This is a genomic window from Microbulbifer flavimaris (genome assembly GCF_001641755.2).
Taxonomy (GTDB): domain Bacteria; phylum Pseudomonadota; class Gammaproteobacteria; order Pseudomonadales; family Cellvibrionaceae; genus Microbulbifer; species Microbulbifer flavimaris.
This window is the reverse complement of the sequence record NZ_LRFG02000003.1, coordinates 344,993-458,404: the sequence shown is the minus strand read 5'-3', so window position 1 is coordinate 458,404 and position 113,412 is coordinate 344,993. Positions and strand designations below refer to the sequence as shown.

107 protein-coding genes (2 of these 107 only partly in view) are annotated in these 113,412 nt (G+C 60.7%); 67 read left to right on the top strand and 40 right to left on the bottom strand.

The genetic code is table 11. The features are described 5' to 3' along the window. On the bottom strand, window positions 1-855 hold the 5' portion of the coding sequence (locus AWR36_RS11180; RefSeq protein ID WP_067084814.1) for a class I SAM-dependent rRNA methyltransferase. Its footprint begins 321 nt before the window's first position; only the first 855 of its 1,176 coding nucleotides appear in the window; it begins with the start codon at window positions 853-855; the stop codon falls past the left edge of the window. Between the two features lie 240 nt (window positions 856-1,095). Between AWR36_RS11180 and AWR36_RS11175 the strand changes: the two genes are divergently transcribed. Continuing rightward, a complete protein-coding gene (locus AWR36_RS11175; RefSeq protein ID WP_067084812.1) occupies window positions 1,096-1,473 on the top strand; it encodes a hypothetical protein in 378 nt (125 codons plus the stop codon). A gap of 595 nt (window positions 1,474-2,068) precedes the next feature. Continuing rightward, window positions 2,069-3,940, top strand: a complete 1,872-nt coding sequence (locus tag AWR36_RS11170) for a serine hydrolase domain-containing protein (protein ID WP_067084809.1) — start codon at window positions 2,069-2,071, stop codon at window positions 3,938-3,940. Window positions 3,941-4,217: 277 nt separating this feature from the next. On the opposite strand, the gene gmhB is transcribed toward AWR36_RS11170, so the two are convergent. From gmhB to glyQ, 3 genes are read right to left on the bottom strand one after another with little or no spacing between them, the layout of a single operon-like run. Continuing rightward, window positions 4,218-4,766 carry a D-glycero-beta-D-manno-heptose 1,7-bisphosphate 7-phosphatase gene (gmhB, locus tag AWR36_RS11165; RefSeq protein WP_067084806.1) on the bottom strand — a complete coding sequence of 183 codons (549 nt, stop codon included), beginning with the start codon at window positions 4,764-4,766 and terminating at the stop codon, window positions 4,218-4,220. Window positions 4,767-4,772: 6 nt separating this feature from the next. Next, window positions 4,773-6,854 (bottom strand): glycine--tRNA ligase subunit beta, encoded by a 2,082-nt coding sequence (gene glyS, locus AWR36_RS11160; protein WP_067084804.1) that lies wholly within the window; start codon window positions 6,852-6,854, stop codon window positions 4,773-4,775. Further along, on the bottom strand, window positions 6,854-7,822 hold the full coding sequence (gene glyQ / locus AWR36_RS11155; protein WP_096866646.1) for a glycine--tRNA ligase subunit alpha: 969 nt from the start codon (window positions 7,820-7,822) through the stop codon (window positions 6,854-6,856). Before glyQ ends, glyS begins: the two co-directional genes overlap by 1 nt. 167 nt (window positions 7,823-7,989) lie before the next feature. Between glyQ and AWR36_RS11150 the strand changes: the two genes are divergently transcribed. Then, entirely contained in the window at window positions 7,990-8,877 is an 888-nt protein-coding gene (locus AWR36_RS11150; protein ID WP_067084801.1) for a lysophospholipid acyltransferase family protein, read from the top strand. Between the two features lie 37 nt (window positions 8,878-8,914). Here the strand turns inward: AWR36_RS11150 and AWR36_RS11145 are convergent, their stop codons facing one another. Further along, window positions 8,915-10,150, bottom strand: coding sequence for a NupC/NupG family nucleoside CNT transporter (locus tag AWR36_RS11145; RefSeq protein WP_176491131.1), 1,236 nt, complete (start codon window positions 10,148-10,150; stop codon window positions 8,915-8,917). Window positions 10,151-10,191: 41 nt separating this feature from the next. Between AWR36_RS11145 and AWR36_RS11140 the strand changes: the two genes are divergently transcribed. Continuing rightward, the gene (locus AWR36_RS11140) at window positions 10,192-10,803 is read left to right on the top strand and encodes a CDP-alcohol phosphatidyltransferase family protein (RefSeq protein WP_082679555.1); all 612 of its coding nucleotides are present in this window, start codon (window positions 10,192-10,194) and stop codon (window positions 10,801-10,803) included. Window positions 10,804-10,828: 25 nt separating this feature from the next. On the opposite strand, the gene AWR36_RS11135 is transcribed toward AWR36_RS11140, so the two are convergent. The 5 genes from AWR36_RS11135 to def all read right to left on the bottom strand — a co-directional run bounded on the left by AWR36_RS11135 (window position 10,829) and on the right by def (window position 16,617). Beyond that, window positions 10,829-12,280, bottom strand: coding sequence for a TrkH family potassium uptake protein (locus AWR36_RS11135; protein ID WP_067084794.1), 1,452 nt, complete (start codon window positions 12,278-12,280; stop codon window positions 10,829-10,831). A 20-nt stretch (window positions 12,281-12,300) separates the two neighbouring features. Beyond that, the gene (gene trkA / locus AWR36_RS11130; RefSeq protein ID WP_067084792.1) at window positions 12,301-13,686 is read right to left on the bottom strand and encodes a Trk system potassium transporter TrkA; all 1,386 of its coding nucleotides are present in this window, start codon (window positions 13,684-13,686) and stop codon (window positions 12,301-12,303) included. 43 nt (window positions 13,687-13,729) lie between these two features. Next, complete coding sequence (gene rsmB, locus AWR36_RS11125) at window positions 13,730-15,046, bottom strand: 16S rRNA (cytosine(967)-C(5))-methyltransferase RsmB (protein WP_067085030.1); 1,317 nt, start codon at window positions 15,044-15,046, stop codon at window positions 13,730-13,732. 23 nt (window positions 15,047-15,069) lie between these two features. Continuing rightward, window positions 15,070-16,035, bottom strand: a complete 966-nt coding sequence (fmt, locus tag AWR36_RS11120) for a methionyl-tRNA formyltransferase (RefSeq protein WP_067084790.1) — start codon at window positions 16,033-16,035, stop codon at window positions 15,070-15,072. A gap of 75 nt (window positions 16,036-16,110) precedes the next feature. Then, window positions 16,111-16,617 (bottom strand): peptide deformylase, encoded by a 507-nt coding sequence (def, locus tag AWR36_RS11115; RefSeq protein ID WP_067084788.1) that lies wholly within the window; start codon window positions 16,615-16,617, stop codon window positions 16,111-16,113. 184 nt (window positions 16,618-16,801) lie between these two features. On the opposite strand from def, the gene AWR36_RS11110 reads away from it, so the two are divergent. The 9 genes from AWR36_RS11110 to AWR36_RS11070 all read left to right on the top strand — a co-directional run bounded on the left by AWR36_RS11110 (window position 16,802) and on the right by AWR36_RS11070 (window position 24,747). Further along, the gene (locus AWR36_RS11110) at window positions 16,802-17,869 is read left to right on the top strand and encodes a LysM peptidoglycan-binding domain-containing protein (RefSeq protein ID WP_067084785.1); all 1,068 of its coding nucleotides are present in this window, start codon (window positions 16,802-16,804) and stop codon (window positions 17,867-17,869) included. 63 nt (window positions 17,870-17,932) lie between these two features. Continuing rightward, window positions 17,933-19,087: a DNA-processing protein DprA gene (gene dprA, locus AWR36_RS11105; RefSeq protein ID WP_067084783.1), complete on the top strand. Its 1,155-nt coding sequence runs from the start codon at window positions 17,933-17,935 to the stop codon at window positions 19,085-19,087. A 199-nt stretch (window positions 19,088-19,286) separates the two neighbouring features. After that, the gene (purE, locus tag AWR36_RS11100; protein WP_067084780.1) at window positions 19,287-19,802 is read left to right on the top strand and encodes a 5-(carboxyamino)imidazole ribonucleotide mutase; all 516 of its coding nucleotides are present in this window, start codon (window positions 19,287-19,289) and stop codon (window positions 19,800-19,802) included. Window positions 19,803-19,838: 36 nt separating this feature from the next. Next, window positions 19,839-20,402, top strand: coding sequence for an L-threonylcarbamoyladenylate synthase (locus tag AWR36_RS11095; protein WP_067084778.1), 564 nt, complete (start codon window positions 19,839-19,841; stop codon window positions 20,400-20,402). Window positions 20,403-20,440: 38 nt separating this feature from the next. Further along, window positions 20,441-21,346 carry an oxygen-dependent coproporphyrinogen oxidase gene (gene hemF, locus AWR36_RS11090; RefSeq protein WP_067084776.1) on the top strand — a complete coding sequence of 302 codons (906 nt, stop codon included), beginning with the start codon at window positions 20,441-20,443 and terminating at the stop codon, window positions 21,344-21,346. 3 nt (window positions 21,347-21,349) lie between these two features. Continuing rightward, the gene (locus AWR36_RS11085) at window positions 21,350-21,799 is read left to right on the top strand and encodes a hypothetical protein (RefSeq protein ID WP_067084773.1); all 450 of its coding nucleotides are present in this window, start codon (window positions 21,350-21,352) and stop codon (window positions 21,797-21,799) included. A 43-nt stretch (window positions 21,800-21,842) separates the two neighbouring features. After that, entirely contained in the window at window positions 21,843-22,676 is an 834-nt protein-coding gene (gene aroE / locus AWR36_RS11080) for a shikimate dehydrogenase (RefSeq protein WP_067084770.1), read from the top strand. Between the two features lie 60 nt (window positions 22,677-22,736). Further along, complete coding sequence (locus tag AWR36_RS11075; RefSeq protein ID WP_067084768.1) at window positions 22,737-23,111, top strand: hypothetical protein; 375 nt, start codon at window positions 22,737-22,739, stop codon at window positions 23,109-23,111. A 220-nt stretch (window positions 23,112-23,331) separates the two neighbouring features. Continuing rightward, window positions 23,332-24,747: an NAD(P)/FAD-dependent oxidoreductase gene (locus AWR36_RS11070; RefSeq protein WP_067084766.1), complete on the top strand. Its 1,416-nt coding sequence runs from the start codon at window positions 23,332-23,334 to the stop codon at window positions 24,745-24,747. Window positions 24,748-24,825: 78 nt separating this feature from the next. On the opposite strand, the gene AWR36_RS11065 is transcribed toward AWR36_RS11070, so the two are convergent. Both AWR36_RS11065 and AWR36_RS11060 read right to left on the bottom strand, forming a co-directional pair. After that, on the bottom strand, window positions 24,826-25,665 hold the full coding sequence (locus tag AWR36_RS11065) for a helix-turn-helix transcriptional regulator (RefSeq protein WP_067084763.1): 840 nt from the start codon (window positions 25,663-25,665) through the stop codon (window positions 24,826-24,828). A gap of 134 nt (window positions 25,666-25,799) precedes the next feature. After that, complete coding sequence (locus AWR36_RS11060; protein ID WP_067084761.1) at window positions 25,800-26,360, bottom strand: gamma carbonic anhydrase family protein; 561 nt, start codon at window positions 26,358-26,360, stop codon at window positions 25,800-25,802. Between the two features lie 108 nt (window positions 26,361-26,468). On the opposite strand from AWR36_RS11060, the gene AWR36_RS11055 reads away from it, so the two are divergent. The 3 genes from AWR36_RS11055 to AWR36_RS11045 are packed head-to-tail and all read left to right on the top strand — an operon-like array spanning window position 26,469 to window position 29,661. Next, window positions 26,469-28,493, top strand: coding sequence for a M3 family metallopeptidase (locus tag AWR36_RS11055; protein WP_067084758.1), 2,025 nt, complete (start codon window positions 26,469-26,471; stop codon window positions 28,491-28,493). Window positions 28,494-28,516: 23 nt separating this feature from the next. Beyond that, a complete protein-coding gene (locus AWR36_RS11050; protein WP_067104652.1) occupies window positions 28,517-28,804 on the top strand; it encodes a YheV family putative zinc ribbon protein in 288 nt (95 codons plus the stop codon). A 17-nt stretch (window positions 28,805-28,821) separates the two neighbouring features. Beyond that, window positions 28,822-29,661, top strand: coding sequence for a hypothetical protein (locus tag AWR36_RS11045; protein WP_067084756.1), 840 nt, complete (start codon window positions 28,822-28,824; stop codon window positions 29,659-29,661). 244 nt (window positions 29,662-29,905) lie between these two features. Here AWR36_RS11045 and AWR36_RS11040 read toward each other — a convergent pair whose 3' ends face one another. Together AWR36_RS11040 and AWR36_RS11035 are read right to left on the bottom strand one after the other, a co-directional pair. Next, window positions 29,906-30,577 (bottom strand): hypothetical protein, encoded by a 672-nt coding sequence (locus AWR36_RS11040; RefSeq protein WP_067084753.1) that lies wholly within the window; start codon window positions 30,575-30,577, stop codon window positions 29,906-29,908. Between the two features lie 133 nt (window positions 30,578-30,710). Next, window positions 30,711-32,045, bottom strand: coding sequence for an MATE family efflux transporter (locus tag AWR36_RS11035; RefSeq protein ID WP_231745306.1), 1,335 nt, complete (start codon window positions 32,043-32,045; stop codon window positions 30,711-30,713). A 442-nt stretch (window positions 32,046-32,487) separates the two neighbouring features. On the opposite strand from AWR36_RS11035, the gene coxB reads away from it, so the two are divergent. Genes coxB through AWR36_RS11015 form a run of 4 tightly spaced genes read left to right on the top strand, consistent with a single transcriptional unit; the run spans window position 32,488 to window position 36,696 of the window. Beyond that, entirely contained in the window at window positions 32,488-33,636 is a 1,149-nt protein-coding gene (coxB, locus tag AWR36_RS11030) for a cytochrome c oxidase subunit II (protein ID WP_082679553.1), read from the top strand. Between the two features lie 20 nt (window positions 33,637-33,656). Further along, window positions 33,657-35,207: a cytochrome c oxidase subunit I gene (ctaD, locus tag AWR36_RS11025; protein ID WP_067084751.1), complete on the top strand. Its 1,551-nt coding sequence runs from the start codon at window positions 33,657-33,659 to the stop codon at window positions 35,205-35,207. Between the two features lie 13 nt (window positions 35,208-35,220). Beyond that, a complete protein-coding gene (locus AWR36_RS11020) occupies window positions 35,221-35,799 on the top strand; it encodes a cytochrome c oxidase assembly protein (RefSeq protein ID WP_067084749.1) in 579 nt (192 codons plus the stop codon). 6 nt (window positions 35,800-35,805) lie between these two features. Then, on the top strand, window positions 35,806-36,696 hold the full coding sequence (locus AWR36_RS11015; RefSeq protein WP_067084747.1) for a cytochrome c oxidase subunit 3: 891 nt from the start codon (window positions 35,806-35,808) through the stop codon (window positions 36,694-36,696). 50 nt (window positions 36,697-36,746) lie between these two features. On the opposite strand, the gene AWR36_RS11010 is transcribed toward AWR36_RS11015, so the two are convergent. After that, the gene (locus tag AWR36_RS11010) at window positions 36,747-36,971 is read right to left on the bottom strand and encodes a DUF2909 domain-containing protein (protein ID WP_067084745.1); all 225 of its coding nucleotides are present in this window, start codon (window positions 36,969-36,971) and stop codon (window positions 36,747-36,749) included. 47 nt (window positions 36,972-37,018) lie between these two features. Between AWR36_RS11010 and AWR36_RS11005 the strand changes: the two genes are divergently transcribed. The 12 genes from AWR36_RS11005 to AWR36_RS16225 all read left to right on the top strand — a co-directional run bounded on the left by AWR36_RS11005 (window position 37,019) and on the right by AWR36_RS16225 (window position 44,285). Then, window positions 37,019-37,804 (top strand): SURF1 family protein, encoded by a 786-nt coding sequence (locus tag AWR36_RS11005; RefSeq protein WP_067084742.1) that lies wholly within the window; start codon window positions 37,019-37,021, stop codon window positions 37,802-37,804. Next, window positions 37,801-38,454, top strand: a complete 654-nt coding sequence (locus AWR36_RS11000; RefSeq protein ID WP_067084740.1) for a hypothetical protein — start codon at window positions 37,801-37,803, stop codon at window positions 38,452-38,454. Before AWR36_RS11005 ends, AWR36_RS11000 begins: the two co-directional genes overlap by 4 nt. A gap of 19 nt (window positions 38,455-38,473) precedes the next feature. Next, the gene (locus tag AWR36_RS10995) at window positions 38,474-39,520 is read left to right on the top strand and encodes a COX15/CtaA family protein (RefSeq protein ID WP_231745305.1); all 1,047 of its coding nucleotides are present in this window, start codon (window positions 38,474-38,476) and stop codon (window positions 39,518-39,520) included. Window positions 39,521-39,566: 46 nt separating this feature from the next. Next, window positions 39,567-40,460 carry a heme o synthase gene (gene cyoE, locus AWR36_RS10990; protein WP_067084736.1) on the top strand — a complete coding sequence of 298 codons (894 nt, stop codon included), beginning with the start codon at window positions 39,567-39,569 and terminating at the stop codon, window positions 40,458-40,460. 3 nt (window positions 40,461-40,463) lie between these two features. Continuing rightward, window positions 40,464-41,144, top strand: a complete 681-nt coding sequence (locus AWR36_RS10985; RefSeq protein WP_067084733.1) for an SCO family protein — start codon at window positions 40,464-40,466, stop codon at window positions 41,142-41,144. A 19-nt stretch (window positions 41,145-41,163) separates the two neighbouring features. After that, window positions 41,164-41,649, top strand: coding sequence for a DUF2059 domain-containing protein (locus AWR36_RS10980; protein ID WP_082679552.1), 486 nt, complete (start codon window positions 41,164-41,166; stop codon window positions 41,647-41,649). A 7-nt stretch (window positions 41,650-41,656) separates the two neighbouring features. Then, a complete protein-coding gene (locus AWR36_RS10975; RefSeq protein ID WP_067084729.1) occupies window positions 41,657-42,445 on the top strand; it encodes a CPBP family intramembrane glutamic endopeptidase in 789 nt (262 codons plus the stop codon). An 87-nt stretch (window positions 42,446-42,532) separates the two neighbouring features. Next, window positions 42,533-42,919: a thiol-disulfide oxidoreductase DCC family protein gene (locus tag AWR36_RS10970; RefSeq protein WP_067104650.1), complete on the top strand. Its 387-nt coding sequence runs from the start codon at window positions 42,533-42,535 to the stop codon at window positions 42,917-42,919. A gap of 8 nt (window positions 42,920-42,927) precedes the next feature. Continuing rightward, window positions 42,928-43,572: a flavin reductase family protein gene (locus tag AWR36_RS10965; RefSeq protein WP_067084724.1), complete on the top strand. Its 645-nt coding sequence runs from the start codon at window positions 42,928-42,930 to the stop codon at window positions 43,570-43,572. A 127-nt stretch (window positions 43,573-43,699) separates the two neighbouring features. Beyond that, on the top strand, window positions 43,700-43,933 hold the full coding sequence (locus AWR36_RS10960; RefSeq protein ID WP_141398524.1) for a hypothetical protein: 234 nt from the start codon (window positions 43,700-43,702) through the stop codon (window positions 43,931-43,933). 23 nt (window positions 43,934-43,956) lie between these two features. Beyond that, a complete protein-coding gene (locus tag AWR36_RS10955; RefSeq protein ID WP_067084720.1) occupies window positions 43,957-44,136 on the top strand; it encodes a hypothetical protein in 180 nt (59 codons plus the stop codon). 2 nt (window positions 44,137-44,138) lie between these two features. Next, window positions 44,139-44,285 (top strand): hypothetical protein, encoded by a 147-nt coding sequence (locus AWR36_RS16225; RefSeq protein WP_156417398.1) that lies wholly within the window; start codon window positions 44,139-44,141, stop codon window positions 44,283-44,285. A gap of 4 nt (window positions 44,286-44,289) precedes the next feature. Here the strand turns inward: AWR36_RS16225 and AWR36_RS10950 are convergent, their stop codons facing one another. Together AWR36_RS10950 and znuC are read right to left on the bottom strand one after the other, a co-directional pair. Next, complete coding sequence (locus AWR36_RS10950) at window positions 44,290-45,096, bottom strand: iron chelate uptake ABC transporter family permease subunit (RefSeq protein WP_067084718.1); 807 nt, start codon at window positions 45,094-45,096, stop codon at window positions 44,290-44,292. After that, entirely contained in the window at window positions 45,089-45,892 is an 804-nt protein-coding gene (gene znuC, locus AWR36_RS10945) for a zinc ABC transporter ATP-binding protein ZnuC (protein ID WP_067084713.1), read from the bottom strand. Before znuC ends, AWR36_RS10950 begins: the two co-directional genes overlap by 8 nt. 134 nt (window positions 45,893-46,026) lie before the next feature. On the opposite strand from znuC, the gene AWR36_RS10940 reads away from it, so the two are divergent. After that, entirely contained in the window at window positions 46,027-46,905 is an 879-nt protein-coding gene (locus tag AWR36_RS10940) for a metal ABC transporter substrate-binding protein (protein ID WP_082679551.1), read from the top strand. Window positions 46,906-46,962: 57 nt separating this feature from the next. On the opposite strand, the gene AWR36_RS10935 is transcribed toward AWR36_RS10940, so the two are convergent. Continuing rightward, window positions 46,963-47,334: a hypothetical protein gene (locus AWR36_RS10935; protein ID WP_067084711.1), complete on the bottom strand. Its 372-nt coding sequence runs from the start codon at window positions 47,332-47,334 to the stop codon at window positions 46,963-46,965. Between the two features lie 219 nt (window positions 47,335-47,553). Here AWR36_RS10935 and polA point away from each other — a divergent pair, with 219 nt between their 5' ends. Continuing rightward, window positions 47,554-50,283, top strand: a complete 2,730-nt coding sequence (gene polA, locus AWR36_RS10930) for a DNA polymerase I (RefSeq protein ID WP_067084709.1) — start codon at window positions 47,554-47,556, stop codon at window positions 50,281-50,283. Window positions 50,284-50,510: 227 nt separating this feature from the next. Here the strand turns inward: polA and AWR36_RS10925 are convergent, their stop codons facing one another. Beyond that, the gene (locus AWR36_RS10925; RefSeq protein ID WP_067084706.1) at window positions 50,511-51,542 is read right to left on the bottom strand and encodes a hypothetical protein; all 1,032 of its coding nucleotides are present in this window, start codon (window positions 51,540-51,542) and stop codon (window positions 50,511-50,513) included. A 78-nt stretch (window positions 51,543-51,620) separates the two neighbouring features. Here AWR36_RS10925 and AWR36_RS16370 point away from each other — a divergent pair, with 78 nt between their 5' ends. From AWR36_RS16370 to AWR36_RS10895, 6 genes are all read left to right on the top strand, one after another. Continuing rightward, entirely contained in the window at window positions 51,621-52,280 is a 660-nt protein-coding gene (locus AWR36_RS16370; protein WP_067084704.1) for a phosphoribosyltransferase, read from the top strand. Beyond that, entirely contained in the window at window positions 52,273-52,944 is a 672-nt protein-coding gene (locus AWR36_RS16365; RefSeq protein ID WP_067084702.1) for a dienelactone hydrolase family protein, read from the top strand. Before AWR36_RS16370 ends, AWR36_RS16365 begins: the two co-directional genes overlap by 8 nt. Continuing rightward, window positions 52,910-53,920, top strand: a complete 1,011-nt coding sequence (locus AWR36_RS10910) for a ribose-phosphate diphosphokinase (RefSeq protein ID WP_231745304.1) — start codon at window positions 52,910-52,912, stop codon at window positions 53,918-53,920. Before AWR36_RS16365 ends, AWR36_RS10910 begins: the two co-directional genes overlap by 35 nt. Before the next feature lies 1 nt (window position 53,921). Beyond that, a complete protein-coding gene (locus AWR36_RS10905) occupies window positions 53,922-55,733 on the top strand; it encodes an adenosylcobalamin-dependent ribonucleoside-diphosphate reductase (RefSeq protein WP_067084698.1) in 1,812 nt (603 codons plus the stop codon). A gap of 687 nt (window positions 55,734-56,420) precedes the next feature. Beyond that, window positions 56,421-56,798 (top strand): hypothetical protein, encoded by a 378-nt coding sequence (locus tag AWR36_RS10900; protein ID WP_141398523.1) that lies wholly within the window; start codon window positions 56,421-56,423, stop codon window positions 56,796-56,798. After that, window positions 56,782-56,982: a hypothetical protein gene (locus AWR36_RS10895; protein WP_067084693.1), complete on the top strand. Its 201-nt coding sequence runs from the start codon at window positions 56,782-56,784 to the stop codon at window positions 56,980-56,982. The genes AWR36_RS10900 and AWR36_RS10895 overlap by 17 nt, the downstream gene beginning before the upstream one ends. On the opposite strand, the gene yihA is transcribed toward AWR36_RS10895, so the two are convergent. Continuing rightward, window positions 56,979-57,623 (bottom strand): ribosome biogenesis GTP-binding protein YihA/YsxC, encoded by a 645-nt coding sequence (gene yihA, locus AWR36_RS10890; RefSeq protein ID WP_067084691.1) that lies wholly within the window; start codon window positions 57,621-57,623, stop codon window positions 56,979-56,981. The two genes, AWR36_RS10895 and yihA, sit on opposite strands and share 4 nt — an antisense overlap. Before the next feature lie 145 nt (window positions 57,624-57,768). Between yihA and AWR36_RS10885 the strand changes: the two genes are divergently transcribed. From AWR36_RS10885 to AWR36_RS10840, 10 genes are all read left to right on the top strand, one after another. Beyond that, window positions 57,769-58,434, top strand: coding sequence for a c-type cytochrome (locus AWR36_RS10885; protein ID WP_067084689.1), 666 nt, complete (start codon window positions 57,769-57,771; stop codon window positions 58,432-58,434). 150 nt (window positions 58,435-58,584) lie between these two features. Beyond that, entirely contained in the window at window positions 58,585-59,271 is a 687-nt protein-coding gene (locus AWR36_RS10880) for a thiol:disulfide interchange protein DsbA/DsbL (protein WP_067084686.1), read from the top strand. Window positions 59,272-59,365: 94 nt separating this feature from the next. Further along, complete coding sequence (locus AWR36_RS10875) at window positions 59,366-60,571, top strand: c-type cytochrome (protein ID WP_176491130.1); 1,206 nt, start codon at window positions 59,366-59,368, stop codon at window positions 60,569-60,571. Between the two features lie 278 nt (window positions 60,572-60,849). Next, window positions 60,850-61,335: a hypothetical protein gene (locus AWR36_RS10870; RefSeq protein ID WP_067084682.1), complete on the top strand. Its 486-nt coding sequence runs from the start codon at window positions 60,850-60,852 to the stop codon at window positions 61,333-61,335. A gap of 81 nt (window positions 61,336-61,416) precedes the next feature. After that, window positions 61,417-62,130 carry a hypothetical protein gene (locus AWR36_RS10865; protein ID WP_067084680.1) on the top strand — a complete coding sequence of 238 codons (714 nt, stop codon included), beginning with the start codon at window positions 61,417-61,419 and terminating at the stop codon, window positions 62,128-62,130. Window positions 62,131-62,185: 55 nt separating this feature from the next. Beyond that, complete coding sequence (locus tag AWR36_RS10860) at window positions 62,186-62,596, top strand: ACT domain-containing protein (protein ID WP_067084677.1); 411 nt, start codon at window positions 62,186-62,188, stop codon at window positions 62,594-62,596. A gap of 24 nt (window positions 62,597-62,620) precedes the next feature. Continuing rightward, window positions 62,621-63,358 (top strand): hypothetical protein, encoded by a 738-nt coding sequence (locus tag AWR36_RS10855; protein WP_067084675.1) that lies wholly within the window; start codon window positions 62,621-62,623, stop codon window positions 63,356-63,358. A 56-nt stretch (window positions 63,359-63,414) separates the two neighbouring features. After that, the gene (locus AWR36_RS10850; protein ID WP_096866643.1) at window positions 63,415-64,761 is read left to right on the top strand and encodes an SLC13 family permease; all 1,347 of its coding nucleotides are present in this window, start codon (window positions 63,415-63,417) and stop codon (window positions 64,759-64,761) included. A gap of 50 nt (window positions 64,762-64,811) precedes the next feature. Beyond that, window positions 64,812-66,443, top strand: coding sequence for a M28 family metallopeptidase (locus AWR36_RS10845; RefSeq protein ID WP_067085016.1), 1,632 nt, complete (start codon window positions 64,812-64,814; stop codon window positions 66,441-66,443). Between the two features lie 321 nt (window positions 66,444-66,764). After that, window positions 66,765-67,259: a hypothetical protein gene (locus tag AWR36_RS10840; protein ID WP_067084670.1), complete on the top strand. Its 495-nt coding sequence runs from the start codon at window positions 66,765-66,767 to the stop codon at window positions 67,257-67,259. 83 nt (window positions 67,260-67,342) lie between these two features. On the opposite strand, the gene AWR36_RS10835 is transcribed toward AWR36_RS10840, so the two are convergent. Next, the gene (locus tag AWR36_RS10835) at window positions 67,343-68,224 is read right to left on the bottom strand and encodes a LysR family transcriptional regulator (protein ID WP_067084668.1); all 882 of its coding nucleotides are present in this window, start codon (window positions 68,222-68,224) and stop codon (window positions 67,343-67,345) included. Between the two features lie 124 nt (window positions 68,225-68,348). On the opposite strand from AWR36_RS10835, the gene AWR36_RS10830 reads away from it, so the two are divergent. After that, window positions 68,349-69,125: a ferredoxin--NADP reductase gene (locus AWR36_RS10830; RefSeq protein WP_067084665.1), complete on the top strand. Its 777-nt coding sequence runs from the start codon at window positions 68,349-68,351 to the stop codon at window positions 69,123-69,125. A gap of 121 nt (window positions 69,126-69,246) precedes the next feature. Then, window positions 69,247-69,801 carry a lipocalin family protein gene (locus tag AWR36_RS10825; RefSeq protein WP_067084663.1) on the top strand — a complete coding sequence of 185 codons (555 nt, stop codon included), beginning with the start codon at window positions 69,247-69,249 and terminating at the stop codon, window positions 69,799-69,801. A gap of 27 nt (window positions 69,802-69,828) precedes the next feature. Here the strand turns inward: AWR36_RS10825 and AWR36_RS10820 are convergent, their stop codons facing one another. From AWR36_RS10820 to AWR36_RS10775, 10 genes are all read right to left on the bottom strand, one after another. Further along, a complete protein-coding gene (locus AWR36_RS10820; RefSeq protein WP_067084661.1) occupies window positions 69,829-71,556 on the bottom strand; it encodes a hypothetical protein in 1,728 nt (575 codons plus the stop codon). Continuing rightward, complete coding sequence (locus tag AWR36_RS10815; protein WP_067084659.1) at window positions 71,553-73,835, bottom strand: hypothetical protein; 2,283 nt, start codon at window positions 73,833-73,835, stop codon at window positions 71,553-71,555. Before AWR36_RS10815 ends, AWR36_RS10820 begins: the two co-directional genes overlap by 4 nt. Next, window positions 73,828-74,994, bottom strand: coding sequence for a BatA domain-containing protein (locus tag AWR36_RS10810; RefSeq protein WP_082679549.1), 1,167 nt, complete (start codon window positions 74,992-74,994; stop codon window positions 73,828-73,830). Before AWR36_RS10810 ends, AWR36_RS10815 begins: the two co-directional genes overlap by 8 nt. Window positions 74,995-75,012: 18 nt before the next feature. Beyond that, complete coding sequence (locus tag AWR36_RS10805) at window positions 75,013-75,915, bottom strand: DUF58 domain-containing protein (protein WP_141398522.1); 903 nt, start codon at window positions 75,913-75,915, stop codon at window positions 75,013-75,015. A gap of 4 nt (window positions 75,916-75,919) precedes the next feature. Beyond that, complete coding sequence (locus tag AWR36_RS10800; RefSeq protein WP_067084652.1) at window positions 75,920-76,942, bottom strand: AAA family ATPase; 1,023 nt, start codon at window positions 76,940-76,942, stop codon at window positions 75,920-75,922. A 6-nt stretch (window positions 76,943-76,948) separates the two neighbouring features. Then, the gene (locus tag AWR36_RS10795; RefSeq protein ID WP_197409262.1) at window positions 76,949-77,656 is read right to left on the bottom strand and encodes a DUF4159 domain-containing protein; all 708 of its coding nucleotides are present in this window, start codon (window positions 77,654-77,656) and stop codon (window positions 76,949-76,951) included. Window positions 77,657-77,795: 139 nt separating this feature from the next. Next, complete coding sequence (locus tag AWR36_RS10790; RefSeq protein ID WP_067084649.1) at window positions 77,796-79,427, bottom strand: TldD/PmbA family protein; 1,632 nt, start codon at window positions 79,425-79,427, stop codon at window positions 77,796-77,798. 27 nt (window positions 79,428-79,454) lie between these two features. After that, window positions 79,455-80,786: a TldD/PmbA family protein gene (locus AWR36_RS10785; protein WP_067084647.1), complete on the bottom strand. Its 1,332-nt coding sequence runs from the start codon at window positions 80,784-80,786 to the stop codon at window positions 79,455-79,457. 72 nt (window positions 80,787-80,858) lie between these two features. Then, complete coding sequence (locus AWR36_RS10780; RefSeq protein ID WP_067084644.1) at window positions 80,859-82,490, bottom strand: TldD/PmbA family protein; 1,632 nt, start codon at window positions 82,488-82,490, stop codon at window positions 80,859-80,861. 316 nt (window positions 82,491-82,806) lie between these two features. Then, on the bottom strand, window positions 82,807-84,189 hold the full coding sequence (locus tag AWR36_RS10775; protein ID WP_067084642.1) for a nicotinate phosphoribosyltransferase: 1,383 nt from the start codon (window positions 84,187-84,189) through the stop codon (window positions 82,807-82,809). 289 nt (window positions 84,190-84,478) lie between these two features. On the opposite strand from AWR36_RS10775, the gene AWR36_RS10770 reads away from it, so the two are divergent. The 7 genes from AWR36_RS10770 to AWR36_RS10740 all read left to right on the top strand — a co-directional run bounded on the left by AWR36_RS10770 (window position 84,479) and on the right by AWR36_RS10740 (window position 89,866). After that, the gene (locus AWR36_RS10770; protein WP_067084640.1) at window positions 84,479-84,940 is read left to right on the top strand and encodes a hypothetical protein; all 462 of its coding nucleotides are present in this window, start codon (window positions 84,479-84,481) and stop codon (window positions 84,938-84,940) included. Between the two features lie 30 nt (window positions 84,941-84,970). Beyond that, a complete protein-coding gene (locus AWR36_RS10765; protein WP_067084637.1) occupies window positions 84,971-85,639 on the top strand; it encodes a PspA/IM30 family protein in 669 nt (222 codons plus the stop codon). Then, window positions 85,639-86,298, top strand: a complete 660-nt coding sequence (locus AWR36_RS10760; RefSeq protein WP_067084635.1) for a YqiJ family protein — start codon at window positions 85,639-85,641, stop codon at window positions 86,296-86,298. The genes AWR36_RS10765 and AWR36_RS10760 overlap by 1 nt, the downstream gene beginning before the upstream one ends. 16 nt (window positions 86,299-86,314) lie before the next feature. Beyond that, window positions 86,315-88,009 carry a flotillin family protein gene (locus AWR36_RS10755; RefSeq protein ID WP_082679564.1) on the top strand — a complete coding sequence of 565 codons (1,695 nt, stop codon included), beginning with the start codon at window positions 86,315-86,317 and terminating at the stop codon, window positions 88,007-88,009. A gap of 84 nt (window positions 88,010-88,093) precedes the next feature. After that, window positions 88,094-88,489 carry a DUF4019 domain-containing protein gene (locus AWR36_RS10750; protein ID WP_067104676.1) on the top strand — a complete coding sequence of 132 codons (396 nt, stop codon included), beginning with the start codon at window positions 88,094-88,096 and terminating at the stop codon, window positions 88,487-88,489. Between the two features lie 100 nt (window positions 88,490-88,589). Further along, window positions 88,590-89,543, top strand: a complete 954-nt coding sequence (locus AWR36_RS10745) for a DnaJ C-terminal domain-containing protein (protein WP_067084628.1) — start codon at window positions 88,590-88,592, stop codon at window positions 89,541-89,543. Window positions 89,544-89,545: 2 nt separating this feature from the next. Beyond that, window positions 89,546-89,866 (top strand): chaperone modulator CbpM, encoded by a 321-nt coding sequence (locus AWR36_RS10740; protein WP_067084626.1) that lies wholly within the window; start codon window positions 89,546-89,548, stop codon window positions 89,864-89,866. Window positions 89,867-89,885: 19 nt separating this feature from the next. On the opposite strand, the gene AWR36_RS10735 is transcribed toward AWR36_RS10740, so the two are convergent. Then, complete coding sequence (locus AWR36_RS10735; protein ID WP_067084625.1) at window positions 89,886-90,875, bottom strand: calcium/sodium antiporter; 990 nt, start codon at window positions 90,873-90,875, stop codon at window positions 89,886-89,888. A gap of 199 nt (window positions 90,876-91,074) precedes the next feature. Here AWR36_RS10735 and AWR36_RS10730 point away from each other — a divergent pair, with 199 nt between their 5' ends. From AWR36_RS10730 to AWR36_RS10720, 3 genes are all read left to right on the top strand, one after another. After that, window positions 91,075-91,926, top strand: coding sequence for a DUF533 domain-containing protein (locus AWR36_RS10730; protein ID WP_067084624.1), 852 nt, complete (start codon window positions 91,075-91,077; stop codon window positions 91,924-91,926). Between the two features lie 411 nt (window positions 91,927-92,337). Further along, on the top strand, window positions 92,338-93,147 hold the full coding sequence (locus AWR36_RS10725; RefSeq protein ID WP_067084622.1) for a CheR family methyltransferase: 810 nt from the start codon (window positions 92,338-92,340) through the stop codon (window positions 93,145-93,147). Next, window positions 93,144-99,308: a non-ribosomal peptide synthetase gene (locus AWR36_RS10720; protein ID WP_067084620.1), complete on the top strand. Its 6,165-nt coding sequence runs from the start codon at window positions 93,144-93,146 to the stop codon at window positions 99,306-99,308. Before AWR36_RS10725 ends, AWR36_RS10720 begins: the two co-directional genes overlap by 4 nt. A gap of 230 nt (window positions 99,309-99,538) precedes the next feature. Here AWR36_RS10720 and AWR36_RS10715 read toward each other — a convergent pair whose 3' ends face one another. The 7 genes from AWR36_RS10715 to AWR36_RS16500 form a co-directional block, all read right to left on the bottom strand. Continuing rightward, window positions 99,539-100,381: a glycosyltransferase gene (locus tag AWR36_RS10715; protein WP_067084615.1), complete on the bottom strand. Its 843-nt coding sequence runs from the start codon at window positions 100,379-100,381 to the stop codon at window positions 99,539-99,541. 1 nt (window position 100,382) lies between these two features. Continuing rightward, entirely contained in the window at window positions 100,383-101,336 is a 954-nt protein-coding gene (locus tag AWR36_RS10710) for a glycosyltransferase family 2 protein (RefSeq protein WP_067084613.1), read from the bottom strand. Then, the gene (locus tag AWR36_RS10705; RefSeq protein WP_067084610.1) at window positions 101,336-102,691 is read right to left on the bottom strand and encodes a hypothetical protein; all 1,356 of its coding nucleotides are present in this window, start codon (window positions 102,689-102,691) and stop codon (window positions 101,336-101,338) included. Before AWR36_RS10705 ends, AWR36_RS10710 begins: the two co-directional genes overlap by 1 nt. Then, entirely contained in the window at window positions 102,684-104,024 is a 1,341-nt protein-coding gene (locus AWR36_RS10700; protein WP_082679546.1) for a Coenzyme F420 hydrogenase/dehydrogenase, beta subunit C-terminal domain, read from the bottom strand. The genes AWR36_RS10705 and AWR36_RS10700 overlap by 8 nt, the downstream gene beginning before the upstream one ends. 159 nt (window positions 104,025-104,183) lie before the next feature. Continuing rightward, entirely contained in the window at window positions 104,184-105,449 is a 1,266-nt protein-coding gene (locus AWR36_RS10695) for a polysaccharide pyruvyl transferase family protein (protein ID WP_067084608.1), read from the bottom strand. Window positions 105,450-105,516: 67 nt separating this feature from the next. Further along, window positions 105,517-106,029, bottom strand: a complete 513-nt coding sequence (locus AWR36_RS10690; protein WP_067084606.1) for a glycosyltransferase — start codon at window positions 106,027-106,029, stop codon at window positions 105,517-105,519. Then, window positions 106,026-106,475 carry a glycosyltransferase family protein gene (locus AWR36_RS16500; RefSeq protein WP_082679545.1) on the bottom strand — a complete coding sequence of 150 codons (450 nt, stop codon included), beginning with the start codon at window positions 106,473-106,475 and terminating at the stop codon, window positions 106,026-106,028. Before AWR36_RS16500 ends, AWR36_RS10690 begins: the two co-directional genes overlap by 4 nt. A gap of 255 nt (window positions 106,476-106,730) precedes the next feature. On the opposite strand from AWR36_RS16500, the gene AWR36_RS10680 reads away from it, so the two are divergent. Next, on the top strand, window positions 106,731-108,227 hold the full coding sequence (locus tag AWR36_RS10680; RefSeq protein ID WP_082679544.1) for an oligosaccharide flippase family protein: 1,497 nt from the start codon (window positions 106,731-106,733) through the stop codon (window positions 108,225-108,227). Between the two features lie 38 nt (window positions 108,228-108,265). Continuing rightward, window positions 108,266-109,762, top strand: a complete 1,497-nt coding sequence (locus tag AWR36_RS10675; RefSeq protein WP_141398521.1) for a hypothetical protein — start codon at window positions 108,266-108,268, stop codon at window positions 109,760-109,762. Between the two features lie 275 nt (window positions 109,763-110,037). On the opposite strand, the gene AWR36_RS10670 is transcribed toward AWR36_RS10675, so the two are convergent. Beyond that, window positions 110,038-110,799, bottom strand: coding sequence for a 4'-phosphopantetheinyl transferase family protein (locus AWR36_RS10670; RefSeq protein WP_067084595.1), 762 nt, complete (start codon window positions 110,797-110,799; stop codon window positions 110,038-110,040). Between the two features lie 285 nt (window positions 110,800-111,084). On the opposite strand from AWR36_RS10670, the gene AWR36_RS10665 reads away from it, so the two are divergent. The 3 genes from AWR36_RS10665 to AWR36_RS10655 form a co-directional block, all read left to right on the top strand. Next, complete coding sequence (locus tag AWR36_RS10665) at window positions 111,085-111,348, top strand: VanZ family protein (protein ID WP_141398520.1); 264 nt, start codon at window positions 111,085-111,087, stop codon at window positions 111,346-111,348. 175 nt (window positions 111,349-111,523) lie between these two features. Next, complete coding sequence (locus AWR36_RS10660) at window positions 111,524-112,939, top strand: undecaprenyl-phosphate glucose phosphotransferase (RefSeq protein WP_067084592.1); 1,416 nt, start codon at window positions 111,524-111,526, stop codon at window positions 112,937-112,939. A gap of 127 nt (window positions 112,940-113,066) precedes the next feature. Next, window positions 113,067-113,412, top strand: partial view of an outer membrane beta-barrel protein gene (locus tag AWR36_RS10655; RefSeq protein ID WP_082679543.1) — the 5' end (the start) only. It continues 863 nt past the right edge of the window; 346 of the gene's 1,209 nt are visible here — the first part of the coding sequence; its start codon is at window positions 113,067-113,069; the stop codon falls past the right edge of the window.

The window sequence follows — 113,412 nt, the reverse complement described above, 5'->3', positions numbered from 1 at the left end:
AGCGGCCACCATTTCCTTCAATACGTCGAGCGCCTTGCCACGAACGGTGTGCAGGCGATCCCCGGCTTTGTTGTACTCCCCGTTGAGGCGGCACCAATCCAGTGCCTGCTGGGAGGCATCGACACAAGTGGCATCCAGTGCACCATGGGCCAGTGCCTGTACGCCCCAGCCTCCGGCATAGGAGAAAAGATCCAGCACACGCTTGCCGTCGACCCAGCGATTGAGCAGGGCGCGGTTTTCCCGGTGATCGTAGAACCAACCGGTTTTTTGTCCACTATGAACCGGCGCGAGCAGGGATACTCCGTTTTCCTCGAAGGGAGCCATCTCGGGAACATTCCCTTTTACCACTTGGTTGACCAGTGGCATATCCTCCATTGTCCGGCCCTGGTGGTCATTGCGCAGCAGAATGCCGGTGGGTTGTATCAGCGCATCGAGGATCTCGACCACGTCGGGCAGGAGCTGCTCCATCCCCCAGTTGCTCACCTGCACAACCAGGATGTCGCCAAAACGGTCCACCACCAGCCCAGGGAGCCAGTCGGAATCGCCGTAAACCAGTCGGTAACTGGAGTGGGGAAAATAACGTTCCCGCATCGCCAGTGCCTGGCGTAGCCGCTCCTCGAGCAGGGGCCGGTCCAGTGGACCGCGGCGGGAAACCAGCCGTGCGCATATCAGTTGGCCGGGATTTACAAATGCAGTGCCGAGCTGCTTGCCCTGGCTGTCGGAGATCATGCACTGGCTGCCCGGCTCGATGCCTTTCAGCGGGCTACGCCCGGTGTCCATTTCGTTGCTGTAAATCCACAGATGTCCACGTTTCAGGCGCCGCTCGGCACCGCGATTCAAGATAAGTTCTTTCACAGCTGGGGCTCCTGAAAAAGGCCTGGGCTTTGGTACCCGCCAGGTTGGGGGGCAATTGTGCTCGCACTCCCCCAGAGGTCAAGCAGCATCGGCACCTATCCGGTGGAAGTTTCTTAGATGCCTCTTACTTCATCGTAGGCGGCACTGAGCGGTGCATTCACCGCTCCACCAATTGCCGTCCGTGCTGTGACGACCCTATAACCGGAGGCAATGACCAGCGCAAGTCAGAGGTCTTTTTTCATGATTCGTTTATTTAAGGCTTCCGTGCCATCGATGTTGCTACTGGTGCTCATGTTTTCGGTGGCGCAAACGCAGGCCCAGGAAGTCGAAGGGGAGGACCCGGCCCTGAACCCGGCCCTGAAAAAGGCGGGCAATCTGGCTCTGCGGATTACCGCCGATTATGTCGGTGTTCCGCAAGACCGGCTTCGACTGCAATCGGTGGAGCCAGTGCAGTGGGAAGACAGTAGTCTCGGTTGCCCAAAACCCGGGCGCCGTTATCTTCCCGCAGTGATCGATGGCTATAAAGCGGTGGTATCCCATGGCAGTCGCCAGTACGACGTGCATATAGCCGACGGAAGGGGCGCTGTCTGCGAAGGGGTTTTGCGCAAAGGGCCGTGAGACACCCCGTCTGTCGTTGGGAACTCCATATCCGACCAGGAGAATTGGAAGCGGCGGGGTGGCTTTAGAGAGCCCGAGTTAGGCAAGCGGCCTGCTCGGCTGCACGCACCGCCACCCTCTGCAAGTAGGCAATCGAACTATGTCGATGGGAGCCGTGCCAGAAAATCGGTAGCGTCGAAAAGATAGTGGTCGGGAAGGTTCTATTTCTTGGCAACTGACCCCGATGTCGCTGAGCCTCTCTGCAACAGACCGCCGCGCCGGCTACGGCATGTCAGGAGGGTGCGCCTACCTGGAGCCGGTATGGTAAAGAGCAGTGATGGCTTGATCTGGACTGTATGGGTCTGCCATCACTTCGTAAAGGTGATGCTCCGCGTGCGCTTGATGCGTTGTCGGGTCGAAACCGGCGCCAGCCTGTTACTACAGGATCGAATGCGTCCATGCCCTTCGCCTTCTCATTGTGATAACAATACATACACGGTGGCCCGGAGAAGCGCCATCGAACCCGCTATTGAAGCTTCATGATGAAATCCAGGGTGGCGTGGGCACTGAGGCATACAGGAAGCCAGCCAAGAAAAAGAACAGGGGGGCTCAGGAAATGTTTCGATTTCTCGGCTTGATCACCGCGTGCTGTGGATTTCTGTTCACTAGCACCTTATCTGTTGCCACTGAACCGCGGGCGACAATCACAACCCTGAGTGAGCTGAAAGCGGCTATTGAAGACACGATGGTGAAGCATGAGGTGCCTGCGGTCGGCATTGCCATGGTGGATGAGACAGGTCCGGTCTGGGTGGGATCGTTGGGTAAGGCTGATATCGCCACCGGCACCGTTGCCGATGCATCGACCATGTACCGTATCGGCTCGATCTCGAAAATGTTTGTATCTCTGTCCGTATTAAAGCTCGTAGAGGAGGGGCGGCTGTCACTGGACGATAAGTTGTCGGATTTGGCACCCGAGATCTTTTACGATAATCCCTGGGAGGACACTGACCCGATCCGCATGGTGCACCTGCTCGAGCACACAACGGGCTGGGACGATAACCACCTGCCGCAATTTGCCCTCAGCGACCCCACCATCAGCCTCAAGGATGGCTTGGACTACCACCCACATTCGCGCAGTTCGCGTTGGAAACCCGGTACACGCATGGCCTATTGCAACGCGGGTCCACCGTTGGCCGCCTACATCGTGCAAAAGATTACCGGCCAGAATTTTGAGGAGTACGTGGCGGACCAGTTCTTCCGCCCGCTGGGAATGAACACCGTTACCTATCGCCTCAATGACGATGTCATGCAGCACGGTGTCTCGTTGTATGCGAATGACCAACGCCTGAGCTACCAGCACATCTCCCTGCGGCCCTCTGGTGCTATCAATATATCCCCTGAGGATATGGCGAAGTTTGTAGCATTTTTTGTCAATCGGGGTCGTGGTGAAGGGAGAGCACTGTTGTCGCCGGCTTCACTGGCGCGCATGGAACGCAGCACTAGCACCAGTGGCGCCAAGGCCGGGTTGGAGCTGGGTTACGGTCTGAGTAATTATTCCTCCATCTACAAGCACTGGGTTTACCGGGAGCACCGGGGTGCCGTCAATGGCGCGAGGAGCACATTGGCTTACCTGCCGGAGGCGAACGCCGGCCATGCGATCATGATCAATGCAGGGAATTATGCCGCGCTGCGCGAAATAAGCCAGTTAGTGCGCGCCTACGAGACACGGGACCTGACACCGCCATCTCTGGAACCCCGGAATACCCTGGCCCTGGAGTCCACAACAATTGAGGGCTTCTACATGCCGATCAATCCCCGCCGGGAGGTCACTCACTTTATCCAGCGTGTCGTCGGCATCGAGTCGATCCGGTTAGACGGGAACCGCCTTGCCCGCGAGCCGCTGCTGGGTGGCGTGCCAGAATACTACTACCCCCTGTCTGAAAATCTGTTCCGGCCGGATGGCATCTCCCAAGCTGGCCTTGTGATCACCAGTGATCCTCTGGCCGGTGACATCATCCAGGCAGACTCCCTTACCTATCAGCCCGTAAGTGCCGCCGCTGCCTTTAGCCTGCTGGGCACAGGGGGAGCATGGTTGCTGTACATCGCAAGTTCCCTGCTGTTTTTCCCCATCTGGGGGGTTCGGCGGTTGCGCGGGAATATATCCGCGGGGCTGCCGACGCGTGTGCGCGTGTGGCCCCTGCTGAGCAGTATCTGCATTGTGACAACGGTACTGTTGTTCAGATTTGCGGCCAGCAGCAACCCGATTGACGTATTGGCAAGACCCAGCCTCATCGCTGTCGCCATCATGGTTGCCACAGCACTGTTCGCGGTATTTTCTGTAGTGGGACTTTATGCGGCCTATCGTGCACGCAGCAGCGAGATGAACCAAGTGGCATACTGGCACTCCGCGCTCGGTGCGTTGCTGCACGGCACAGTAATGGTCTATCTGCTGTATTACGGTGTGATTGGTTTACGGACCTGGGCTTGATCCGGGTTGGAGGCCAATCAGTTTGGTGAGCTCCAGGCGATCATCATCGAGGTTGTCTGAAGAGCAGCGTGGCCGCATTCAGCTGAGGCGAAGCGATTGATAAAAGCCGGGAAACAGCCGGTTGGGCGGACTCGCTGCGCAAGGATCGTCAACAGAAGAGGCGGGTCTTTCGCTCTGGTATGGCTTCGCTCCAGGCAATCGTCACAGATACTGTGCGGCGAGCCCCCCGGCGCTACGCTACGTTGCAGGCGGTGAAGTAAACCCGCAGGATCAGCGTCTAGCGCAAGACATATTGTGAAAAGTTGTCCAGGTCCGTAAAAACTTCGGTCTGCGCCAGCTCCGCGTCAGGATGAGTCAGTAGCTGCTGCAGGGTGTCCTCGCCACATCCCGTGCGCACCAGCACCGGTTTGCAGCCCTTTGCCACGGCAGCGTGCAGGTCACGCGTGCGGTCACCGACGAAATAGCAGTCGTGGAGGCTGGTATTAAACTCCGCCTCGATGGCATCGAGCATGCCGGTGGCAGGTTTGCGACAGCGACAGCCGTCGTCATCGTCGTGGGGACAATAAAATATTGCCGCGACTTCTCCGCCGGCATCCTCTACCAGAGCCCGCAGTTTGGCATGCATGGCCTCGAGTTCATCGAGGTCAAACCAGCCGCGGGCCAGACCGGGCTGGTTGGTGGCAATCACCAGCTGGTAGCCCGCCTGGCTCAAAGCGGCAATGGCCTCAATGCTGCCCGGCAGTGGTTCCCACGCATCGGCGGAGGTAACGCCCCCCGCCGGCTCGCTATTGATGACCCCATCCCGGTCCAGCACGATCAAGGACATGGCGGCTTACTTGGCCGGTGCCAGCAGGGAGATGTCGGCGACTTCCAGGAACAGCGCCCGCAGCTGTGCCAGCAGGGCCAGGCGGTTGTTGCGCAGCGCCTCGTCATCCGTCATGACCATGACGTGGTCGAAGAAATTGTCGACGGTTTCCCGCATGCCGGCGAGTCCCGCAAGGCCCTCGGTGTAGCGGCGCTCCGCATAGATCGGCGCGACCTGGGCACGGGCATCTTCCACTGCCGCATAAAGCGCTTTTTCAGCGTCCTCCTGGAGCAGGCCTTCATCCACTTTACTGGGCACCGGGCCTTCCAGCTTGGCGAGAATGTTGGATACCCGCTTGTTGGCAGCAGCCAGCGCCTGGGCCTCGGCCAGTTGGCTGAACGCATAAACCGCCTGCACACGGTTGTCGATATCCAACGGCTGGGACAGTTTGCGCGCCGCCACCGCCATAAATACCTCGGCGGGAACACCCTGGTCCTCGTAGCGGGCGCGGAAACGCTCCAGTACATAGGCGAGAGTCTGGTCCACCACGGTGTTGTATTCGCCCAGTGCGGTCCGCGGGAACTGGTCGCGGGCCAGTTCCAGCAGTTGGCGCAGATCCAGATCCAGGTTTTTTTCCACCAGCAGGCGGATGATACCGAGGCTGGCGCGGCGCAGGGCAAACGGATCGCGGGAGCCACTGGGCGGCTGGCCGATACCGAAGATACCCACCAGGGTATCCAGACGGTCGGCAAGTGCGGTTACGGTGCCGATATCGCTTTTCGGCAATTCGTCACCGGCAAACTTCGGCATGTACTGCTCGTACATGGCCCTGGCGACATCCAGGGGCTCGCCGTCGTTCTCGGCGTAGTAGTAGCCGGCGATACCCTGCATGTCGGCAAATTCGAACACCATTTCAGTGACCAGGTCGGATTTGCACAGGCTGGCAGCGCGTTCCGCCTCGGTCTCGTTGGCACCGATCAGCCTGGCGATGGCGGGTGCCAGGCGTGCGAGACGCTCGGTCTTGTCGTATACGGTGCCCAGCTTCTGCTGGAAGATCACCTGCTTCAGTTTTTCCCGGCGGGCCTCGAGGCTGGTCTTCTTGTCGGTTTCAAAGAAGAAGGCGGCATCGGACAGGCGCGGGCGGATAACCCGCTCGTTGCCGTGAATCACCTGTGCGGCGTCCTGGCTTTCGATATTGGCCACTGTGATAAAGAAGGGCAGCAGCTGGCCATCGCCATCCACAACGTGGAAATATTTCTGGTGTTCCTTCATGGAAGAAATCAGCGCTTCCGCCGGCACCTCGAGGAAGCGTTCCTCGAAGCGACCGGTCAGGGCCACCGGCCATTCCACCAGAGCGGTGACTTCGTCCAGCAGGTCCTCGTCGATGACCGCTTCACCGTTGACGTTATGGGCCTCGGCGGTAACCTGGTCGCGGATCATCTCGCGGCGCTCGGCGAAATCGGCGACTACATAGCCGGGCTCACGCAGTTGCTGCACGTAGTCCTGGGCGGAGTGGATCTCCAGTTCGCGGTTGCAGTGGAAGCGGTGACCGCGGGTGGTGTTGCCGGCCTTGAGGCCAAGTACTTCGCCGTCCACAACCCGGTTGCCGAACAGCATCAGCAGCCAGTGCACCGGGCGCACGAATTCCTCCCGACGGGCACCCCAGCGCATGCGCTTCGGAATGGGCAGATGAGCCAGCGACTTTTCGACGATACCCGGCAGCAGAGTCTCAGTTTCTGCACCCTGCTGCTCGCTGACAAACGCCAGGCGCTCGCCCTTGTCGGTGTCCTTGCGGGAAAGCTCTTCCACGGTCACACCGTTACTGCGGGCAAAACCCTCGGCAGCCTTGGTGGCTTTGCCGTCTTTGTCGAACGCAGCCTTGACCGCTGGTCCTAATTTTTCGATCTGTTTGTCTTGCTGCTTTTCCGCGAGGCCGGAAACGGCCACCGCCAGACGCCGCGGTGCCGCGTACGCCTTGAGGCTGCCGTACTCCAGTTCGGCGGCCTGCAGGCCGGAGGCGATCCCTTCGGCAAATGCTTCCATCAGGGTGTGCAGCGCTTTTGGCGGCAGTTCCTCGGTGCCCAGCTCTACCAGAAAATCCTGCGCCATTACTGCTTCTCCTCTTGCTTGGCTTCGGCTTCAACCTGTTCCGCCAGAATGTCGGCCTTGAGTTCTTCCGCTGCCAGGGGGAAGCCCAGGGCGCGGCGCGCATCGTAATAGGCCTGCGCTACGGCGCGGGCAAGACTGCGCACGCGCAGGATGTAGCGCTGGCGCTCGGTCACGGAGATGGCATGGCGGGCATCCAGCAGGTTGAAGGCGTGGGAAGCTTTCATCACCTGTTCGTAAGCCGGCAGCGGCAGGCCCAGTTCGATCAGCCGCTGGCTCTCGCGCTCACAGTGATCGAAGGTGTTGAACAGGAACTCCACGTCCGCGTGTTCGAAGTTGTAGTGGGACATTTCCACTTCGTTCTGGTGGAAGACGTCGCCGTAGGTGACCGGGCTGCCGTCCGGGTTACGGGTCCAGATCAGGTCGTAGATAGACTCCACTCCCTGCAGGTACATGGCGATTCGCTCGAGGCCATAGGTAATCTCACCGGTGACGGGGAAGCATTCGAGGCCGCCTACCTGCTGGAAATAAGTGAACTGGGTGACCTCCATACCGTTCAGCCATACTTCCCAGCCAAGACCCCAGGCGCCAAGGGTTGGGGACTCCCAGTTATCCTCGACGAAGCGGATATCGTGCACGGCCGGATCGACGCCCATGGCGCGCAGGCTGTCCAGGTACAGCTCCTGGATATTGTCCGGGGAAGGTTTCAGCACCACCTGGTACTGGTAATAGTGTTGCAGCCGGTTGGGGTTCTCACCGTAGCGACCATCTGTGGGGCGGCGGCAGGGCTGGACATAGGCGGCGTTCCAGGTCTCCGGGCCGATGGCGCGCAGGAAGGTGGCCGGGTGGAAGGTGCCGGCGCCCACTTCCATATCCAGAGGCTGTAGAATGACGCACCCCTGGCGCGCCCAATAATCCTGCAGGGCAAAAATCAGGCCCTGGAAGGTGCTGAGGTCGTATTGCTTGGACACCGCTATCTCCGGCTTTGATGTGTTCGGTCTGCCGCGCCTCTGGGCGCGGGCAAAGGGACGCAATTATAGCGGTAGCGGGTTACGCACTAAAGGCGCCTCCGGGGTGAATCGGCCGGGAATCCGCGCGCAGGTCAGTTGTCGCGCACATTTGGATAGGAAGTTTGGCATTGGATATCAAAGGGGCGCTGGCTGCCGGCGCACTGAAACTGGTGGGAAAACTGCCGCTGCGCTGGGCACGCCGCCTTGGCGCGACCTTCGGCTGGCTGGCGGTACTGTTCCGCGGTGAGAGCCTGCGGGTGACGCGTATCAACCTGAATCTGTGTTATCCCGGTATGGATCCGGCGGCGCGGGAGCGGCTGGCCCGGCGCAGTGTGGTTCATACCGCCATCACCGGCTTCGAGGTGGCGACGCTGTGGCGCCAGCCCTGGAGCCGCAGCGAGGACCTGATCATGCGGGTCCGCAACCAGCAGCTGCTGACCGACGGCGTCGACGAGGGCCAGGGGGTGCTGGTGCTGATGCCCCATACCGGCAACTGGGAAATCTTCGGCATGTACCTGGCCACCCTGGGCCCGTCCACGGCACTCTACGCGCCACCGAAGATTGCCGCGCTGGACCCGATTATCCGTGCGGGCCGCGAGGCCACCGGCACGCAGATGGTGCCCACCAACGTGCACGGGGTGCGCGCTCTGCTCAAGTCGCTGAAAAACGGCGATATCGTGATGGTGCTGCCGGATCAGGAGCCGGATACCTCCGGCGGCGATTTCGCGCCCTTCTTTGGCAAGCCGGCCCTGACCATGACCCTGGCCCACAACCTGCTGAAGCGCACCCGGGCCCGCTGTGTGTTCGGCTTCGGCCAGCGTGTTGAGGGCGGCTTCGAGCTGGTGTTCCTGCCCGCCGAGCAGGCCATTTACAGTGACGAGCAGAAAGTTTCCCTGGCTGCCATGAATCGCGGCGTCGAGGCCTGCATCGCCGAGGCGCCGGAGCAGTACCAGTGGGAGTACAAGCGCTTCCGCCGCGGCCCCGAGGGCAAAACCCGACTCTACGCCCGGGGCTGAAGCGCGCCCCGGCGGCGCCTCCGGCCGGGACCGCGGGTCAAAATCCCTGCAGCAGTCCCACCACCGTTCCCGTCATGCAGGTCGCCAGCAAACCGGCGAACAGGGCCCGGGTGGCCAGGTAGGCCACCTCCGCCGTGCGCCCGGGCACGATGGTGGAAATGGTGCCCACCACCAGCCCCAGGCTGGCAAAGTTGGCAAAACCGCAGATGGCGTAAACCAGAATCAGGTTGCTGTGGCTGGACATGGCCTCCGGGCCCAGCTCCGCCATCTTCTGGTAGGCCACGAACTCATTGAAAATCAGCTTGATGCTCATCAACTCGGCCGCCTGCGGAATATCTGCACTGTCCACGCCCATCAGCCATACCACCGGGTGGAACAGGATGGAGGCCAGGTATTCCAGGCTGATCCGCTCACCGAAAACGGCGCCGAGCAGGGCATTTACCAGGTAGATCAGTGCAAATAGCACCACGATCATGCCAATAATGTTGAGCAGCAGCTTCACCCCGTCTTCGGTGCCGCGTACCAGCGCATCGAGGGTGCTCTGGGCCTCGCTCTGTACGGTGGGCACGTGATGTTCGAGCCGGTCCGATGGGGGCACCCACATCTGGGCAAACAGCACGGCTGCCGGCATGCTGATCAGGGAGGCCACCAGGATATGCCCCGCCGGGTTGGCGACGATGTTTTCCAGCTGGCTGGCATAGAGCACCATGACGGTACCCGCTACCGTGGACATGGCGGCGGTGATCAGCAGGAACAGGGTCGAGCGCGACATTGACTGGAAGTAGGGCCGCACCAGCAGGGGCGCCTCGACAATGCCAAAGAATACGCTGGACGCCACACTGAAGGTTTGCAGGCCGTCGAGGCGCAGGGCTTTTTGCAGCAGAAATCCCAGGCCGCCGATGACCTTCTGCAATACTCCCCAGTAGAAGAGAATCGCGGACAGGGCGCTCATCACCAGTACAATGGGCAGCACCTGGAAGGCGATGATAAAGGGGCTGCCCGGACCATCCGCCACAAATGGGAGATCCGCGCCGCCCAGATAACCGAACATATAGCTGCTGCCTGCCAGCGCCGCCTGTTCCAGTGTCTTAACTGCGCTGTTGAGTCCCAGCAGCGCGCTCTGCACCCAGGTTACCCGGAGCATGATCCAGGCGACGGCGAACTGGAGTAACAGGCAGGCGAGGGTCATCCGCGGCGAGATCGCCCGGCGGTTTTCACTCAAAAGGATGGGGATGGCGGTAAATACCAGGATACCCAGAAGGCCTTGCCACATGAAAAACATTCCCCCTGCGCCAGGCGACGCGAATAAAAAAGATGACTGAAAACCCAGCCCCATCAATCTGGCGCTACTTGCCCAACGCGCTCTCTACCCTGCGCATTTTGCTGATCCCGTTGATCATCTGGCTGTCGCTGACCGAGCGGGCCGAGGAAGCACTGGCGGCCTTTATCATTGGTGCCCTGACAGACTTTCTCGACGGACAGCTGGCGCGGCGCTTTCACTGGCACAGCCAGGTGGGTGCCTTGCTGGATCCAGTGGCGGATAAATTGTTCGTGCTGTGTCTGATGCCTTTGGTCTGGCACCTGAGCTCCGTGTTGACACTGTTCGTGTGGCTGGTGGTGATTCGCTACGCACTGCAACTCAGTGTCTTCCCGGTACTGATGGGTTGGCTCAAGCGCCCGTTCAAGGTGGCGCCAAAACTGGTGCCCAAGTTTGCCACGGCGGTGGCCTTTCTGGTGCTGGGGCTCGGCTTCGCCCAGCAGGTGGCAATGGAGTGGACCCCACATTACGCTCCCAGTGGCAATTTCTTCGGCCAGTCCATCATGGCCGTCAGTGCCATCGGGTGCCTGCTGGAAACCTGGGTGCTGGTGACCTTCCTGCCGCGCTATTTCCAGATTATCGTCGGTACGCACGACACCTTCGAATAAGGTGGACCCTGACTTTCTGTGTGGCTCAGTGGCGCCAGAAGGCCGGCGTCAGCAGTACCAGCAGGGTGAAGATCTCCAGGCGCCCCATCAGCATGGCGAGAATCAAAAACCACTTGGCAAATTCATTGACCGAACCATAGTGCGCTGCCGCGTCACCCAGTGCCGGGCCGATATTACTCAGGCAGGAGGCGACGGTGGAAAAAGACGTAACGAAATTTTCCCCGGTGGCCATCACGATAATCGTGAGCACAAAAAACGACAGAATATAAACGGCAAAAAAACCCCACACCGCATCCGTTACCCGCTCCGGCACGATCTTGCCATTGACCTTGATTGGCACCACTGCATTAGCGTGTACCAGCCGGTTCAGCTCCCGCATACCGGACTTCATGATCAACATGCCGCGGACGGCCTTGATGCCGCCGCAGGTGGAGCCGGCGCAGGCACCGAGAATACCCAGCATCAACAGCACGTAGGGCAGAAAAGCCGGCCAGGCGGAAAAGTTCTCCGAGGCAAAGCCGGCGGTGGTGCCGATGGACACGACCTGAAAAACCCCGTGCAGAAAACTGCTGCCGGCCCCGAAAATGCCCTGGCTCCACAGGTACAGGCTGATCAGTACTGCGGCCACAATGGTCAGGGTCACCCAGAAGCGGAATTCGGAGTCTTTCCAGTAGTGGGACAGGGTGCGGTTGCGGAAGGCGAAGAAATGCAGGCCGAAATTGATCGCCGCGGTGAACATGAACACGATACAGATGGTCATGATGGCGTGATTGTTGGCGTAAAAGCCCATGCTGGCATCGTGGGTCGAGAAGCCGCCGTTGGCCACCGTGGAAAAGGCGTGGCCGACGGCATCGAAGACCGTCATGCCCGCCCACCAGTAGCCCACCCCACAGAGCACTGTGAGGATGATGTAGATCACGAACAGCGCCCGGGCCGTCTCCGCGATGCGCGGGGTCAGCTTGGTATCCTTTACAGGACCGGGTGTCTCGGCCTTGTATAGCTGCATGCCGCCGATACCCAGCATCGGCAGGATGGCGAGAGCGATCACGATCACGCCGATACCGCCAAACCACTGCAGCTGCTGGCGGTAATAGAGGATCGCGGGCGGCAGGCTATCCAGACCGGTAATCACCGTTGCGCCGGTGGTGGTGAGCCCGGAGATGGACTCAAAAATGGAATCGGTAATGCTGAGGTCCGGTTGCGGGCTGATGATCAGCGGCAGTGAACCGAAGCTGCCAAGTACGAGCCAGAACAGGGATGTCACGACGAAACCATCTCGGGTGCGCAGGTCCTGGCGCAGGTCGTGCACCGGCAGCCACATGAAGAGTCCGGTTACCAGCGTGATCACGAAGGCGGCGGAAAAGGCGGAGTGGGTGCCATCGTCATACCAGAGTGACACGCCGATAGGGGGCAGCAGCGTCAGGCTGAACACTGTCAGAAGTATTCCGAAAATTCGCGCAATTACTGCTATCCGCATCGGCGCAAGTCAGCCTGTTGTCAGAAGAAACTGAAGCCCACCTGGAACAGCTGCTCCACGTGGCGGGTGTGGCGGCGGTCCACCAGGAATACGATGACGTGGTCATCCGTCTGGACCACGACATCGTCGTGGGCGATGAGCACTTCGCTGCCGTGCTCTGTCTCGCGCACGATGGCGCCGATGGCAGCACCTTCGGGCAGGTCGATATCCTCGATTTTGCGCCCCACCACCTTGGAAGTGCGCTGGTCACCGTGAGCGATGACCTCGATGGCCTCCGCTGCGCCGCGGCGCAGGGAGTGCACATTCACCATATCGCCCCGGCGCACATGGGTGAGCAGGCTGCCGATGGTGTTCTGCTGCGGCGAGATGGCGATATCGATTTCACCGCCCTGCACCAGGTCCACGTAGGCGCGGTTGTTGATCAGTGTCATTACCTTGCGTGCACCCAGGCGCTTGGCCAGCAGCGACGACATGATGTTGGCTTCATCATCGTTGGTCAGGGCCAGGAAGACATCCGTGTCTTCAATATTCTCTTCCAGCAGCAGGTCCTGATCCGAGGCGCTGCCGTGCAGAATGATGGAGTTGGATAATTCCTCGGAGAGAAAGATACAGCGCTCGTGGCTCTGTTCGATGATCTTCACCGAGTAACGGTTTTCCAGCTTGTGCGCCAGCCGCAGGCCGATATTGCCCCCGCCGGCAATCGTGACGCGCTTGTAGCCCTGCTCGAGGCGGCGCAGCTCACTCATCACTGCGCGAATATCGGCGCGGGCGGCGATAAAAAACACTTCGTCACCGGCCTCAATAACGGTGTCGCCCTGGGGAATGATGGGGCTGTTGCGCCGGTAGATGGCGGCCACACGGGTATCCACCTTGGGCATATGCTGGCGCAGGTAGCGCAGCTGGTGGCCCACCAGCGGGCCACCCTGTACGGCGCGCACAGCCACCAGCTGTACACGGCCATCGGCGAAATCCAGCACCTGCAGGGCGCCGGGGTTTTCCATCAGGCGGGCGATATATTCCGATACCAGCTGTTCCGGGCTGATCAGCACGTCGATGGGAATGGCACCGGGATCAAACAGTTGTGGGTATTGCAGGTAGGAGGCGGCGCGCACCCGGGCGATCTTGGTTGGCACCCGAAACAGGGAGTGCGCGATCTGGCAGGCGGCCATGTTGGTCTCGTCGTTGTTGGTGACCGCCACCAGGATGTCGGCGTCCTCGATACCGGCTTCCAGCATGATATCCGGATGGGAGGCGTGACCGACGACCACGCCAATATCGATGCGGTCGCGCAACTCGCGTAACGTTTTCTCGTCACTGTCGATCAGGATGATGTCGTTGCGCTCCGAGGCGAGGCTTTCCGCGAGGGACCCGCCCACCTGGCCAGCGCCAAGAATGACAATTTTCATAGCTGAAAACAGCCGCCTTTATTATTTTGCCGCGGGCGTCAGCCTACGACTTCTGTAGCAGAGCGTAGTAAAAACCGTCACCGGCTTCCGGCCGGGGAAACAGCTGCCTTCCGGCTGGTTGGGCTACGCCCCACTCCCTGCCACACAGCAATTGCGGAGTATTGTCGCGCGCATCCGGGGTATCCGCAATGAAGCGCGCGACCACCTCAGTGTTTTCCGTGGGCAGGATTGAACAGGTTGCATACAGCAGGGTGCCGCCGGGCTTGAGTAATTGCCACTGGGCGCGCAGCAGGCGTGCCTGCAACTCCGCCAGGGCGGTAATGTCTTCGGCACGGCGCAGCAGCTTGATATCCGGGTTGCGCCGAATCACGCCGGTGGCCGAACAGGGGGCATCGAGCAGGATACGATCGAAGGGCTTACCATCCCACCAGGCTTCGGTCTCGCCGGCATCGGCACAGATGAGTTCCGCCTCGAACTCACCCCGGTCCAGGTTTTCAATGACGCGGTCGAGGCGCTCCTCGTCGATATCCAGTGCACTGAGGTGGATGCCAGGGGCCTGTTCCAGCAGGTGCGCGGTTTTGCCGCCGGGAGCGGCACAGGCATCCAGCACCCGTTCGCCCTCACCGGGTGCCAGCAGCAGCGCCGCCAGCTGGGCGGATTCATCCTGCACACTGATCTGCCCCTCGGCAAAACCGGGCAGGGACTCCACCGGGCAGGGGGAATCCAGGGTGATGCCAACGGGAGAGATCTCGCAGGCTGCGGCGTCGATACCCGCCTGCTGCAGCACCGCCAGGTAGTCATCCCGGCTCTGGTGTCGCGTGTTCACCCGCAATGTCATCGGCGGATTGGTGTTGTTGGCCCGGAAAATCCCGGCCGCCCCCGCGCCCCAGGCACCCTTGATGGCCTGTTGCAGCCACGCCGGGTGCATGGAGCTGAACTGGGGGTTACCGGACAGCTTGCGCTGCAGCGTCTCCTGGTTGCGCAGCGCATTGCGCAGCACACCATTGATGACGCCGGTGGCGCGATCGAGACCGAGACTGCGGGCGGCGTTAACGGTGGCGGAGATCGATGCGTGATCGGGAATGCGGGTGAATTCCAGCTGATACAGCCCCAGGAGTATCAGCGCGCGTACCTCGATATCCGCTGGCGGCTTGCGCAGCAGCTTGTCAGCCAGCAACTGCAGGCGCGGCGCCGTGCGGGCGCTGCCGTAACAAAGCTCCCGCAACAGGGGGCGGTCCCGTTCGGAGACACTTCTTTCCGCCGCGGGCAGCAGGCGCGCCAGTGAACCGCGGGACTGCAGCAGCTCCGCCAGTACCCGGGCGGCGGCGGCGCGCACATCAGTGCGGGATTGGTCATTCATGGAGGCTGAATTTTTCATGGGAATCAGGATTGACCCAGTCTGGTGCCGGGTGCCAGGAGTTGCGCGTGCCCCCGCAGCAGCTCGTCCGCGGACAGGGCTTTCTTACCCGGTAACTGCAACTGCTGCAGGCGCAGGGCTTCGCGTCCGCAGGCCACCAGGATGCCCTCGGCATCCGCACCGATAATGGTGCCGGGCTCATCGCTGTGGCAGCCGCGTTCCAGCTGCGCGCGGTAGATACGCAGACGTTGTTCACCCTTGTCATCCGCAACGGTCGTCCAGCACACCGGGAAGGGGTTGAACGCGCGAATGGTGCGCTCAATCTCCACCGCCGGGCGCTGCCAGTCGATGCGCGCTTCCTCTTTGCTGATCTTGGCTGCGTAATTGGCGCTGCTGTCGTCCTGGGGCTGGGGCGATGCGCTCCCCGCTGACAGCTGTTGCAGCGCCTCGAGCAGCGCCGGGCCGCCCAGTTGCGCGAGCTTGTCGTGCAGGCTGCCACCGGTCTCCCCGGCGCTGATAGGGCAGCGCCGCTCCACCAGCACCGGACCGGTGTCCAGGCCCGCCTCCATCTGCATGATGGCAACACCGCTTTCCGGGTCGCCCGCCTCGATGGCCCGCTGGATCGGCGCCGCACCACGCCAGCGCGGAAGCAGCGAGGCGTGCACGTTCACACAGCCAAGACGTGGAATATCCAGCACCGCCTGCGGCAGGATCAGACCGTAGGCAACCACCACCATGATGTCCGCCCCCAGCGCCTGCAGCTCGGACTGTGCGTCGGCATCCCGCAGGCTCTGCGGCTGGTAAACAGACAGGTCGTGTTGCAGGGCCAGTTCCTTGACCGGGCTTGCCAGTAGTTTCTTGCCGCGGCCGGCGGGCCGGTCGGGCTGGGTGTAAACGGCAATAACGCGATGTTCGCTGTCCAGCAGGGCCTGCAGGTGTGCAGCGGCAAAGTCCGGCGTGCCTGCGAAAACAATTTTCAGTGGCTCAGACATGGTTCTCTTATAAACGCAGACCGCCGGTGGTGGCCGGCGGTCTGATGGTCGGAAATCGGGTGGGGAGCTGCCCTGTCAGGCGCGCTGGCGGTGGGCTTTTTCCAGCTTGGAGCGAATGCGGTTGCGCTTCAGCGGGGAAATGTAGTCCACGAACAGCTTGCCATTCAGGTGGTCCACTTCGTGCTGGATGCAGACGGCCAGCAGGCCCTCCGCCTCGATAGCGAAGGGCTCACCCTCGCGGTCGAGCGCTTTTACACGCACGCGGCGAGGACGCTCCACCGTCTCATAAAAGCCGGGTACGGACAGGCAACCCTCGTCGTACTGGTGGTGCTCCTCTTCGAGCACCTCAATTTCCGGGTTGATGAACACCAGTGGTTCACTCTGGTCCTCGGAAACGTCGATGACCACGATGCGTTTGTGCACATTGATCTGTGTGGCGGCGAGACCCACACCTGGCGCGTCGTACATGGTCTCGAACATGTCATCCACCAGGGTGCGCAGCTCGTCGGTGACCTTGTCGACGGGCCTGGCAACCTCGCGAAGACGTGGATCGGGAAATTCTAGGATCTCAAGCTTGGCCATAACACCTGTGACAAACTTCTAGTAATCGTGGAACTTGCGCTGATAACATAATGATCGCGCTCGATATTTGCCGCAGGGAGCCCTTTATCTGCCGGTCTCGCGCCGGTGCTCTTCGGGTCTCCCGCCACTCTGGCCGTGGCCCGGCGCTGTGAATTATAGCGATAAAGAGCATAGGAATGCTTCCATGAGAAAAATTATTCTGGTCGCCGCGCTCCTCCTGGCGGCCATTGGCCTTCACGCGCAGGACGACGTTCGCCTCAACCCCGACTATCCCGATGTCTACGTTGTCCAGAAGGGCGACACCCTCTGGGATATTTCCGGGCGCTTCCTGACCCAGCCCTGGTACTGGCCCGAGATCTGGCAGGTAAACCCCCAGGTGGAGAACCCGCACCTGATTTACCCGGGCGATCGCCTGCGCCTGGTTTACGTGGCGGGGCAGCCGCAGCTGCAGCTGGAACGCGGCCCCCAGGCTTACAAACTCTCTCCGGTGGCTGATGCCAGCCGCCTGTCGCCGCAGGTGCGCCGCGAGGCCATCGATGACGCCATCCCGGCGCTGCCGCTGGATGCCATCAATGCGTTCCTGTCCCGCACCCGTATCGTCGCGCCGAACGCTTTCGAGGGAACGCCCTACGTGGTGTCCGGTGCAGACCAGCGCATCCTGATGGGCGCCGGTGAGAAGCTCTACGCCCGCGGCGACTTCCGCGATCCGCTGGCTTCCTACGGCATCTACCGTCCGGGCGACCTGTACACCGATCCTTACACCGGTGAGGTGTTGGGTATGCAGGCCCTGGATGTGGGCAACGTGGACCTCTACCAGCTGGATCCGGATCGCCGCCAGGATTTCTCCATCGCCACCATGCATATCACCCGTACCTCCCGGGAGATTCGCCTTGAGGATCGGTTGCTGCCGGCCGAAGAGCGCGCCATCGAAGCCTTCTTCCAGCCCAGCGCTCCCAGCGTGATGGTCGAGGGTGTGATCATGGGTGTCGAGGAAGGTGTGACCCAGATCGGCAAGTTCGATGTGGTGGCGATCAATCGCGGCCTGCGCGAGGGCATCGCCCCGGGCAATATCCTCGCCATCTACAAGCGTGGCGCCACTGTGCGCGATCGTATCGAGCGCGACGAGGTGAAGCTGCCTGACGAGCGCGCCGGAGTGATGATGGTATTCCGCACCTTTGAGAAAATGAGCCTGGCGCTGGTGATGGAAGCAGACCGTCCGCTGGAAGTCATGGACCTGGTGCGTAATCCCTGATGTTCCCTGTGAGGGTCCGCTGTGTCGGGCCCTCAAAACGACTCTTCTTTCGAGGTGCAGAGCATGGATGCGCTCACCGCCACCCTGGCCCTGATGCGACTGGAAGGCATGGGGCCGGGCCGATACTGGCAACTGCTGCAACACTTCCCCTCAGCCGTCGAGGCGCTTGAGCATCTTCCGCAAACCCTGCTGCAAAAACTTCCCGAACGGGCCCAGGCCCAGTGGCGGGAGTGGCAACAGTGCGGGGAGGAAAGTGCATTAGTACAGTGGGCCCGGCACGAACGCGCCCGCTGCGCGGATCTCGGAGTCACGCTGCTCTGTGCAGGTGGGGAAGACTACCCTCCGCTGCTGGCCGAAATTTCGCGACCGCCGCCCCTCCTTTATGTCCGTGGCCATGTCAACGCGCTGCGCTTGCCACAGATTGCGGTGGTCGGTGCGCGCCGCGCCACCAGTGCAGGCCTCGACAACGCCCGCGCCTTCAGCCGCGAGCTGGCCGCTGCCGGTTTTGCCATTACCTCGGGCCTGGCGCTCGGGGTTGATGCCGCCGCGCATCGCGGCGCCCTGGAGGCCGGGGGCGTGACCATCGCAGTGCTCGGCACCGGTATCGACCGTCTCTACCCGCGTCGCAATGCAGCCCTGGCGGAGGAAGTCCTCGCCCACGGCGGCGCACTGGTGAGCGAGTTCCCCCTCGGCACCGGTGCCGAGGCAGCCAACTTTCCGCGCCGCAACCGGGTGATCAGCGGACTTTCCCTCGGTGTGCTGCTGGTTGAGGCGGCGCTTCGTTCCGGGTCATTGATCACCGCCCGCCTGGCGGCAGAGCAAAATCGCGAGGTGTTCGCCATCCCCGGGTCTATCCACAACCCGCTGTCTCGGGGTTGCCACCGGGTGATCAGGGACGGCGCCGCACTGGTGGAGACGGCTGCGGATATCGTCAGTGAGTTGGGGGGACTGCTCAACGACCTGCCGGCGAGTTCCGATGGCGGTTCACACCAGGATGCGGGCCCGACGCAGCGACTGGGGGACGCCGAGCGGCGCCTGATTGGCGCACTGGGTGGAGATCCGCGCACTCTCGAGCAGCTCGCCCGCGATACCGGGCTCGAGGCGGGGACGTTGATGGCGCAATTACTGCAGTTGGAACTGGCGGGAATGGTGGAAACACTTCCTGGTGGATACCAGTTGACCGGCGAGGGGGCACGGCTCCTGGAGACGCTGGCCTGAGATCAACGCGGGACGCGGTAGTCGGCGCCAAGAGCTCGTTGCCGGCTGCCGGGCCGACAATACTGAAGGGTAGAGATAGAGACGCACCACCAGTGAGCACAACCCCACAGCGTCCGGGGTAACTTGTGCGGTGCAGGGCAATCCGCTAGATTGCCGCGTCTTTCGTATCCTTCACGCCGACCGTGTAAAGAGAGCCGAAATGAGCAAGCCATTTGTCAGCATCCTTATGGGGTCTGAATCGGACCTTCCGGTAATGGAGGCCACCTTTGGCGTACTGGACAAGCTGGATATTCCGTTCGAGGTCAAAGTCACCTCTGCCCACGGCACACCGGGGGAGACCAACAGCTATGTGACAGACGCCGATCAGCGCGGCTGTGCGGTATTTATCTGTGCTGCGGGAATGGCGGCGCATTTGGCCGGGGCGGTTGCTGCGGCGACCCTGAAACCGGTCATCGGCGTACCGATGGATACCGCCCTGAACGGTCTCGATGCATTGCTTTCCACGGTGCAAATGCCCGGCGGAGTGCCCGTGGCGACGGTGGCCATAGGCAGGGCTGGCGCTGAAAACGCCGCCTATCTGGCGGCGCAGATGATTGGCGTGACGGATACAGATCTGCATCAGAAGCTGGTTGATGTGCGTCGTGCCAACGCCGAGGCCACCGTCGCCAAGGACGCGCACTTGCAGAAGTCCCTGCAAGAGCGGAGTGCCCGGTAACGCGGCGGTCGTATCCGAACAGAGAGTCGCAATACCATGGCATTTCCATTACTTGATGTGCGCTTTGCCGCCCGAGCCATTGCCGCGGGGGCTGTTATTGCCCATCCCACCGAATCTGTCTGGGGGCTCGCCTGTGACCCGTTCAATCGGGATGCAGTGGAACGCCTGCTGCAACTGAAGAACCGGCCGGTGGCCAAAGGGCTGATTCTGGTGTCTGGTGACAGCGATGACTTCGGCGGGCTGCTCGACAACCTCTCTGCAGAGCAGCGGCAGAAAATGACTGAGAGCTGGCCCGGCCCGGTCACCTGGCTGGTGCCCCATTTCGGCCTGGTGCCGCCATGGATCAGTGGCGACCACCACTCTGTGGCACTGCGCTGTACTGATCATCCCTTCACCGCGGCGCTGGCCCACGCTTTTGGCGGCCCCATCGTTTCCACCTCGGCGAACCCCGGCGGCTGTCAACCGGCGCGAAGCAAATACCAGGTGCTGCGCTACTTTGGCGACAGCCTTGACTTCGTCGGTGGCGGCGCCACCGGGGGACGGCAATCTCCCAGCGAAATCCGCGACCTGGTCACCGGCCAGGTGATCCGCGCGGGCTGAGCCCAGTCAAAAACCCACCATTACAATCGAGTAGAACAATGAGTGAAGTGGATATCCACGCTGTCAAACGTTATCTGTTGGAATTGCAGGACCGCATCTGCCAGTCCCTGAGCGACGCCGACGGCAGCGCCTTTCACGAGGACAGCTGGGAGCGTCCGGGCGGTGGTGGTGGCCGCACCCGGGTGCTGGAGGAAGGCGGCCTGATCGAGAAGGGCGGCGTCAATTTTTCCCATGTGCATGGCAGCGGGCTGCCGCCGTCTGCCACCGCCAACCGGCCGGAGCTGGCGGGACGGTCTTTTGAGGCCATGGGTGTATCCCTGGTGATACACCCACGCAACCCCTACGTGCCCACCAGTCATGCCAATGTGCGCCTGTTCGTGGCGGAAAAACCCGGCGCCGAGCCGGTGTGGTGGTTCGGCGGCGGTTACGACCTGACCCCCTATTACGGCTTCGAGGAGGACGCGGTGCACTGGCATCGCACTGCCCGCGATGCCTGCGCGCCCTTTGGTGCCGAGGTCTATCCGCGCTTCAAACAGTGGTGTGATGACTACTTTCACCTCAAGCACCGGGACGAGGCGCGCGGCGTAGGCGGGTTGTTTTTCGACGATTACCACGAGGGCGGCTTCGACAATGCCTTTGCCCTGATGCGCGCTGTCGGCGACAGTTACCTGGAGGCCTACCTGCCCATTGTCCAGCGACGCCGGGAGATGGAATATGGTGAGCGGGAGCGGCAGTTCCAGCTCTATCGTCGCGGTCGCTATGTGGAGTTCAACCTGGTCTACGATCGCGGCACCCTGTTCGGCCTCCAGAGCGGCGGGCGCACCGAGTCGATCCTGATGTCACTGCCGCCGCTGGTGCGCTGGCAGTACGACTGGCAGCCGGAGCCGGGTTCGGCGGAAGCGAAGCTCTACACGGATTTCCTGCCGCCTCGCGATTGGGTCTGACCGATGGATAACAACAGTAAGGCGGAGATCAACAAGCTGTTTCTGGAGTACCGCCGTACTTTTGAAAGCGGGGATGCCCAGCAGGTCGCAGAATTCTATCGCTTCCCGCTGCACTATTACGCCGAGCATGGCAGCAAGGCCGTGGTGAGCCGGCGGGACTTTGTCGGCCTGGTGGAAAAGCTCCTGCGCCTCTACCGGCATCTCGGGGTCCAGCAGATTGTGGGCACGGTCAGCGATCAGATGGTTCTCAATCGTCACAGCAACCTGGTCTCTCTCAACTGGATACTGCTCCGCAGTGAGGGGGAGAAGACGGTTCAGCTTTACGATGCCGGCACCCGCTACCTGGTCGTCGAGACTGCGGATGGCCCGAGGATCGACGCACTTTTTGCCGGGGATGAAACCACCAAGTTGCGCCATGCTCTACGGACACTGCGCCGACCGGTTAACCGCTAGCAGGCTGTTCTAGACCGTTGAGAATAATCACAGGACATCATCCGTGACCGATAGCTATGCCGTGATCGGCAATCCGGTGGAGCACTCGCTGTCACCGGGGATTCACGCCGCCTTTGCTCGTCAGACCGGTGAGGATATCGCCTACGAAAAAATCACCGCGCCGAGGGATGGCTTTGAATCTGTGGCCCGGCGGTTTTTTGCCGCCGGGGGCCGGGGCCTGAATGTAACGGTGCCCTTCAAGCTGGATGCCTATGAATTTGCCGACCGCCTCACGGAGCGGGCGCGGGCTGCCGGTGCGGTCAACACCCTGGCACTGCAGTCCGACGGTGGCATCCTGGGCGATAACACTGATGGCGCCGGTCTGGTGGCGGATATTCGCAACAATCTCGGTTGGCCCATCGCCGGTGCCCGGGTGTTGATGGTCGGGGCCGGCGGCGCTGCCCGTGGTGCGATGTTGCCACTGCTCGAGCAGGGGCCGGCACAGGTTCACATCGCCAACCGCACCGCGATCCGCGCTGAGCGTCTGGCCCGGGAGTTTGCCCGGCATGGGGTATTGTCGGGGGGTGGCTTCGATAATCTCGATTCTCTGCAGGGCACCTTTGACCTTGTCATCAACGCCAGTGCCGCCAGTCTTTCAGGTGAGTTGCCACCTCTGCCCGGGGCGCTGATCGGCCCGGCCAGCCACGCCTACGACATGGTCTACGGCGCTCAGCCGACACCGTTTATGAGCTGGGCCGCAGAGCGGGGGGCAAAAACAGCCGACGGCCTGGGCATGCTGGTGGGGCAGGCGGCGGAGTCCTTTATGCTCTGGCGCGGAGTCAAGCCGGAGACTGCACCGGTTCTGCAGGAGCTGCGGGCACGGCTTCAGGCTCAATAACGAATCAATCGCTGTTTAAATCGGGGGGGAACCTTGCGGGAATTCTTGCGCAATCTATCGATGTGTTTTGCTGTCGGTGCCGCCGGCGGTCTGTGTTACGCGTTGGCCCTCTGGGCCATGGGGCGTTACGGGCTCTCTTACCGCCTGGGTGTGGATATTGCTCCCTATCTGTCCAACGCCTATCTGTACCAGCGCATTGTCTGGGGCGGCATTTGCGGGCTGGTATTGTTGCTGCCCTTCCAGCGAGCTTGGTTCAGCCGCGGGTTAATACTATCCCTGATCCCGGCAGGTGTACTGCTGCTGGTGGTTTTGCCCATGCGCGGCTATGGACCGGGTGCGCTTGGCCTGGGAACCCTGACGCCGCTGGTGGTGTGGCTGGCCTGCGCGGCCGGCGGCGTGATTGCTTCCGCGCTGCTGAGTGCCCAGGGCAAGTAACCTGTAAATTGAAACAACAACGGAGGGCGGCCACTGGCCGCCCTTTTTCGTTGTGGAGCCTCCACCCCCCCGGTCTGCGCCTGCAGTTGCGGGGGTAGATTCCGGAAGGGCCCAGCGTGAAAATTGGTCGCATCACCCGATTGGGTGATTCCCGAATCATCGTTCGGTTTTTATAGTTGTCGGCACGATAAGACGAATCACGAGCGGATTGGCGGCACTCATGTGCGACGAACAGACCAGGGCTGATGCCCTGCAGGCATTGCGGGACACCTCTTTCTTTCCCTATTGGCTGGATGCCCCCGAGCGCCCCCGGGACGAACCGGCCCTGCGGGGTTCTCACTCCTGCGACCTGCTGATCGTCGGTGGTGGTTTCACGGGTCTGTGGGCCGCGGTACAGGCCAAGGAGGCTAACCCTGAGCGGGATGTTGTCCTGATTGAAGCCCGCAGCATTGCCATCGGCGCTTCCGGACGCCCTGCGGCAATCCTGTCCACCTCGGTAATGCACGGATTGGCCAATGCCCAGCGCCTGTACCCGCAGGATATGGAGATCCTGGAACGCCTGGGTAAGGATAATCTCGACGGATTTCGCGAGACGATCGAGCGCTATGGTATCGACTGCGACCTGGAGTGGGGTGGGGAGCTGACGGTTGCCATCGGCGAGGAAGGCCTCGCCGATATTGAAAAGGAGTATGCGCTCTACCGTCACTACGGCCACGACGCCCACCTGCTCGATGAGCAGGCCGTGCAGCGGGAGGTGAAATCGCCGCTGTTTAAAGGCGGACTCTGGTCAAAAAAACGCAGTGGCACTGTGCACCCGGCCAAACTGGCCTGGGGACTGAAGCGGGTCGCTCTCGCGCTGGGCGTGCGGATTTATGAAAACTCGCCAATGGATAACAACGCCGAGAAAGATGGTGCAGTTCTGGTGAGCACCCCCCGGGGTAGTATCCGCGCCAACAAGGTACTGCTGGCCACCAATGCGTTTGCCGCCGGCAACAAGAAAATCCGCAAGCGGGTTGCCGCCATTCGCGATCGTATCGTGCTCACAGAACCCCTGACGGAGTCGCAGCTCGCAGCGATCGGCTGGCAGAACCGTCAGGGCATCTATGATACCCGCACCCAGTTGAACTATATGCGCCTGACTGCCGACAATCGCATCCTGTTTGGCGGCCGGCTGGATTATTTCTTCGGCAACAATACAGACCCGGACGAGGACAAGACACCGCCCCCTTATTTACGTCTGATTGACAATTTTTACCGCACTTTCCCCACGCTCAGAGATGTCCGCTTCAGCCATGCCTGGAGCGGCCCCATCGCACTGACAACGCGGATGGCTGTGCACTACCAGCACTACCACGGTGGAAGAATGTTGTACGCCGGTGGATATTCCGGCTTCGGGGTGACAGCGACTCGCTTCGGTGCGCGGGTGGCACTGGCAATCCTCGATGATGAAAAGGTACCGGAACGCGAATTGAAATTTGCCCGTACCACGCCGGCCTATATTCCGCCGGAGCCCTTCCGCTGGATCGGGGCCAAGATCACCATGTACGCCTTGGATACGCTGGATGAAAAGGGAGGCTGGCGCGTGCCCTGGGTGAGGCTGGTGGAATTTCTGGGTTTTCCTCTGACACCCAAATAGAGTCCTTGCGGAACACTGGTTTCCGTATAAACACTCTCTTGATTGTTTTTTTCTGCCATCGCGCAGAAGAGCGGGAAGTTAAATGTGCAGAGCAGCGAGGGGATCCGGATTGGTGCCGCTGTGATGGCGCAGAGCACTGATGAAAAGATAAAACAGTTCCGACTGCGAGCTGACATCGAGCTTGGCGTAGATGTGCTTGCGGTGGGTTTTAATGGTGTCGACGCTCGCGTCGAGTCTCTCCGCCATGGATTTGATCGAGTGTCCGCGCATGGTCATATGCAGTACTTCGCACTCACGGTGGGTCAGCACCGAGCTGCCAAAATGATGCAGCGCACTGTCCAGGCGCTTGCCGAAATTCTCCCGGCTTGGCATCGCCCTGTTGCGGTTGTGTATCCACCTCTTCAGGATCTTTTCCACCAGCGGTGACAGCGCCTTCAACAGAACCATCTCTTGCCGGGTAAAGCGTGCGCTGCCCGGGTCCGGGGCGCGACCAATCGACAGGCTGGCAATAACTCCCTCCTCACTGCGCACCAGGAAGCAGGCTTCGTCAATCAACCTGGCTTCGCGGTAGTAGACACGGAAGTACTCGGTTTTGCCGAATGCATCGGGAGCCACCTCACGCAGTAAGAAAAGGCCCTCCCTGTGCTCGTCCGCGGCGGACCGGTAAAAAGGATCCAGCAGGTAGGCACCATCCACGTAGCGGTCCACTTGCATACTGGGATGTTCATTGGCAAGGAGCCGGTGATGGGTAACTTCCGGTGAGCCATCCGCAGGGTAGAGGATCGCCATGCTGCTGTTGCCACGCACCAGCGCTTCGGTGCCCCTGAGCAGTTCGGCGATACGCTCTGAGTCAGAGTCGCAGTCCAGCAGGTTGGCAATGCATTGATGCCACTGGGCCAGGTCTGGGTTGCTAGTCATGCTGTCAGTCGGTTTGCGGTGGGTTTGCGAACGTGAAAAGCTCGTGCCCAGCATGACAGGGCCGGACACAGATCCCGCACCCTGACAGCTGGCAAAGCCCAGGGACGGTATTGTGGGACGCGTCAGGCAAATGCTCAGCTCTGTACCTGCTCCGCGAGCAGGTAATCATTTTTCAGTTTCACGTAATTCTGCGCTGAGTAGCGGAAGAACTCCCGCTCTTTGTCACTCAGTGGGCGGGCCTGCTTACAGGGGGCGCCAACATACAGGTAGCCGCTCTCGAGCTTTTTGCCCGGCGGCACCAGGGCTCCTGCGGCCAGTACCACCTCATCTTCGATCACCGCGCCGTCCATGACGATGGAACCGATGCCGACCAGCACCCGGTTGCCCACGGTGCAGCCGTGCAGGCAGGCCTTGTGGCCAATGGTCACGTCGTCGCCGATTACCAGGGGCCAGCCATCGGGATTAAAGGGGCCGGCGTGGGTAATGTGCAGCACGGCACCATCCTGGACGCTGGTGCGGGCGCCGATACGGATGCGATGCATGTCTCCACGCACCACCGCCATTGGCCATACGGAGCTGTCCTCGCCGATGGCGACATCTCCAATCACGGCGGCCTGGGGATCCACGTAGACGTTGTCGCCGAGCTGGGGATACTTCTGATCTGCGCCATTACCGTGGGCACGCAGTGGGGACATGGACAACCTCCTGTACAATCGGGCTCTGATTTACTCCCCTATGATAACCGCTAGCAAGGCTGTCGCGATGCCGACGCGAGCCAACGGTAATCTGAAATAAGGTGTTTTATGTCAAACCCGCTGCAAGACCTCCCGCTCCTCCCCAGCTTTGACCGGCTCGACCCTGAGCACGTCCCGGCGGCCATCGATGCCCACCTCGAGGCGTGTCGTGCCAGGCTGCAGACGGGCCTTTACGAGCCGGGTTGGGACACCACGCTGTCGCCCCTGGATGAAGCCCACGACCGGCTCAGCCGGGCATTTTCCCCGGTAAGCCACCTGAACAGCGTACTCAGCGGTCCCTGGCGTGCCCCCTATGAAGCCGCGCTGGCCAAGATCACCGACTACTGGACCGAGCTGGGCCAGAACCGCGAACTATACGAGGTTTACCGCCTGCTCGCCGATAGCCCGGAGTTCAGCCAGTGGCCCCAGGCGCGCCGCAAGAGCATCGAGCTGGGTTTGCGTGACTTCCGCCTCGGCGGTGTCGCCCTGGAGGGCGAGGAGAGAGCGCAGTTTGCCGCCAACAGCCGCCGGCTCTCAGAGCTATCCAGTACCTTTGCCAACAATGTGCTCGATGCCACTAACGCCTGGAGCTACCGCACGGAGGATGAGGCCGAGCTCTCTGGGCTACCCGACACGGCACTGGCAGCAGCCAGGGCTGCCGCGGAAAGCCGCGGTGAGTCGGGCTGGATGATCACCCTTGACGGGCCCAGCTACCTGGCCGCGATGACCCATGCGGACAATAGGGAGCTGCGCCAGATGGTCCATCAGGCTTTCGTCTCCCGTGCATCCGATCAGGGCACAGATGCCGGTCGCTTCGACAATACGCCGGTGATGACCGAGATTCTCGCCCTGCGGGCCCGGCAAGCGCAGTTGTTGGGCTTCGAAAACTACGCCGACCTCTCCCTGGCCAGTAAAATGGCAGAGAACAGCAGCACGGTACTGGAGTTCCTCCACAACCTCGCCCGCCGCGCGCGGCCCGCCGCCGAGCGCGAGTTTGCGCAATTGCAGGCCTTTGCCAGCACCGAGCTGGGCCTGGACCAGCTGCAGCCCTGGGATATTGCCTGGGCCGCAGAAAAGCTCAAGCGCGATCGCTATGCGGTGAGCCAGGAAGAGCTGAGGCCCTACTTCCCGTTCCCCAGGGTGCTGTCGGGACTCTTTGCCGTGGTGGCGCGCCTGTTCGGTGTAACGGTAGAGGCCGACCCCTCCGTTGCCGTCTGGCATCCGGACGTGCAGTTTTTCTGGCTGAAGCGGGATGGCGACAAGCTGGCGGGTTTCTACCTGGATCCTTTCGCCAGGGAGAAAAAGCGCGGCGGTGCCTGGATGGACACTGTCACCACGCGCCGCCAGGGCAGCGACGGCCTGCAGTTACCGGTGGCCTACCTGGTCTGCAATTTCAGTCCGCCTGCCGGCGGAAAGCCCGCACTCCTCACCCACTATGAAGTGACGACGCTGTTCCACGAGTTTGGACACGGCCTGCATCACATGTTGACGAAAGTGGACGTGAGCCCGGTTTCAGGTATTAACGGTGTGGCCTGGGATGCCGTCGAGCTACCCAGCCAGTTCCTGGAAAACTGGTGCTGGGAGCCCGAGGCAATTGAGATGATTTCGGGTCATTACGATACCGGTGAGCCCTTGCCCGAGGTCCTGTTGGAAAAAATGCTGGCCGCGAAAAATTTTCAGTCCGCCATGTTCACTGTGCGGCAACTGGAGTTTGCCCTGTTTGATTTCCGCTTGCACTCCCTCGAGCAGAGCCCGTCTGCCGAAGAAATCCAGGCTCTGCTCGACGAAGTGCGTAGGGAGGTGGCCGTGGTGCCGGTATCACCATTGAACCGCTTTCAGAATAGCTTCAGCCATATCTTTGCCGGTGGCTATGCGGCAGGGTACTACAGCTATAAATGGGCGGAAGTCCTGTCTGCAGATGCGTTTTCCCTGTTTGAGGAAAATGGAATCTTTGACCAGGAAACCGGCGGGCATTTTCTGCAGACTATCCTGGAGCAGGGGGGCAGCCGCGACGCCCTGGAGCTATTCACGGAGTTCCGCGGGCGCGGACCGGAAATAGACGCCCTGCTGAGACACTCCGGCATCGAGTCCTGACCGCACACTGAAAGAGGTACGCTATGCGGGATGAAGAAAAGAAAGCAGTGAAGAAGCGCTTTATCGCGGGGGCGGTCTGCCCCCGTTGTAGTGAAATGGATACCATCGTCAATTACCGTATCGGGGAAAAAAACTACCGCGAATGTGTCTCCTGTGGATTCAAGGATGAAATTCGCCTGCAGTCGAGTCCTGCAGAGATACCGACGCGCGTCAATGAACGGCGTCGTCAGGAGGAAATAGAGGCTCCGGTAAAAATTCTCGATCCCTCCTCGGGGAAGCAGAATAAAAAAGACAATAAAAACCGTCACTAAAGCGGGGTTTCTGCTCTGTGAAAAAAACAATCCCGCTGTTCGCAGTACTTGGCGGATTGCTCATCTGCGCTTCGCTGGTCTGGGGAGAGTGGCAGCGCCGGCAACAGATGGATCGCCAACAGGCCGCGCACCTTCTCTCCAGTTGTGTCAATCAGGGGTTGCTATCCCTGTTCAGGCTGCAGCGTAACGACTGGGGGACCAAGCCGGACTTTCATCGCCAGGAGGAGATCTCCCTGCAGGTAGCGGTGGCTGAGTTGCCAGAAAAAATTCTCGACACCGAGCCCGGGCGTCGGGCCGTCGAAGCAGAACAGCTTTGTGCCTCCATGACGGAAAACAGTATTCGCCAACACGGCACGATTTATGGTCCCCTTGGTGATCTGGCCCAGGATGGCGTGCTGGACCCGGCAAGCCTGACTGAGCGCAAGGCCAGCAAGCGTCAGCAACGGAAGATTCGCCGGCTCCGGGTTTCCGCACAGGCTGCCGATCGCTATCTGGAGGATCTCAGGGTAGATCTTTCCGCAAAGCTTGCAGCCAGTGCGCTGGACAGCAAGACGCGGCAGCTCGTGGAAATGGAAATACAACGCGAGGTGTTGGACTACTATCAGCCGGGTAATTTCTCCCGCGATAGTATCGAGCATTACCTCTCCCGCAGGGAAAAATTGATACAATTACTGGCCGATAATCCCGATGGCTATTCGATTCGCAGTGGTGCCCTGTATTTTCACAACGCCGGACTCCGCCGCCGCGTCGACAGTCTCTATCGGGCCCTGTTGCAGGGGCATGGAAAATTTCTTGCTAACTGGAAACAGGTGGTTCGTCACCAGCAGCGGCCACTGAGTACCAGTCAGGGTGTTTGAAAAAATCAAACGGGCACCGGGACTGACGCTGATTCACAAAGCGCCTTTTTTACGATCGTTCTGTTGAATGCTTTTGCTGGATGGTCTTGATAGAAGTCGCACAAAAAGAACCAGCGGATCAGACTGCGAAACGGATCCGCCCAAGCTCTCCATCCTGCGTACTCTTATTGTGATCGGCTTGCGCACACTCTGGTGCCAGGAAATGATTGAGCCCGGACGCTGGTTAGCGTTTACGTACAGGCTGTCAGTGAAGAACCTCCATTGCTGGCTCCATTTCAGGAGCCAGTAGGCGGATTTGCATTTCTTGTGCGAAGTCTGGCCAGCAGCCCGGCGTGGCGGAGTGACACTGACGCCCGACAATCAGTGCCACAACGCGCTCGCTCGCCAACTGTACGTCATCGAAGTCCCGTGCTGCCCTCAGGCAGATGCGGTCCAATGCAGCCGCCCTGTCCTCACCAATCAATTCCCGGGTTACCAGGTTCGCCACCATGGGGTCCATTGGCAGTAATGGTATGCCAAAGGCGAATTGCAATCGGTCATTGGCCTCCTCGAGAAGGCGGTGGCAGAGGTAACCGTATGGCAGCAGCTCTTGCAGAGAGAGTGGCTGTCCCATCGAGCTGGCTGTGCGCTCTGCCCTGGCAAAAGTGCGGCGGGCAAGGCGCCGCATCGTCCGCGTGGAAATCCCGGCAGCATGGCATAAGTTGACCATCTGCTCGAGCCAGCTCGGCAGCGCCTCCAGGTAACGGACGGCAAAGGTCGAAAGTATCAACATTCCGTCGCCCGGTGGCAGGTGGACCGTATGGTGTAGTGCGTGCAGGTTTTCGCGCAGGCTGCCGGGGAGGGATCCATTGCGCTGTTCGGCTGCCACAGTGCGCTGGATGACATCTTTGATGGTCTGGTATTCGTTTTGCGCCATATACCGGTACTGTCAACGCCGGAACCCTCAGGCCGCTTTCGTTACCTCGATACTGCTTTGAGCGAGATGCGGATTGCATCCTTGCAGTCGGAGTAGCTTGCTATCGCTGGCAGAAGAAACCGGTATCGCCCTTTTAGATCCAGATTTTTTTCCAAGTGTAGTAGTAAAAATAGATGAGCAGACCGATGGACCGTGCGGTAAACCACAAAAAAAGGCTGAACCAAACGCCATGGTTGTTCCAGGACTGGGTGAGCCACCAGAAAGGCAAAAAAACCAGGGCTGTGGCCACAAACATGGTGTCCCGCATCTGTCGACTTTTTCCCGCGCCGATAAAGACTCCATCGAGTTGATAGCTCCAGACAGCGATCAGTGGCAGGGCGCACAGCCAGCCATAAACATTGCGTGCTTCTGTCAGGACTGGGGCGAGATTCGTGAACAATGGAAGAATCAGGGGCTCTCCCGCAATAAAAACCAGCGTGATCACCAGTGCCGTGGCCAGTGCCCAGTGACCCGCAGCGCGAATAGTCGCCCGGAATTGTCGCTGCGACTGCCGGGAAATGGCATCGCCCACCAGCGCTTCGGTAGCGTGGGCGAAGCCATCCAGTGCGTAAGAGGTCATCATCAGCAACTGGATCAGGATGGCGTTCGCAGCCAGTACCGTATCCCCCTGCTTGGCTCCCTGGGCGGTGAAGAATGCGAAAGTAAACAGCAACAGCAAGGTGCGAAAGAACAGGTCTGTATTGATGCGCACCAGTTCCTTCCAGGGCCCCCCAGCGCGCCATGGCCAAAAATCACTTCGGTCCAGAATCCGCCTGATGGATGAAAATATGTTCCGATCGACGCGACGCAACAACGACAGCCCGAGGGCGAATGCAAAAATGTCCGCGCATACCGTTGCAAGGGCCGCGCCGCTAGCGCCCATGCCCAAGCCAATAATAAACAGCACGTCGAGTGCAATATTCAACAGGTTGGCGGCAAGCAACATGTAGAGAGGGGCGCGACTGTCCTGCCGGCCGATGAAAAATCCCAGCAGGGCAAAGTTGGCCAGGGCCAGCGGGGCGCTGAGCAGGCGGATTTTCAGGTAGGTTTCGGCGTGCGGTGCGGCCTCGGCACTGGCGTTCATCCACTGCACAGCACTGCCCATCAGCGGCCAGGCCATGGGAACGAGCAGAGCACCGAGGCAGACGGCGAGGGCGAGGGCCCGAACCAGCCAGGATTCACCCCCGTCGGCACTGCGGGCCACGAGGCCGGTGGTTCCCATGCGAAGGAACCCGAACGCCCACAGCAGCATGCTGACCACTGCCGCGCCGATGGCGACCCCGGACAGGTATTCGGGCGAAGGCAGGTGGCCAAGGATCGCCGTATCCACCACACCCAGGAGGGGTACGGAAACATTGCTCAGGATCATGGGCCAGGCGAGGTTCCAGACCCGGCGATGGTAGCTGACGGTATTTTGTGACTGCGGCATCCGGAAGAGACTTAAGTTGGCGGATTAATTGACTTTTTGCTGGCGATGTGTTCCTGTTGATGGTGCAAGTAGATGCAACAAAAACAGGTTGTTGGTTGTACCTTCCGGACGACGACATCTGAAGTAAAATCTTTTACAAAGAATAACAAGTTGCACTGACGGCAGTATCGCGGGACCCCCTTCCCGCCCAGTGTATGTAGTCTTGTGTTACTACAGCATGTCCACAAAGAATGTGTGGATTAGCCCGTGGATCGGTGTGTTCGGTCGCGGCGACTCCAGTTATCCGTGCGTAGCCAACGGCTGAAGATAATAATCACGACTCTCCATCAGGGGGTGCGGGCCGCAGCGGTGCTTCTCATCTAGGTGCGTTTTCATCTAGGAACAGTGCCGGTTACGGTCGATCTCCGGCTGGAGGATCGCTATACACGGAGATCTGTAGGCGATGTTGAGAGGCTTCAATCGGCTGTTCGCCTTGGTGGCCACGGCGCTGCCCGCCGGCAGTATTGTGGCGGAGGAGAAGGCACCAGAGCGCTGGGGGGTCAACATGCCCCGGGGGGTCACGGAGGTCGCCCAGACCACCTACGACCTGCACATGCTGATCTTCTGGATCTGTGTCGCCATCGGCGTGCTGGTGTTCTCGGTGATGTTCTACAGCATGTGGCGTCACCGCAAGAGCAAGGGCTATAAAGCGGCCCAGTTCCATGAAAGCACCGCGGTGGAGCTGGTCTGGACCATCATTCCAACGGTCATTCTGATCCTGATGGCGATTCCCGCCACCAAGACCCTCTACGATATTTACGACACCGAGGAAGCCGAGCTCGACATCATGATCACCGGCTACCAGTGGAAGTGGAAATACGACTACCTGGGTGCCGATGTCTCCTTCTTTTCCAATCTCTCCACACCCCGCGCCCAGATCGATAACCAGTTGCCCAAGGGTGAGAGTTACCTGCTCGAAGTGGATGAGCCGGTGGTGCTGCCAGTGGGCAAGAAGGTTCGCTTCCTGATTACCGCCAATGACGTCATTCACGCGTGGTGGGTCCCGGATCTGGCAGTGAAGAAGGACGCTATCCCGGGCTTTATCAATGAGGCCTGGACGCGCATCGACGAGCCCGGCATCTATCGTGGTCAGTGTGCGGAACTCTGTGGCAAGGACCATGGTTTTATGCCGATTGTGGTCAAGGCCGTGCCCCAGGCCGAGTACGACCAGTGGCTGGAGCAGCGCGCGGCGGAAGCGGCAAAAATGCGTGAGCTGACCGAGAAGACATTTACCTTCGACGAGCTGATTGCCCGTGGTAAGGAAGTGTACGACCGCAACTGTGTTGCCTGTCACCAGGCGAATGGCCAGGGCGTACCGCCCACCTTCCCGGCCATTGCCGGTTCAGCCATTGCCACCGGTCCGCTGGCAGAACATCTGAGTATCGTGGTGGATGGTTCAGAGAAGAATCCTGCCATGCAGGCCTTCGGTCCCCAGCTGTCGGAAGCGGATATTGCGGCGGTCATCACCTATCAGCGCAATGCCTTTGGCAATGATATGGGCGATACCGTGCAGCCCATCGACATCCTCAATTTCAAGAATAACCAGCAGTAGGAGCCGAGAGGAAAAGAGTTATGGCACACGGTCCCCAACCCGGATTATCCCGGTGGCTCTATACCACCAACCATAAAGATATCGGCACCATGTACCTGTGGTTCAGCTTCGCCATGTTCCTGCTTGGCGGCTGCATGGCGCTGGTGATTCGCGCAGAATTGTTTGAGCCCGGCCTGCAGATAGTGCAACCGGAATTCTTCAACCAGATGACCACCATGCACGGGCTGATCATGGTCTTCGGAGCCGTGATGCCGGCCTTCGTCGGGCTGGCCAACTGGATGATCCCGATGATGATCGGGGCTCCGGATATGGCCCTGCCACGCATGAACAACTGGAGTTTCTGGATTCTGCCCTTCGCTTTCGCGATGCTGGTATCAACCCTGTTCATGGATGGTGGTGCCCCGAACTTCGGCTGGACTTTCTACGCGCCGCTGTCCACCGAGTATGCGCCGCCCAGTGTTACCTTCTTTATCTTCGCCATTCATATCATGGGTGCTTCGTCGATCATGGGGGCGATCAACATCATTGCCACCATTCTGAACATGCGCGCACCGGGCATGACCCTGATGAAGATGCCGCTGTTTGTGTGGACCTGGCTGATTACCGCTTACCTGTTGATTGCGGTAATGCCGGTGCTTGCGGGTGTGGTCACCATGATGCTGATGGACATCCACTTCGGCACCAGCTTCTTCAGTGCCGCTGGTGGTGGTGATCCGGTTCTGTTCCAGCATGTGTTCTGGTTCTTTGGGCACCCCGAGGTGTACATCATGATTCTGCCGGCCTTCGGTATTGTGTCGGCGATCATCCCAACCTTCGCGCGCAAGCCGCTGTTCGGTTACAGCTCGATGGTATATGCGACGGCTTCTATCGCCTTCCTCAGTTTTATCGTCTGGGCACACCACATGTTCACAGTGGGTATGCCTATCGCTGGGGAACTGTTCTTCATGTACGCCACCATGTTGATCGCCGTACCCACCGGGGTGAAGGTGTTTAACTGGGTGACTACCATGTTCCGCGGCTCGATGACCTTCGAAACCCCGATGCTGTTCGCAGTGGCATTCGTCATCCTGTTCACCATCGGCGGTTTCTCCGGGCTGATGCTTTCCATCGCACCGGCGGATTTCCAGTATCACGACACCTACTTCGTGGTTGCACATTTCCACTATGTACTGGTGCCGGGCGCGATCTTCTCCATTACGGCCGCGGTCTATTACTGGCTGCCGAAATGGACCGGCAACATGTACAACGAAACCATGGGTAAGGTGCATTTCTGGCTTTCCTTCATCGGCCTCAACGTCACTTTCTTCCCCATGCATTTTGTAGGGCTCGCGGGAATGCCACGCCGTATTCCCGACTATGCCCTGCAGTTTGCGGATTTCAACCAGATCGCGAGTGTCGGCGCTTTCCTGTTTGGCGCCTCACAGCTGGTTTTCCTGTTCAATGTCATCCGCACCATCCAGGGCGGTAAAAAGGCGACTGATGAAGTATGGGAAAATCCGGAAGGACTGGAGTGGACCGTCGCCTCTCCGGCGCCATACCACACCTTCAGCACGCCGCCTGCTGTGCGCTGAGGAGTAGGTGGTGATGACCTGGAGTGAAAATGCAAAGGTCACTGCAAAGCTGCTGACGCTCGCCGTCAGCATGCTGGTCTTTGCAATTTTTGTGATGCCACCGCTTTACGATGCCTTCTGCGAGATCACCGGTCTGAATGGCAAGACCGGTACCAAGTACGAGGCGGTGCCCGCCGCTGTGGATCGGGAAAGGCTGGTGACAGTGCAATTTGTCGCCAGTAATAACGAGAACATGCCCTGGGCATTTCGCCCCAGTGTGGTTTCCGTGAAGGTGCATCCGGGGGAGGCCATGGACACGGTCTTCCTCGCGGATAACCCAACCGGAAAACTGATGGTGGGTCAGGCCATTCCGAGTGTGGTGCCTTTCAAGGCGGCACAGTATTTCCACAAGACGGAATGTTTCTGCTTTAACCAGCAGACCCTGGCTGCAGGGGAGAGCGCCGAGCTACCCCTGCGATTTATCATCGACCCGGATCTGCCAGCAAGCGTCAATACCATTACCCTTTCCTATACGCTGTTTGATGTCACGGAAAGAGTTTCAGTCAATCGCGAGTTCGATAACAACAATACCGGCTCCGAGCGAGAGGGATAAAAAACTATGGCCACTGAAAGCAGCTATTACGTACCCGAGCAGTCGCGGCTGCCCATCTTTGCCACCATCGGCCTGTTCATGATTGCGTTCGGCGCCGCAAACTGGATCAACGGCGGCAGTGCCTACATATTTTTTGCCGGATCGCTGGCGATGGCGGCAGTGCTCTGGTTCTGGTTCTCGGCGGTCATCCGCGAGAACATGGCCGGCCTGAACAGCGACCAGCTAAAACGATCCTATGTCTGGGGAATGGGCTGGTTTATTTTTTCTGAGGTGATGTTCTTTGCCGCGTTCTTCGGGGCGCTGTATTACATTCGCACGTTCGCACTGCCCTGGCTAGGCGGTGAGGGTGATCGCGGGACCTCGAACATGCTGTGGGAGGGTTTTGAGAACAACTGGCCGTTGATGGTGACTCCGGACGCTGCTGCGCATGGCGATGCGGCCAAAATAGTCGGCCCCAAGGACATCATCGACCCCTGGCACCTGCCGCTGCTGAACACAATTATCCTGCTCGCTTCCAGCTTTACCGTGCATGTGGCCCATGTTTACCTGAAGAAAAACAAGCGTAAAGCTTTCAATATCTGGCTGACCGCCACCGTAGCATTGGGCTTCACGTTCCTCTACTTTCAGGCAGTGGAATACTACGAGGCATACGTGCACCTGGGCCTGACCCTGGAATCCGGAATTTACGGCACCACCTTCTTTATGCTGACCGGTTTCCACGGGGCGCACGTCACGCTCGGTACCATCATGTTGTTGATCATGCTGTTGCGATCGGTCATCGCCCAGCATTTCAAGCCGGACGATCACTTCGGATTTGAGGCGGCCAGCTGGTACTGGCACTTTGTAGATGTAGTGTGGGTGGCCCTGTTTATCTTCGTCTACGTGTTGGGCGGCTAGCGGGAGAGAAGAGCAGCGGGCTGCGGCCCGCTGCGATTAATCATTCTGCTCTAGTATTTATTGGCCCAGGGTGCCGTGTTGGATAGGATGCCGCTGTCGAAGCCATACCAGATGGCGATCAGCAACAGCGCAGCCAGGGAGATACGGATCCCAAGGGCATAGAGGGTGCGTTTGGATTCAGGCGCACCCATATCCCGCAACAAAAAGAAGAGAGCGCTGGACAGGCTGACCAGCACCGCGAGAAACAACAGAACAATTAAAACTTTCAGCCACATATTTATTCGCCATTTGATGTAGGGGCCTGAAGTAAAGGCTAATCGGCATGACAGTAAACCACACCCCGGCGCACTCGCAGACTGCCAGTGTAGCATTGATCCGCAACTGGCCGGTCACCTTCCTGAGTGCCGGCCTCCTGCCCCTCCTGCTCGCGCTGGGCTTCTGGCAGTTAGACAGAGCCGAGGAGAAAGCACGTATTCTGGCGACCATCGATGGCCGGTTGGGTGCACAGCCCAGGAGCCCTGCAACTCTGGATGAACTCAGGGCCTATACGCCGGTCAGGCTGATGGGTTTCTTCACTGGTGAGCTCTTCTATCTGGACAATCGTACTCGTGACGGCAAGGTCGGCTACGAAGTCCTGCAGGTATTCGTCACGGGTGGTGAGCGCTGGCTGGTAAACCGGGGTTGGGTGGCCGCAGAACCGGGGCGCCAGACGTTGCCGGTGGTGTCCTGGCCGCTGGCAGCGAAATGGATTACCGGATTTCTCTACCCTGCCGATAATGATGGAACGTCTTCACCCATGGCAATGGAATTTGATTCCGGTCCGGGCGTTGAACCGGAACGACTGCAGCGGATTCAGGCAGTGGGCCAGGATCTGCTCGGGTCGCTCGAGCTGGACCAGCCGGCCTGGACTATCCGGTTGAGTGCGGACTCCGACACTGCACTGAATACCGGGTGGGAGTTCGTCAACAATTCCCCGGCGAAGCACACAGGTTACGCCGTGCAGTGGTTTGCGATGGCCGCTGCGCTGTGTATTCTGTGGTTAAGCGCGGCCACCAATATTCCCGCGATGATAAAAAACAATAATTACAAAAGAGGAAACGGATCGTGAGCCAACTATCACAGGCTGGCACCAGTGCTGGCGATGGCGACCGTGAGCGTGGCGCCTCTGTCGGTCGGCTGCAGGGCCTCGCCCTGATCGCCGCCGTCGCCCTGCCCATCGTTGCCGCCTACGTCGTTTACTACACGGGTCTCGGTATGCCGGACGGGACCGTCAATCAGGGCCAATTGGTCGAGCCACCGGTGGATGTCAAAGGGCTGACCCTGCAGGAATACACTGATCGCCCGGCCCCTCAGCCCCTGTCCCTCGGCACGGCCCCGGCAAAATGGCGTTACCTGATTTTGCCCGATGGTCCCTGTGAAGGTGCCTGTGAATCGCTGCTCTACACCAGCCGCCAGGTGCATATCCGCCTTTCGGAAAAAGCGGAGCGGGTCGAGCGCTTGTTTGCCTCGGTGGTCCCCCTGCCTGCGGAACAACAGGCCGCCCTGGCTGCCGAACATCCGCGGCTGCGTTTCGTCAGCGTAGAGTCCGGGGCATATGAGGCCCTGCGCACCGACAGCGGGGCGCGCGCCGGAGAGGGCCCGCGGCTGTTGCTCGTGGACCAGGAAGGCTTCGCCATGATGCGCTATGACAATGAAAACACCGGCAATGAGCTACTCAAAGACATCAAGCGTCTGCTGAAGTACTCCTACGAGCAGTAACAGAGGTAAGGGGAGAGTGATGGGAAGACATCCAATGGCGGCGCAAGAGAGTGCTGCACACACAGACTGGCGCCTCCGCCTTGCCCTCGCGGGCACTCTGCTTGCGGTGGTGGTTGTGGTCCTCGGGGCGTTTACTCGCCTGGTTGATGCGGGGCTGGGCTGCCCGGACTGGCCAGGCTGCTATGGTCATCTCACATGGCCCGATGAGGAGCATGAAATCCTCAAAGCCAATCAGGCCTTCCCCCACGCACCGGTAGAGACCGACAAAACCTGGCCCGAGATGGTGCACCGCTATTTTGCCGGAGCATTGCTGTTGCTGGTCGGCGGGCTTACCGTGCTGGCCTGGCGTCGTCGCGGCCAGCGCGCCTTCAAACAAACCCATTTTCTGCTGGCGCTGATCATCCTTCAGGCGGCGTTTGGCATGTGGACCGTAACGCTCAAGCTGTGGCCGCAGGTGGTCACCGCCCACCTGCTCGGCGGCATGGCCACCCTCGCCATGCTCTGGCTGATCGTCGAGCGTCTGCGCAACCGGGGGCGGACCATTCCGGTGCACGAATACCGTGCACTACAGAAGATTCGGCCGCTGGCAATTGTTGCCGTGGCGGTGGTGGTGCTGCAGATCGCGTTGGGCGGCTGGACCAGTTCGAATTATGCGGCCCTTGCCTGTGCTGACTTCCCCACCTGCCACGGCGAGTGGTGGCCGCAGTCGGATTTCCAGCAGGGTTTCAATATCGCTCAGCATATCGGTCCCAACTATCTGGGTGGCGCGCTGGAAAGTGACGCCCGCACGGCGATCCACGTTACCCACCGGATCGGCGCCCTGGTGGTGAGCCTTGTGGTGCTGGCTCTGGCATGGCTGGCCTGGCGGGCCGGGTCGCGACGCTGGGCAATCGGCCTTGCCGGTGCCCTGGTCCTCCAGGTGAGTCTGGGGATCGCCAATATCGTGTTCTTCCTGCCGCTACCGGTAGCCGTTGCCCATAATGCCGGCGCCGCTCTGCTGCTGCTGGGATTACTGACCTTCTGCTATCGAATTCAGACCGTGCAGCCGTCCGCCCGACAATCCTAGGGAGAGAGCGGCGCAAGATCATCAATAACAATAAAGAGGTGAGACCATGAGCGCACAAACTGCAGTCCTGACCCGGCCCAGCTGGCGCGACTATTACGAGCTGACCAAGCCCCGGGTTGTGATGCTGATGATTCTCACTTCGGTGATCGGTATGCTTCTGGCAGTGCCGGGGATGGTGCCGCTGGATATTCTGCTGTTCGGAAACCTGGGCATTGCCCTGTGCGCCGGCAGTGCCGCAGCGGTCAATCACCTGGTGGACCGTCATATCGATATCAAGATGGCCCGTACCAGCAATCGGCCCGTGGCCCGGGGGCGGGTGGAGCCGCAGAAAGCGGTCCTGTTTGCCTTGTTGCTCGGGTGTGCCGGTATGGCCACGCTGCTGGTTTTCGTCAATGCACTGACCGCCTGGCTAACGCTGTTTTCCCTGCTGGGTTATGCGGTGATTTACACCATGTTCCTCAAGCGGGCCACACCACAGAATATCGTGATCGGCGGTATTGCCGGTGCCGCGCCGCCACTGTTGGGCTGGACGGCGGTGACCGGAGAAATCAGTGGTCACGGCTTACTGCTGGTGCTGATCATCTTCGCATGGACGCCACCACACTTCTGGGCGCTTGCCGTGCACCGCCGTGATGATTATGCCAAGGCGGACATTCCCATGTTGCCAGTCACCCACGGTGTGGCATACACCAAGCTGCATATATTGCTTTATACCTTCATTCTGTTCGCGGTCACCCTGCTGCCTTTCGCTACCGCGATGCTGGGGTGGCTCTATCTGCTGGGCGCGGTGGTTCTGGGACTCGGATTTATTTACTGGGCGGTGGAGATGCTGCGGGATCGCAACCCGCAAGCAGGCATGGAGACCTTTCGCTATTCCATCATCTACCTGATGGCACTCTTCTGTATCATGTTGCTGGACCATTACCTGATAGCGGTGTAATTCATGAACCAGACTGTATCGGATAATCAAAAAAAATCACCGGAACAACAGCGCGGCATTCTGATTACCGTCGTGGTGGCGGTGCTTTTCATGGTGGCCGTACTGGCAGGCTTTCTGAACAAGATGGGCCAGCCGCGAATTATTACCGACTCGGAGATGCGTGCCAACGGCGCCATCAAGCTCGAGCGCCCGCGCATCCTCGATGACTTCAGCCTGTTGGCAGACAGCGGCGAGGCTTTCCGCACCGCGGATTTTGCCGGTCGATGGACACTGGTATTTTTTGGTTTTACCCACTGTCCGGACATTTGCCCCACGACAATGTCAACACTCAACAGTTTCTACCAGACTCTGGATGAGGAGACCCGGGCGGACACGGACATCGTACTGGTTTCCGTTGATCCCAAGCGGGATACCCCGGAAAAACTCTACGATTATGTGCGTTACTTCAACTCCGACTTTACCGGGATCACCGGTGAGTTCATGACCCTCAAGCGCTTCGCCAATCAGCTCAATGTGCCGTTCAACAAGGTGCCGCTGGAAGACGGTAATTACACCGTAGATCACGGTTCCCAGGTGGTGTTGATCAATCCCCGCGGTCACTACCACGCATTTTTCCGCGCGCCACTGGATCCGGCAAAAATGAAGCTGACCTATCGCTCATTGCGCGCAACCTTTAACGGCTGAACCCTGCCCGCGAGCACCCATGAAAAAGCAGTTAATGATGCTTGCCTGTACTGGTTTACTGACTAGTGCCCTCGCTACTGGTGCAGTTTCGGCAGAGTATTCGGACGAGGAGCGCTATGCAGCTGCTTACGCACTGGTGGCGGCTGCGGATGGAGAGGGCTTATCGGAGAAGATGACCGAGACCATGGTCGAGACCCAGCTGCAGCGGAATCCGGCACTGATACCCTATCGCCGCGTCTATACCGAGTTCCTGGAGGAGGTGGTCGGCCACGATTCTCTCCGTGCGGAAATCGCCGAGCTGTATCTCGACTATTACTCTGTCGAGGAGATGCGCACATTGACCACATTCTATAATTCGCCCACGGGCAAGAAATTGCTCGCGGTCACCCCCGATCTCACCGGCCAGCTGTTACAGCTTGTGCAGTTGCGCATTCAGGATAACCTGCCACGCCTTCAGGAGTTGATCGGGGTCGAGGCGGAGAGGCTGGCGATGGGACAGGAATAGCCCGTCGATGGAAGGGGTCTACCAGGGCCCGGAGCAATCCGCCCGGAAACATCTCGATAGACGCCGGATATTTACTACCGTTCTGCTGCTGTCGCTGTGCGCCTTCCCCTTCGGCTGGACTGGCCTTGCGGCACCACTGGTCTGGCTCACGCTGCACGCCATTGAAATCACCAGCGGCTGGCGCAGGGCGCTGGCATTTATTGCGGCAGCGGCTGTTATGCTCACTGCTGCGCTCGGGCTACTGCCCGGCAGCGAGCGCATTGCACTGTTGACGCCCTACACCGATGCCAGTGGCAACTTTATCGCGTCGGGGGTAAACCCCGGTAAAGCCGCGATCGCCACAGGTGTCCTCGCCTTTATGTTGCGTCGTGGCAACTGGCGGCGAGCGACGGAAATCCCTCTGCTGCTGCTCGCCATCGCGGTGCCATCGTTGTGCGGGCTCATTGTGTTCGGTGCTTCGCCAAAATTTGCCGGCACGATCATGGCCGCACTGGCGATCAATTTCCTGGTAATCGCGATCAGCGAGGAGGCTTTTTTTCGCCTGATCGTTCAGCGCGGTGGCGAGATGCTGTTGCCTGCCGTGCGATGGCTGGTTGCGGTGCTGGTGACTGCGCTTTTTACTTTTCTGCACACCGGCTGGGCTGCCTCTGCACAAGCACTGGCGATCGTCGCGCTGGCAGGCTTCGCCTATGCACTGCTATGGCTGCGCACCCGCAACTTCTGGGCCTGCGTGCTTGCGCACGGGGGCGTCAATGGTATGCACATGTTGCTCCTGCCCTATCCGCTGCCGGGCTGAGCGTCTCCGGCCTGACCTGAACCGTTCCGCACTACAATCCGTATAGCGCACTGATCAAATGATGGAAGCGGGGGCTGTAGTCAATCGATGTTCACAATGTTCTACGATGGTCGTTGCCCCCTTTGCATGAAGGAAATTGCCCACCTGCGCCGCTGGAATACAGCCGGCCGCGTGCGTTTTATCGATATCCACAGTGAGACCTGCCGTCGGGAATTCCCCCAGCTGGATCCCGCTGAGGCCATGGAAACCCTGCACGGCGAGATGCCCGACGGGCGCATGATTACCGGTTTTGAGGTGACGGTGGAGGCCTGGGAGCGTGTGGGAAAGGGGCACTGGGTGCGCTGGTTGCGCTGGCCGGGCGTGCGTCGGCTGAGTCCCCACCTCTATCGGCTGTTTGCCCGCCACCGCCACCGCCTTGCACAGGTGCTCACCGGCCGGCAGCGCTGTGAGTCAGATGATTGCCGCAATGGATAGGAGGTGGTGTGGATAACTGCAGACAGTGGAATGCCGCGGACCTGGATGACCTTGAGCAGCGTTATCGGGCGAACCTGGTCAACAGCCTGTCCGGGTTCAAGAGTGCCAACCTGATTGGCACGGTCGATACCCGCGGTGTGGACAATGTCGCCATCGTCAGTTCCGTGGTCCACCTGGGAGCGAATCCCCCGCTGATTGCCTTTATCAACCGCCCCGACTCTGTAGAGCGGCATACACTGGACAATCTGGCCGCAACCGGATGGTTCACGGTCAACCAGGTCAATGTGGACTGCTGGGAGCGGGCCCACCAGACGTCTGCACGCTATCCGCGCGAGGCCTCAGAGTTCGAAGAGGTTGGTCTCACCCCCGAGTTCAGTTCCGGCTGCCCCGCGCCCTACGTGGCAGAAAGCCGCTTGCGGTTTGCCTGTCAGGTCGTGGAGCGCCAGCGCCTCGCCGTGAACGGCACGGTCATGGTGATCGGACGCATCGTCGAGCTGCAGATTGCCGACGGAGCGGTGGGTGAGGATGGTTATGTGGATATCGAGGCGCTTGGGACTGTTGCGGTGAGCGGCCTCGACAGCTACCACCGCACCACGCGACTGGGCCGCCTGAGTTACGCCAAGCCGGACCAGCCTCCGCGCCGCATCGATTGACGGCCAGAAAGAGGGCTACAGCGCCAACCGCGCCTGGTCGGTGATCGGCAACCGCCCTGTTCCCGTAGCGATCAACTACTGTGTTAGCAAACCGGTGCCCTCGGGTGCCGAGAGGAACCTCGCTACCGTGAAAAACCTGTTCGACAGATTCGCCCGCTCACGCCGGGCGCGGCGCACCGTCGGCTGGGTGGGTGTCGCGCTGGTGGTTCCTTTCGCTGTGTGGCTTCCGCTGGCAGCCACGCAACTCGTGCCGTCGATGGTGGAGGTCTTTGGTGTGCCGGGACTGAGGATACCCGCCTCGGTGGTGATCAGCGGGCTGTTGATCGCGGCCATCGGGTTCTGGGACTACGACAACTACTGAGTTTTTCACCGCGGGGAACATATATGTTCAAACTTTCGGATCTGTTTATCCTGCTGGCCGTGGGGGTTTCCTTCATCCTGTCGGGCTATTTGTGGTTCAACGGCTACAAGGAGCAGGGAATTTTCACCGCCCTGTGGGTACCCAGCATCCTGTGCTTCGGGATCTACTTCAAGGTGTCAGCGCTTCTGGCAAGGAGGAAGTAACCATGTCTGAGGCCATGTTACTGTCCATCGCCATCGGCGTGTTTATCATGCTGCTGGTGGGGATCGCGCTGACCATCTATGAGTTCCACAAGGCTGGTGAGGAGCCGGCGGAGGAGATCCGCAAGAAGTCCGACAAACCGGGCCGCTGACCATTCAGCTATGCTGCGGGCGAGCCTGGGTGCAGAGAAACAGCACGGCGGCGGCCAATACGATGGAGGGCCCGGCCGGGGTATCCCACAGCACCGACGCGAGCAGCCCCAGCAGGACAGACAGTCCGCCGATCAGCGCCGCCAGCAGAGCCATGCGCTCCGGGGTGTGGGAAAGGCGCCGCGCACTGGCTGCGGGAATAATCAGCAGTGCGGTTATCAGCAGTATGCCCACCACTTTCATGGCGATGGCGATCAGTAGCGCCAGCATCAGCATCAGCGCCAGCCGCACCCGCTCCACCGGTACGCCTTCCACGGCCGCTAGCTCCTCGTTGAGCGTGAAGGCCAGCAGCGGCTCCCACAGATAAAACAGCAGCCCGGCGATCAGTGCGCCAGCTGCTGCCATCAGCACCAGGTCCTCCGGGCTTACCGCCAGCAGATCACCGAGCAATAGCGACAGCAGGTCGACGTTGATGTCGAAGAGGCTCACGGTCACGATACCCAGTGCCAGCATCGAATGGGACAGGATGCCCAGCAGGGTATCTACGGAGAACTTCTGCCGGCGCTGCAGGTAGACCAGCAACACGGCGAGCGCACAGCAGGTGGCGCCGACCGCCAGAGTCGGCTGCAGGTGGAGCAAAAACCCGAGGGTGACACCCAGCAGTGCAGAGTGCGCCAGGGTATCGCCAAAATAGGCCATACGCCGCCAGACGGCAAAGCAGCCCAGCGGGCCGCCGACAGCGGCGACGATCAGGCCCGCTGCCAGGGCGAGCCACAGAAACTGGCTGCCAAGCACTGCAACGAGTTCACTCATGGCCCGGTTCCCTCCGGCTGTGGTCGTGATTGCAGCGGCTGTGATCCTCGAGCACGTCACCGCTCAGGTCATGGGCATGGTTGTGCTGGTGGGAGTAGGGCGCCAGTTTGTCGCCAAACAATTCCAGGTAGGCGGGGTCCCGGCTTACCTGTTCCGGATGGCCGTGACAGCAAATGTGCTGGTTGATACACAACACCTGATCGGTCGCCGCCATCACCATATGCAGGTCGTGGGATACCAGTAAGACACCGCAGCCGAGCTCATCGCGCAGCGCCGCGATCAGCTGGTACACCTCCCCCTGGCCGCTGACATCCACCCCCTGGGTGGGCTCGTCCAGCACCATCAGCTCCGGCTTGCGGGATGCCGCACGGGCCAGCAGCACGCGCTGCATTTCACCGCCGGAGAGGTCTGCCAGGCTCGCATTGCGGAGTTTTTGCGCTCGCACGCGCGCCAGCGCGGTATCCGCCTCGGCACGGGTGATTCCCGGCTGCCCGAGCTGCAGGAAGCGCGCTACAGACATGGGCATGGAGGCGTCCACTTGCATACGCTGCGGCATATAGCCCAGGCGCAGGCCCGGTCGGCGATGGATGCTGCCGGCCGTGGGCCGGCTGAGGCCCAACAGCAGCCGCAACAGCGTGGTCTTGCCGGCGCCGTTGGGTCCGATCACCGTGACGATTTGACGGGCCCGCAGCTCCAGCGAGATATCGTGCAGGAGTGTGCGCCCGCCGATCTCGAGGCTCAGGTTTTTGGCGGTAACGAGCGGTGCGTCGGTAACTGGGGGTTCGGAATGGCTCAGGGGTGGCTCCGCAATCTGCGTGGCGATGGAAAACGGTGGCTGGGACCAGGCTCCGCCCGCACCGGTCTGGCGGGTGAAAGCCGGCTGTGATTATATCGCACTTTTTTCGCCGACCCTTGCCCGACCGGAGTCCAATGATCCCCATCAAGCACTTGAGCGCCCTGTTTAGCATCCTCGCCGTTCTTGCCGTCTCTGCCTGCTCAACCCGGGAGCCCCCCGGTGACGGACCTTTAGTGGTCAGTGTGCGCCCGCTGGCCCTGATTGCTGCGGAGATTGCCGGGCCGGAGCAGGAAATTCGCGAACTGATCCAGAGTGGCGATCCCCATCACTATGCGCCATCGGTTTCCGATCGCGCCGCGCTGGATCGCGCCGCGCTGGTTGTATGGCTGGGCCCGAAACTGGAAACCATGCTGGCAAAACAGCTGTCGCAGGTGCCCGCAGAGCACCAGCTGGCTTTGCTGGAACAGGGGGGCTTCGAGATGGATGGCGCCGCAGCGGATGATCCGCACTTGTGGCTGCGTCCCCGCAATGCGGCCATCATCGGCGCACAGGTGGCGGCGCGGTTGTCACAGTTGCGCCCGCAGCAGGCGGACGAATACCGCCGCCGGGCGCGGGATTTCTCCCGTGAGATGGCCAACCTGCAGAAGGTCCTGGATCGTGCCCTGTGGGCCTATCGGGATGTGCCTATCGTCGTCACCCACGATGCCTACGGACATTTCTTTGGCAACGCCGGCGTCGTCACCCGGCCGCTCGGCGGTACCGGTGGGGAGAACCGCCATGGTGCCCGCACGCTGCTGGAGTTGGGAGATATCGAAGACGGTTGTCTGTTTGGCGAGGCGCCGGCAAACGATCGCGACCGGCAGCTGGCGGAAAACCTGGGGTTGCGCTACGTGGCCCTGGATCCCCTTGGCCGTGCGCTGCCGCCGGAAGCCGGCTATGCAGACCTGGTCGAGGCCCTGCTGGCCGATGCCCGCCAGTGCCTGAGCCTGGTCCCCGATCAGGCGGGGGGCTAGAGGCCGGGCCTGATCGGCATAAATGGGCAGCAGTGACAGAAGGGCCCCGGATCGGTCTCAGGAGGCCCCCTCTTGTTCCTCGCGCTCCTGCTGCTCATTGCTGCGGGCGGCCTCGCGCTCCAGGCGCAGTTGCTCGGCCTCTGCCCGAGCCCGCTCTTCCCGAAGAAGCAGCTGGCCCACCTGGCCCTTCTGCCGCAGCAGCAGTGACTGGATCTGCTCCTGTTTGCCGGCATTGAGCAGGCGGTTGGCCATGGCTTGAACGAGTTCCGCTCTGTTGCGCTGTTCAGCATCGCGATCGATGGAACCCTCCACTTCCAGGTACTCCATCGGCCCGGGCGCGTTTTGCTGCTCGCCGATGGCATCCCCGAACGCCGGCAGCGCGGTGCCGAGCCCCAGCACCAGGGCACAGGAAATCAACTTGGTTTTCATGGGTACATCCCTCTCCGACTTCTGCTTGCGGCGGCACTCACTGGGCCTGCACGCAATCACCTCTCACTCACTAACAGCCTAGAAGTGCTGCCGGAGATTGCCGCTGAGAGTGCGGTGACTGCCCCGGATCTGTCGCCGGAGCGAGCGAAAAAATCCGATCGCGGTTATCCTGTCGCGCAAACCAAGAACCCATGAAGTCATTCCAGTTTCCGGATAGTTATGAGTAAAAAAGCGTCCAGCGCCGCGCCGCTGATCCTGGTGGACGGATCCTCCTATCTCTACCGCGCCTTCCACGCCCTGCCACCGCTGGCCACCAGCGACGGCAGGCCCACCGGTGCGGTGCGCGGCGTTATCAGCATGCTGCGTCGCCATTTGAGGGAGCATCCGGACAGCACCGTCGCCGTCGTATTCGACGCCAAAGGCAAGACATTCCGCGACGAGCTGTTCGAGGATTACAAATCCCACCGGCCGCCGATGCCGGATGATCTGCGCGAGCAGATACAGCCGATTCACGACATCATCGACGCCATGGGTCTGCCGCGCCTGGTGATCGACGGCGTCGAGGCCGACGATGTGATCGGTACCCTCGCCCTGGAGGCACAAAAGCAGGGGCAGCAGGTGATCATCTCCACCGGCGACAAGGATATGGCCCAGCTGGTGCGCCCCGGCATCACCCTGGTCAACACCATGTCCAACACCGAAATGGATACCGATGGCGTGCGCGAGAAATTCGGCGTGGGCCCGGAACTGATCATCGATTTCCTCGCCCTGATGGGTGACAAGTCCGACAACATCCCCGGGGTACCCGGGGTTGGTGAGAAGACCGCCCTGGCGCTGCTGCAGAACCTGGGCAGCCTGAAAGATATCTACAGCGACCTGGACGCCATTGCGCCCCTGGGCTTCCGCGGCAGCAAGACGCTGGCCAAGAAGATGGAGGAACACCGCGAGGCGGCGGAGCTGTCCTACCTGCTGGCCACCATCAAGACCGATGTGGACATGCCCTATCAGCCAGCGGACCTGCACAACGGTGAGCCCGACCGGGAAAAACTGATCGAGCTGTTCGGGTCGATGGAATTCCGCAGCTGGCTGGACGAGTTGAGTGATGGCGGGGATGCCGCCGAGGCGATGCAGGAAGCGGTGGAGCGGGAGTACGAGATCGTCACCGAGCAGAAAGTCTTTGACGCCTGGCTGGAAAAACTGAGGGCGGCGGATATTTTCGCCTTCGATACCGAAACCACCAGCCTCAACTACATGCAGGCAAAACTGGTGGGGGTGTCCTTTGCCATTGAGCCGGGCAAGGCGGCCTACGTACCCCTGGCCCACGACTATATGGGTGCACCTGAACAGCTGCCATTCGATGAAACCCTGGTGGCCCTGAAGACGCTGCTGGAGGACCCGGCGCAGAAGAAAGTAGGGCAGAACCTCAAGTACGACAGCCACATCCTGGCCAACTATGACATCCAGCTGCGCGGCATCGCCCGGGACACCATGCTGGAATCCTATGTGCTCGACAGCACCGCCAGCCGCCACGATATGGACAGTCTGGCCCTCAAGTACCTGGGTGAGAAGACAGTGCACTACGAGGATATTGCCGGCAAGGGCGCCAAGCAGCTCACCTTCAACCAGATCGAACTGGACAAGGCCGGCCCTTACGCCGCCGAGGATGCGGATATCACCCTGCGTCTGCACGAGGAGCTCAGCGGCCGGCTGGCAAAAATCCCGTCACTGGAAAAGGTCCTCGACGAGATCGAGATGCCCCTGTTACCCGTGCTGGCACGGATCGAGCGCAATGGCGCCTATCTGGACGCCAACATGCTGGCAACGCAGAGCGCCGAGCTGGAGCAGAAGATGCACGAGGTGCAGCAGAAGGCGTTCGAGGAGGCGGGTGAAGAGTTCAACCTGGGCTCCACCAAGCAGCTGGGCCATATCCTGTTCGAAAAGCTCGAGATCCCGGTGATCAAGAAGACTCCGAAGGGTGCCCCCTCCACTGCGGAGGCGGTGCTGCAGGAGCTGGCCCACGATCATGCCCTGCCGGCCCTGATCATGGAGTACCGCGGGCTGGCCAAACTGAAGAACACCTATACCGACAAGCTGCCGAAAATGATCGATCCGGGCACCGGTCGCGTGCACACCTCCTATCACCAGGCGGTGGCGGCCACCGGGCGCCTGTCTTCCAGTGATCCGAACCTGCAGAATATTCCGATTCGCAGCCCGGAGGGGCGCCGCATCCGCCAGGCGTTCGTGGCGCCGGAGGGGCGGGTGATCATCGCCGCGGACTACTCGCAGATCGAGTTGCGCATCATGGCGCACCTGTCCGGTGACAGCGGCCTGGTGGACGCCTTCGCCCACGGTGCCGACATTCACCGCGCCACCGCGTCAGAGGTATTCGAGGTACCCGCGGACGAGGTCTCCGACGAGCAGCGCCGCCGTGCCAAGGCGATCAACTTCGGTCTGATCTACGGGATGTCTGCTTTCGGCCTCGCGCGGCAGCTGGGCATTCCCCGCGCCGATGCGCAGACCTATATCGACCGCTACTTCGAGCGCTATCCCGGCGTGCTGCGCTATATGGAGAACACCCGCAAGCAGGCCGCCGACGAGGGCTATGTGGAGACCCTGTTCGGTCGCCGGCTCTACCTGCCGGAGATCAAATCCCGCAATGGCGCCATGCGCCAGGCCGCCGAGCGCACCGCCATCAACGCACCCATGCAGGGCACTGCCGCCGACATCATCAAGCGGGCAATGATCGAAGTGGACGCGTGGCTCACTGGGGAAAAGCTGCAGACCAAACTGATCATGCAGGTGCACGATGAACTGGTACTGGAAGTGCCGGAAGGTGAGGTGGCAAAAATCCGCGAGGGATTGATCGGGCGCATGCAGGGTGCTGCCGAGCTGGATGTGCCGCTGATCGTGGACGTTGGCCAGGGGGCCAGCTGGGACGAGGCCCACTGAGGCCACTCGCTCTCCTTGTCCATGGGCGGATTCAACTGGTGAAGAATCCGCCGCCAGTTTTGACACTTTTTAACAGTTTTGCGGGAACCGCCGACGAAAGGCGCGCTCTAAACAGGCAAGATCGTTGGAATGCGTCATCATCCCCCAAGGAAGTCAGATGTTACCCCGGAGCTCCCCCAAGTCCGGGGTTTTTTTTGTCCGCGATTTGCCCGCCCCGGTGGCGGGTGTCACAGCCTGTTTGCATAGTCGCTGGCCGCTGCCAGATACCGATCGGTTTTCTGCCGCCACTTTTCCGGTTCAGCGATATCGCCGTCGAGCAGGTGGGCGCCAGCCAGCTGTCCCCGCAATAGCGCGCGATAGGCGCGGTAAAAGCAGGAAAGCTTTTCCGGCGGCTCATCGTCGCATTCCCTCCCGTAGATCGTCAGAATAAATTCCGACAGATCTGCCCGCCCCAGCATCTCGCATTCCAGCGCCAGGTATCCCGCCTCGTCCACTGGGTCCACACAGCGCAGGTCGCGGTCGAACTCCAGGCAGTCGATGATCTGCGGCGGGGTGGTGAGGAAGCAGTGTTCCGGACGCAGGTCGCCGTGCCCCTCGAGAATGCGGCCGCCCTCGGCCCGCCGGGCGAATAGGTCGGTATTGCTGTCGACAAACTGGAGCAAGCCCGACGCCAGTGGATTGACCATCCGCGGATCCAGTTCCAGTCCCGGCAGTAACAGCTGGCGCCAGAGGGCGCCGATTTGACGGCGCAGGTGGGCCAGATACTGCTCACCGGTCATCTGCAGCGGCTCACTGTGGCGGTAGAAATCGCAAAGGCGCCGTAACAGGGGGGTGAGTTCAGTTTCCGTAACCGTGTCGATCCGTTTTACCAGGCAATCCCTATCGGGCAGACGCCGCATCTTCACCAGCCACTCCACCACCAGGCCGCCTTCACCATCCAATACCAGGGCACCGCCGGGCTGCATGCGCAGCGCGGTCAGCTCCAGGTAGACATCATCGGTGAGGCGCCGATTCAGGCGCAGTTCCTCGCTGCAGACGCCGTAACGCTTGTCCAGGCTGCTGAAATCCAGATAACTGCTGCGCACCGGCTTCTTCATTTTGTAGGCGTGGTCATCGGTGAGGAATACCCGGGCCATGTGGGTCTCCACCAAGGTCACCTGGCCGGTGGTGCCGCCGTAACTGGCGGGATCGAGCAGGAAGCGGGTCTTTTCTTCCAGGTCCGGCTGATTCGAAGGGGTCGGGCTCAGGGTCACGGTCATGGCGCAGTTTCCGGGCAATTCCGTTTGCTAGTCTAGTTTTATCCTTAGCAAAGCAACGCCGCGGGGTCGTCCGCCGTGATGGAGCCCTTTACCGATCGGACTGAAGCTGGCCGCCGACTGGCGCAGACACTCACGGACCTGGCTGGACGAGCGGATGTCATTTTACTGGCGCTGCCCCGCGGCGGTGTGCCGGTGGGCCTGGAGCTGGCTCGAGCCCTGCGGGTGCCGCTGGACCTGATGCTGGTGCGCAAACTGGGTGTGCCGGGCCACGAAGAACTGGCCATGGGGGCCGTGACCGCCAGGGCCCGGGTACTCAACGACAGTGTTCTGGCGAGTTGCGGCATCTCCGAGGCCGCCCTGGAGGAGGAGACCCGCGCCGAACAACAGGAGCTGCAGCGCCGCTCACGTCGCTACCGGGGTGACAGGCCGCCGCCTGCATTAGCCGGCAAGACCGTGGTGCTGGTGGATGACGGCATCGCTACCGGCGCCACCATGGAGGCGGCGGCGAGGGCCGTCAGGGCCGAAAAGCCGGCTGAACTGATCCTCGCGGTGCCGGTCGCGCCGCCGGATGCGTTGCAGCGCTTCACTCCCCTGGTCGATCGCATGGAGTGCCTGCTGGCCCCGCAGGCCTTCTGGGCGATCGGTGCCTGGTACCGGGATTTTTCTCAGCTGACCGATGAAGAGGTCCTCGAACAGATGCAGGAAGCGGAGCGGATTTCGGGGCACAGTGATGAGTAGTGAAGTACCCAACGACGGATGTGAGGAACGCGAAGTCATCGTCGATGCCGAGGGTGAGCCCCTGGGTGGTTTTCTCACCCTGCCCGAGGGCAGCTACACGCTGATTCTGTTTGCCCATGGCAGCGGCAGCAGCCGCTTCAGCCCCCGCAACAGGGCCGTCGCCGCGGCTCTGAACCGGGCCGGCTTCGGTACCCTGCTGTTTGACCTGCTGACCGCCGAGGAAAACCGTATCGACGAGCAGACCCGGGAGTTCCGTTTCGACATCCCACTGCTGGCCAAACGGCTGACCGGCGCCCTGGACTGGGCGCACCTGCAGCCGGACCTGTCCCAGCGTCACTACGGCCTGTTCGGCTCCAGCACCGGCGCCGCTGCGGCGCTAATCGCCGCTGCCCTGCGGCCAACCCTGGTGCGAGCGGTGGTATCCCGCGGGGGGCGTCCGGATTTGGCCGGCCAGGCATTGCCGCGGGTTCAGGCGCCGACCCTGCTCATTGTCGGCGGCGAGGATCACCAGGTGATTGAACTGAACCGGCAAGCCGCCGCCGCCATGGCGCAACCACCGGAACTGAAGCTGGTGGAGGGTGCCACCCATCTGTTCGAGGAGCCTGGCACACTGGACCAGGTGGTGCACCATGCCATCGATTGGTTCGATACCCACCTCAGCTGAAATGACCGCAAGCCCCCTGAAGATCTTCAGCCTCGATGCCGGCGCGCCCCTGGCGGACGCGGTGGCCGGGGAGCTGGGTATCGAAAGATCCGCGCATGAGGAGCGGGACTTTGCAGACGGCGAACACAAGCTGCGTCCGCTCGACGATGTGGAGGCTGCCGATGTGTATGTGGTGCAGTCCCTCTATGGTGCCGCCGGCAGCAGCGTGGATGACAAGCTGATCCGGCTGCTGTTCTTTATCGCCACCCTGCGGGACGTGGGTGCCCACCGCGTGACCGCGGTGGTGCCCTACCTCTGTTACGGACGCAAGGACCGCCGCACCAAACTCCGCGATCCGCTCTCAAGCCGCTACCTGGCGAGCCTGTTCGAGGCGATGGGAGCGGACGCCGTGGTGACACTGGACGCCCATAACCAGGCCGCGTTTGAAAATGCGTTCCGCTGCCGAACCCTGCACCTGCTGGCACAGCCGCTGCTGCTGGATTTCGCCGCGAATCGCTTGCGCGATGAAACGCGTCCGCTGGTAGTCGCCTCTCCGGATGTTGGTGGCGTCAAGCGGGCCGAGGCGCTGCGGACTGCCATGGGCGAGCGGCTCGGCCGGGAGATCGGGCGCGCGTTCGTGGAAAAATACCGCAGTGGCGGACAGCTGAGCGGTGGCACATTGGTGGGGGACGTGCGGGATGCCGCCGTGCTGGTGGTCGATGACCTGATCTCCGGGGGAGGCACCATCGAGCGCGCTGTCACGGCCCTGCGGGATGCGGGCGCGGCGAAGATTCTGGTGACCGCCAGTCACGGCCAGTTTAGCGGCGATGCCCGCGAGCGCCTCAGCCCGCTCTCCATTGATGCGATCGCGGTGACGGATTCACTGCCTCAGCCCGCGCCCGCGGGCCAGATTGCGGTGCTCTCCAGTGCGCCATTGCTGGCGGAGGCCATTCGCCGCCTGCACGGTGGCGGTCCGGCTTGCGAGTTGAGTCTCTGAGATGGCCCGGTTTGAAGCCGAAATCTCCCACTATATCTGGGAGACCAAGTATCGCAGGAGCGACGGTCCGGACCCGCCGGAGCAATCGGTGGAAGACAGCTGGCGCCGGGTGGCGGCAGCGCTGGCCAGTGTCGAGAGGCGGGACCGGGCCCTTTGGGCCGAGCGCTTCACCGAAAACCTGACCGATTTTCGCTTTCTGCCCGGTGGCAGAATCCTCGCCGGTGCCGGTACCCATCGCCGGGTCACGCTGTTCAACTGCTTTGTGATGGGCACCATCGCCGATGATATGGCGGCGATCTTCGATCGGCTAAAGGAGAGTGCGCTCACCATGCAGGCAGGTGGGGGTATCGGCTGCGACTTCTCCACATTGCGGCCGGCGGGTTGCGTCGCGCGGGACTGCGCCACCATCGCCTCGGGGCCGGTGTCCTTCATGCGCATCTGGGACAGCATGTGCGCCACGCTGTTATCCACAGGCAGTCGCCGGGGCGCGATGATGGCCACCCTGCGCTGCGACCACCCGGATATTGAGGCTTTTGTGGAGGCCAAGCGGGACCCGCAGGAGCTACGCCATTTCAATCTCTCCGTGTTAGTGAGCGATGACTTCATGCGAGCGGTGGCCGACGATGCACTGTGGCCACTGTGCTTTCCCGACCGGGCACTGGCACCGGAGCAAGGAATCGAGCGACTGGAATATCGCTGCAGCGGTGCCGCCACCGCCAAGCCCTGTCGGGTTTTCCGTCGCATCCGCGCCCGGGAACTGTGGCACAAGATCATGCGTGCGACCTACGACTGCGCCGAGCCCGGCGTGCTGTTCGTCGACCATATCAACCGCGCCAACAACCTGGCCTACCGGGAGCAGATTTCCGCCACCAATCCCTGCGGCGAGATACCGCTGCCACCCTTCGGTGCCTGCAACCTGGGATCGGTCAACCTGCTGCAGTTCGTGCGGGCGCCACTGACACCGCAGGCAACACTGGATTGGGACGGGATTGCGGAGTGTGCTGCCCTGGGCGTGCGCATGCTGGACAACGTCATCGATCTGTCCCGTTATCCGCTGCCGGAGCTGGAGCGACAGGCGAAAGGCAGTCGCCGGCTGGGGCTCGGCATTACCGGGCTCGCGGACGCCCTGATCGCACTGGGTTTGCACTACGACAGCGAGGAGGCCCGCGAGCTGGCGGTTCGGGTCATGACGTTACTGCGGGACACCGCCTATCGCACTTCCATCGCGCTCGCCCATGAGAAAGGCAGTTTTCCCCAGCTGGACCCGACCGCCTTCCTGCAAGGGGCATACGCTCAGACGCTGCCGGAAGATATTCGCGCGGAGATCGCCCGGCAGGGATTGCGCAACAGCCACCTGCTGGCGATCGCCCCCACCGGCACCATCAGCCTGCTGGCCAACGGCATATCCAGCGGTGTGGAGCCGGTGTTTGCTTTTCACCATCGGCGCCGGGTCGTGAACGAGCAGGGGGGGTGGCGCACCTTTGAAATTGAGGATCCGATTCACCGCCTGTGGCGTGAACGGGGGGGACAAGCATCAGCCGGGGCGCTGCCCGCGGCGTTCGTCGCCGCCACAGAGATCGCTCCCCGGGGCCATCTGCGCATGGAGGCGGCACTGCAGCCGCTGGTGGACAATGCCATCTCCAAGACGGTCAACGTGCCGGAGGAGCTGCCGTTTGAGGACTTCGAGGGCCTTTACCGGGAGGCCCATGCACTGGGACTGAAGGGCTGCACCACTTTTCGTCCCAACCCGGTCACCGCAGCGGTACTGACGCCGACTTCAGGCTGTTGCGACCTGGATCGGGAGGGTGAATAGGGCGGGGTTAACGCTTCTTTACGCAAGGTGGGGAACCAGTGCCGCATTCACCTCTCTAAACGTACAGATCGTTTTGGATAGATTGTGGAAACTCCCAGACATTTGACGCTCTCGACCCCAACCCTGAGAAAGTCAGTTCCCCTCGCCCCGATACTCCCCAATATCGGGGCTTTTTTTTACCACTTTCTAAGCGCAGGCAATGTTGATCCCTGGGAGCCCGGGAAAGCGTCAATAGCCTGCCCCTATGGCGGCAATTGGGAAATAAGTACCAGTATTGTGACGCTGAATGGAATATCATGGCGCCCATACGCAGCTGGTCATTGTTATGGTCCGGCAGCGAGAGACAGCAGTGAGATTTAGTGGGCGCGCGCGCCTCTCGAGCTTAATCTTGCAGAGCATGTGAAAAGCAGTGATCCAATCGCCCTCCACAGGCGAATGCACACATGAGAACCCGCAGGCGTGCCCGTCCCCCTGGGCGCGTCTGACCAGGTACCCATCCCCAAGGGTACCGACCCCTGAGCCGGCAGCCCCCATCTGCCGGCTTTTTTTTTGCCTGAAATCTGGCGAGCTCCCGGATCCCACTGCAACCGCTCACTGGAGCGGCCCCTTGCCTTTTCTTTACATGCAAACAATAATTATTCTCATTAATGGTTGTTCACTGCTACCAAGAGGAGCCGGGGGGTTATCGTGAAGTTGCGTTTTCTTTGTGCCCATCATCGCCAGTGGCTTATCGCTGAGCCGCAGCGCGCCGAGCGGTGGATGCTGGGGTGGGTGGAGCAGGGCGAGGCATTGCTGGCACAGGAAGGCCCGGAACAGGCGCTGCCATTCTTTGGTTGCGCCCTGGAGCTGGCAGACTTCCTGCTCATTGTGCGCGGCAGGGCTGATGCCAGCGCAGTCAGGCGCTTCAGCGACTGCGCGCGCCACCTGCTGGCGACCGCAGCAATACTGGAAGAATGGAGCATGTGTCACTGGGCGGTAGGGCTCGCACAGCAACGACTAGCGGAGGAACCCGTCGCTGCGATCGTCGCAAAACCCGGGGAGAGCACGGATGGGCTCCTGCACTAGGGGTGGCGCTCACGGCGCCAGGGGGTCGGCGGAATTCCTGCACCTGCACGTGCGCGAAGACACGCTGTTGCAGTTACTCGCCGGACGCCAGCTTGCGGCGGAGGATCTGCGCGCAGCGGACCCTGACGCGCGGCGCCAGTTGCGGCGATTACTGCTGGCCTCGCTGCGTGGGGCTGATGGCTAGTCTTCGGCCTGTGCAGGATCACCCTGCCGCAGCCACTCGCCGAGCTTCCGCTCGAGCTTGTCCAGCCCGGCTTTCTTGGTGGAGGAGAAGGTCTGGATGGTGACGCCGCTGTCGAGCCCCTGTTCCCTGAGTGCCTTCTCCACGGCAAAGCGCGTGTTCTGGGCCGGGCCGTTTTTCAGTTTGTCCGCCTTGGTGAGCAGGATATGGGTGGGCAGGCCCGCCTCCGAGGCCCAGGTGAGCATGTGCAGGTCGAATTCCTTCAGCGGCTGGCGAATGTCCATCAGCAGTACCAGTCCGCGCAGGCACTGGCGCTGCTCCAGGTAAAAGGCCAGGTGGCGCTGCCACTCGTCCTTCATCGAACGGGCCACCTTGGCGTAGCCGTAACCCGGCAGGTCGACCAGCCGCTGCGTATCACTGAGACGGAAGAAGTTGATCAGCTGGGTACGGCCCGGGGTTTTCGAGGTCCGCGCCAGCTTATTGTTGCCGGTCAGGGCGTTGATGGCACTGGACTTGCCGGCGTTGGAGCGGCCGGCGAACGCGACCTCTGCACCGCTGTCCTCGGGGCATTCCGCCAGGGTCGGGGCGCTGGTTAAAAATTCTACAGATCGGAAGTTGATACGCTCGGGTCGCTGTTCTGACATGGTTTGTCCGCCGGATTCAGTACACTCGGTTGGCGCGCAAGTATATAATGCCGCGGTTTACGCGTCGCAGGGGGTTCTCTTGAGCGGCGCAATGATCCGATTGATGGATCAAAATGCCTTATTTCAGCGCGCTATGGGACGACGTATGAACAGCATTGTAAAGACTTCCGCTCTGGCTATCGGCCTCGCACTGGCCGCGCCTTTTGCCGCGACACCCGCCATGGCGGCCGAGGGAGATCCAAACGCGGGCAAGGCCAAGGCCGCCCAGTGTGCCGCCTGTCACGGTGCCGACGGCAACAGCATTTCTCCCGCTTTCCCGAAAATCGCGGGCCTGGGTGAGAAATACCTCTTCAAGCAGCTGATGGACGTCAAGACCGGCGAGCGTGAAATCCCGCAGATGATCGGCCAGCTGGACAACTTCAATGAGCAGGATCTGCGCGATCTCGCTGCCTACTTTGCCTCCCAGCCGCTGCAGGTGGCCGGCGCCCAGCCGCTGTCGGTGATGCTGAACAGCGGTGAAAACGTGGATGGCCTGATGCTGGGCCGCGAACTGTTCCGCGCCGGCAACCCTGCCACTGGCGTACCGGCCTGTATGGGCTGTCACTCCCCCACCGGTCTCGGCAACGCGCCGGCGGGTTACCCGCGTCTCGGCGGCCAGTATGCCGATTACATCGAGACCCAGCTGAAGGCTTTCCGGGCCGGTACCCGCGCCAACGACGGCGAGACCCGCATCATGCGCTCGGTGGCCAAGCAGCTGTCCGATGCCGAGATCAAGGCCCTGTCCCAGTACATTGCCGGCCTGACTGACTGATCTGGCGCAACAAAACCCTCGAAAGGCCGGTCTAGCACCGGCCTTTTTGCTTTTTGGCGGTCACTTCTTGCGCTGCCAGCGGGGAACTTCAATAATCGGCGCTGTCTATTTGATTAGCTTTTGCGCAGAACAAAAATGTTGGAGAAGACTATGAGAGCGGTTGTCGCCCCCATCACCCTGTTGCTGACCCTGTTGTTCAGTATCACAGCCTGTGCCCAGGATAGCGGCCAGTTCAAGGCCGGCCAGCACTACCAGGTACTGCCGCAGGCGGTGCCGCAACGGGATGACAGCAAGATCGAGGTGACCGAGCTGTTCTGGTATGGCTGTGGCCACTGCTACCACTTCGAGCCGCTGCTGAACAACTGGAAGAGCGAAATTCCCGCAGACGTGACCCTGCGCAAGGTACCGGCCATCTGGCAGCCGGTGATGGAAGTGCACGCCCGCATGTTCTATGTCGCCGACGCCATGGGCGTACTGGATACCATGCACGCGCCGATCTTCAACGCCATCGCCCAGCAGCGCAAGATGTTTGCCGAGCGCGACGGCCGCGACTGGAACCCGGACAACGACGCGATCGCCGCACTGTTCCAGAAGCATGGCGCGGACGGCGAGAAGGCAGTGAAGCTGATGAATTCCTTCGCCATCAACAGCAAGGTGAAGCAGGGCATGGCCAGCCAGCGCGCCTACCAGCTGTCCGGGACCCCGGAGGTCGTGGTGGCTGGCAAGTACCGTATCAGCACCTCACTGCCGGGCCTCAAGGGCAAGAGTAACGGTCAGGAGCTGATGCTGCAGGTGGCGGACTACCTGATCGAGAAGGAGCGCGCCGAGCGCGGCTGATCGACTCTGCACAGCGATTCCGAAACCCCGCTTCCAGCGGGGTTTTTTATGCCCGCCTGCTACGCTTTTCCCGAACATCATGATCGTTAACCCCATGGGCCTATCCCTAAACCCGAGGTGCTGCTCGCCTCTGATTCTTGTTCTGTCTCTGGCGCTCACCTGGTCAGGTATCGCCCGTGGCGAGACGGAGGCCGTGGGTGCCCAGGCGCTTAACTTGCTGTCCTCCTTCGCCGCTGATTACGCCGATGCGGTGCGGGACGGCCAGGTAACCGACCATCGCCTCTATCAGCAGCAGAAGCGTCAGCTGCAAACGGTGAAGACACTGGTGCGCGAACTCCCGAATCGCCCGGGTCGAGCATCCTTGGAACGCAGTCTCGATACATTGCAGCAGGACATTGAGGCCCGCCGGGATGCCCGGCAGGTACAGCGCCGGGCGAACACGGCCGCGGATCGACTGGCTGCCCTCTACCAGCTGCAGCGCTCGCCCATTCACCCGTTGCCACCGGCGGCTGAGGGCGCCCGCCCGTTTCGCAAACACTGCGCCGGCTGCCATGGCCTGCGGGGTGAGGGCGCTGAGCGGGGCCCGTCGCTGGCCGTGATGCAGCGTTCTGCACAATTCAGCCTCTACGATTTCTACAATCTGCTCGATCCCACCGCCGATACCCTGCACGGGACCGGTCTGGGTGCCGATCTCGACGGCCGGCAACGCTGGGCGCTGGCGGTGCTGGTCGCGAGCTTCCCCGTGGCCGACCAGCTGCCACCGTCGGCGGATCTGGCGGAGCGCTATCCGGCACTGCTGGCCCTCCCGGGCATGGCGATCACCCGTCCGGCAGCGCTCCCGGATGATGCCGCCGCGGCTTTGCTGTGGTGGCGCGGCCATCCGGATGCGGTGCGGGCGCTGGAGCATCCGCTGGTGAGGGCTGGCGGCCTGCTGCAACTGGCAGAAAGCGCCCACCGGGCCGGAGATACCACCGGTGCTTACTACAAGGCCGTGCTCGCCTATCGACAGGGCTACCTGCCACTGCGGGCTCAGCTGGAAAAGCGCGATCCGCCACTGGCGGAACAGATCCGCTCTCAGTGGTCAGAGCTGCGGGATGCCCTCAATGGCGATGGCGGCAGCGCCGGCGTCATCGCGGCCTCCCAGAAGCTGAGGGCCAGCTTGAAGCAGGCCCGGGCCCGGCTCGAGCCTCCGCCGGAGCGGCCCGCTTATGTATTCTGGGCGTCGATTCTCTTCGCCGGTGCCGTCATCATCGGCTTGCTCTGGTGGTGGCAGCTGCGACACCGGCGGCGTGTGCGATAGCACCATTTGTCGGTAGTTCACCACAAAACCCTCCCATTTCCTTTGTTTTTTCCGTAATTACGGTCCTGCCCGTTTGCCGGGCAGCTGGCGGGCGAATGCAGTTTTTTGAGGCATGCGCTGCCAGTGAAGGATTTAGCGTCTAGCCTTTTATTCAATAGGGAACCGAAAACGCGCGAGCGCGATTTTCTAACCGGAGCCCGGCACAGTGCCGGCCCGGCAGGGACAACCGGTGGCTCAGCTGGGCCGCCTGTCGCAACCAGCCAACGGTAGAGTCGCGCATGAAGTACCTGCGATATCCTTCTTTCTCCCGTCTTCTCTTGTCACTGCTCCAGGTTTATTTGCTGGTGCTCATCGTCTTTTTCCTGGTGCCCCTCGCGGTCGCCTCCGAACCCGACCAGAAAGCCTGGGCGGGCGACTGGCTGGTGGTGGGTGAATCTGACCAGCAGCTGGTATGGCAGCTGAAGGCCGACGGCACCGGATTTGCTTACGGTTTCCAACCCAATGGTCGTCTTTCCCACGGTTTTGCCATCAACTGGCAGCTCGAGGGCGATCGCGTCCGGGTCCGTACCGGTGCGTCGGTGCGTTGCACCGGGGGCGTGATCGCTGTTGCCTTTTCCGGGTGGAGCGCGGCGACCCTAGACTTCGCCATAGTGGACGGCCGTCACTGGCTACAGCGCAATGGCGGGCTGCTCGCCTTCCAGCGGCGGCTGGAAAGCTGGGAAACCCCCCGGGCGGGGAATGAGTGTCCGAATCTGGCCACCTGAATTGTTAGCCTTTCCGGAATGCCGCCCCAAGGGGCGGCAACAGGAAGCTCAGGGAAGAGTAAAGCGAACGGGAGAACCGCTGTGTTGCAGCGACGCTTTATTCTGACAGTGCTACTGATCTGCTCCGCCGTGTCTGCGTTTGCGCAGGGGCAGGAGAGCAAGGTATCCAATGAGTCCGCCTCCGGCGGGCAGGCAGAATCCCCGGGGTGGGGATGGGACTCCGGTTCCCGTCTCGAGGCCAAACAGTGGGTGGGCGACTGGCTCATTTCCCGCGACGGCGAAGCGCGACATGTGTGGAGTCTCAATGCGGATGGCACCGGCCGATCCTATGCGTTTCTCGAGCATGATGGCGGCATGCGTTTCGCTTACGGCTACGATATCCATTGGTATTTTGATCCCTTCACCCAGATGGCCAATATCAAAACCCAGCGGCGTATCGTCTGCCGCGGTGGCCGTCTGTATCCCTATTTCCTGACCCTGAAATCCTACGAAAGCGATTATGCGGTGCGGGGCAAGTTTGCCTGGCAGACCACCTGGACCGAGGCCAGCATCGGCGAGAACTATCTGCACAAATCCCTGATTGTATTCGTCGCGCCCCTGTCCGGATGGCACAATCCTGCCAAGGACGCCCCCTGTCCGGAATTTCCGAGTCTGGCCCTCGAGCGGGATATCGATTCCGCCCTCGATCGCTGGGAGCAGGAGGCTCGGGCCGCGGCCGGTGAGGCGGAGGGTCTGCAGGTCGACACCACTCCCGCCCCGGGCGAGCCAGAATTTCAGGGTGAGGAATTTGAATGACGTTGCAAATGACTTCGCGCTGGGTCTTCAACAATATTGAATGGGACTACGAGTTATGAATGCAGAAGTACGCCTGGGCACCCTGTTGCAGTCCCTCGAACCAGAACTGCAAGAGGGTTGTTTTGTCTTCTGCGCCCTCGATGACGAGCGGGCAGGCCGGCTCTGGCAGGAATGCCTGTCACTGTTCCGCGAGCGGGAGGGCTGGAGCGGGGTGCTCGAGCGTGGCAAAGCAGAGCAGCAGGGCCTCGACTGCAGTGTCGGCTTTCGGCAGATCACCCTGCAGGTCTACTCGAGCCTGGAAGCTGTCGGCCTGACCGCGGCCGTTTCCGGTGAGCTCGCCTCTGCCGGTATCAGCGCCAATGTGGTGGCCGCCCTCAACCATGATCACATCTTCGTGCCGGAAGCGCGCGCCGAGGAGGCACTGCAGCTCCTGCGCGGGTTGCGAAACCGGGCCCAGTACAGCTGAGAGCCCGGGTGGTATCGCGCTGCCATGCAGATCGATTACCCACTGCCACAGCCTCACGGTGAAATTCGCCGGCTGTTGCCGGATCTTTTCTACGTGCCGGGTACCGCCCGGCTCGGACCGGCACTGACGGTCAACCGCAATATGGCCATCCTGCGTTTCGGCGATGAGCTGGTACTGGTCAATCCTGTCCGTTTGCGTCCCTTTCAGGAGGAAAAGCTGGAAGACCTCGGGCGGGTCACACATGCGGTGCGCCTGGGCTATTACCACGGCTGTGACGATCTCTATTACCGCGATCGCTACAATCTCACCTTCTGGCGCCAGCTGGACTCGGACCTCTACCCGGCGCCCGCCCCGGATGCGCCGTTGCGTGAGGGGGGAGAGTGCCCGGCGCCCACAGGGCAGTTTTTTGAGTTTACGCACAGCTGCCATCCGGAAGCTGCACTGTGGGTGCCCATGAATGGCGGCTTGCTGCTGACCTGCGATGCGCTGCAGTACTGGCAGTCGTGGCAGGGTTGCACCTGGCTCGGCCGCAACCTGATGCGGCTGGCCGGTTTTCGCCGCGGCATGCAGGTGGCGCCCACCTGGCGGCTGCGCATGACACCGCGCGGCTGTGATCCGGGGCGGTGGCTGGGGGAGGACTTCGAGCGGTTGCTGGACCTGCCGTTTGTGCACCTGCTTGGCGGCCACGGTGGTTTTTGCGCAGACACCGCCCATGAAAAAGCGGAGCAGGCGGTGCGAAAAAGTTTCCCCGGTTTGCACTGAGAGGGCCGCCGGGGAATTTGTTATTGTTGCGCCGATAAAAACAAGCGGAGTGCAACGTGCAGAACCTCTCCATGCCCAGCCGGCTGGCGATCATTCTACTCTGGATCCTGTTGTCCTATTTCCTGGCAAGTTTGCTGACCTCGGGCGGCACGCAGCAACTGGGTCTGTTTATCCTGATCGCCGCCGCCGGGTTGTGGATGAGCGAGATAGTGCCGCTGCCGGTGACGGCACTGCTGGTTCCTGCTGCGGCCTATTTCACCGGGTTGATGCCGGCGGCCGCTGCGCTGGCACCCTTCTCCAGCACTATCATTTTTCTGTTTATGGGTGGCTTTACGCTGGCCGCGGTCTTGCAGGCGCACGGAATCGACCGCCGACTGGCCGGGGCGGTCTTGCGCCTGGGCGGTGGCCGCCTCTGGCCCACCTTGATCGGCTTTATGGCCACGGTCTCCTTTCTTTCCATGTGGATCAGCAACACCGCCACGACGGCGATGATGTTGCCGATTGCGCTGTCGATGGTGGACCGCGACCATCCGCGCACCCGTGCCTTTGCTGTGCTGGGCACCGCTTACGCGGCCAATATTGGTGGTCTCGCGACCATTGTTGGCAGTCCGCCCAATGCCATTGCCGCGCGAGCACTGGAGCTGGATTTCATCAGCTGGTTGAAAGTGGGCCTGCCGGTAACACTGACCATGTTCCCGCTGGTGCTCGCCGCCCTGTGGCTGGTAATGCGACCGGACAGGGAACGCGCTGAAATACAGCCACCGGAAGTGGGGAAGCGCGAGTGGGATGCCGGTGCCTGCGGCGCGCTGGCCCTGTTCACACTGGCGGTGCTCGCCTGGACCTTTTCCACCCTGATTGCCCGCTGGTTCGGGCTCGCTAGCAGTTTCGATGCGGTGGTAGGGCTGACTATTACGGCACTGGCACCACTGCTGGGCCTGATCTCCTGGCCACAGCTACAAAGCCAGATCAACTGGGGCATCCTGCTGCTGTTCGGCGGCGGCCTGTGTCTTTCGGCGATTCTGCAACAGACCGGCACTTCGGTCTGGCTGGCGGAATCCCTGTTGGGGGGGCTCGGCGATGCGCCGGGCTGGCTATTGATCATGGCCTGTATTGCGCTGATGATTTTCCTCACCGAACTCGCCTCCAATACCGGCAGTGCAGCGATCCTGGTGCCGGTCATTTACGCTCTGGCGCAGCAGCTGAACCCGGCCATTACCTATGCGCTGGTATTCGGGGTGGGCATTGCAGCTACCTGTGCCTTCATGCTGCCGGTGGCGACGCCGCCCAATGCCCTTGCCTACGGCACGGGGCTGGTCTTGCAGCGGCAGATGCTGCGAGCGGGGCTATTACTCAACCTGGTCGCCATTCCGGTGATTTGGATCATGGTAAGCTTGCTCGCTTGAACAGCCGGCTGGCGCCGGCACCCGGCAAGCAGGATAAAAAGATTTTCCCCATGAAGATGAAGACCCTGATCGGCGCTCTGCTTGTGAGCGTTCTTGTGGCCTGTGCCACCCAGCAACCGACCCCCCTGCCGGTACCTGAAGCTGACAACATGCGCCGGCATGTGGAATACCTGGCTTCGGACGAGCTGGCGGGGCGGGAGACCGGCACCGAAGGATACAAACGCGCTGCAGAATATGTGGCCCGGCAGTTTGAGGCCATGGGACTGCAGCCCGCCGGCAGCCAGGGGTTTATGCAGCCGGTGCCTTTCCGTCGGGCCAGCTGGGCAGGCCGCGAGCCGACCATGGTACTGCGTGGCAACGACGGTGATATCACCTTCAAATTTGCCGAGGACTTTGTCGCTTCTCCCCCGACAGTCAGCCAGGACCTGGCCGCGACCGCACCGCTGGTCTTTGTGGGCTTCGGCATCGAAGCACCGGAATTCGGCATCGATGATTACGCCGGTCTGGACGTGCGCGGCAAGATTGTCGTGGTCCTGAGCGGACGCCCGAAAACCATGCCCAGTGAAGTGGGCGCACATTATGCGGCGACCCGCACCAAGCGGCAGACGGCCTCGCGCCGCGGTGCCGTCGGCTACATTCTGCTGAACACGCCGGCGCGGGAACAGCGCTCACCCTTCGCCCGCTCCGCCAAGCACGCCCGGGATGAAAACTTTGACTGGCTCGATGCGGACGGTGTGCCGGGCAATGCCATTCCCGGCTTACACCCGGGGATTTACCTGGATATGCCGCCGGCACGCCAGCTGTTTATGGGCGCCGCGCGCAGCCTGGATACCATCTTCACTGAAATCGAAAACGGCCTGACACCGGCCGGATTCCCGCTGCCCTACAGCGTCTCTCTCACCAGCGGCGCTCGTCACGAGAGCCTGCTGAGCCCCAACGTGGTGGCAATGCTGCCGGGCCGGGACCCGAAGCTGAAAGACGAGTATGTGGTCTTCACCGGTCATCTGGATCACACCGGTGAAGATGATGGCGAGGGGGACCAGATCAACAACGGTGCCCAGGACAATGCCGCGGGTATTGCGGTGATGCTGGAAACGGCACGGCTGTTTATGGAGTCGGGTCGGGCGCCGCGGCGCTCACTGCTGTTTGTGGCGGTGACGGCGGAAGAAAAGGGCCTGTTGGGTTCTGATTATTTCGCCCAGCACCCACCGGTGCCGCCGGGTTCTATCGTGGCCAATATCAACCTCGATATGCCAATGCTGCTGTACCCGTTCCGCGACATTATCGCCTTTGGTGCCGAGCATTCCACACTGGGTGAAACCACTGCCCGCGCCGCCGAGCGGGCTGGATTGAAAGTGAGCCCGGACCCGATGCCGGAGCAGGTGATTTTTGTACGCAGTGATCACTACAGCTTTGTACGCCAGGGCGTGCCGGCGATTTATCTGATCACCGGGCGCGAGGCATTGGATCCGGCGGTGGACGGCACTGCGATGCAGAACAAGTTCTTCAAGGAGCGCTACCACCAGCCAGCGGACGAGGCGGACGAGCAGATCGATTACGTGGCCGCCGAGCAGTTTGCCCAGGTAAATTACGCCATTGCCCGCGAGGTGGCGGATAGCCGCCGCAAGCCGGCCTGGTATCCGGGAGATTTCTTCGGCGACCTGTTTGCCGGCTCACGCTGATCGCTCAAAAACATTTTTAACCGGTCCGCCGTCGCACCACCACGACGGTGCGCGGCCTCTCTGGGCATACCAGACATTGGCTGTAGCTTCACGGGTCCGCACGTCACGTGAGCTTCTCCGCAACCCGACCCTGTCGCCTATAAAAGGTAACGATATCCTCGCTACTGGTACTTCAGTGGCTCGACGCCGGCGCTCAGGCCGAGTGCATGTAATGGTGTGTAATGAAAAAAGCGGCAGGTGGGAACGTGTGCATGGTAATCTGCCGCCCGGCTGGCGCTTATTCCCACCAGCCGCACGACAACAACAAGTCTAGGAAAAAATATGTTTAAGAAAATTGCCTTGGGGGCCTCCATCGCCGCACTGACTCTGGCCAGTGGCTGTGCCAGCATCCTCAGCGACAGCAAATACCCGGTGACCATCGCCAGCACGCCTTCCGGTGCCAACTTCTCCGTGGTTAATGAGGCGGGTCTGGACGTTCACTCTGGCGTTACCCCTGACACCATTACCCTGGATGCATCCGATGGCTTCTTCTCTTCCGCCACTTATACCGTGAATTACCAGATGGCCGGTTACAACGAGCAGAGTTTTCAGCTGAAAGCTGGCATGGACGGTTGGTACATTGGCAATATTCTGCTGGGCGGCTTGATTGGCATGCTGATCGTGGACCCGGCCACCGGCGCCATGTGGAAGCTTCCAGCAACTGCGCACGTCAGTCTGCAGTCACAGACCGCCTCTACTTCCGTTGATGGACTGACTATTGCCTCCATCGATCAGATTCCGGAAGAGCTGCAATCCCAGCTGATTCCGGTGGAGTAAACCTAGCGGGAACCGGTGCTCACATCGGATCTGTCAAAAAGCCAGCCGTCATGCGGCTGGCTTTTTTGTCTGTGCCGGCGAGCTCAGCGGACTTGCCGGCACAACTCCAGCCAGCGCTCGATACCAGCACTGCGGTATTTCTGCCGGTGCAGGACAAAATGAAATTCCCTCTGAAAGTCCCGCTGTGGAACCGGCAGTTCCACCAGCGAACCGCGCTTCAGGGCGTCGGACAGGGAGACACGGGACAGGCAACTGATGCCGAGGCCGGCTTCCACTGCGCGCTTGATCGCCTCGGTGTGCTGCAGTTCCAGCAGGATATGTAGTTGCGGCAACAGACCGGACAGGGCGCGTTCGAACGCCTGCCGGGTTCCCGAGCCGCGCTCACGCAGGATCCAGGTGGCATTGCACAGATCCCGATCCGCCAGTCGCTTTCTCGCCGCCAGCGGATGATCCGGTCCACAGAAGACCACCAGCTCATCGTCCCGCCAGGGGATCATCTCCAGGTCCGGGTGGTTGAGTTCGCCCTCGATCAACCCCAGATCCAGTTCAAAGCCGAGCACCTTATCGACAATCGCCGCCGTGTTGGCCACCTCCAGCTCGACCCGGGTACCGGGCTGCTCCGCCATATAGCGGGCCATGACCGCTGCCGCCAGATAGTTGCCGATGGTCAGGGTGGCGCCGATCTTGAGCCGGCCCAGGTCGTCGTGGGCGGCGAGGGTCTGCTCCAGCTCCCGTGCCCGCTCCAGCAGCTCTTCGGCCCGGGGCCACAGTTGGCGGCCCAGCTCATTCAGGCGCAGCCGCTTGCCGGTACGCTCGAACAGGCGCAGGTCGAACTGCTGCTCGAACTCTTTCAGCGCCGTGGATGCGGCGGATTGGGACATGCTGAGGCTGGCCGCGGCCCGGCTCACATTCTCGTGATGGGCGCAGGCGAGGAAAACTTCCAGCTGACGCAGGGTGTAGCGCATGGGGGTGACTTAACATTATCGAAAAAAAATATAAGGAATATCGAAATATCCCATTTTGCCGATAGTTGTTCCAGCGCTAGAATTTCAGTATTAAGAGTATTCAGGAATAAGTGGTTCTAAAGTAATGTCTAATTTGAATATCGAGAAGGTGCTGGATGTCCATCACTGGAACGACACCCTGTTCAGCTTCAAGACCACGCGGGATCCGGGTTTCCGCTTTGAAAACGGCCACTTTGTCATGATCGGCCTGCCCCAGGACAATGGCCGGCCACTGCTGCGCGCCTACTCCATTGCCAGTGCCAACTATGAGGACGAGCTGGAGTTCTTCAGCATCAAGGTGCCGGACGGCCCGCTTACCTCGCGCCTGCAGAAAATCCAGCCCGGGGACGAGATTTTTGTCAGCCGCAAGCCCACGGGCACACTGGTGGCGGATCACCTGCTGCCGGGCAAGCGCCTGTGGCTGCTGTCCACCGGTACCGGCCTGGCGCCCTTCCTCAGCATTATCAAGGACCCGGACGTGTACGAGCGCTTCGACCAGGTGATCCTGACTCACGGTGTGCGCTACGTGTCTGAGCTGGCTTACCAGGATCAAATTGAGAGGGAGCTGCCCGAGCACGAGTACTTTGGCGAGATGGTGCGGGACCAGCTGCTGTATTACCCCACCGTGACCCGCGAGCCCTACAGGAACACCGGCCGCCTCACAGACCTGATGCTCACCGGCAAGCTGTTTGACGATCTGGGCGTGCCGAAGCCGACGCTGGAAGATGACCGTTTTATGCTGTGCGGCAGTCCCGGGATGCTGAAGGATCTGACCAATATCCTCGACGACTGGGGCTTTCGCGAGACCCGGGCCGGGATTCCCCATGAATACGTGATCGAACGGGCGTTTGTGGAAAAATAGACGCCCTGGTTGGGGGTCAGTCTCGCTGGCGCTCGGCTACACTGAATCACACAGAGGCCATCCCCCGGGGTGGCCTCTGTGTTTGGACGATTGCCCGCAGGCAGACAGAGGAGCCCGCTCCATGAAACAGTGGCTTTTGCCTCTCTGCCTCTGGCTCTCCGCCTGTACCGGAGTGCCGGAGAATGTCGAGCCCGTGCAGGGGTTCGAGCTGGATCGCTATCTCGGTAAATGGTACGAAATTGCCCGTCTGGATCATTCCTTCGAACGCGGCCTGAGCCATGTCACCGCCGAATACAGTCGCAACGAGGATGGCACGGTAAGGGTGGTTAACCGTGGCTTTTCGATGGGTGAGGGCGAGTGGCAGGAAGCTGTCGGCAAAGCCAGGTTTGCCGGTGATCCCGGTACCGCACATCTTGAAGTCTCTTTCTTCGGGCCTTTCTATGCCTCATACGTGGTCGCAGCGTTGGACGGCGACTACCGCTACGCACTGGTGGTGGGATACAACCGGGACTACCTCTGGATTCTTGCCCGGGACAAGAAAATGCCGCAGGCGGAATTAGCGCAGCTTCTGCAAAAGGCCCGTGAGCTCGGCTACGACACCGACCAGCTCATCTTTGTCGACCACAGCGGTGAGCCGTCCGGTTCCCGCCAGTCATCGCCGGAGCAAAGCCGCTGAGAGCTGCTACCGGCCCGGAACGATACATCAGCGTTTCAGCTTGCGCTCACCCCACCAGCTGATCGCCAGTAATCCCGCCAGCAGTAATGCCAGCCAATAGCGTGGCAGTGGCCGCTTTGGCGGTGCCGGGTCGATCCCGGGCCCCAGCCTGGCGGTGGCCATCTGCCGCGTCGCTGCTGTTTTCAGCGTGTGCTGCCAGCCGGGCCAGGCATCGGCTGCGAAGACGTACAGGCTGAACGGTGCCGCGGTCATCTCACCCGTACCTTCCAGTTGGTACCAGCCGCTCTCGCGCGGCCAGTAGGCATAACAGCTGCCGGGCGACGGCGTGCCTTTAAGGCGGCGCTCGCCCCCGACAGCCGACAGCACCGGTGCAGCGCTGGTGAAGCCGCGGCTGCACAGGGTGATCCTGTGGCCTGCGCGGGGCATTGCCTGGCGCACCGCCACCGCTGCCCCCTCGCCCAGATGGGCCAGTTGCGGCTTCAGCACGGCCTGCCACAGGCGCGCGAAGGCTTGATGGTAGCCGGCGGTTACCCAGCGATAGCTGTTGCGAAAGAATACGAACCCCAGCGCCCCATCCGCAGTCGCACGACTCCAGTGGAGCGCGATATCGTCGCCAGCGGCTGGGCCAATGCGCTCTCCCCGTAAAATCCGGTCGCCAGTCTGCAGCGCAGCGGGCCGGAAACCGCTAGTGCCGAGTGCCGGCGTATCGCTGTCGCCGAAGGGCGCTCGCAGCTGAGCGGCCGCGTCCCTGTGCAGGGCCATACCGTGGGCACGGGCGTAATCGATAAAACCGTCCGGGACTGTGTCACCAACCAGCCACAGGAGCGATGCCTGTTGCTGCAATTGCTGCCGCTGGCGCCGGTCCAGCTGTGGCCACAGCTGGCTGTCGAGGATCAGCAGGTCGAAGCCGTTGGCGGGGTCGAGCGGTGCCCGATCGCCGCTGTCGAATCCGTTCAGGTTGCGGGTGCGCTCGATCCCGGGTGCCAGCCGGGTAACAACCCGGGCGGGCACGGCGGATTCCTGCAGCCAGCGGGACAGGGCGGCGGACTCGAAACCCGGTCGGGCCAGCCACAACAACACCCGGGGCCGCTCGCCCCGGTCAACCTGCACCGGTAGTGGTTCGCGCCTCGCCGTTTCGCCCTCCCCCAGCTGCAGCCGGTACTCCCAGCGCCCGGAGAGCCGCGGTGTATCTGCCAGTGTCACGGTACGGGATTCGCCGATGGTGGTTTGCGCCACCACGGTGTCGAAGGGATCCAATAGTTTTACCGGGGTATCTGCCGGCAGTGTCGGCGGCACTCGTAGTTGCAGGGATAACTCCTGGCCCAGGCTCAGCCGGCGTGACCAGTTCACTTGCCAGCCATCGGCCTCTGCCAGTTCGGGATCCGAGTTTTCCGACTCCAGGCGTACCGGTGGCAGGGCGAGCAGATCCTCGCGGTAAAGCCCCGCACCGCTCACCGCCAGAGTCGGCAGTGCTGCCAGCTCAGTGCCAGTAAGGGCGGGTGTGATCGCCTGGCGTGGGCCCGCCGCCGTCGGTGCCAGTTCATTACCGGCTTGCAGGCGTTCGCTGTTCAGCACCGCAGTGCCCGGGGCGGGCAGGAGTTGCGGGGGCTGGAACAGCAGCCAGGCGGCCAGCCAGATCGCCATTTGCAGCAATGCGGCGGCGGTGCGCCGTCTCACCGAGGTATGGCGCCGGGCGACAAGTAAAAGGGACAACAGCCCGCCGGCGATACAGATGGCCGCTATCAACAGGCTCATGGCATGCCCCCGCTTTGTTCCGGTTGTGCATCGCGCGGTTGCGTGGCCTGAATCCAGTCGGCGTAGCTGTCGTTGCCAGTGCCCGAGGTCGGCAGCGCCGGCGCGGCCGTCGGCGGCGCCAGCAGCTGATACAGCTGCGCCTGCAATTCCCGCCGGCACTGGCCGCATGCCGGGTCCTGGCGGAATCGTCGCAGTGCCTTGCCCACTTCCAATTGCCGGGTGGCCTGCTGTTCCCCGGCCTGTATCAGTTCTGGCAGCATGGCGAGATCTCGATCTGCCGGGGTGTTCCCGGCCATCAGGCTGCGCAGGGTGGACTCAAGCAAGGTTCGGTCGGGATCGTCAAAACTGGCTATCACCTGCGGCGGTGCCACTTCTTCGCGCTCACCGGTCAGGCGGCGTCCCTCATCAACGGGCGGCGGCTCGAAACCCACCCGTTGCAGGTAGATGCGCGAAGCCTGCTGCACTTCCTTGATAAAGCGCAGGGCGCGATGCTGGTGGGGTAGTGACGCCTGCGGTTCGACGATCGACAGCTCCCGCCAGGCGCTCCACATGGCATTGAGTGCACTGCGCAGCAGTTCTTTTGTCTGCGGGTCGAACAGCGTGGCGTGCTCGGAGTTGTCGTGCTGGTGGCCCACCGACTCAACAATGCCGGCAGCATCACCGAATTGTGGTGCTTCCCCCTGCGAAGCGGCACTGCTAACTGCGCCTTCGCCCGCGTGGTGGTCGTGGTGTCCGTCGGTATCGCCATGTCCACCTTCATGTTCGGGGTTGTCGCTTTCGTCGTGCGCCATGCGGTCATCATCATGTGCTTCCAGGGCCGAGTCCTCCTCACCCAGGAATTTTCCGTAGCGCATGCGTAGCAGGTTCTGTTCGTGGGCCAGGGATGTGGCGCGGTTGCGGAATTCCCCCGGGGAAATTTCCGGCTGCTCTGCCAGCAGGGCCTCGGTGTCGATAATCAGCTGGCGCTGGCTGCGGAAATACTCCGGCATCACCTTGATGGCCATGCCTTCGGCATCGCTCAGGCCGAAGATCTCCTCCTGCTGCCAGCGCAGGATAAAGTGCTGGCTGCGGGCCACATTGGCAGCGGGAGTGCGGTTATCGCGGGCCTCCACAAACCAGTAGAGCTCGTCACCGGGCTCGATCGCGAAACGGTCCACCGGTACCTGGAACTCAAAACGCTGGCGTTGCCCGCTGCCGGAGATCGGTTGCAGGGGAATGCGTTCGTTGCGAAAGCGCACATTCTCGCCATTGCCGCTGGCCAGGGTCACTACCAGTGCGGTGTCCGTGATCTGGAAATCATCCTCCGCGGTCACCAGCACCTGTAGCGCTGCGTCACCGGACACCATTGCGGTGTTGACCACCGTGAGGCTGTCGCGGGGCAGGCTGAATTCGAATTGCGGCGCCCGGTCCGGGATGACCTCGATATTGTGAATTTCCGGCAGCAGGATCTCACCGCCGTCCCGGGTAACCGCCAGCTGGTAGAAGTCACTTTCTGTGAGCCGTCGCTCCAGGGTCCAGGCAAGAGTCGGCAACTCTCCCTGCGGCTGGAAATCGAAGTCGGCATCCGCAGCCTGCATTTGCAGCCTCTGTACCGGCGCGGTCAGGATCACCGTCCAGCGGGCACGGGCGCTTTCCGGCGCCCTGACCTGCAGTGGCTGTTGCCGCTCCGGCAGGCCGGTATAGGCCGGGGGGCTCACCCGGACCTTTGCGCTTGCGATGCGGATAATGCCAGGCCCTTCATTCCCCGCAGTGCCGGGGACGGCGGCAGGGGCGCCCGGTCCGGGATGCTTGCCGCCCCACAGCGAAATTGCCGCAGTCATCAATGGTGCCAGCAGCACGGCAATACACAGCGCCAGGGTGGCGCCTATAGCGGGTCGCCAGCGCCGCGGCCGGAAGCGTTGCAGCGCCTCGCCCGCCACCAGCTGTTCCAGCGCGACGCGGGTGCGCTGTTGCTGCAGGCGCACCAGTGGTGGCAGGGACTCCGGTGCTTCCAGCAGCAGGGCACTGCTGTCCTGCAGTTCCGGGTAGCGGCGATCCAGCAGCCGGCACAGGTAGCGGGGGTCGGGGCGCCAGTGGTGATCCAGCAATGCCCCGAGTCCGGCCAGCATCGCGGCCCCAATGCCCGTCCACAGGGGCCACTGCAACAGGCTGTAGCTCACCTGGCCCAGCAACAGAGCCAGCAGCGCCAGCGCGATATAAGGGGCTAGGCCCCGCAGGGTCCAGTGCCGTCGCGCGGTGCGCAGTGGGGTCGGCAGGCGTTGAGGCATCCGGTTATCCATCCACCCGCCTCCGCGACAGTGTGAGTGCTCGCTCTGCCAGCAGCATCAGTAACAGCGCCAATAGCAGTGGCTGCTGCAGCGGCTCCCGGGCCGCCGTGGCCACTTCACTGTCTGCTACCGGGCGGCCTGGTGGCTCACCTGCCGGCCAGCGCGGTTGCTGCTCTGACTGCAAGGGCCAGTCCTGCCGGGACCACTGTTGCCACAGTTGCTGTGGCAGCCGGGCGCGGCGATAGAAGGACTGGTCCTGCCAGCTGTCCCGGTAGCGCAGCCAGCTGCCCCGACCCAGCGCCGCCGCTGCGCGGGTGGGACCGCCATCATCGACCAGCGGTACAAAATCCACAGTCTGTCCTGTCGTTACCGAGTCGTCGCTGATCAGCAGCCCGCCGCTGCGCACGAAGGCCTGCACCGCCTCCGGCAGCGGGCCGGGTCGGCTGTAGAGCAGCCAGTCAAATTCCTCTGGGTCCAGCTGGCCCGGGTCCGCCAGTGCCTGTGGCTCCAGCCGGGCGGTACCGGTGTCCGCCAGTTGTTGCAGGGCCGGCGCCAGCCAGGCCGGTGCTTCGCCGATGATGGCAATGGACGGAGTGGCCGGTGGATTTCCTGTTGCCCCGCTTTCGGTGATGCCGGCGGTGTGCCATTGCCAGTGGGGGCTGTAGTCCAGGGCGCGGTAGCCGGAAGCGGTATCCCGGTGGAGCAGGATATGGGCGCGGCGGTAGCGGGGTTCTGTCGCCAGGGTGGAGAGGCTGTTCCAGCTGTCGTACCCGCGGGGATCCGTACTGGCCACAGGCTGGGGGCGGGGTTGCAGCCACAGAACCTGCGCGAAGGGTCCCCGGGCTTCGGTAAAGCTATCCAGTTCTCCCCGGGCTACTGCCGGGTCCACCAGCAGCAGAGCCCCGGTCTGATCGCGTTTTTCCAGCAATGGTGTCGCCAGCAGGGCGGACAGCAGCGCCAGCAACAGCAGCCGCAGACACAGCAAGCCGATGTCGCGCAGCTGCAGCCGTTTCCAGCTCTGTGGCTGGCGACGCTGCAACCAGTGGGCGGCGGCGAAGGTGATTTCCCGCGGCGCGCTGCGCTGTAGCAGGTGGATCAACAGCGGTATCAGTAGCGCCAGCAGCAGCCACAACCACTGCGGCGATTGCCAGCTCCAGGGTAACCAGGACATCTCAGGTATCCCCCGCCATCAGGCAATCCGCGAGTGCAGCTGCACGAAGCGCTGGACGGCATCCGCCAGCGGGCGCTCGATCTGCACGCTGGTCAGCGGGCTCTCGCGGCCGGCAAAGCCTGCAGCCAGGGACCGCTGTGCCCGGGCAAATGCCTGCTGGTACTGGGCCCGCTGGCTGCGTGCGTCCATTTCCCGCACCGGTGAGCTGCCGGAAGCGGCCTCCGGGTCGCGCACGCGCAACTCGCCCTCGAACGGGAAGGTTTCCTCCGCTTCCACCAGCAGCTGCAGCGGCAGGCAGGGGCGACCGGCGGCGTGCAGCCGCGTGGCAAAATCGCTGATTTCCTGCCCGCGCTCGAAAAAGTCGCTCACCAGGACTACCTGGCAGTTATTGTCGAACTGGGACCACAACGGTTGCAATTGCTCTGGTCCCGGCCAGTGACCCGCCGCGCGGCTGCGCTGCAGTTCCAGCGCGATACGATGGTGGTGGGCCTCTCCCTGACCGGCGGGCACGCGGCGCAGGTCGGCGTCACTCAGCACCAGTAGAGAACAGCGATCGCCCTGGGCCTGCAACAGCCAGCACAGGGTAGCAATCCAGCATTTGCCGAACTGCAGCTTGGTGAGTTCCGGTATGGCAAAACTGGGCTGGGCCATGGAGGCGCTGGCGTCGAGGACAAAGCAGACATGCATCTGGCTTTCCTGTTCGGCCTCGCGCACGTAGTGGCGGTCCGAGCGCGCGAAGAGTTTCCAGTCGATATGGTTGATGGCATCGCCGGGCTGGTAGCTGCGGTACTGCTGGAATTCCAGCCCGGCACCGCGGCGCCGGCTGTGTTGAGCGCCCAGCATCACACCCGCGGCAATATGCCGCGACAACCAAGCAAGGTCGCGGGTGCGGGCCAGTGTCAGCGGGTCCAGCAAATCCACGATTTCAGTCCCGCCCCGGCTCCGGGCAGACCCGCAGCAGTTCTTCGATTATGCGTTCGATACCCACGCCGTCGGCCTGGGCATGGAAACTCAGCAGGATGCGGTGACGCAGCACCGGCAGCAGCAGCGCGCGAATGTCCGCGCGGGTGACCGCCAGTCGCTGGCTGAGCAGCGCGCGGGCCTTGGCCGCCAGTACCAGTGCCTGACCGGCGCGGGGGCCGGCGCCCCACTGGATCCACTGGTTCAGCGGTGAGTCTTCACTGCCGGTGTTGGTCCTGTCGGGGCGGGTGCTGCGCACAAGGCGGGCGATATAGCCGTACAGGTCGTCGCTGATGTGCACCTCGCGCACCAGTCGCTGCATCTCGATGATGGCGTTGCCGTCGAGGCTGGGTGAGGGCGTCGCCGCCTCATCGCCGGTGGTGCCGCGCAGGATGGCGATCTCGTCTTCCTCACCCGGGTAATCGATATGGATATTGAGCAGGAAGCGATCCAGCTGCGCTTCCGGCAGGGGATAGGTGCCTGCCTGCTCGATGGGATTCTGTGTCGCCAGCACGAAATAGGGCCGCGGCAACGCCATGGTCTCGCCGGCCATGGTCACCGCGTATTCCTGCATCGACTCCAGCAGTGCGGCCTGGGTTTTTGGTGGGGTACGGTTGATCTCGTCCGCCAGCAGGATATTGGTAAAAATCGGGCCACGCTGGAACTTGAAGAAGCGCTTGCCGGTGCTGTGGTCCTCTTCCAGGATCTCGGTGCCGAGAATATCCCCCGGCATCAGGTCCGGGGTGAACTGTACCCGTTTGAAATCCAGCTCGGTGGCCTGCGCCAGGGTTTTTACCAGCAGCGTCTTGCCCAGCCCGGGCACGCCCTCCAGCAGTGCGTGGCCACGCGCCAGCAGGCAGATCAGCAGCTGGTCCACCACCTCGTCCTGACCGACGATCACACGGCTGATTTCGTTGCGCAGCTTGTCCAGCGCCGACAGGGTTTGCTCGATGCCGCTCTCGGTAGCGGTGCGGGTTTCAGTTTCCATGATGGTTCACGTGGTTAATGCGTAGATAACGATATTGACGGCGAACTTTGTATTGTCCACTGCCAGCCAGCGTTTGTTGCGATAGTCGTAATCCCACTCGCAGCCGAAGTCCTTGTTGCTGTAGAGCACGGCGATGCGTCCATCCACGACAATGGCCTTGAGGTAATCGTGCACCAGGTCGTCGCCCCAGCCATTCAGCTCGAAGCTGGTCACGGGCAACTCGTCAAACTTGAAAAAGCAGTGGTAAAGCTCGTGGTCGGCGGGCAACTTCTGCAGGCAGCCTTCACCGAACAGCTCCACCATCTGTGCCTCGAACGACTTGGCGAACAGGCCGTCGATATCGTGGTTGCAGTCGTCAACGAACACGAATCCACCGCGATTGACATAGTTGCGGAAATTGCGCGCCTCGGCCGCGGTAAATTCCACCAGCTTGTGCCCCGCCAGATAGCAGAAAGGGGCCAGTAACATGGCCGGGTCTGCCAGCGGTACGATGCGCTCCTTCGGGTCAACTTTGAGATTGGTGTATTCGACCAGTGAATTCAGCACATTAGACGGCATGCGCTGGTCCACATCCCAGTCGCCGGACTCATACATCAGGCGGGTGAAATAGAAATCGTAATATTCCCCGGACTGCGCACGGGGGATAGCCGGCAGCGCCAGGGCGCCGCTGGCGAGCAACAGTTGGCTGAAGAAATGCCTGCGGGAGGAGGACACGGTTACTGCTCTGTACTCAATGTGTAGCTGGACGTGAATACCCGGATCGTCATGCCGGCCCCGGCTGGCATCCAGTACTGGGGGTGACTGGATCCCGGCCGGTGCCGGCCTGACGACCTCTATTCAGGTCCGCAGCCAATTAACCGATCTTACGCTTGGTGTTGATCACATTGACCCCGTCAAAGCGTGCAGTGGAGCTGCCGTGGGACACGGTGCTCACCTGGCTCGGCTGGCCCTTGCCGTCGAAGAAGGAGCCCCCCAGACGGTAGTCGCGCTTGTCGCAGATCTGGGAGCAGGAGTTCCAGAATTCCTGCGTGTTCGACTGGTAGGCAACGTCTTCCACCATGCCGGTAATCTTGCCGTCCTCGATTTCGTAGAACAGCTGGCCACCAAACTGGAAGTTGTAACGTTGCTGGTCGATGGAGAAGGAGCCGGCACCGATAATGTAGATGCCCTTTTCCACGTCCTTGATCATCTCGTCGAGGCTCAGTTCTTCCTTGCCGGGCAACAGCGAGACGTTGGGCATGCGCTGGAACTGCACACTGGACCAGTCATCGGCATAGGAACAACCGTGGGACTTATCCTGGCCGAGCATGTGTACCTGGTCGCGGGTGGCCTGGTAGTTGACCAGGATGCCGTCCTTCACCAGGTCCCATTGGCCGGTCTGCACACCCTCGTCGTCATAGCCGACAGCGCCCAGGGAGCCGGGCTGCACTTTGTCGGCAAACAGGTTGACCTTGTCGCTGCCGTACTGGAATTTGCCGCTGCGCCATTTGTCCAGGGTGGCGAAGGAGGTGCCCGCGTAGTTGGCCTCGTAGCCCAGTACCCGGTCCAGTTCCAGGGGGTGGCCGACGGACTCGTGGATGGTGAGCCACAGGTGGCTCGGGTCCAGCACCAGATCGTACTTGCCGGGTTTGACCGACTTGGCATTGAGCTTTTCCTGGGCCTGCTGCGCGGCCAGTTTCGCATCCTCGATCATGTCGTAGGAATCGCGATAAAGCACGGTCTGTGATTGCACCTTGTCCTCGGCGCGGCCGTCCAGGTACTCAAAGCCGCGTCCGACCGGCTGGCTGAGGCCATTGCGGGTGCGGAAGCCGCCACTTTTCTTGTCCACAGCGGTGACGGTCATCGGCGCCCACAGGCGGTGAACGTCCTGGTCGATGTAAGAGCCGTCGGTGGAAGCGAAGTACTTCTGCTCGTTGACCAGGTAGAGGCTGGAGTTGATAAAGCTCGCGCCGGCATCCATGGCCGACTTGTTCACTTCCATCAGCAGGTCGATTTTTTCCGCCAGCGGCACTTGCATGGCGTTTTTCTGGATCGGCGTTTTCCAGCTCACTTCACCGAAGCCCTTTTGCTCCGCCAGCTGCACCGGTTCACTCTGGTGTTTTGAATTGGCTTTGGCGGTGGCCACGGCCTTGCGGGTGGCTTTGGCGATGCCGTCGACGGTCATATCGTTGGTGGCACTGAAACCCCAGGTGCCATTGGCAATCACCCGAACGCCCATGCCGATGGACTCGGTGTTGACCACATTCTGCAGCTGCAGTTCGCGGGTCAGCACGTACTGGTTCAGGTAGCGGCCGATACGGACATCGGCATAGGTGGCTCCCAGTTTGGTGGCGGTATTCAGGGCGGCATCGGCCAGTTCTTTCTTGACGGAAAGGTCAATGCCGTCGGTGGTCAGCTGGCTCTCGGCAATCACATTGCCGGCGAACGGCAGCATGGATGCACCGACACCGGCGCCACTCAACTGGAGAAATTTTCTTCTGTCCATGTCAGGTCCTCGTGTTGGCTGGCGCACTTAAACGGCGTCGGAAAGGCTGCTGAAGGTGAAATCGCGCACTTTCAGTGCCGGCACCATGGCGGAAAAGCCCCACATGCCCACGCGCTTGGCCTGGCCCATTTCCTCGATGTTGTTGAGCATGATCACCGGGCTCTCATTGAAGCGGAAATTCTTGACCGGATACTTGATCTTGCCGTTCTCGATATAGAAAGTGCCGTCACGAGTCAGGCCGGTCAGCAGCAGGGACTGTGGATCCACCATGCGGATATACCAGGTGCGGGTCACCAGGATGCCGCGACGGGTATTTTTGATCATTTCCTCGGTGGACTTGTCACCACCTACCATGATCAGGTTGCCGGGAGTGGGAATTGCCTCTTCCTCATTTTTCTCCGCCCAGTAGCGGCTGCGCGGCATATTGGCGGCGACACCATCCCTGACCCAGTCGATGCGCTGCAGGGCCATATTGTCCTCTCCGGACCAGGGGGTGGCCGGTACATTCGGGTCGGCGGGATCCGAGTAGATGTGTACGCGCTTGTCGAACATCTTTTCGCCCAGGCGGTTGCCGCCGCCTTTCTTGCTCATAAAGCTGCGGCCCTCATCGGCGCTGCGGGCGTTGTAGCTGTACATCATGTAACCCAGCAGACCGGAAACCGCGTTGGGTTCCAGGATCACCGTGTACTTGCCGGGTTCCAGCGCGCGGGCCTCCTGGGATTGCACGGCTTTGTCGATGGCGATACCGGAAGTGAGCGCGGTGCTCATATCGGCAAAGTCGGTCACGTCACTCTCGGCCCAGCCGGAACCGAGACCATTCTCGGTGCGCATGGTGACGGTGAAGTTGGCTGAAGTGGCAACGTGGTAGCCGAACAGTCCCTCGGTGTTGGCGACAGCGGCAAAAGAGCGGTCGTCCTCCAGGTAGCCGGCGGCAACCACCTTTTTCTTCTTGGCCGCCATGATGGAGTCGGCCGCCGCCTTGGCGCGCTGCTCCGGTGTAATGTTGGCAGTACCCTTGGCAAAGGCATTCACGTCCACGTATTTCTGCGGGCCTAGCAATGGCATGGCTTCCGGATTTTCCGGGGAGAGCTTCGCCAGCTCCTCAGCGCGGCGCATCACTTTTTCCAGCGCGGCATCGCTGAATTCATTGATGGTGGCGACACCGGATTTCTTGCCAAAGCGGGCCTCAACGGCCAGCTCGATATTATCCACAATGCCGCTAGTGGAAACGCTGTTGCGGGCGTAGCGGATATTGCCGGTCTCAGCGCCAGTCAACTGGGCGCTGGCACCATCGGCGCGACTGTATTTGAGTACCTTGTCGAGAATGCGCTTTGCTTCACTTCTGGTCAGGATTGCCATTATTTTTTCTCCGGTTACTTATTCTTTTACGGGCCCGCCCTATCAGCCTGGGGGAGTGACCCGAGCAGTGTCTTACGAAATATTACGCTTGGTATTGATCACATTGATCTGGTCAAAGCGGGTGGTGGCGCAGCCGTGGGAGACGGCGCTCACCTGACTTGGCTGGCCCTTGCCGTCGAAGAAAGTGCCGCCCAGGCGGTAATCACTCTCATCGCAAATGGCCGAACAGGAGTTCCAGAACTCCTGGGTGTTCGACTGGTAGGCGACATCCTCCACCTGGCCGACGATCTCGCCATTCTTGATTTCATAAAACAGCTGGCCGCCGAACTGGAAGTTGTAGCGCTGCTGGTCAATGGAGTAGGAGCCGCGACCAAGGATGTAAATGCCCTTTTCGACGTCGCGGATCATGTCGTCAACGGAATACTTTTCCTCGCCCGGTGCCAGGGACACGTTGGGCATGCGTTGGAATTGCACGCTGTCCCAGCTGTCGGCATAGGAACAACCGTGGGATTCGTCCTGGTCGATCATATGCACCTGGTCCCGCGTAGCCTGGTAATTCACCAGGATGCCGTCCTTCACCAGGTCCCACCGTTTCGCTTTGACACCCTCATCGTCATAGCCGACCGCGCCCAGGGAGCCGGGCTGGGTCCGGTCGGCAAACAGGTTCACCTTGTCGCTGCCGTACTGGAATTTGCCACTGCGCCACTTGTCCAGGGTGGCGAATGAAGTCCCGGCAAAGTTCGCCTCGTAACCCAGCACCCGATCCAGTTCCAGCGGGTGACCCACGGACTCATGGATGGTCAGCCGCAGGTGCAGGGGTTCCAGTACCAGGTCGTATTTGCCCGGGTCAATGGATTTTGCGGAGAGCTTGGCCCTGGCCTGATCGGCGGCGAGGATCGCATCCTCGGCCATGTCATAGGAGTTCTTGTACAGGGTCGTCTGCCCCTGGATCTTGTCTTCCTCGCGACCGTCCAGGTATTCGTAACCCATTCCCACCGGGGTGCTCAGGCCATCGCGGGTCTTGAACAGGCCGGTTTCCTTGTCCACTGCAGTGACCGTCATCGGCGCCCACAGGCGATGTACGTCCTGATCGATATAGGAGCCGTCGCTGGAGGCGAAATACTTCTGTTCGTTGACCAGGTAAAGGGAGGAGTTGATAAAGCTGGCGCCGGCCTTGAGCGCGCTGTTGTTGACCTCCATCAGGTAGTCCACCTTCTCACCGATGGGCACTTCGAAGGCGTTTTTCTGGATGGGTGTCTGCCAGGCCACCTCGCCCACACCTTTGACCGGCGCCAGCTGTACTGGCTCAACCTGGTACTTGGAATTGGCCCTGGCAATGGCGACCGCGCGGCGGGCCGCCTGGGCGATGCCATCGTCGGTCAGGTCATTGGTGGCGGCGAAGCCCCAGGTCCCATTGGCCAGCACGCGGATGCCGGCCCCGAAAGACTCGGTATTGACGATATTCTCGACGCGGGTCTCGCGGGTGATGACAAACTGGTTCAGGTAGCGGCCGATGCGCACATCGGTATAGCTGGCACCGGCTTTGCGCGCAGCATTCAGCACAACATCTGCCAGCGCCTTCTTGCGCCGCACATCCATGCCGTTTTCGGTGAGTTCCGCCGCGGTTACCCGGGTGCCGTACACCGGCAACAGGATACCGCCGGCACCCACACCGGCCAGCCTCAGGAATTCTCGTCTCTGCATGGTCCTCCCCAGCCCGGTTCACCGCAGGTCAGTGCTGCCGGGAGTATTGGTTATTGTTCTCTGGTCACCGGGCCAGTGTCCCAGCTGACCGGTATGCCCAACCTACCACAATGGTGGAGGCCGGTCAGCGCATCCACGATCGATGCAAATTTGTGGCCAAATGTCAGGTTCCACCTGACGGGAGCAGCCTGTAAAGCGGTCGTCGTTAAGGTGAAGCGAGTATCAGTTGAGTTGAGGGCGTCGCAGTCGATCGTGGGGAGCCGGAGGAGGGTGGGTGATGGCCGTAAGGGCTGGTCGGGATCGCGTCGTCTGTTGCTCAGAGGCTCGCTCGTTGACGCACCTCCTCGAAGCTCGTTTCCTGCAACAGGCGCCCGTCCCGGTATACCGGCTGCAGCAGGTTCCTGCGCTGGTTCAGTGCTTCCAGGCGGATCGTTTCCAGCTTGCCGGAGTCGCCCCTGATCAGCGCCAGGCGTCCGCGCTTGGATTTCTTCTCCGGCCCGGTCACCGGGTCTTTCCATACGTCGTGCCACTTGCCGTCAATACAGATGGCACTGGCCTTCATGGCGAAATTGAGCGTATCCCGGTCGAGCTTCTGCAACAGCTCCCCGCCCATACCAAAGGTTATATTCTCTGCGCTCATCCGCTGTTCTTTCATCGCCTCCAGTATCTGGGGGATGGAAAACCGGGAGACGCCGTCACCCTGAATCAGGCGGATGAAGTCCGGCAGTACCCGGAAGCCTTTGGCATTTTCCCGGGTACCGAAAATACGCATCAGTCGCTCGAGGCTCTCGGTCACGATCGAGGCCGGGTCACCGGAATCCGGCCGCACCACCAGGGTGCCGCCGCTGTGGATGACTTTTTGTTTCAGGCTGCCGCCCCAGATATTTTCGATCGCGTGCCAGAGATCGTAGCTGTCGCTCACTACCGCGACGACCCGGCCGGGTCCGGCGAACCGTTGCAACATATTGGCATAGGCCTGCTCCTCCCGGTCCTTGCCCCAGGCAGTCATGGTGCTGTGCTCCGCGGCGGGAATGGAAAAGGCCGGCATATCGGCACCGTAAAACCGGCGCGCTGCCACCAGTGCGGAGACGGTATCGGTGCCCTGGAAGTTCACCAGGTGCGACATGCCCCCGAGCATGGCGGATTCCAGACTGCTGGCGCCGCGGGCACCGAAGTCATGCAGCTTGAAATCGAGCCCTGCACGGCTGCCGGCAGTCTCCTCCAGATAGCGCCCAATGATGGCTTTGATGGCCCGGCTCTGGGTGGCCACGGTCACCGGATACCAGATGGCGCGAACTAATGCGGTCTCGATATAGCTGGTCAGCCAGAAGCAGCTCGGGTCGGTATTGACCACCTGCAGCATGACATTGTGCAGGGGTACCGGCGTGCCCTCGGGGACGGCGCTGATTTCCAGCGGCAGCAAGCCATCGTGCCGGTGCAGGATGTGCTCCCAGCCCTGACGGTGAAACGGCAGCCCGTGGGCGGTGAGAACCGTCTCCGCCTCGTCGATATCCCCGGCATGAACAGGCGTCAGCAGGTACTCCTTGATGAACGCCTGTAGCCCGAAAAATAGCGGCTCGGCGAAATCGCCACCGCGGCACTCGATATAGCTGCTGATATATTCCGCGCCGGGCGGATACTGCAGGAAGTGACTCGCCTTGTAGCTGTCGACATTGAGAATCAGGTTGTGCGCGGTCATGGGAATCCGATCATCCTTGGGGGCCGTCCCTTCCTCCCAGCAAAGCACAGAAGCGCTGGGGGGTGGGCGCGGCGTCAAAGCTGGGCGCGAAATGATTCGCATCGGCACGACCGTACCGGGGACATAGGGTGGTGCGAGGAAATAAACGCCAGAGAGCCTGCTGTAATGACATGTAATTGACCGGCACACTTTGGATGTGTACTTTTGTATACACGGCTTGCGCGATTGCCAGCCCTGAACTCTTCAATACTGCCGGCGGTACCAGGCAAAAAAACTACTGGTCACTGCCATGCTCAATAAGTCCCAGTCCATATCCGCCCGCCTCTCTCCCGAGGACTACGCCTACCTGATGTCCATCGATCGCAACGGTGCGGTCACCCAGAGCGAGAAAGTCCGTGAACTCATTGCGATGGCCAGGGAATCTGCCGGTGCCGGGAGTTTCGCTCTTGCCTACCTGACCTCCACAGAGGCCATGCTGCCAGTGCGCGCGCGATATGCGGAGGGCACAGAGAGAAGCCTGCTGGTGGAAGCCGTCATGGACCTTGTCTCCGAGGGGGCTGCGGCCATCCAGTCCTGTGCAAATCAGCAGGATATGGTGCCGGCACTGGAAAAGCGCGCACTGCCGGCGATTGACGCCTTCCTAAACAAGCTCCGGCTGCTCTCGCTGGCAGCAGGTACCGACAGGCCCAGCCCGGATATCGGGCAAACCCTCCGTGAATATCTGCAACCTCTTGATAAATCATCCCGCTAAAACCAAAGAAAAAGTAAAAGGAAAAACAACATGAAAGAAGGACTCGTGAAAAGAATCTCCCGTATCATCTCCGCTTCAGCCAATGCTTTGGTGGATTCCGTTGAAAATGCGACACCACAGCTGGTGATGGAGCAGGCCATCCGGGAAATTGATGATGCAATTGCTGAAGTGCGGGACCAGCTCGGCAAGGCCGAGGCTGCAAAATACCTGAGCAGCCGCACGCTGAACGACGAGAATACCCGTCACGCCAGTCTGGCAGAGCAGATTGAGGTTGCGGTGGATCAGGGCCGTGATGATCTGGCGGAAGCCGCCATCGCCAAACAGATGGACATCGAAGCCCAAATCCCGGTGCTGGAGAAAGCGATCGCCGATACCGATGGCGAGATCAAGGAGCTGAATGCCTACATCAGTGCATTGCAGGGCAAAAAGCGCGAGATGCGCGAACAGCTCCGGGAATTCGTCCGCGCAACAGAGCACGAGGCAAACGGTGCTACCGGTGGCCAGGGTGGCAGCAGTCGCGCAACCGCCGACAAGGTCGAGCAGGCCACCGGTGCCTTTAACCGCATCATGGAGGGCGCCGGGGTCCCCACGGCGGAATCCAGTGCGGACGCGACCAAGCTGGCAGAGCTGGAGGAATTGTCGCGTAACAATCGGATCAAGGAGCGGCTGGCCAAGATCAAATCCAGGACCGAAGCATAATGGCCTTCCTGCTTCAGGACGAAAACGTTCTCTTTACCGGTGCACTGGTGCTGATGTTCATGATTGCCCTCATGGAGGGCGTCATGACATTGATTGGTCTCGGAATCTCGGACCTGCTCGATAACCTGCTGCCGGATATCCATATCGATGCAGATATGCCCGATGCGGGTCCCAGTGGGGGGCTCACCAGACTGTTGGGCTGGCTGCGATTTGGTGAGGTGCCGGCACTGATTCTGCTCGTGGCCTTTCTGGTCAGCTTTGGCGTGACGGGCCTGGTCCTGCAGATGTTTGTTGCGGGACTGGTGGGTGTTCTTTTGCCCGGGTGGCTGCTGGCGATTCCGGTATTTCTATTAGCCCTGCCGCAAGTACGAGGAGTGGGCAACCTGCTGCGTCGCTTTGCCGTCGGTGACGAAACCGAATCCGTGGGCCGGAAAACGTTTGTTGGCAGGGTCGCGGTGGTGACCCTTGGAGAGGCCGCCGCCGGATCACCGGCAGAAGCGCGCTTCAGCGATGAATTCGGTACCACCCACTATGTCATGGTGGAACCGGAAGGTACGGAAACGTTCAGCCAGGGCGATTCCGTGCTGTTGGTGGAGGACCAGGGGGCCCGTTTCCGGGTGATCCGCCCCAGCAGTAAGCACCTGGTTGAGAATAACTAAAATGGAGATTAATTCAGTGATTCAGAATCTATCCAGTATTTTGATAATGGCCGGGGCCGTCTTTGTCGGCCTGCTAGTGATCGGTACCATCTTTGCCCGCCTGTATACCCGCGCGTCCAAGGAGCGGTCCTTCGTCCGCACTGGTATGGGCGGGCAGAAGGTGATTATGAATGGCGGCGCCCTGGTACTTCCTGTCCTGCATGAAATCATTCCGGTCAACATGAATACCCTGCGCCTGGCAGTCTCCCGCAAAGAGCATCAGGCACTGATCACCAAGGATCGTATGCGGGTGGACGTGCTGGCTGAATTTTATTTGCGGGTGAAACCGGATACCGATGCCATCGCCAACGCGGCGCAGACCCTGGGTATACGCACCCTTGATCCCGAAGCGCTCAAGGAAATGATCGAAGGCAAGTTTGTCGATGCCTTGCGTTCCGTTGCCGCCGAGATGGAGATGGCGGAACTGCACGAACAGCGGAGTCAGTTCGTACAGAAAGTGCAGCAGGTGGTTTCCGAGGATCTGTTGAAAAACGGCCTGGAGCTGGAGTCCGTTTCACTGACAGGCCTTGACCAGACCCACAAGGAATTCTTTAACCAGGACAACGTATTTGATGCGGAAGGCCTGGCCAGTATGACCCGCTCCATCGAGGCACGCCGGAAAGAGGTCAACGATGTCGAGCAGGAAACCATGGTGCAGATCGAGAAGAAAAATCTCGAAGCCGAGCGCCAGAAACTCGAGATCGAGCGGGAAAAACGATATGCGCATCTGGAGCAGCAGCGCGAGGTAGAGAACCGCGAGGCAGCTCAGAAATCCGATATCGCCAAGGAACATGCGGCACAGGATCGCGCTGCGCGCCAGGCTGCCATTGAGGCCGAGCGCGAGGTGGATCAGTCACGCATCGCCGCCGAGCAGGCTACGCGGCTGCTGGAGATCGAGAAAGAAAAGCGCCTGCAGGAGCAGGAAATCGAGAGAGAGAGGGTGCTCGAAGAACAGCGCATTTCCAAGCAGAAATCTCTCGAGATTGCCGAGCAGGAGCGCGCCATTGCCGTTGCGGAGAAATCCAAGGAGCAGTCCGTTGCCGACCAGCAGGCGAACGTCGCACTGGCTGAGGCCGTAAAAGCCGAGGAGCAGGTGCGCACGGCTAAAGATGTGGAAGTCGCCGAGCGTGACAAGCACATTGAAATCATCGAGGCACAGAAAGAAGCAGAGCGGCAGGCCACAGCGATCACCGTGGCCGCCGAGGCGGAAAAAGCCGCCGCCGACGACCGCGCCGAAGCGCTGCGACTGCAGGCCTCTGCAGAGGCCGAGGCCATCCGCATCAAGGTCGAGGCGGATCGCGAGAAATACGCCGTGGATGCGGAAGGCCAGCGGCTGATGAACGAGGCCTTCAACAGCCTCAATGAAGCCCAGGTCGCGCTGAAGAAAGTCCTGAGCCTGCATGAGAACCTGCCCAACATCATTCGCGAGAGCGTCAAGCCGATGGAGAGCATCGACGGTATGAAGATCATCTCCGTGGAAGGCCTCAATGGTGTCGGTAGCTCTGTCGGCGGAGGCATTGTCGATGGAGACGGCGAGGGCAAGAGCCAGAGCCTGCCGGAGGCGTTGGTGGGCAGTGCCCTGAAGCACCGCGCCATGGCCCCTCTGGTGGACTCCCTGCTGAAGGAAGCGGGTGTAGGCGAGCTAGGCAAGGTAGCGGAAACAGAGACCTGACCCCCTCACGCTGACTACAGACTGACTCTACGCATAATGCGCATACCTATTGCCTATATGAACGAAATCATGTTGGAGCGAACCATGAAGAAACTGATATTAACCATTCTGCTGTTGCTGCCGGGATTATCACTGGCTGACGATGATCGGGCACTCGCATCGGTCACGGCTTGGTTGCAGCTGGTCGACAGCGGCGCTTATGCCCAGAGCTGGGAGCAATCCGCACCGATGTTCCAGCAACAGATCTCGAGCGAGGGTTGGCGGGCGGCTCTGAAAAGTGTCCGCCAGCCCCTTGGCTCCGTTATCTCCCGGGATGTGGAGTCCCGCAGTGAACACAACACTCTTCCCGGTGCCCCAGATGGTGAGTACGTAGTGGTGACCATGGCCAGCAGCTTCGAGCACAAAGCTCGGGCAACGGAGACGATCACGTTCGCGAGAGTCGGCGGTGAGTGGCGTGCCGTGGGCTATTTTATCAAGTAGTTGGAATCGGCCCGCACCAGTGGCTGTCGGGGCGAAGGAGGGGCGCAAGTCAGCGCACTTTACTGCTGGCGCCAGTGGCTAATCACGGGGCGGGTTCTCCATGGAATACAAAGACTATTACCAGATCCTCGGCCTGGAGCGGGATGCCAAACAGGATGAGATCAAGCGCGCCTATCGCAAGCTGGCGCGCAAGTATCATCCGGATGTGAGCAAGGAAGAAGGCGCGGAGGATCGCTTCAAGGAGGTGAGTGAAGCCTATGAGGTGCTGAAAGATCCGGAGAAGCGCGCCGCCTACGACCAGGTCGGCTCCGGTTACCACGCCGGAGAGGATTTCCGGCCACCCCCGGGTTGGGATCAGGGTTTTGAATTCCATGGTGGCGGCTACACGGAGGCCGACCCGGAGGCATTCAGCGACTTTTTCGAGAGCCTATTCGGTCGTGCCGGGTTCTCCCACGGATTCGGCGCCGGACAACGGCAGCAGTTTCATGCTCAGGGGGAAAATACTCACGCCAAAATCGCCATCGACCTGGAGGACAGCTACCGCGGGGGCACGCGCCAGATTACGCTGAAACACTCGGAGTTCGGTGACGACGGCCGCCCGCGACTGCGGGAGCGCAAGCTGAACGTCAAAATTCCCCGAGGGGTTACCGAAGGGCAGCAGATCCGGTTGGCCGGCCAGGGACAGCCGGGTATCGGTGAGGGCAAACCGGGCGACCTCTTTCTGGAGATTTCGTTTAACCCACACTCCCTGTATGAAGTGGACGGTAAGACTGTCTATCTCAACCTGCCGGTATCTCCCTGGGAGGCCGCATTGGGCGCGAAAGTGCAAGTACCGACCCCCGAAGGCTCGGTGAATATGACCATCCCGGCCAATAGCAAGAGTGGTGGCAAGCTGCGGCTGCGCGGGCGCGGTATACCTGCCAGGGAGCCCGGCGACCTGTTTGTGGTCCTCAAGGTCGTCGCCCCTCCGGCTCATAGCGAGGCAGAGAAGGCCGCATATCAGGCGTTCAGCGACGCCTTCGAGTTCAATCCCCGCAGCGATATGGGAGGCTGACAATGGTTCAGAAAAAAGTGACAGCCCTGAGCGGAACGTTGCTGGACGAGCAGTGCCTGCTCACCCTGAGTGAACTTTGCCGAGCCTGTGAGTTGCCGGCAGAAGAGGTCATGGCCCTGGTGGAGGAGGGGGTCATCGAGCCCGCCTCCGGGAAACCCACGCAGTGGCGCTTCAGCGCCGTGAGTATTCGGCGGGTACAGCGCGTGCGCAGTCTCAAGCGGGACCTGGGTGTCAATATGGCCGGCGCTGCGCTCGCCGTCGAATTGCTCGAGGAAATCGAACGCCTGCGTGCAAGGCTGAAGCGACTCGAGCGGGAACGTTGAGCCCCCGCCCGGCGCGCATTCAGCCCGCAGTCGCGGCGCTGGTGATCTCGTGGATCAGGAAGGCGTTGTAGATAATGTAGGCAAGCAGCAAACCGGCGCCCTCAAAGCGATTGATTCGGCCCTGCCGGCCGCGAAAGCCATAGGCGAAGATAAACAGGGCCACGGTCAGGCCCACGACCATGGGCCAGTCGCGGGTAATGACCTCTGCCGGCACATCGGACATGGGTGCGATGGCGCCGGCGATTCCGACCACTGCCAGCAGGTTGAACATATTGGAGCCGACGACGTTGCCGATGGCGATGTCGTGCTCCCCCTTCCTCGCTGCAATGATCGTGGCCGCCAGCTCTGGCAGCGAAGTCCCCAGGGCGACGATGGTGAGGCCGATGATCAGGTCGCTCACACCCAGCGCCTCGGCCACATTGACGGCTCCCCAGACCAGCATTCGCGAACTGACCAGCAGCAGGAGAAGGCCGGCCACCAGCCAGAATAGCGCCCGTCCCAGGGGCATGGCGTGTTCCGCAAGTTCGCTCTCTATCTCTGATTCCACGATGTCGCCCTTGCCGCGCAGGGCCGAAATGATGGTCCAGATGATGAGGCCGAAGAATCCACCCAGCAGGACCAGGGATTCCCAGCGAGCCAGCTCGCGATTCCACAGGAACGCTCCGGTCAGGCAGCTGATCGCCAGCAGCAATGGCAGCTCCTTGCGCACGATCTTGGAGTGCACCGCCAGGGGCACGAATATTGCCGTCAGGCCCAGTATCAGCCCGGTATTGGCGATATTGGAGCCGTAGGCGTTACCGATGGCAAGCCCGGGGCTGCCGTCCAGCGCCGCCATGGCGGAGACCACCATTTCCGGCGCCGAGGTACCAAAGCCCACGATCACCATGCCGATCAACAGCGGCGGCATACCCGCGTGGTTTGCAGTCGCGGCTGCGCCCTCCACGAAACGATCGGCGCTCCAGACCAGCAGGGCGAAACCGGCAATGATGGCGGCGAGGGATAACAGCATGGAGTTTCCTTGGTTGGTTGAGCGTGGGCGCGCCGTGCAAGCGAAGTCTAGCTCGCCAGCCGGTACGGCTTGGGGGAGGGATTGTACCGATTGTCTGCCGATGGGAAAGCCATGCCGGCAAGGGTCCGATACAAAGCGCGGAATGTGCGGTCGTTGTTCTACAGTTTTATGAGTCAATTGCGCTCAGCAGGGAGTACTCATGAACAAGAAACTATTACTCGGGGCCTTGATCGGCGCCGGCATGTCATTGCTCAACAAAAAGCGGCGCCAGCAGGAAAATCCGAAGTTGGATATGCCGCCGCCGGACTTTTCCCGCGTACCGCCGCCCAACCAGCGCGGAGTTCAGTCGGATAGTGCCAGCCTCGACGATATTTTCGGCAAGCTGGGTCAGGGCGGTGCCACAGCTACCCCCGGCGGTGCCGGTGGTACCGCAGCGGGGCCCGGCGCCGCCGCAGCCGGTGGTATTGGAGTCTTTGCCGAGATCGCGCGGCAGGTTTTCCAACAGATGCAACAGCAGTCCGGAGGACAGAAGCCGGGCGGTGCGCAATCCGGTGGTCAACCCGGAGGTGCCTTGGGCGATATCCTCGGCCAGATCTTTGCCCGCAACAAGGGCAAGTTTGCCCAGCCCGGCGGCGGTGCGAAAGCGCCCGACTCCTCGGGCCAATGGGGTGCGGGCCTCTTTCAGTTTGTCGATGAGGGTGATCGCGCGGACGAGCAGGCAGACCTGATGTTGCGCGCCATGGTTGCCGCCGCGCAGGCGGACGGGCGTATCGATCCCCAGGAACAGCAGAACATCGTCGGCGCACTGCAGGAGCAGCTCGATCCTTCGGAGCTGGATGAATTTCGCCAACTACTGGTGCAGCCGATAGACATGGAGTCCATCGTCAGCCAGGTGAATGATCCCGCCACCGCATTCAATCTCTATCTCGTCTCTGCCATGACCATCAATGAGGATAACCCGCGGGAAAAGCAGTACATGGACAGCCTGGCGGAAGAGCTGGGGATTTCGGAGCGAGCGGCGCAGATTATCGAGCAGCAGGTTCCCCGCTAGGACCTCCTGCACATCCTTTCACTCGGGGTGCGACCTGAAGGTCACTGCCACTCCGCGGCAGCTCTGGTAAAGAAACCAGTGCCTGGACGCGGAGTGGCATCCAACAAAAGCAGCCTTCGGGTCGCGCTGAGCCATTTCCTGCCTGCCCGGAAATTTTCTGAATAATTGTCCGGCAATTCATTCAACAAACCGGAAGAAACGCCGGCAGCGCCTATAATTTTTTGCGCTGCGGTAGACGTGAGACTTGCGGCACCGGGCCGAGCCCGATTCCCGGAGTGCAATGCCCCGGGGCGGGTCGATACGGTTGCAGGCGGTTTTTAGAGCGGGAGATCGGGTAAGTCACTTACCGCCCATATCTACCCAGTCCAAATAAGACGGATATTTCTCTTTTAATTGCCTCGTGGAAGTTTCATGGAAGAGCCATCGCGCATTAAGACCTTACTGCGTCATATAAAACATTGGCTGGTAGTCAAAACGGCGCCGCGTAAAAACCGCGTTTACACCCAATTCTACCGATTCCCCAACCAGTATCGGGCCCTGATTGAGCGGATTGTGCCGCGAATACGGGCGCAGCGTGATGGACCCCTGCAGATCCTGGTCTTCGGCTGTTGCAGTGGTGCCGAACCAATCTCCCTGGCCTCGGTACTGAAAAAACAGTTTCCGGATCTGGATTTTCACATTCGTGCCTACGATATCGTCCCGGAGGTGATTGAAAGGGCACAGAGTCCCCTCTACTCGGAAGAAGAGGTTTTCCAGGGGCCCTTTGTCACCGACGAATTTGTCGCCGAAACCTTCGAAACAACTGAGGAGGGTTATCGCGTCAGGCCTGATCTGATGTCGCATATCACTTTCTCTGTGGGCGACATGCTCGATCGGGTCTTTATCGAGGGTCTGGGCAAGGTCGACCTGGTCTTTGCCCAGAACGTTCTTTTCCATCTCCCTCCGGCCAGTGCCCGGCGCGCTTTCGCCAATTTGAATCTCACACTTCGCCCGGGTTCCGCACTATTCATCAATGGTATGGATGTGGATATGCGGGTGAAGCTCACCAAGAAGTTCTACCTCGATCCACTGGAATACCTGATCGAGGAGATTCACAACGATGCCCGGGTAGACCGCGGCAACAGCTGGGCGGCCGCCTATTGGGGAAGGAAGCCTTTCAATCGCCGCTCGAGGGAGTGGATCCGGGAACACTGCACGATTTATAACAAGGCACGAGTATGAATATCGTCGAGCAACTCTCTGCGAATTTTTCCCGTTTCACACTAGAGGAAACAGAGCAATCGATTGCAGAGCGCTTCGAAAAAATTGCCCTGCTGCATAGTGGGCGCCTGGCTATCACCGATGCCAATTCATCGATCACTTATGGTGCCCTGAACCAGCTCGCCAATCGAATGGCCAGGAATATCCTGGCGGTGACGCCGGCCAGGGACCCGGTGCGAATTGCGGTATTCATGGAGAAGGGTATCCAGAATATTGCGGCGATTCTTGCGGTACTGAAATGCGGTCACACCTACGTGCCGATCGATCCGGCATTTCCCGAAGAGAGGAATCGGCTCATCTATCGGGAATCCGGCGCTGCACTACTGATCACCAATAGCTTGAGTCGTACCGAAGCAGCCGGCATGGCGGGAGATGAGGCGCGGATTCTCGATCTGGATGCCATCCCTGAAAGCAGCAGCGGCGAGAACCTGGATCTCGACATATCACCGGACGCGCTCGCATACATTATCTATACCTCAGGCTCCACCGGTACACCCAAAGGTGTGGTGCAGAACCAGCGTAACGTCCTTCATGGCTGTATGCGACGCACCAACTTGCAGAAGGTGATTCCGCAGGATCGCATGACGCTGTTCTACTCGTGCAGCGTTATTGCTTCTGTTTACTGCATTTTTGGCGCCCTGCTGAACGGTGCCGCCCTGTTTCCCTATGATTTTCGCACCGATGGTGTGGAGAAGCTGGCCAACTGGTTGCGCTCACGCCGCATCACGATCTATCACTCGGTGGCATCGGTATTCCGGGAGTTTGCCCGCTCTTACCGTGGCCCGGAAGATGTCTTTGATATCCGACTGGTGATCTTTGGTGGCGAACGTGTGCTGACCAGTGATGTGGAGCTGGCGCGAAAAGTCTTCTCACGCAAGGTCGCCTTTTACACCGGGCTCGGTGCCACTGAAACCGGCACCATGCGCTATTACCCCATCGACGAGGCAACGGAGCTGGAGGAAGATGTCGTGCCCATCGGTTATCCGGTGGAGGGCATGGACGTCCTGTTGCTGGATGAAGAGGGCAACGAGGTGCCTACCGGTGACGTAGGTGAGATTGCCGTACGCAGCCGCTATATAGCCCTGGGTTACTGGAAAAACCCCGAGGCCACGGAGAAAGCCTTTTCTACGGATCCGGAAGATGCGGAAATTCGCATTTACCGCACCGGGGACCTGGGCCAGATGGAGGAGGACGGACTCCTTCGGCACCGCGGCCGCAAGGACTTCCAGGTGAAAATTCGAGGGTTCCGCGTTGAAGTCAGTGAGGTGGAGGCCCACCTGATTGATCATCCGGCAATTGCCGAGGCGGTGGTGGTGGCCCGGGATGTCGGCGGTGAGACACAGCTATTTGCCTATGTGGTACCCGATGGTGGTGAGCATATTACCGTGCAGGCACTCCGCAACTACCTTGCCGATCGACTCACCTATTACATGATTCCGACGGTCGTGGTGTGCCTGGATCAGCTGCCGAAGACACCGAACAACAAGGTAGATCGCAACGCACTGCCGGCAGCTGATGAGTCGAATATCCTGACGGAGGAGACCCGTGTGCCGCCGGAGGGCCCGACAGAGTCCGATCTGCTGGGATTCTGCCGCGAGCTACTGGACCGCGAAGATATCGGAACCAACCAGAATTTCTTCGACCTCGGGGGACACTCTCTGCGCGCGATGCAATTGTTGGCGCGAATCCGCGAACATTTTGCCGTGGACCTGTCGGTGCGGGCGATATTCGAGGCGCGGGACCTGAAAGCACTGGCAGAGGCAATCGATGCGGCGCCCCTGCTGGATAGTGATGACGCGGATCGGGGGCTGTGCCACGCCCCGGAAGCAGCGCGCTTGCCGTTGTCGTCGGCGCAGACGCGTATGTGGTTAGCGGATCAGCTGTATGGCGGCGGTGCGGCCTACAACATTTCCAACAGTGTCTATCTGGAAGGGGAGCTGGATCTGCCTGCCCTGGAGGGGGCTCTGGGCAAAATCATCGAGCGGCACGGCATTCTGCGCACCCGCTTCCCCAGTGATAGTGAGGGCCCTAGCCAGGAGGTGCTGCCGGCATCGCCATTCACCCTGAAAGTGATCGACCTGCGCGCAATGCCGAGGGCGGAGCGTGCCAAACGAGCCATGCAGATCTGTCGCAGCCTCCTCGAGGAGCGCCACGACCTGTCGACGGGTCCGTTATTCCGCAGCACCCTGATACGCGTGGGGGAGCGCGCTGCAGTACTGGCACTGGTGTTCAATCATATTATTTACGACAACATCTGGTCCTCGGCGATCTTCTTTCGGGAACTCTCCCGGGCCTATGATGCGCTCCGTAGCGGGCGGGTATGCACGTTGTCGCCACTCGAGTATCAGTTTACGGATTACGCTGACTGGGAGCGTCGTCACGCCGATGGCCCGGTCCACGCGCGGCAACTGGCATTCTGGCGCGATCAGCTCTCCGGTGCACCGGAAACACTGGACCTGCCAGCGGATCACCCGCCGGGAGACAGGCCGGATTTCTCTGGCGGTATCGTACGCTTCAAGTTACCAGTCGCTCTTTGGGCGGCGACCAAAAACCTGGCGCGTCAGGAATCTGTAACGAGCTTCATGGTGCTGCTGGCGACCTGGCAACTGCTATTGCACCGCTATTCCGGTCAGGACGATATTCTTGTGGGCACACCCACGGGACGGCGCCCGCTGACCCAGACCGAGGACATGATCGGTCTGTTCATCAACACCCTGGTGCTGCGCGCTGACTTTTCCAACGCACCCGGGTTCCGCGAGTTGCTGGCGCAGGTACGTGCCACCACCATCGATGCTTTTTCCAATGATCAGGTGCCCTTCGAGCGGGTGGTGGCGGACCTGAACCCGGATCGGAGTGGTGGCACGGCGCCGCTGTTCCAGCACCTGTTTATCCACCGTCGAATGGATGGCGATCAGTGGCAGATACCGGGACTCAAGGTCAAGCCACTGGATTTGCACAGCGGTGGATCGAAATTCGACCTGACGCTTTCAGTGCTGGAACAGACGGACGAAGTTTCCTGCACCATCGAGTACCGGCGGGCGCGATTTGAGCGCGACACCATCGAGCGGATGTCCCAGCATTTTACCCGCCTGCTGGAGGGCGCTGTCAGCACGCCGGAACGGCCCGTGGCTCAGCTGGATCTGATCGGGATCAGTGAGCGGGCCGGCATGCGTGAGCAGGTGCAGCGCACCAGCCGCACTCTGCCGCGCCAGGCGACCACCGCGCAGTTGTTTGAGCGTATGGCCGCCTTGGGGGCAGAGAAGATCGCCGTCTGCGCGGGCGCAGAGCAACTGACGTACGGCGAATTGAATCAGCAGGCGAATGCACTGGCTCGCGATCTCATTGACCGGGGGTTACAGCCCGGCGAGCTGGTGGCAGTGTGCATTGACCGCGAGGTTGCGATGGTCACCGCACTGCTGGCGGTGTGGAAAGCCGGCGGTGCCTTCGTGCCGCTGGATCCTCACTTTCCCGCGGAGCGCATCAATTACATGCTGGAGGATGCCAGTGCGGGCTTCCTGATCACCGTGGCTGACCTGAGAGACCGTTTCACGGAATTCCCCGGTGAGGTGCTTCTGCCACCGGCCACTGACGAGAGTCTTCCGCGCGATAGATGCCGAAACCTGCAGCCCCTGTCCGGTGGTGAAGACCTCGCCTACGTCATCTACACCTCAGGCTCCACCGGCCGCCCGAAAGGAGTGGAGATTAGCCACCGCAGCCTGGTCAATTTCCTCTGCGCCATGCAGCGGGAACCGGGTTTCTCTGCCGATGACCGACTTTTGGCAGTGACCACGCTGTGTTTCGATATCGCTATGCTGGAGCTGTTCCTGCCGCTGGTCACCGGTGGGGGCGTTGTCATCCAGGATCGTCGCGGCTGCCTGGATCCGAAGGAGATCTGCGCTGCGATCGAGCGGCACAAGGTCAGCGTAATGCAGGCGACTCCGGCAACCTGGCGCATGCTGCTGGACTTCGGCTGGCGAGGAGAGCCCGGGGTGCGGGTATTCTGTGGCGGCGAGGCCATGGGTGAGGACCTGGCTGCGCGGCTGCTGGAGAATGGCCTCGAGGTCTGGAATCTCTACGGCCCCACCGAGACCACAATCTGGTCGGCGGCGGGACGGATTCGGAATCCCGCCGATGCGCGCTTTGTGGGTGCCCCCATCGCCAACACACGTCTATATGTCACCAATGGGGCCGGTGCGCCCCAGCCTGCAGGCGTGCCCGGCGAGCTCTGCATCGGTGGTGCCGGGCTGGCACGGGGTTACCGCAACCGGGAGGCGCTGACGCAGGAGAAATTTTATCGCAGTGACCTGGATCCGGATCAGCGGCTCTATCGCACAGGTGATCTGGTGGTTCAACGAAACGATGGACGACTGGAGTTCCTGGGCCGGATCGATCACCAGGTGAAGATCCGTGGCTTCCGCGTTGAACTGGGCGAGATTGAGAAAGCCCTGGTCGGTGAGGAGATCAGCCGTGCCGTGGTGCTCGCCCACGACGATGATTTTGGCAGCCAGTACCTGGCCGCGTACCTGATTGCCAGCGACGACGCGGCAGTCGATGTCCCCGCATTGCGGGCGAGGCTGAGAAAGACGCTACCAGACTACATGGTGCCGGCACATTTCCTGGTACTGGAAAACTTCCCGATGACCGCCAACGGCAAGGTGGACCGCAAGGCATTTCCACCGCCAGTGGCAACCGAGGAACCGGCCAGTGAGCCTCCGCCCGAGTTTGAAACCGCTCCCGTTGCGCATATTGAACCCGAGCCGGTGAAGGCGGGTCCCGCTGAGGAAGAGCCCACTCTGCAGGATGGCGAGCCAGACAATCCCGTCTCTGGCGGTCACATCCCGGGGCAGGCCATTACGGATGAACGCGTCCCGGACGAACTCGTCCCGAACGAGCGCGTCCCGAACAATCTTCACGTTGAAGAGGACTCCGCGCAAGCGCCGGTTGTCCAGCCGGTGGATCCTGCGAAGAGTGACAGGACGGTGAGTCAGGAACCCGTGTCGGCCTCTCCTGAAATACATACCGGGCAGGAGCCTGCACGGCGTCGAGCTGTCGCCGATCCTATTTCCAGCAGGGACTCTGAACCGACATCTGAGTTGGCTGCTTCCCCCACAGCCCCGTCCAATAGTGCCGTCGAGGATGTGGTCCGCAAGGTATTCCAGGAGGTGCTGAAGTCCCCTGTGGACTCGGACGATGCCAGCTTCTTCGACCTGGGCGGCCACTCCCTGGCAGCAATCCACGCGATCGCCCGGCTGAACCAGCATTATGGTTTGAGCCTGCCACCGACACTGCTATTCGACTTCGCCAGTATTCGCCAGCTGAGCGGGGCCATTGTGGCCTTCCGTGAGGGCCGGTCGGAACAGGAGGTGATTGAGCAGGCCTCGCTGGATGAGAAAACCAGTAAGCAAGTAGATGCCATACTCGAAGCCGTGCGGGATAAGAAGGAAGCGCTGGATCTACCCGATTTCCCTCATGGCATGAAAATGCGTGAATCGGCCTTCGCGAAGAAATGGCTTGCACCGCTATTTGCCATTCGTCGGGGGCTCTTCAGGCAACTGTTGCAGCAGCTGATTCTGAAACTGGAAGGGGGCTCCACATTCAGTGTCACCATGCGCGAGCTCTACCGCAAATACTACGATATCGATGTTGCAGACTTCTCCAGTCTTCCATTCGATCCGGTCCGACTGAAGAGCGGCACCAAAATCGGCAAGTACTGCACCATCTATCGGACGGTGCGGTTCCAGAACGCGGATCACCCTCGCAATACGCTCTCGACCCATGGCCTCTTTTATTTCAAGGGGCTCGGTTTCAGTACCGGTTATGAACTGGACCGGGTCAATATCGAGGTGGGCAATGATGTCTGGATTGGTGATGGGGCAAAAATACTGTACCCAACACGCAAAATCGGTAACGGTGCAGTGATTGCCGCCGGTGCTGTCGTGGTGGAGGATGTTCCGCCATATGCAATCGTTGCCGGCTACCCGGCACAGGTGGTCCGTTACCGGTTCTCGCGGGAGACCATTGCCAAGCTGGAATCACTAAAGTGGTGGGAGATGTCTGACCGCAACCTCTTCCATGCACGGGGCGAGTTCACTCGGCCACTGGAAGGCGAACGGGTTCATTGAGCACACGACCCCGGCGCCACTCTGCAGGAGTTGGCGCTTGGGGGACTCAACTCTTGCCCTGATGCTTGCTGATGGGAAAGCGGAACAGCTTTCTCGCCACCGCTGCCCTGGTGGGACAGGCGTTGGGCTTATCAGATTGACCAGATAGAAAAATGCGGCAGCTACCAGCCCGGCCGCGCCCGGCCGCTATGTAACCGGACACGGGGACCGTGGTTTTTGCCTGAAAAAGGTTATGCGGAGTGTCGGGAAGTCTCATCCCGCAGCCAGTGGGCGCGGCCCTGCTTCCTGATCAAGCGGTGCGCATTCAACAATGCCAGCAGATTGATACCACCGTAAACCAGTCGCTCCGTGATGGTTGGCCGTTGCAGGAAACGCTGTTTGAACTGTGGACCGTTACCGATCTTGTTCTCGCTATCCCGGATCTCCAGGCTGCCCAGCTTGCTGCGTGTCTTGATACGAATCAGGCCGGCCAGATCCCGCGGTGACTTGACCAGGCTCTTGGCTGACTCCACAACGCGGATATTGTCGTAATTCAGTATCTGGCGCACGAAGCCATCGTCGGAGATCAGGTTGGGGAAGCGCTCAAATTTTTCACGGGCAGCGCGGTTCAGGGCATAGACCCCGGACCCAAAGCCATGCAGCCGGAAGAAAACGGTTTTTTGCCAGGCCTGGTAATACGTCCGCACTATCCATTCACAACCCTCGTTTTTGGGCACTGCCCGTGGCGCTACTACCGTAGGATTACTGGAATTCTGGCAAGCATCTATCAGCGCCTCCACTGCACTGCTGCTGATAACCACATCGGCATCAATATAGATCCTGGGGAAGCCGAGCTCGGCATTTTCTGCCGCGTTGAGTGCGGCAACTTTGGAAGCCTGCTCCAGCTCAATGCAGCACACCTGGGGAAAGTGGTATCGCACGATCTCGGCTGTGCGGTCAGAGCAGCCGTTACAGGCCACAGTGATGGTGTAACGCTGTTTATGAACCCCCGGCATCAGGGCGCGCAGCAGTGTTGCGATGGATAACTCCTCGTTGTGGGCCGGGATGATCACCGCGGGCAGGGTTTCCGACATATCAGAATTTCCAGCTGAGCTGTTGCTTGAAGAAGTTCCACCAGGCTTTGCGCCGGTGATTGAAGTCGCGCCGCAGCGGCGCCAGCAATGAAAGGGCAGACAAGCGTAGCAGGGTGCCCGCATTCAGCAATATCCGCGCGATGCGGAACGGCAGTGGCGACCAGTGCTTGCGAAAGTAAAGCAACTTTGAGTAGTAAAGATGTCGCAACTTGGCTTCGCTAGTGAGGGTCACACTGCCTGAATGTATTACGCGCGCTGCGGGTATGATTCTGGGTTGTGCGCCCAGCAACCTCGCCCGGCGGCACAGGTCGATTTCCTCTGAATAAAGGAAAAAGCGCTCATCGAAGCCTCCCAGGCGATGAAACAGATCACTGTCGATCAGGAAAAAACAGCCGGATACAGCGTCAACCCGGGGCCCCTGCAGCAGCGCGCGGCGGGAATAAGCCTCGACCCCGGTAAAGCCGAAGGGACGCAGCGCGGCATCAAAGAAAAAACTCCAGGCCGCGAGACCTGACAGGGAAGGCTCTCGCCATGCACTTTTGCCGTCGGGTCTGTTGTCTTCGTCCAGGGTAAGGCCACCCCAGATCCCGCTCAGGGGGTGCTCGTGGTATCCGCGAATCAGTTCAGTGAGGCTGTCGCGGCGCAGGCGCACATCCGGGTTGAGGAACAGGATGGGCCCGTCGCCGGCGATATGTCGCACTGCCAGGTTGCAGCCTGCACCAAACCCCAGGTTGCGTCCCGATTCGATCAGTATCCGCTCGATGCCATCAATTCCACGCAGTAATTCTACAGAATCGTCGGCAGAGGCATTGTCGACGATCGTCAGTGACAATTTTTCCAGCGGGTAGTCGCCGTGGCGAAGATCACTTACCAGATCCAGGATGTCGCGTCCGCAGTTGAAGCAGACGATGACGATGTTGATGGCGGGCCGTGCTTCACCCTCAGCCGTTGACATCAACCCGGGCTCCCCAATGGTGAGGGTTGGTGAAGCATGGCCGGGGCCTGTCGTTGCGCTGGCCGACGGGAACGCTCGGAGACTGCCACAGTGCTACCCAGGAACACGTAGAACAGGCAGACCAGCTGGCCAAAGTAAGAAACCGCAATGAAACTCATGCAATGCACGAATAGGCTGACGCCTACACCCCACAGCAACCAGTAAGCTGCCCGGTTGCGGGTCACCCGCAGCTTGCGGCCCAGGCGCAGGAAGACAGACGTCAACAGTGCCACGAACAGCACCAGCTGCAGCAGGCCGCCGGCAACTCCCTGCAGTACATACTGATTGGTGATGTCCTGCAGGCCCCAGCCCCAGTGGCCGGTGAACTCCGTTCCGACAGCCCACCACTCGTCAAAGTGATTGATGAATTGCTGGATCAGGTTGTAGCGATGCCAGCCAGTGGATCCATTGGAGAGGTCGATTCTGGCGATCAGGTGCCAGATAGGCATCTCCATCACCATGTGCAGGCCCACCATTGCGAGAAATACACCGGTCACCAGGATTCGCAGATACCGGCGAAACAGAAACAGCCCCATACCGAAAATTCCAAACAGCACCGCCATGATGGGTGTGCTGGAAGCCGTGTTGGCAACAATCAGACCCATACACACCATGGACAGGGCCAGGGCCGGTCGGCTGCCTGCACGTGCCATCCAGAGCGCGCCAAGACAGGGCAGCAGGCTCGCCCAGAAGACACCGGCCATCAGTGGATGGGAGAAGGGACCCTGAGCGCGCATTCGACCATTGCGGACCATGGTCTCCTCGGGAACGCCTCCGAAAAGGCCAAACAGGTTGCGCCCGGTAAACTGCTCCACCAGGAAGAAAGCGAGCATCGGGATGGCAATGATCGCGAGCCAGACCAGCAGGCGCCGCAGGTCGGGCAGCGACCGGATATAGATGCGCCCGATCAAATAGGCCCCGAGAGTGTCAATGGCACCGCCGATGCCGCTGAGCACACCGCTGAAACTGCCGCTGAGAATGCCCCCGGCTGTCACACCCCAAAATACCCAGAGTCCGATCAGCAGGTCCGGCATACCCAGTTGCAGCCCGCGCGCGTGTCCGCGGAAGGCTGCCAGCGCCAGGGTGGCCAGGATGACGATACGAATGAAGGTAAAATCCATGGTCAACACAGCGATGCGCTGTGCTCCGGGAAGAGCCACGGCAATCAATATCAGCGGAAGCATGGCATAGCGGCGCGGCAGGAAAAACAGCGCTACAAGGGCAGCAACGAGCGCGGCAATACCGAGCGGGTGGGCCAGTGTCTGGTCGGCCCAGAGAGCGCCGCCAAAGTGATCCGGCATCTGGCGTTCAAACATGAATATCAACCTCTTCTCTCGCTGCCTTGGCAGCGCGCGAATGAAACGGTCTGGGAATTTCCTGTTGTGCGGGTTGTGGATGCTGAGCTACCGCAACCGGGCGCAACAATCGCTTGCGAAAGATTCGCCGGACAGTGCTGAGCAGGGAATGCATTTTGTCGACAAGGCTCAGCTCCCGGAGCCAGAATGGCAGCAAGGCAAACCCTGAATAATGGGGTGTACAGGCCCCGAATAGCCGCATCACACTCAAGCGGGCCCACAGGTTGCCCCGGGCAGCGATCAGATTTGGCTGGGAGCGGGGAAGCAGGCTCGGGTCGTCACTGACCATTTCCAGGTAACCGGCATCGAGCGCCGCCTGAAGCAGCTCGAGTCCGCGCCGGGTCCGTGCCACGATCAGGGAACTGCCCATTTCCCCTGGCCCAATTGTGCGATGCCAGGGGTCCCCTACAGCGATATCGGCAAATTCACCGGTATGGTCTGCACATACGTAGCAGCGCCACTGACGGTGTTTCTGCAGGAAATCCCAGGATTCGGCGTAGCTCATCCGGCTTGATTGAGCCTTGTCTTCCTCATCGCGGTAGTCGAGAGTCCAGTTCCCCGGCCATCCGTTACCGCGATAACGAAGCGACTTGATATGGTCAGGGCTCTTTGCACCTTGGTGTTTCGCCAGTTCCAGTGTGGCAGATGTGTTTGGAACTCCGGCGCAGAAGAAGGCAATGGCCAGGCCTGTGTTCTCTCGCAGCGCTGATGATTGTTGCTGTGCCCGCTGCAGTGCCGCCGCATCGCAGGGCTTGCCGATAAAGACACAGGGACCATCGGCTGCGGCCACCTGGTCCAATCCCTCACAGGGGCTTGATGGGGCATAGCGGGAGCCGGTGGCCCCTAGCAGACCGGAACGGTCACGACTGAAAACGGTGCGATTGAGATAGGGTTGCTCGGGATCTGCAGCTGTGTGGAGTACACCGCGCATGCCCCGCTGCTCGAGGCAAAAGAGCGCGAGCGCGGTCGCCGCGCCACCACTGGAGCCGGCGAAGCGAATGGCAGGGTCGCCGGCGTGCCCCTCGATTACCCGGTACACTGGTCCCCAGGCCGGTCCCAGTTCCGACAGCAGTTCTGTGTCGGATACATCGTAGTCATGCTGCAGGCCGATTCCCGGGCAGGCTGCCATGCCGAGGCCGGTCTCAGGCGCCGCATCTTTCTTTAACGCAGGACGCCGGCCTTCGTCGGCCACGTCCACCATCGTAAAGCGTTGGGGCTCAAGTGAGGCGCAGGCGCCACAGCCAGTGCAGAGATGACTGCGCCGCACATCTTCAATGGTCTTTATTTTTTGCATCGACCGCGATCAACTCCGGCTGAGACCCACTGGATAGTGCATAAAAAAAGGTGCAAAAAATTTTAGCGGGCCTGAAAAATAAAATGAGTCAAAACATGAAAGGTGCAGGAGATCAGGCGCCAAAATTTTTATAGATCGCTAGCCCTGATATGGTTTGAACTAGTCCGACACACAACACTCTGCAATTTCATCCATCTGCTTCAGTGCCTGCTTGAGTACGACCGGCAGTTTTTTCTTCAGTGACTGGCGCACATTGTCGCGACGTCGAAAAGCATCGAATACCTGCTCGCTCAGCTCGTTAGTATCGAGGCGCCTCGGGTCGAAAACCTCACCGCGCTGGTCACAGCTGTCGAATACCCCGACGGCCTTGTCGCTGTAGGAAATCGTCGTGGTGGGAATACCACTGGAAAGTGCGGCGATTGTGGCGTGCATACGGGTGCCGCAGAACCAGTCCATCTGCGAAATGACCCACTTGATACCGGATTCATCGAGCCGATCCTCCAGCAGGTAAACCCGCTCACGGTCAGCCGGCGCCAATGTCTTCACCAGGGCCCGACAGGCGTCCAGGTCTGACTCCGGGTGCCCGATTGGGGCGTGCACATGCGGCACTAGCAGAATTCCCGCATCGGTCTCATGCAAAAAGCGCGTTAACAAAGTCTGCACTACCGTCCGATAATCTGCTTTCAAACCATAGCGCGCGATGGCCTCGCGGGGGCTGTTATAAATCAAACCACTGATATTGAGACCAACGAGATCAACCGGCGAGTCGGACATCCAGTTCAACAGTCGGGAATCCAGTCCTGCTGGTCTTGTAGTGGGTAACAGAAAGGCCACATCGACACCGCACTTGTGCCGCGCAGGGTCAAGGTCATTGCCAAGTAACTCTGCCATCCGTTCGAAACTGTCCTGGTCCCGTGCCCAGGCGCAGTGGCTACGAAGCAGAATATCCTCGGCGATTTTACGGCGTACCGGGGACTGAAATGGTCCATAAGTTTGCGGTAGCAGAATCAGCCGCCGTTTCTTTTCCAGGACCAGCTGTTTCGGGCGGGTAATCAGGGAAAAGCGTCTGGGACCGTAAAGATCAGTAAAACTGTCCCCGCCGCTGATATCCAGCACGGCTTTCGAGGAGCTCAACAGCTCCATGCCGGGGTTGGAAAGCCCCGGCAACAGGGTAGAGAGTCGCATATGCGCCAGGCTCTCCGGCCGATAGAACCGGCGGCTGTTACTCATCCCGCATAGCCGGTAAGCCACCGTGTCCCGGCCCGACTGATAGGCTGCTTGCCGCAAGCCACGGCCGTTGTCAAAAACGCAGATTTCCGCCCCGGGAATGCGCTTGGCAATGCCCAGCATCGTGGAGCGCGACAGTGCATTGACGCCCAGGTTGCCGGTATCGGGAGCGGCCCCGAGTAGAGAAATTCTGGTCATGTGATGAAAACTCGTTTGAAGGGATTTGCAGGAAACTGTTTTCGCAAGCCGCGCCAATCGCTACACACTAGTTTTCGAGCGATTCGTACTGTGGGAGCTGCTTGATAAAGCCCATGATGAATTGCGCCAATTCCAGCTGGCGCGGGCTTGCTTGCATCTGGTCCGGTGCCCGGAGCTCATGGTGGTTGTCCAGCCGCTGGATAAGCTGTGCGGCGTTATGAACGGTATAAACACCGGGTAAGCCCGAAATGCGCCGGGCGGTACCAAACTGGTGGTCGTTGGTGCACTCCCCGTGCAGATCATTACGGGGCATCATTACCAGGGGCTTTCCATGTTCCAGTGCGGAGAGGACGCTGCCCATCCCCGCATGGGCGATCATTAACCTGCAGTCCCGGGCCAGGACCTGATAGTCGCCACGGCAAAGGAACCGGGTTGCCTCGATATGTCGGGGCCGGTAGCGCCCTGTGCCGATCTGGGCGACGATTTGCACCCCGGGATTTTTCTCCGCCCAGTGATCTACGATCCTGACCAGGCGATCAAAGGGTGCCCGTGTACCGGTGGTAAGGAAAATCAAGCTCATAGCACAGCGCCCCGGTATTCCACTCCGGTCATACGACCAAGATCGGGCCACTGTGACAGTGTGGCCGACGCGAGATACCTCGCGATTCGCCCGCTCAGGGACAGCCTGTCGGCATTGGCAATACTGTCGATCCACAGTGTCCGCGCACCGAAAAACCGTCCCCAGAAAATACAGGCCAGTCCGGGCAGTGCTCCTGTGGATATGATCACGTCTGGGCGCAGGCGGATAATCAAACAGGCTGAGGTGAATAAAAGCCAGATGGCCTGCAGAGGCGTACGCCGGTTTGCATTCGGCAAGGGGTAGTAGCGGCAGGTTGGGCTCAGGTCAGGCCTGTCCCGAGTCGTGGACGCAAAAGACGGTTGACAGGCCTTAAAGGCCGGTATCAGCGCCTCAAGCTGTTGCCAGTGTCCTCCCTGAGATGCCACTGCCAAGACTTTTTTATCCATATCGATCCCACCCCGAGAGTAATACGCAGTTTCACATTCTCTCTTGCGCCAGCTAGCCAATCAGGCCGCAGGGCCACGAAACTATAGCTAAACTCTCTGTGCCGGGCGGAAACTCTGTCAGGCAAATCGTCGTTGTTCTTCTTCCTACACTCGATGGCACTGAGCCATCCGATCAGCATAAAAATTGCGTGGAAATATTCGCCGTTACTACACACATCGACGGCGTTTCCTACCGTGTGAATCATGGAGTAACCGTTGTCTTTGCGGATCAATTTGTTGAAGGGTGCATCCGTGCTGACGCTGAGTCAGGCACTGGTAGCGGCATGCACATTTTTGCGCAATATCATTATTGCCAGGCATATCGATGCCGAGAATTTTGGGGTTGCCACCACCTTTGCGCTGACTATTTCACTGGTGGAGATGACCAGCAACCTGGCCCTGGATCGGGTATTGGTCCAGGACAGGGATGGCGACAGTGATGACATGCTCGGGTCAGCACACTTTCTCCAATTCATAAAGGGGTTGTTGATTGCACTGGTGTTGTTTGCCATCGCCTATCCCGTCGCACTGCTGTTCGGGCTGGGTGACAAAGTCTGGGCATTTCAGCTATTGGCCGTAGTGCCGGTGCTGCATGGATTAATGAACTTCGATTTTGTAGTGCGTCAGCGCAATCTGGATTTTATTCCTACAGCGGTTTACGACGCTGTGCCCCAAATAATGATTTTGTTTGTCGCGTTTGCCGCTTCATTATTGCTTGAAGATTACCGCGTCATGCTTGCCGTGATTTTGCTGCAGGCAACGATGCAGGTGTTGCTGTCACATATTCTCGCACGTCGACCATATCGCTGGGCCCTGCGCTGGTCACTGGCGAAGCGAAAGCTGGAGTTTGGTTGGCCGCTGCTAGTCAACGGTTTTCTGTTGTTTGGTATTTTTCAGGGCGATAGGGTCATCATCGGTAGTCTGTACAGCATGGAAACGCTGGGCTGGTACAGCGTGGCTTTCTCCCTGTGCATGCTGCCTACCCTTATTTTTGCCAAATTGAGTGCCTCTCTCCTGATGCCGATACTCTCGAGAAGCTGCGATGATGCAGCGCTTTTCTATCGATGCGGGGAGTTTGCCCTGATCAGCTGTGTCAGCTTTGCAGTGTTGACGGTGGTCTTCTTCGGGATTGGCGGCCACGGTCTGGTTCTGCTCAGCTTTGGTGAGCAATACCTGCAGGCTGCCACTGTCATTACCTGGTTGGCAGTCATGCAGGCACTGCGTGTCGTGCGTATTGCCCCATCCATCATCGCCAACAGTCAGGCACATACCAAGAACGCCATGATTGCGAATATCTTTCGCTGCGTCAGTCTCGGATTTGCCGTAAAACTTGGACTGGATGGTGCTCCGGTGGCCTGGGTTGCGGCAACCGGGATTGGCGGAGAATTGATTGCGCTCTCGGTGTCGGTATCTCTGGTGCAGATAGGGCCCGGGAAAGCGGTGTTTGTGCGGAGTCTTTTCCAGTTGATGCTGCTGGGCGGTGTGCTCTGCTATGTTGCTGTCGCACTGTTGTCGGAGCTACTGCCCAAACCAGACGGCTCCCTCACACTCGCTCTATTGCAGGTTGTGGTAGCGGGAATTACGGCATTGTTGGCCGCCTTGCTGTTGGCAATTACCCAGAGATCGGTGCGCTGGGAGTTGACTAAAGTGATGCAGAACCGCAGGTCTGCGGGCCGCTTTCAGGGTGATCTTGGCAGTAAACAGGGAACCTAGTTGAAATAAGGTGAATCTACCGGATAGAGGTGACAACCATGGACTATCCAAAACAATTCTCGCTGGGATCACGGCCGCTGAATCAGCTGTCGGGATGGAAGCATTGCCAGCTAAGGGACTGGTGGCTCTCCGTTGCGCGCGATGTTTCTGTACTGAATGTGTTTGATGAACGCGGTGAATTGCTCAGTCTGATTATTGGCTGGGTAATCTTTCGCGGACGCTTGTTGCACGACGGGGATTCCATCACCGCAGGCATGATCGAGCATGGTGCCCCGGACATCTTTGATGAGCTGTGCGGGCGCTTTGTCTGTTTCAGCCTCCGGGGAGAAGAGGTGCTGGTCCGCACCGATCCCGCTGCCATGATGGGTGTGGTTTACAACGCCGGCCAGCAGATACTCGCCTCATCCCCCACAATTCTGTCACTGTTCGAGGAACAACAGCCCGACCCGGAAGTCCGTCAGGCTCTGGCCGGCGGCAAGGGTGAGGTCTGGTTTCCGCTGTGCCTGACCCCTTATCTGGGGGTCAGGCGTTTATTGCCAAACCACGCGCTTGCCCTGAATAGCTGGACAGCGAAGCGAGTATTTCCATTGCCCGGCGGCACTGGCCGTCACGGGGACCCGTGCATTGAGCCAGAGAAAGCGATCGCACGCCTGGGGGACATCCTTCGCAGCAATATCAAGGCATTACTGGATGATGGCCATCGGGTCGCCCAGCTTACCGGAGGACGCGATTCCAGGATCGTTCTGGCAGCGAGTCGGGAGTGGCACCAGCAGATGCAATTTCAGACGGTGGTGCTGGATCAATACTCGTGTCGCCTCGATTGCCACATCGCAGCGGATATTGCCGAACGTTTTGATCTTAATTATCGCCAGATACCATTCATCCAGCCGTCGAGAGAGGAGCTGGGGGGATGGCTGCATCGAGTAGGCCATTGTGTTGAAGACACTGTGGCTTCAATGTGCACAACTGCTCGGGTGCATGACAGCCAGAGCCATGAGCTCACCGGTACTTGCGGAGAAGCGCTGCGCGCACCCTATTGGTACTCAAGTGACGCCAATCTGGGCTCATTGTCGGCCGAGGGTCTGCTGAATCGGATGGGCATCGTCACCAACCCTTACACGGTTTCACTGGCCCAGAAATGGCTGGCGGGCCTGCCCGAGGGAATGAGTGTCGGTAACGTGCTTCAGTTCGCCTACGCAGAGATACGTGCTGCTTGCTGGGCAGGACCGACACTCTACGGCCATAAACTCTCCCTGCCATCGATCAGCCCCTTCAACTGTGGACAGTATTACCGCGAAATCCTGGCCATCCCGGAGAGTTATCGCGGTGACAAAAAAGTGATTCCTGCGCTACTAGACTACCTGTGGCCCGAGCTCGGGGAGATTCCCTTTAATCGCGCCCGAGGCATCGACAAGCTGCGCTTCTTGCGTCAGGAACTACGGCTCTCCATGCCCATACCCATGCGCGATAAAATCAAGCGTCTGATACAGCCTTTGCGTCTGTACAGAAATCCCCTGCGTCGATACCTCACCTGAGCCGTCAGATCACAGGGCAGATGGCAGCGGGTATTTCGTCGAGGCTGAAGCTTCTGTGAAGCGACCGGGTCCAGAAGGTGCTATCCGCTTGCCCATGCGCCGCCGGGGGGATTCACTTTAGTGACGCTGAAGAGATCACCACCACGCTCAGGATCTACCCGAAACAACCGAGTCCGGCCGGCCCGATGGGAGGCCTCTGGGGAAAGTTGCTTGTCGGTGGAAAAGCTATTTCTGCTCAGTGCATTCCGCAGCCATATATTTTTTCATGTACTGTTTCACGCTGTGATTTCTGACCTGTCCCCGCGGAGGCGCGGTGCGGAAACCAGGTGGCAGCTCAGGGGAGTGTGCCCGAAGGGGGCACAGTCAATATGCTGCAACGTGATATTTTCGATCACCGGCTGCACAAATCCGCAGGGGTGGTCACCGGCCAGTAACAATTCGATATTGGCGGGAGCGAGTGACAGGCCCAGGCCGGTCAGTTTCATCAGGGCTTCCTTGGCGGTCCAGAAGTCGAAGAACATACGCTGCCGCTCGACGCCGCTCTTTTCCTTCAGTCGGGCCCGCTCTGTTTCGGTGAAAACCAGCGACAGCAGTGGGCCGAAGCACAGTGCTTTCTGGTGTACCTCGAGGTCGATGCCAACGGAGTGGGTTCGGGAGAGGGCGCAGATCGCCAGTCCCCCGGAGTGAGAAACATTGAACGAGAGTCCACTGCCGGCCAGGTAGGGGCGACCATGCTCACCGACAGAGAGTTGGAGATCATTGGGTTCCCGATTCAGCTGCAGTGCCAGAATGCGACGCAGGCAACCGCGACCACGTATGTAGCGCTCCCGGTCCCGTTCGGAGATAAAGGCCCGGCCCCGCTGACGCTCCTCGACACTCAGGTAGCGTTTCGCCTCATGGAGGCAGATATCAGAGTCGTCATCGAGGTGGTAACAGAACAGTTTGACCGGACGATTTTCGACACCATCGACGATGGCGGATTGCTGCTCTGCCAGCTTTTCAACGACGCGCGGACGCAGCAGAGTGGGACTGTCCATGGGAACCTCCGCAGGCTGATGCCAGGAATACCGGGCCGGATTTGGGGACACATTATTGTTCACCGGCGCCACACCCCGTGCGCCGGATTCAGGGACTGGGAGCAAGCATAGACGGCTCCGCTGGAACTACACTGTGATAAAGGGGGCTTACGCCGCCGGACTCTGAGGTAATTTGTTGGGGGGTGTATTATCCGGCTTCACCGACTCTGGCTCTGGCGGCTGCTGTTCCTGCTCGCGTTCGCCGCAGCCGTGGCTTTCGGCCTGCGCAACAGACCGCTGCCGCAAGTGTTTCCACACTTTGATTTGCTGCTGCATTTTGCCGCCTTCTTTATTCTTGGTTTCCTCGCGCTGGCCACACTGCGTATCCGTACTTGTACCAAAGTGCTGCTCACTATTGCTGCCCTGATTACCTGCGCGGCACTACTCGAGTGGTGCCAGGCTTTGTGGCTGCCGAAGCGCACACCGTCGATCCTGGATTTTGCTGCAGGTGCCCTTGGGGTCATCTGTGCCTGGTTTTTTCTTGCCTTGTGGAGTCGGCTGACACGGTGAGCGAACTCGAACAGAAATGTGACAGAGTTATCAAGTCGGTCTTGTGATCCCTCCCCCCTGTGCCATTCTAGTTGCGCAAAAGATGTGCAGCCTGGTTGTTCTTTGAACAGGGGCGGCTCTGATGCAACAGCAGTAGAAGTAACGAGGTAAGAGGTAGCCCGGGGAGGTTGGGGCGTTGCAACAGGGATGGATACGTGCGCACCAGAGCGATCTGGCTGCGGTTTACCGTCTGATTGACGGTGTCTTGATTCTCGCGGTACTGGGCGTTTGCCTCACGTTGATGGGAGAGCCGATCAGCGGCAACTGGGCGGCAGCGGGACTGCTCGCAGTCATTGCTTTTGTCATCATGGCCGAGCCGGTGGAGCTGTACCGGTCGTGGCGAACGGACAGCTTCCGGGCGATGCTCGCCGCGACGGCTGTTACGTGGGTCTCCGTGTGCCTGCTGCTATTGCTGGTCGGTTACTTCTCCCGGCTGGGGCATGAATTTTCGCGGCTGGTGGTCGGGTGCTGGTTCCTCTTTTCCCTGATTGCTCTGGGTAGCTGGCGCTTTGGACTGCGGCGCCTGCTGCAATACCTGCGTATCCATGACCGCAACACCCGTTCTGCGGCCATCCTCGGCATCACACCCACCGGCCTCCAGCTGGCAAAGGATCTGGAGCAGCATCCTGAGCTGGGTATCCGCCTGCAGGGTTTCTACCGCATCTCCGGTGTCCCGTCCGCCGAAACCTCGGTCGCCGGGGCCGCTTCGCTGCTGACAGGGCCCACGGGTCAACTCGAGGATGCGCTTGCCGCAGCCCACTCGGGAGAGCTGGATCTCGTCTACATTGCCCTGCCGATCAGTGAAGCCAAGCGCATCGGCGAGCTCCTGGCCGCTTTCGGGGATACCACGGCCACCGTGCACCTGCTGCCGGACATTTTCGGGGCCAACCTGCTGCAGTCCCGCTGGCACAGGATCGGTAGCAGTGCCGTTCTCAGTATCTATGACACGCCGATTCAGGGTATCAATGGCTGGCTCAAGCGGCTGGAGGATGTGGTCATTGCTTCACTGGCACTGGTACTGCTGTCGCCGCTGATGCTGCTGATCGCCATCGGCGTCAAGCTTTCTTCAAAAGGTCCGGTCATTTTTCGCCAGCGCCGTTATGGCTACTGCGGTAACACCATAGAGGTGTGGAAGTTTCGCTCCATGACGACCCAAGAGGACGGCGCCAAAGTCGTCCAGGCAACGCGCAATGATCCCCGGGTTACCCGTTTCGGCGGCTTCCTGCGCCGCACGTCCCTCGATGAACTGCCCCAATTCATCAACGTCCTGCGTGGCGAAATGTCGATCGTCGGCCCGCGACCCCATGCGGTGGCGCACAACGAACAGTACCGCAGTCTCGTCAGCGGCTACATGCTGCGCCACAAGGTGAAGCCGGGTATTACCGGCTGGGCACAGGTAAACGGTTGGCGCGGCGAAACCGATACGCTGGAAAAAATGAGCAAGCGTGTGGAGTACGACCTGGACTATATTCGCCGCTGGTCAATCTTCTTCGACTGTTACATCGTCCTGATGACCGTGTTCAAAGGCTTTAAATCGAAGAATGCCTACTGACTTAGCCGCCAAAAAATAAAAACTTTTCACGAAATCCCACAGCAGAAATTAGTCGACCACCTAGACTTAGGGCTCCCAGAAAAATGGTACGGGTGTTCCATCCCGTCGAGAAATTCGGTACTCGATCATGGGTAGTCAGACTATCTCCTCTCCGGTCAAAAGGCGTCCGGTATTCGCCATTCCTGCTGCGATTGCAATAGCGGTGGGAATGGCCTCAACACAGTTGGCGCAAGCCGAGCCGATCATGCTGCCTGCGGGCGTTACTTTCACGCCGTCAATCGGTGTCGACCTGCGCTATGACGACAACATCAACAATTCCCCAGTCAACGAAGTAGAAAGCTGGCTGATGGTGGGAACGCCTCGTTTTCTGCTCGAGGCGGATACCGGAATCTCCACATACAGCGTTCAGTACAGTCTTTCCCACGGCGACTATCTCGACGCCGACCGGGAGTCCTATACAGACCAGGCGCTGC

What these genes read in the sequence shown, in the direction of transcription:
- AWR36_RS11175 (WP_067084812.1), top strand. Translation starts at nt 1,096, where the DNA reads ATGATTCGTTTATTTAAGGCTTCCGTGCCATCGATGTTGCTACTGGTG.
- AWR36_RS11170 (WP_067084809.1), top strand. Translation starts at nt 2,069, where the DNA reads ATGTTTCGATTTCTCGGCTTGATCACCGCGTGCTGTGGATTTCTGTTC.
- gmhB (WP_067084806.1), bottom strand. Translation starts at nt 4,766, where the DNA reads ATGTCCTTGATCGTGCTGGACCGGGATGGGGTCATCAATAGCGAGCCG.
- glyS (WP_067084804.1), bottom strand. Translation starts at nt 6,854, where the DNA reads ATGGCGCAGGATTTTCTGGTAGAGCTGGGCACCGAGGAACTGCCGCCA.
- AWR36_RS11145 (WP_176491131.1), bottom strand. Translation starts at nt 10,150, where the DNA reads ATGTGGCAAGGCCTTCTGGGTATCCTGGTATTTACCGCCATCCCCATC.
- AWR36_RS11140 (WP_082679555.1), top strand. Translation starts at nt 10,192, where the DNA reads ATGACTGAAAACCCAGCCCCATCAATCTGGCGCTACTTGCCCAACGCG.
- AWR36_RS11135 (WP_067084794.1), bottom strand. Translation starts at nt 12,280, where the DNA reads ATGCGGATAGCAGTAATTGCGCGAATTTTCGGAATACTTCTGACAGTG.
- trkA (WP_067084792.1), bottom strand. Translation starts at nt 13,686, where the DNA reads ATGAAAATTGTCATTCTTGGCGCTGGCCAGGTGGGCGGGTCCCTCGCG.
- rsmB (WP_067085030.1), bottom strand. Translation starts at nt 15,046, where the DNA reads ATGAATGACCAATCCCGCACTGATGTGCGCGCCGCCGCCGCCCGGGTA.
- fmt (WP_067084790.1), bottom strand. Translation starts at nt 16,035, where the DNA reads ATGTCTGAGCCACTGAAAATTGTTTTCGCAGGCACGCCGGACTTTGCC.
- def (WP_067084788.1), bottom strand. Translation starts at nt 16,617, where the DNA reads ATGGCCAAGCTTGAGATCCTAGAATTTCCCGATCCACGTCTTCGCGAG.
- AWR36_RS11110 (WP_067084785.1), top strand. Translation starts at nt 16,802, where the DNA reads ATGAGAAAAATTATTCTGGTCGCCGCGCTCCTCCTGGCGGCCATTGGC.
- dprA (WP_067084783.1), top strand. Translation starts at nt 17,933, where the DNA reads ATGGATGCGCTCACCGCCACCCTGGCCCTGATGCGACTGGAAGGCATG.
- purE (WP_067084780.1), top strand. Translation starts at nt 19,287, where the DNA reads ATGAGCAAGCCATTTGTCAGCATCCTTATGGGGTCTGAATCGGACCTT.
- AWR36_RS11095 (WP_067084778.1), top strand. Translation starts at nt 19,839, where the DNA reads ATGGCATTTCCATTACTTGATGTGCGCTTTGCCGCCCGAGCCATTGCC.
- hemF (WP_067084776.1), top strand. Translation starts at nt 20,441, where the DNA reads ATGAGTGAAGTGGATATCCACGCTGTCAAACGTTATCTGTTGGAATTG.
- AWR36_RS11085 (WP_067084773.1), top strand. Translation starts at nt 21,350, where the DNA reads ATGGATAACAACAGTAAGGCGGAGATCAACAAGCTGTTTCTGGAGTAC.
- AWR36_RS11075 (WP_067084768.1), top strand. Translation starts at nt 22,737, where the DNA reads ATGTGTTTTGCTGTCGGTGCCGCCGGCGGTCTGTGTTACGCGTTGGCC.
- AWR36_RS11070 (WP_067084766.1), top strand. Translation starts at nt 23,332, where the DNA reads ATGTGCGACGAACAGACCAGGGCTGATGCCCTGCAGGCATTGCGGGAC.
- AWR36_RS11065 (WP_067084763.1), bottom strand. Translation starts at nt 25,665, where the DNA reads ATGACTAGCAACCCAGACCTGGCCCAGTGGCATCAATGCATTGCCAAC.
- AWR36_RS11060 (WP_067084761.1), bottom strand. Translation starts at nt 26,360, where the DNA reads ATGTCCCCACTGCGTGCCCACGGTAATGGCGCAGATCAGAAGTATCCC.
- AWR36_RS11055 (WP_067084758.1), top strand. Translation starts at nt 26,469, where the DNA reads ATGTCAAACCCGCTGCAAGACCTCCCGCTCCTCCCCAGCTTTGACCGG.
- AWR36_RS11050 (WP_067104652.1), top strand. Translation starts at nt 28,517, where the DNA reads ATGCGGGATGAAGAAAAGAAAGCAGTGAAGAAGCGCTTTATCGCGGGG.
- AWR36_RS11040 (WP_067084753.1), bottom strand. Translation starts at nt 30,577, where the DNA reads ATGGCGCAAAACGAATACCAGACCATCAAAGATGTCATCCAGCGCACT.
- AWR36_RS11035 (WP_231745306.1), bottom strand. Translation starts at nt 32,045, where the DNA reads ATGCCGCAGTCACAAAATACCGTCAGCTACCATCGCCGGGTCTGGAAC.
- coxB (WP_082679553.1), top strand. Translation starts at nt 32,488, where the DNA reads ATGTTGAGAGGCTTCAATCGGCTGTTCGCCTTGGTGGCCACGGCGCTG.
- ctaD (WP_067084751.1), top strand. Translation starts at nt 33,657, where the DNA reads ATGGCACACGGTCCCCAACCCGGATTATCCCGGTGGCTCTATACCACC.
- AWR36_RS11020 (WP_067084749.1), top strand. Translation starts at nt 35,221, where the DNA reads ATGACCTGGAGTGAAAATGCAAAGGTCACTGCAAAGCTGCTGACGCTC.
- AWR36_RS11015 (WP_067084747.1), top strand. Translation starts at nt 35,806, where the DNA reads ATGGCCACTGAAAGCAGCTATTACGTACCCGAGCAGTCGCGGCTGCCC.
- AWR36_RS11010 (WP_067084745.1), bottom strand. Translation starts at nt 36,971, where the DNA reads ATGTGGCTGAAAGTTTTAATTGTTCTGTTGTTTCTCGCGGTGCTGGTC.
- AWR36_RS11005 (WP_067084742.1), top strand. Translation starts at nt 37,019, where the DNA reads ATGACAGTAAACCACACCCCGGCGCACTCGCAGACTGCCAGTGTAGCA.
- AWR36_RS10995 (WP_231745305.1), top strand. Translation starts at nt 38,474, where the DNA reads ATGGGAAGACATCCAATGGCGGCGCAAGAGAGTGCTGCACACACAGAC.
- cyoE (WP_067084736.1), top strand. Translation starts at nt 39,567, where the DNA reads ATGAGCGCACAAACTGCAGTCCTGACCCGGCCCAGCTGGCGCGACTAT.
- AWR36_RS10985 (WP_067084733.1), top strand. Translation starts at nt 40,464, where the DNA reads ATGAACCAGACTGTATCGGATAATCAAAAAAAATCACCGGAACAACAG.
- AWR36_RS10980 (WP_082679552.1), top strand. Translation starts at nt 41,164, where the DNA reads ATGAAAAAGCAGTTAATGATGCTTGCCTGTACTGGTTTACTGACTAGT.
- AWR36_RS10975 (WP_067084729.1), top strand. Translation starts at nt 41,657, where the DNA reads ATGGAAGGGGTCTACCAGGGCCCGGAGCAATCCGCCCGGAAACATCTC.
- AWR36_RS10970 (WP_067104650.1), top strand. Translation starts at nt 42,533, where the DNA reads ATGTTCACAATGTTCTACGATGGTCGTTGCCCCCTTTGCATGAAGGAA.
- AWR36_RS10955 (WP_067084720.1), top strand. Translation starts at nt 43,957, where the DNA reads ATGTTCAAACTTTCGGATCTGTTTATCCTGCTGGCCGTGGGGGTTTCC.
- AWR36_RS16225 (WP_156417398.1), top strand. Translation starts at nt 44,139, where the DNA reads ATGTCTGAGGCCATGTTACTGTCCATCGCCATCGGCGTGTTTATCATG.
- AWR36_RS10950 (WP_067084718.1), bottom strand. Translation starts at nt 45,096, where the DNA reads ATGAGTGAACTCGTTGCAGTGCTTGGCAGCCAGTTTCTGTGGCTCGCC.
- AWR36_RS10940 (WP_082679551.1), top strand. Translation starts at nt 46,027, where the DNA reads ATGATCCCCATCAAGCACTTGAGCGCCCTGTTTAGCATCCTCGCCGTT.
- AWR36_RS10935 (WP_067084711.1), bottom strand. Translation starts at nt 47,334, where the DNA reads ATGAAAACCAAGTTGATTTCCTGTGCCCTGGTGCTGGGGCTCGGCACC.
- polA (WP_067084709.1), top strand. Translation starts at nt 47,554, where the DNA reads ATGAGTAAAAAAGCGTCCAGCGCCGCGCCGCTGATCCTGGTGGACGGA.
- AWR36_RS10925 (WP_067084706.1), bottom strand. Translation starts at nt 51,542, where the DNA reads ATGACCGTGACCCTGAGCCCGACCCCTTCGAATCAGCCGGACCTGGAA.
- AWR36_RS16370 (WP_067084704.1), top strand. Translation starts at nt 51,621, where the DNA reads ATGGAGCCCTTTACCGATCGGACTGAAGCTGGCCGCCGACTGGCGCAG.
- AWR36_RS16365 (WP_067084702.1), top strand. Translation starts at nt 52,273, where the DNA reads ATGAGTAGTGAAGTACCCAACGACGGATGTGAGGAACGCGAAGTCATC.
- AWR36_RS10910 (WP_231745304.1), top strand. Translation starts at nt 52,910, where the DNA reads ATGCCATCGATTGGTTCGATACCCACCTCAGCTGAAATGACCGCAAGC.
- AWR36_RS10905 (WP_067084698.1), top strand. Translation starts at nt 53,922, where the DNA reads ATGGCCCGGTTTGAAGCCGAAATCTCCCACTATATCTGGGAGACCAAG.
- AWR36_RS10895 (WP_067084693.1), top strand. Translation starts at nt 56,782, where the DNA reads ATGGGCTCCTGCACTAGGGGTGGCGCTCACGGCGCCAGGGGGTCGGCG.
- yihA (WP_067084691.1), bottom strand. Translation starts at nt 57,623, where the DNA reads ATGTCAGAACAGCGACCCGAGCGTATCAACTTCCGATCTGTAGAATTT.
- AWR36_RS10885 (WP_067084689.1), top strand. Translation starts at nt 57,769, where the DNA reads ATGAACAGCATTGTAAAGACTTCCGCTCTGGCTATCGGCCTCGCACTG.
- AWR36_RS10880 (WP_067084686.1), top strand. Translation starts at nt 58,585, where the DNA reads ATGAGAGCGGTTGTCGCCCCCATCACCCTGTTGCTGACCCTGTTGTTC.
- AWR36_RS10875 (WP_176491130.1), top strand. Translation starts at nt 59,366, where the DNA reads ATGGGCCTATCCCTAAACCCGAGGTGCTGCTCGCCTCTGATTCTTGTT.
- AWR36_RS10870 (WP_067084682.1), top strand. Translation starts at nt 60,850, where the DNA reads ATGAAGTACCTGCGATATCCTTCTTTCTCCCGTCTTCTCTTGTCACTG.
- AWR36_RS10860 (WP_067084677.1), top strand. Translation starts at nt 62,186, where the DNA reads ATGAATGCAGAAGTACGCCTGGGCACCCTGTTGCAGTCCCTCGAACCA.
- AWR36_RS10855 (WP_067084675.1), top strand. Translation starts at nt 62,621, where the DNA reads ATGCAGATCGATTACCCACTGCCACAGCCTCACGGTGAAATTCGCCGG.
- AWR36_RS10845 (WP_067085016.1), top strand. Translation starts at nt 64,812, where the DNA reads ATGAAGATGAAGACCCTGATCGGCGCTCTGCTTGTGAGCGTTCTTGTG.
- AWR36_RS10840 (WP_067084670.1), top strand. Translation starts at nt 66,765, where the DNA reads ATGTTTAAGAAAATTGCCTTGGGGGCCTCCATCGCCGCACTGACTCTG.
- AWR36_RS10835 (WP_067084668.1), bottom strand. Translation starts at nt 68,224, where the DNA reads ATGCGCTACACCCTGCGTCAGCTGGAAGTTTTCCTCGCCTGCGCCCAT.
- AWR36_RS10830 (WP_067084665.1), top strand. Translation starts at nt 68,349, where the DNA reads ATGTCTAATTTGAATATCGAGAAGGTGCTGGATGTCCATCACTGGAAC.
- AWR36_RS10825 (WP_067084663.1), top strand. Translation starts at nt 69,247, where the DNA reads ATGAAACAGTGGCTTTTGCCTCTCTGCCTCTGGCTCTCCGCCTGTACC.
- AWR36_RS10820 (WP_067084661.1), bottom strand. Translation starts at nt 71,556, where the DNA reads ATGAGCCTGTTGATAGCGGCCATCTGTATCGCCGGCGGGCTGTTGTCC.
- AWR36_RS10815 (WP_067084659.1), bottom strand. Translation starts at nt 73,835, where the DNA reads ATGGATAACCGGATGCCTCAACGCCTGCCGACCCCACTGCGCACCGCG.
- AWR36_RS10810 (WP_082679549.1), bottom strand. Translation starts at nt 74,994, where the DNA reads ATGTCCTGGTTACCCTGGAGCTGGCAATCGCCGCAGTGGTTGTGGCTG.
- AWR36_RS10800 (WP_067084652.1), bottom strand. Translation starts at nt 76,942, where the DNA reads ATGGAAACTGAAACCCGCACCGCTACCGAGAGCGGCATCGAGCAAACC.
- AWR36_RS10790 (WP_067084649.1), bottom strand. Translation starts at nt 79,427, where the DNA reads ATGGACAGAAGAAAATTTCTCCAGTTGAGTGGCGCCGGTGTCGGTGCA.
- AWR36_RS10785 (WP_067084647.1), bottom strand. Translation starts at nt 80,786, where the DNA reads ATGGCAATCCTGACCAGAAGTGAAGCAAAGCGCATTCTCGACAAGGTA.
- AWR36_RS10780 (WP_067084644.1), bottom strand. Translation starts at nt 82,490, where the DNA reads ATGCAGAGACGAGAATTCCTGAGGCTGGCCGGTGTGGGTGCCGGCGGT.
- AWR36_RS10775 (WP_067084642.1), bottom strand. Translation starts at nt 84,189, where the DNA reads ATGACCGCGCACAACCTGATTCTCAATGTCGACAGCTACAAGGCGAGT.
- AWR36_RS10770 (WP_067084640.1), top strand. Translation starts at nt 84,479, where the DNA reads ATGCTCAATAAGTCCCAGTCCATATCCGCCCGCCTCTCTCCCGAGGAC.
- AWR36_RS10765 (WP_067084637.1), top strand. Translation starts at nt 84,971, where the DNA reads ATGAAAGAAGGACTCGTGAAAAGAATCTCCCGTATCATCTCCGCTTCA.
- AWR36_RS10760 (WP_067084635.1), top strand. Translation starts at nt 85,639, where the DNA reads ATGGCCTTCCTGCTTCAGGACGAAAACGTTCTCTTTACCGGTGCACTG.
- AWR36_RS10750 (WP_067104676.1), top strand. Translation starts at nt 88,094, where the DNA reads ATGAAGAAACTGATATTAACCATTCTGCTGTTGCTGCCGGGATTATCA.
- AWR36_RS10745 (WP_067084628.1), top strand. Translation starts at nt 88,590, where the DNA reads ATGGAATACAAAGACTATTACCAGATCCTCGGCCTGGAGCGGGATGCC.
- AWR36_RS10740 (WP_067084626.1), top strand. Translation starts at nt 89,546, where the DNA reads ATGGTTCAGAAAAAAGTGACAGCCCTGAGCGGAACGTTGCTGGACGAG.
- AWR36_RS10735 (WP_067084625.1), bottom strand. Translation starts at nt 90,875, where the DNA reads ATGCTGTTATCCCTCGCCGCCATCATTGCCGGTTTCGCCCTGCTGGTC.
- AWR36_RS10730 (WP_067084624.1), top strand. Translation starts at nt 91,075, where the DNA reads ATGAACAAGAAACTATTACTCGGGGCCTTGATCGGCGCCGGCATGTCA.
- AWR36_RS10725 (WP_067084622.1), top strand. Translation starts at nt 92,338, where the DNA reads ATGGAAGAGCCATCGCGCATTAAGACCTTACTGCGTCATATAAAACAT.
- AWR36_RS10720 (WP_067084620.1), top strand. Translation starts at nt 93,144, where the DNA reads ATGAATATCGTCGAGCAACTCTCTGCGAATTTTTCCCGTTTCACACTA.
- AWR36_RS10715 (WP_067084615.1), bottom strand. Translation starts at nt 100,381, where the DNA reads ATGTCGGAAACCCTGCCCGCGGTGATCATCCCGGCCCACAACGAGGAG.
- AWR36_RS10710 (WP_067084613.1), bottom strand. Translation starts at nt 101,336, where the DNA reads ATGTCAACGGCTGAGGGTGAAGCACGGCCCGCCATCAACATCGTCATC.
- AWR36_RS10705 (WP_067084610.1), bottom strand. Translation starts at nt 102,691, where the DNA reads ATGTTTGAACGCCAGATGCCGGATCACTTTGGCGGCGCTCTCTGGGCC.
- AWR36_RS10700 (WP_082679546.1), bottom strand. Translation starts at nt 104,024, where the DNA reads ATGCAAAAAATAAAGACCATTGAAGATGTGCGGCGCAGTCATCTCTGC.
- AWR36_RS10695 (WP_067084608.1), bottom strand. Translation starts at nt 105,449, where the DNA reads ATGACCAGAATTTCTCTACTCGGGGCCGCTCCCGATACCGGCAACCTG.
- AWR36_RS10690 (WP_067084606.1), bottom strand. Translation starts at nt 106,029, where the DNA reads ATGAGCTTGATTTTCCTTACCACCGGTACACGGGCACCCTTTGATCGC.
- AWR36_RS16500 (WP_082679545.1), bottom strand. Translation starts at nt 106,475, where the DNA reads ATGGATAAAAAAGTCTTGGCAGTGGCATCTCAGGGAGGACACTGGCAA.
- AWR36_RS10675 (WP_141398521.1), top strand. Translation starts at nt 108,266, where the DNA reads ATGGACTATCCAAAACAATTCTCGCTGGGATCACGGCCGCTGAATCAG.
- AWR36_RS10670 (WP_067084595.1), bottom strand. Translation starts at nt 110,799, where the DNA reads ATGGACAGTCCCACTCTGCTGCGTCCGCGCGTCGTTGAAAAGCTGGCA.